Genomic DNA, 115343 nt, shown 5'->3' with positions numbered 1-115343 from the left:
TCAACAATGGAAGCGGACTGTTCTTCCGTACGGGAGGAGAGATCCAGGTTTCCTCCGGCGATCTGCCGCGAAGCGGAAGAAATTGCCGAGGAGCTGTGCCCAACCTGCTGCATCAAATCCTGAAGGAACGCGATGAATTTATTAAAGTTATTGATGATGGCATTAAATTCCGGGCTTTTACTTTCCACAAGCCGTTGCGTGAGATCGGCGCCGCCGCCGGATAGCGCCTCTATGTTCCTGTTCAGCAGCGTCACATTCCTGAAAATGTTGCGCACAATCAGCATCAGGACAAGGACAATGATAAGGCCGATCACCGTCTGCACGAGCGTGAGTGTTGTCAGTATCGCATTAGACTGGCGCACCAGGTTGCTGCTGGGCGTATCAATCACCAGATACCACGGGCTGCCTTCTATCGACAAAACAAACAGCGAATGGGCGCCGTCTTCGCCGTCATAGCCGCCCTCATATTCCGCTTTTTGCCCCTGGCTCAGCAGATTGAGCAGCGGTAAAGCTGACGGAATATTCAAATCGCGCACATTCATCAATGCGGTATTGCCTTGAGTCGGCGCGCCGTTCCCAACAATTTTGCCATCAGACTCAACAATTAATACGGTTCCCTCGACCGCCTTCCCCATCTCTTTTGCCAGTTGGTTAAAAAAGCCCAACGTCACATCGATAGTGGCGACACCCCAGGCCTTTCCCTCTTTCCAGATTGTCATCGCGCAGTTGGTTCTCGGCTGCGGGCTGGCTGAATCCTGGTAGGCTTTGGCCCATGCACACTCACCTTTTGGCGCAGCCATACCGTCTTTATACCACGGCTGTTCCCAGTATTTTTCTGACTCCGGCTGGTTCCAGACCGTATTAAGCTGGAGCACGCCACCGGCATCGCGCGCATAAAAAGTGCTGAATTTGTCGCGGCCAGGCTCGCGCAGCCCGGGTAATGGCCAGATGCCGCCGCCAAAAACGTTCAGATCGCCATACTGGTTCACAAACAGCGGCAAGAGCGCGTCAATTTGATCGCTCTGAAGCCCGGAAACCAGTTCGGTGATCGTGCGCTGCTGCGCTTTAACGCGGTTCATTTGCTCTTTTATCGCGTCACTTTGCAGCTCGACCGTGGCTCTTATATTTCTGGTTTCCGTTGCAATAATCTGCGGAGAGACGAATTGTTTGATAACAACAAACGTAACCAACAGTAATATAACAAAAAAACTTATAAGCAGGAGTGTCACTCGGGCTTGAGTTGTTTTCCACATCATGGGGTAGGGTCTCGATCGGTTTGGATAAGTGTTATAACGACATTTATCCGCAATTCTTTACTTATTTCGATCGCTCCGAATAAGGTTTTCCTCACATAAAATAAAAACAGCATTTTAATTAACCGTCGTCCATCTGACCTTGTATAAGGCCGCACATCCGCTTTCAAAAATAATTAAATACATATCATGAAGTTGCACAATCCGCGCAATGCATCGCAGGCTAATGAAGTTTTATTTTTCAACTTATGATGTCAGTTTTATTCCTTACCTTTATTTTTTATCGTCTTGTATTTTTTATTAATACGCCCGTCCCCGCTCCGGCGCGACTGCCGAAGCGGGGCATTCATAGCCAAAAACTAGATAGCACGGCGTTTATAAGGACGATAGTGCGGTAGCCAAAAATGCGCCGTAATGCGCTGTGTTAGCACTGCATCATCCAGCGCATCCGCTACGCCGGACAGCTGCGCCGCCTTCCCCACTTCAAAGGCAATACGGCGGGTTACATCGCATATCATGTTGATTTCCGGCAGCAGTCCTCCGCCATGATGACTCGCCAAAGGCGAGGCGTCGGCAAGCGCGCGGCTCGCCGCCATCAGCATCGTTTCCGTGATCCTCCTGGCGCCGCTGGCAATCGCGCCAAGACCAATGGCAGGAAAGATATACACGTTATTACACTGCGATACCGGTATCGTACGTCCGGCAAAATCTACCGGCTCACAAGGGCTTCCCGTTGCGATAATCGCCTGTCCATCAGTCCAGCGGACAAGGTCCTGCGGCCGGGCCTCCATTCTGGAGGTCGGGTTAGACAACGGCATAATAATCGGGCGTTCGCAGTGGCGATACATCGTACGCACCACCTCTTCAGTGAACAGCCCCGCCTGCCCTGAAACGCCCAACATCACGCCAGGTTTCGCGTTATGAATGACCTCCAGCAAGGACGGCGTCGCGCCAGCGTATGCCCATCCAGATAGCATTTCAGGAGGCTGCGCCAGCGGAACCTGAAAATCAGCCAGCGACGAGGCGGTGGTCATCACCAGGCCGTCGCGATCCACCATGAAAATCGTTTTGCTGGCCTCTGCGGCGTCCATACCTTCGGCCACCCGGCAGGCGATGATATGGCGGGCAATGCCGCAACCCGCCGCCCCTGCGCCAACGATGACCATCGTCTGCTGATTAAAATCACGCTGGCTGGCGCGGCAGGCCGCTAAAATTGTCGCCAGCGCGACCGACGCCGTTCCCTGAATATCATCATTAAAACAGCACAGCTCATCACGATAACGATGCAGCAAAGGAACCGCAGTATGCTGGGCAAAGTCCTCAAATTGCAGCAATACATCCGGCCAGCGACGTTTCACCGCAGCGATGAACATACCGATAAACGCAAAGTAGTCTTCACCGGTGATGCGCGGATGCCGCCAGCCCATATAGCGGGGATCGTCTAATAATCGCGGATTGTTTGTCCCGACATCCAGCATAACGGGCAACGTATGCGCCGGATTTACCCCGCCGCAAACGGTATACAGCGACAGTTTGCCAATCGGTATCCCCATTCCCCCAACGCCCTGATCGCCCAGTCCCAGAATGCGTTCCCCGTCCGTCACCACAATCACTTTGATATCGTGTCTCGGGATATCATGCAGAATATCGTCAATTCGTTCGCGATCGGGCCACGAAATAAAGACCCCTCTGGCGCGACGATAAATCCCGGAAAACTTTTCACAGGCCGCGCCAACAACCGGGGTATAAACAATCGGCAGCATTTCCGGGAGATGTTTTTTCAGCAGGTAATAAAATAGCGTCTCATTCGTATCCTGGATATTACGCAAATAAATATGCCGCGCGTTATCAGACTCCGCCTCCAGATATTGTTGGTAAGCGCGTTCCGCTTGCTCATCAATATTTTCGATAGCGCAGGGCAGCAATCCATTAAGATTAAAATCATTCCGCTCTTGCTGAGTAAAACTGCTCCCCTTATTCAATAACGGCGATTCCAGTAACAGTTTCCCCGTAAACGGGACGTATAAAACATCGTGTGTCACGTTGCTGTCCATGAGTTAAATCCGGTAATAAGAAAGCGTTAAATCAGCACATAGTTGGCAATCAACATCGCGGCAATCCCCGCCAGCGCCGGGAGCAGCGTTCTTCTGACGATCATAAACGGTGAGCATTCGCCCGCTTTGCTCACGGCGATAATGATGCCTGCAACCGGAGAAATAGAGCGCCCCATTCCCGCCATCAGTTGCATAGGCAGAATCATATTGACCGCGCTTTCACCAAACTTCGCCGCGATAGAGGGCGCCAGCCCGGAAAAGGAGAAGAATGCCGCCACGCCAGAACCGGTTAATACCGCAGTAACGCCTACCAGCGCCGTCATCACCAGCGTCATACTGGTAAAGCCCAGACCAGCGCTTTGTACAGACTGAAGGAGATAGTCCACTGCGCCGATTTTCTGTAGCCCCTGGGCATAGATATCCGCACAGACCAGTAAAGAAACGATACTGGTAAACATGCTTCCCATTCCTTTGAAAAATACCTGCAACCCTTTGCAACAGGCGCGGAAATCACGCGTGGTGAACAGCTCGAAGAAAAAAGCGACCACCGCCCCGAGGATCATCGCCGTCACAACGTCAATTTTGATGGATGCGATCGCCAGCGGGCTGAAAACCAGAACCAGAATGACGGGCAATACGGGCAGCAGCGCATAAATGGCGGGCACTTTGCGTCCTTCCTCTTCCGCTTCGGCAACCTCTTCCGTCCCCGGAACAAACCCATCTTTTTTATCGAAATATTTGGCGGTAAAGAAAATCACCACCGCGACGGCCAGCATAACCACAACCGCCACCGGCATTTGATAGTGCGCAAAGTAAATCGCGCTTTCCATTCCGGCATGTTTGGCCGCAAGATTCGCCGTTCCAACCGCCGGGCCAAGATCCATAAACGCGCACAGGCCGATCATCGCGGCAGCGGACGCTTTACTGACGCCCAGCCGCACCAGAACGGGAAAGAACGTCACCAGTAATAACATCGCCAGCCCGGCTGCGCTGGAGATCGCCACATGCAGAAGCTGCGCGCAAATGTAGCCCAGCGCAAGAATAAGATAAGGCGCTTTAATGACCTGCAAGGGACGAATACACATATTCACCATCGCATTCGAAGCTTTGATGTGATCCATATAACTGGCGAATCCCCCCGCAGCCATAATAATTAAGCCGATACCCGCGATTTGCGTGGTCAAAGACTCTTTTGCAAAACTGAAGATATCCAGCCAGGTTGACCCGGTAGATTTTGCTTTACCATAAAGAATACTATTCTCTGGGTAAAACAGAACGGTAACTGTTAATAACGCCAGCCCCGCGAATAATAACACAGTTTGCGGCTGGTAATTTTTCACAATTAACCACGCGGCAATTACTGTTATCACTATTGCTATAATAAATGCAGTCATAACAACAATCCCTATACCATACAAATCAGAGATGTCAGCCTTATGCAAGCAGCGTTTTCACCAACAGCTAAAAACCTGCTCATACATATTGCCATGAGAATATGTCCGTCAGTTCACGGTATTAAATAATTGTACTGTCGATTTAATCGTAATAAACCACCGTGCTATAAAATATGGGAAAGGGCTTTTCCCATATTTTTTTGTGAGTAAGATCGCATCTTATCTACATGGGGCGCGATCCCGCAGAAAATAAGATGTTTTACTAAATTGCCAGCCACGGAATGATTGACGGCAGAGGTATCTTTTCATATAACAATCTCAATATAAAACGTCACCGGGTACTACACATGTACAGAAAAAACACATTAAGTCTGGATGAGTATAATTCACTCACCCAAAATATTGGTGACCTGACCGAGTCTGAATGTCGGCTTAATGACTATATTAATAAACACTTCAGCGAATTACCTTATCATGGGATTGTCGATCTTTCCCAGAATGCCGCCGTGAGCAAAGCAACCATCGGGCGCTTTCTGAATAAAGTCGGTTTTACCGGCTATGCGGCTTTCAGAAGAGCGCTGGATACCACGCTGTCAAAAAACAAAATCGCCGCGCCTTTTGAGAAAAACAGTCGCCAGCGGCCTAAAAACACCACCAAAACAGAACAGATTGTTGATACCTTTAATAATAAAGTCACTTCATTATTTAATGGTTTTAAACAGACCATCAGCATCGATAGCCTGAATAAATTCATCGAACTGGTACTCAACAGCCAGCGCCATATTTATGTGGTCGGCCCTTCCTCCTCCCATGCGATGGCGCTGCATTTTTGTACGTTGTTAAAGTACTTTCGCAGCAACATCACTCTTCTGCCTACCGACATCAGCGAGTTGCCCAAGTGCCTGATAAACATCGAACCAGATGATGTTCTGATCGTATTCTCCTACTATCGCTTTAACCGGGTCGCACTCAATATCGCGAAATGGTTCAGAAAGAAAAATTCGACCGTCGTGCTGATCACCAATTCTGATGCCAATCCTTACGGTAAATTCTGCGATCTTCAGTTTGTACTGCCAAGCGACGTGGAGTCCATTTTTCAAAGCCGAATTCTCGGTTTCTTTTTTATCGAACTGATTCTGCATCTGGCTTATGAGAAGAGTGACAATGAAGGCAACTTTGCCCAACTGGAAGAGTTGTTTCTCTTCTTTGAGACATTTTCCGCTTCTTCACATAATACCTGACCAGCAGAGTCGGGAGGGACGCTCCCGACATAAAGCGCTACGCAATATCGATGACTTTCATTTCATCAAACCGCGCGAGGGTCTCGGCAATCAGCGCATCGTTGCAACCAATATAAGACAACGGCTCGCAGGCATCGGCAATTTCTTCTGCGGATAACGACGCCCGAATTTCCGGGCTGGCGTGGACAATGTCGATAAGACTTTGCTCACCATTAGCCTGACTGAGCAGCGCTTTAACTAAATTATAAGCGGGTTCTCGCCCTATTTTGTTCGCCAGACTCATCGTAATCGATTCCGACATAATGAAAGATTTCGAGCAGTCAAAATTAGCGCGCATTCTGTCTTCATTCACAATAAGGTGGGAAAGCAGCTTTTTGGCCCGGCTAAGACTGACCGATAAGGCGTTCGACGCCTCGGGTAGAATCGTCCAGTTCAATACTCTCATCGACGCCGCGCGCACATCCTGCTGATCCAACATCGCAGGCGCGCCGGAGGCGTACATCCAGCCCATCCTCGCCAGCGTCTGAATCATATTGCTGGCGCGCGGATTAGCCTTGTGCGGCATGGTGCTGGAGCCTCCGCCGCCCTCGCCTTCAAGCACTTCCGCGATGGGGGTGCGTCCCAGAGTTTCCACGTCATTCGCCAGGCGGCAGAGCGTACCGTGAATCAGCGCAAAGCATTGAACCACTTCAACAATTGCATCCTGGCTGGCATTGTTTATACCACAGGGGACGTTTAGCCCCAGCGCCCGCATCAACCGCTCACGCGTCGCCATTCCCTGAGAGCCGACGGAGGCAAGATTCCCCACCGCGCCGCCAAACAGACCCGTAATCGCCCGGGGATAGAGCTGTTGCAGCCGGTTCAGATGCCGATTCACCTCCGCCAGATAGCCGGAGACATGCAGCCCCCAGGTCGTGGCGGAGGCATCAACCGAATTGGTGCGCGCAACCATAACGGTGCGGGCATGCTTTAAGGCCATGCCCTTCATCTCTTCCCCTACCTCAATCAGTTGCTGATATACCCGTTGCAGCGTCTGCTGTAATCGCATCGCCACGCCGGAGTCCAGCAGATCCTGGGTGGTGCATCCCCAGTGGAGATAGCGGCTAACCAACGGAGAGCCAGCAGCCGAAATCTGGTCGATCAAGGGCTTAATCGCCATGCCCACCGTTTGCGTTCCCTGGGCTAAGGCAGGCCAGTTTATCTCGATGTTCTGACATGCCTGCTCGATTTCAATCGCCGCCTGTTCAGGAATAATGCCCAGCTCGCTTTGCACGCGCGCTACCGTTGCTTCAAACGTCAACCAGCAGCGAAGCAGATTGTCGTCAGACCAGATTTCCCGCATCCGACTCTCGGTAAAGAGCGATGAATAGAGGTCAGAATCAAATACTGTTGTTTGCTTACCGTACATACTGCGACTCTCCGGCAATATAAAGCATCTTAATATAAAAGGTCGTGAATGAATCTTGCGGGATCGGCCAACTGATTAACAGGGGAAAATAAAATTCCCATTCATAAAATACGTCATGAGAATTTTGCTTTCCCTTTTTAACACCCGAAAAACACAAAAATGAGATAGCTATCACAATGAGTTGCTTTGTTAGTGCAACGCGTATTTCGCTTTGCTTTAACTTTTCGCAAATAATCACCATTAAATTTAGCAACACGATAAAACAGGACATCGTTATGCGCTAAAAATCACATTTTGTAATGAGAAAAAATAATTCCCATATCATGATTTTCCTTTTTTCCAGAACAATCCCCCCTGCGATAAACCGCTCACTCGAACAGACAAATAAGCTAACTATTGTTTTCTGGGGATGCTATGAAAATAAAAATTATTTCACTCATTCTACTGACGGGGATGACAACCTCCTCATATGCGATGAGTATCTATAATAAAGATGGAAATACGCTGGATATTTATGGCCGTGTAGAAGGTAAAATTGCCAGCGGAGAAAACTCTTATGCCGGAAGCGAAACGCGAACGAATCTGGGTGGCCGTCTGGGGATTTACCTCACCCGGGATTTGGATTTTATCCCCGAGACAAAGATCGTAGGCCGTCTGGAATGGCAGGTGCGAACCGAAAAAAACGACAGCAATACCGGGGATAGCGATTTAAAAGCGCGCTACTCCTATATTGGTTTGTCCAATAAAACCTGGGGCGAACTGATTGTCGGCAGGACCAAAAACCCGTTGTATCAGGTCATGAAAATGACTGATAAATATAAAAACTTTACGCCGAATATTTACAGCTACGGCATCACCACCATTGATGACTCCTACCAGTTCAACCGCCAGGACGGCACCGTACAATGGAATGCTAAATTTGCAGGCAATGAGATACAGCTGGCGTGGGTCGCGGGCAATGGCAGCAGTAATGAAGCCCTGGATTATGGCGCAATGGCCAGTTACAGAAACACGCTCAGACTGGGGGATTTCAGACTCACACCGGCGATTGCCGCCAGCCGTTATAAACGCCAGGATGGCGTAAAAACCACTGATGGCCGGAATCAAAACGACCAGATCATGGCAGGCTTGCAGCTCAGCTATAAGAACGTTGAAGCCGCCGTCACCGCATTACGCACATCCATTGCGCGCGATAATAAAAGCGACAATGACTTTAAAGGCATGGATTCATTACTGTCCTGGAAATACGGTAAATTTAAATTCCTTACCGGTTACAGTTTCCTGGATGAGAAAGATAAATCCGTCTATGAAAAAGAGGACTGGCGTGTCGAAACACAAATAACATTAGCCGATGATACCTGGTTATCATTTACTTACGATAAAGCCTTCGCCAATAAAAACCAAAAAGTCAATGATGACGCGCTCATCGTTGGACTCCGCTATGACTTCTGACAGGTGATTTATGAAAAGAATAATGCAGTTATCCCTTGCATCAACTTTTTTATTTGGCAGTTTATGTGTGCATGCTGATGCGCTATTAGCGCCCTCACCCTATGCAAAAATAGAGGGGGATAATAAAATTGTCGCGCTGTATGGCAACTCTTTCACGTTCTATAACAACAATATTAATACCCGGTTGCGGGATCTGACGCGCTCTTTACTGCCGAACCACGCGAAAGGGTATAAATATCGGGGGATCACCATCTCAAGCGGTCATTTAGGCTGGCAAATTCATAATCTCGCCTATCAGAATACATTGCAAAAATGGGACGTTGTCATCTTGCAAGGCAACTCCACGGAGACGATCTCACAGAAAGAGAGCACCCGGCAGAATTTCATCGAATCCGCGACAAAAATGGCGGATATGGCGCATCAGGCAGGTTCAAAAGTCGTGTACTTCATGACCTGGGCAAAGCGGGATCAACCAGAGGATATACAGAAACTTGCTGACGCCTATGTTTCCATTGCGCAGAAAACTGGCGGCTATGTCGCGCCGGTCGGTCTGGCTTTTGAAAAAGCGCGTAAAGCACACCCGGAAATTAATCTTTATTACCACGATGGCGTACACCCTTCCATTGCAGGAACCTATTTAGCCGCCTGTGTGTTCTTTGCCACGCTGTATAACCAGTCGCCAGTGGGCGGAGCGCTGCCCGTAGACACAGATATGACCCCAGCCACCGCAAAAGCATTGCAGCAGATTGCGTGGGAAACCGTCAGCGAGTTTCAGAAATCATCATAGCCGGTTGCCCGATGGCGCAAGCTTATCGGGCCTACAATCTCACCACGCCGTAATACCGTAGGCCGGATAAGGCGAAGCCGCCATCCGGCATTACCCGCACCACACCGTAGTACCGTAGGCCGGATAAGGCAAAGCCGCCATCCGGTATTACCCACACCACGCCGTAATACCGTAGGCCGGATAAGGCAAAGCCGCCATCCGGCATTACCCGCACCACACCGTAATACCGTAGGCCGGATAAGGCGAAGCCGCCATCCGGCATTACTACCGGGCATCCCTGCCCGTTTTTAACTCAGAAGTCGTAATTAACAGACAGCTTCAGGGTACGCGGTTCGCCACGGAACACATACACGCCATCGTAGTCGGATACGCCAGACCAGTATTGCTCGTTGGTGACGTTATCCACCCCTAAACGCCATACCATCTCATTCTGCTCCTGGTTTACGCGCATCCGGTAACGAACGCCGAGGTTAAGCGTGGTGTAACTGTCCAGCTTCTTCTCATTGGCGGCGCCGTCATACTGCGAGCCGGTGTGATTCAGTCGCGCGGTAGCGGTCAGCCCATCAACCTGCCGGATATCATATTCAGCACCGAGAACGGCGGTGAAACGTGGAGTACCGGAAGCATCATTCCCCTGATTGACGCCATCCTGCGTTTTGGTCAGTTTCGGCTGTAACCAGGTCGCACTGCTGTTCAGACGCAGACCGTAAACCGGCTCACCAAACAGGTTAACTTCCACACCCCGGTTACGCTGCTCGCCATCGGTCGAATATTCCTGCGTCGTCTCGTTCTTAATCACGGACGGTTTCTTAATCTCAAACAGCGCCAGGCTACCGCCGACGGTGCCGAAATCAATTTTCACGCCCACTTCATTTTGCTTAGAGTGCAGAATACCGATGCTTTTACCGTAATCCGGCGACTCCTGATCGGTAATGTTTTCACCCGGCTGTAATGCCTCGGTGTGGTTAGCATACAGTGACACCGTGTCCCACGGCTTATATACGATACCGTAGGTCGGCATCCATCGACTTTCCGTATAGCGAGAGTCAGTGTCTTCTTCACCGGTCGCATTGCTGTAGTTACGCACCACCACTTTCTGATTACGCGCGGCGACGGTCAGCAGCACCTGATCATCAAAGAATCCCAGCGTATCGCTGAGGAGATAACCCTGAGTACGGTTTCGGGAGGTTGTCAGCGGATCGTGATAGTTGCCGCCGGCGAGATCCCACTGCGGCATCGGCACGTCATGGTTGTCATAGATATTGGTCATGGAGCCAGGGTTGGCCCAGTTCATACGCCATGCCGTTTTATCGCGTTTGATCACCGCCGAATAGCCCAGGTTCACCTTATGGCTGACCGACCAGGTATCAAATTCGCCGCGAATACCCGCCATACTGCTGAACGCGTCAATAATACGGTTGGTATACAGCACATCGACGACAGCATCACCCGATCTGTTCAGTAATTTTGGCGCGGTATAAATCCCGGTTTCATGCGCATGTTGCGCCCCGGCGCCGCCGTAGACCGTCCAGTTATTCAGGATGTCGTATTCAGCGCGCGCCATACCGAACTGGTTAGTGATATCACTGTAGCCCCACTTCTGGCTGTAGTTATCCGTGTTGTTCGGTACATCCGGCACGAAATCGACGCCGCTTAAGTTAATCCCCATCGTCCCGCCGTGGAACGTCTTCTTCTGGGCGGCGACATCCAGCGAGGAGCGCAGTTTATCGCCGCGATAATCCAGCCCGAGGGCGGCCAGCGTCGTGCGTTTTTTCTCGTTATCAACGGCGGTTTCGCCTTCACGATGCAGAATGTTTACTCGCGCGCCAAACTGATTGTTGTCGCCAAAACGACGACCGGCATCCAGCGTGGTACCTACCTGAGTTGAAGAGGTGTAATCCACTCCCAGGCGCGTCAGCGGCAGGTCATCAGCATGTTTCGGCTCCATGTTGACCATACCGCCCACCCCGGAACTTGCCGCGCCGTTCACAAAAGAGCTGGCGCCTTTAAACACTTCCACGCGCTCAAACAGCGAAGCATCCACGACCTGACGCGGCAGCACGCCAGCCAGACCGCCCCAGGTCACGTCATCCCCCGCCAGCTCAAAGCCGCGAATACGATAGTTTTCTGAGAAGTTCCCGTATCCCTGTACGGGCTGTACTGCGGCGTCGTTTTTCAGCACCTCGCCGATGGTCTTCGCCTGCTGGTCTTCCACCAGTTTTGAGGTGTAACCGATAACATTAAACGGCACATCCATCGCTTTTTGTTCGCCCAGAACCCCCAGTCGTCCTCCGTGGGCAACCTGCCCCTCCAGGAACGCGGGCACCTGCGCGTCGCCACCGGCTTTAAAACCACTGTTTGCGGATTTGGCCTCAACGACCATCGTATCTTCTTTCCCGGTAGTGTCTTCTGCTGCGTAAACACCGTGAGCGGCGGCACCAATCGCGAATGCCAGCAAGGATTTTTGCAGAGAATAATTATTTTTTGCGCTGCTTTTCATCATTAATCTCATGAATACAAGGACACGAAAAAACCCGTTTAAAATGGGGTTTTATTGAATGAAACCCGAACAAAAATGCTCGTTTTATGTATGGGAAGGGTTTTCCATATATATGTTCTGTGTCCATCCTTGATACGAAGAATAATCACCGAAACCCGCACAGCCAACATGATAATGAGAGTAAAACTCATTATCAATGTTATTTAGATTTTTCATTGTGTGAACAACGGTTACGGGATTTATGGCATTGACACGATTAGCTGTAACGTTACACTAAACCGTTGTAGTTTATACTCTGCTATCCAGATGGCGATACTGAATGAGCCGCCATTCACCGATTGCTGCAAAGGAGATGTATGGCAAACATTCGAGATGTCGCAAAGCATGCGGGCGTTTCCGTCAGCACGGTGTCCAATGTGCTTAACGGCCGCGCCGATCAAATGCGCCCGGAAACGCTGGCGCGCATTCAGCAAAGCATGCAAACGCTCAACTATTTCCCCAACCGGGTCGCCCAGCAACTCAAAACGGGGCAGGCAAAAATGATCGGTTTACTGGTGCCATCCATCGTGAACCCCAGCTTTGCGGCACTGGCGCGTGAAGTGGATCTGGCCGCCAAAAAACACCTCTACCGCGTGCTGATCGGCAACACCTATCGCCAAATCGAAGAAGAAGAAGCGTTTCTGGAAGATATGTTTGCTCATGGCGTTCGCGGGATTATTGTGGCCGCCTGTGATATCGAAAAGCCGCATTTCGCCCGCGCGGCGGCGCAGGGCATGATAATGGTGAACTACGATGGCCGTATGCCCGCAAGCGTTGACTCTGGCGGTTTCGCGCTGGACAGCGTGTCGATGGATAACGTTGAGGCGGGCCGAATGGCGGCAGAGCATCTTATCGCGCGCGGGTGTCGCCGCCTCGCGTTTGCGACCGTCGCAGGGATGACCCCCAGCCGCGCGCATAAAATAGAAGGCTTTCTCAGCGCGGTACGCCAGCACGACATGTATCGTGAAGGGATGATCATCGAAGGAAAAGCGATGGCCGCCTACGGAGATACCGAAATGACCGAACTGGGCCGTTCTCTGGCGCAAACCCTCTGCCAGCAATCCCTTCGTCCTGACGGCATCGTCGCCATTAACGATGCGCTTGGCATTGGTTTGATGAGTGGTTTGCACGAAGCCCGTATCCGCGTGCCGGAAGAGATCTCTCTCGTCGGTATCGACAATATTTCACTCTCTGGCCTGGTTTACCCCGGCCTGACCTCTATTATGCCGCCGCTCACGGAGATGGCGGACGTGATGGTTGAGCGCCTGATCGCCCGAATAGAGACTCCGGCAATCCCTCCCGACGAGTTTTTGTTTCCCCCTTCTCTGGTATGCCGACAATCGGTGCGGGAAGCGGAAAATATACGATGAGAATAACGCGAGAAGAACGTCGCGTTTTTCTCGTCTTCTCAGAGTAATGTCGGGCCGACGGTGAGGAGAATATTGGCAAAACGGCGGGTTTCGCCTGACGCAATCACCAGCAGCGTATCCGATGATTTCGCCAGCGCGTAAAACGCATTTCGCTCAACATGAGCAAGTTCCGTCATTTCTGAAAGCAGACCACGGTATTCACGCTCAATCGTGTTATCAAATTCAGCCGGGCTCGTCATTAACGTCGCTTTCTCTACGTTAATATAGCCAAGAATTTTCTCCAGAATCATCACGCTGCCAATTAAGCCGGGAGAAAAGTTAAGCCAGATAATACGTGCCTGCGGTGACGAGTTGGTCAGGAAAGAGTAATTCGCATCCGCGATCAGAATATTGGCTTTATGACCGCACTGCGCCAATGCCTGTAATAAATCAGGATGAATAATATCTGACTTTATCATAAAGAGTCCCTTTTAAATCAGGCGGGTTTTACAACCCGCCCGCTTTTACGCCCGATAAATACCGCCATTAATATCAATCGTCGCGCCGGAGACGAAACCATCATATTCAGAGGCGAGGAAACAGATTACCCGGGCGACATCTTCAGGCGTACCGGCGCGCCCCAAAGGAATAGCCTGAATCGTCTGGTCGGCAGACGCCTGCGTCGTATGCTGATTATGAAAACGGGTGCCCAGAATCAATCCTGGGGCCACGGCGTTCACCCGAATGCCAGATTCGCCCAGTTCGGCGGCAAGTGAGCGCGTCCAGGTCAAGACGGCGCCTTTCGTGGTGGAATAAACCAGAGAGCCCGCATGGCCGCCGGAACGACCGGCTAATGACGCCAGATTCACAATGCTCGCCCCATCTGGCGAGGCTTTCAGCCAGGGTAACGCCTGCTGGGTGACATTGAGCATCGTGGTCATATTCACGTCAATAACGGTACGCCAGAACTGTGGTTCGATCTCGCCGAGCCATTTTCGGGCGATAATTCCACCGACGTTATTCACCAGAATATCAATGCCGCCAAGAAACGCCGCGCCCTGCGCAACGCACCGCGCGGCATCTTCCTCATTCGTTAAATCAGCATAACCGCAAGCCGCCCGGCTTCCTTTTTGCTCCGCAATGGCCATTAATTCTCGTGGGCCTTCTTCGCCGCTGAAATAATGAATATAGATATCACATCCGGCCTCAATTAATTTTCTGGCCGTTTCTTTACCAATACCCTGTTCCGCACCGGTAATAAAAACTTTTTTACCCACTAATGATCCCATTTCATACTCCACTTATTCAGATTTAAACATCGCCAGGCGATAACCTGTCGCGTTACTGCTATTTTCAGCGCGCGGACATCCCCGCCACTGAGCGTGGCGAATATCCGTAATGAATAATCAGTAGCCTGCCAGTCCAGGCAACCAGGTGGTTAATGGCGGCGCCATCGCCACAATGATGATGCCGACGAAAACAACCGCCAGATATTTCGCCATTGGCCGAATAACATGTTTCATCTCCACACCGCAGATGGCGCAGGTGGTATACAGCCCTAATCCAATCGGCGGTGAAAATAAGCCAAAGCCCATCGCCAGAATCATGACAATACCGAAATGCAGCGGGTTAAACCCAAGCTGAATGGCGATTGGCACCAGGATAGGGGCGAAAATGATCAACGCTGGCGCACCTTCCAGAACCGCGCCAAAGATAATCAGAATCACAATGGTCAACAGCAGGAACAGCCAGGCGCCCTGCTCCATCCCAATCCCCACCAGCAGTTCAGCAATTTGCTGCGGAATCATCTGTATCGTCAGCGCATAAGAAAGGCTGGTCGCGCAGGCGACGATGAACAGCAGTACGCCGGACATAGCCGCGATATCAATAAACATTTTTACCGTCGCTTTCAGCGTCAGCTCGCGAAACGCCAGGCGACCGACAACGATGGCGTAAATCACCGCAAAGGCGGAGATTTCTGTCGAGGTGGCAATCCCCATCATCACCCCACGGCCAATCATAAAGATCATGACCAGCCCCACGGCGGCGCCAAGGTAGAGCTGCGCACGCGGGCGTAAAACCGGGTAAGCCTCGCTGACGTTAATTTTTCCGCCGAAACGATTGGCCGCGATCATCAGCAGTACCAGCAGGCAGACGGCGGGAACCAGGCCGGCGATAAACAGCGCGCCGATGGAGATATTCGCCACAAACCCCATGACGATCAGGTTTACGCACGGAGGAATGGTCTCCGCCATCACCGCCGATGCGGCGAACACCCCTGCGGCCTCTTCGCTGTCCTGCTTAGCGCGACGCACCGCAGGCATCAAGACACCGCCCACTGCGGCGACATCCGCCAGTTTGGAACCGGAAATCCCAGAGAAGAAGGCCATCGACAGCACGGTCGTCATGTTTAACCCGCCGCGAAAGCGCCCCATCCCGCGCACAATCAGCTCAACCAGACGCGTTGACATCCCGTTGATTTCCATTGCCGCCCCGGCAAGTAAAAAGAACGGAATCGCCAGCAGAACAAAGTGATCCACCCCGGCGGCAACCTGCTGAGAGAAAAAGACAAACGGTAACGATGGATCGCAAATAAAGAACACCATTGCGGACATGCCCAGCGTAAACGCGATAGGCACACCGGCCAGGATACCCAGCGCAAAACAGATCAGCATCAGCCCCGCCGCCGCGCTGGCCGGATCGGCCATCAGCGAGAGTTTCAGATACCCCAGCGCCGCCAGCACCAGGATTCCGCCGCCGCTGAGCAGAACAACCCGCGCGCGTTCATGCAGCGCATGTTCCAGCGCGGCCACCATCATCACCACGGAACCGATCAACACCGGGATAACGTAAATCGTCTGCGGCAGGCCGGTCTCGGTCGTTTGTACCCGCGCGGCCTGCACCAGGTCATAGCTGGAAATTACCAGCCCCACCGACACCAGAAACAGCACCCAACGACTGGCGTGGATAACATAAGGGCGCACCTGCTCGGGCAAAAAACGCAGGAACAGATCGACGCCAATATGCCCGCCTCTGCCTGTGGACGTGGCCACGCCAAAAAAGACGAGGGCAATCATCAGCGCACGCGCCACCTCTTCCGCCCAGTGAATCGGTGAATGCAATGCGTAGCGCCAGATAACGGATGCGAATACCACCAGTACGTTGATAAACAGCACCAGTGCCCCGGCCCAGGATGTTAAGGTCGTTAAGCCTCTGCTCAGTCGGCCTAACAGCATCAGCAAAGCATTTTCATCCTTTGCTTTCATAGAGATATCTGCCATGTTGGACTCCTTTCATGGGCTTACCGGGTGATACCGCCGACCCACCCCAAAACCGGCTGAATCGGCGGCTCACGTATTACGACTTATCGCCTGGCGCCGCGGCGGTAATCTCATCAACAATCGGTTTCATATCAGGATATTGATCGAGGAATGCCTTCCAGACCGGCTGCACCTGCTGCGCAAAGTACGCGCGATCGGTCTCGCGGAATGTCACCCCTTTGGCTTCCAGGTTTTTAATCGCTTCCTGCTCTTTCTGGCTTGCCTGCTGGCGCTCGTACTCTGTGGCTTCCTGCGCCGCCGCAAGGACGTCGGCCCGCAGCGCTTCTGGAATTTGCTCGAAGCTCTTCTTATTCATGGCGATCATCAGCGGGTTAAAGCTATGGCGGGTCAGGGTGCCATTCTTGATAATTTCATAATATTTGCTGGAGTAGATGGTCGGCGCATCATGTTCAACGCCATCGATAACGCCCATTTGCAGACTGGAATAGACCTCGCCGCCCGGCATCGGAATCGCCACCGCGCCCATATGATTCAGCGTGGCGATAAAGTTAGGCACTGGCAGGACGCGGATTTTCAGATTCTTTAAATCTTCAGGTTTTTCAATGGCCTTTTTGGTATACACATTACGCGCGCCTAAGTTATAGCCATAACCCAGCACCATAACGTTGGCTTTATTCAGCATTAACGCAGAAAGCTGCTCGCCCGCTTTTCCGTCCAGCGTTTTGCCAACCTGGTCGTAATCTTTAAACAGATACCCCAGATCCAGAACGCCGATTTCAGGCACCAGCGTGGCCCAAATCGAGGTGCCGGAGATCATCATATTGATTGCGCCAATGCGTACCTGCTGCGTGGCATCGGCCTCTTTTCCTAACATCCCGTTGGCGAAATAGTTGAGCTTAATTTGCCCTTTCAATTTTTCGTTTTTGTTCAGGTTCTCCTGAAAACGGGTAAACCAGATATAGTGCGCGGAGGAATCATCCCCGGGCAAAGAGGAGTAAACGCGAAAATTAAGCGCTGCCTGAGCAAAAGAAGTCACCACACTGCCCGCTATCAGCGCGGTACTTAAGCAAGCTAAAGCTAAAAAACGTCTGGTCGAACGAAGCTGTTTTATTTCCATCATGATTGTCCTTCCACATACCATTAGGGTAGCGATAACGCCGTCTGGCACCGCTAAATCGCCAGGAGAGTAAATGAGAAAAACTGCTGTATGTTTCTTCTGTAACGTTTTAGTGTAACGTTACAGAAACTATCCGCCTCCCTGTACAAAAGCAAGTCGCTTCCTTTCATCAGTGGGAGTGATATGTGAATTTTGTGGCGGACATCGCTAATTCGCGCAGGTGCGTTACATCGTTAAAACGACATCATTGCTGTTTAGTCACTGTTTAGCGCAGAAGGAAGCGACGGGAGAGAAAAAAGAGGAAAAGGGTTGGTGAATGGGGGGCGTCAGTCAACGCAGGAGTGCCGTCGTTATCTGGCGGCACTCCTTTACGCTTTACCGTTCAGAGATATAGCGGGCGACCGTCGCTTTCGCGCCGTTTTCCAGCAGCGACAGGTAAGCCTGCGTTACCTGCGCCACAAACAGCGGCTCATGCGGTAATTCGTTCCCGAAAATGGCCTCCACGCCCAGCAGCGCTTTTACCCGCGCCTCGCCTTCCGCGCTCTGCATCACCGCATTCTGCAAGACCGGCAACAGCGGATCGCTGACGTCAATACGGTTTCCCTGTTCATCCACCCCGCCGACGTAACGCATCCAGCCCGCAACGCCCAGCGCCAGCAGATCGAAACGATGGTGGTGAACCAGGTGCCAGCGAACGGAATCCAGCATGCGCTGCGGCAGTTTCTGGCTGCCGTCCATCGCAATCTGCCAGGTACGGTGACGCAGTCCCGTGTTGCTGTAGCGCACAATCAGCATATCGGCATAGCGGGTGAGATCCACCCCCGTCACGTTCAGCGTCGGCGCCTGCTCTTCCAGCATCAGCGCCCTCGCGGCGTGTCGGAAGTGCTCATCTTCCATACACTCATTAATGTGCTGATAGCCGGAAAGATAACCCAGATAAGCGAGGAAAGAGTGGCTGCCATTAAGCATACGCAGCTTCATCTCTTCAAACGGCAGCACGTCAGCCACCAGTTCGGCTCCGGCCTTTTCCCATTCCGGGCGGCCTGCGACAAAGTTATCCTCGATAACCCACTGGCGGAATGGCTCGCAGGCCACGCCTGCCGGGTCGCGCACGCCGGTAAGCTGTTCAATCTTATCCAGCGTTTCCGCCGTCATCGCCGGGACGATACGATCCACCATCGTGGAGGGGAACGTCACGTTCTGCGCAATCCAGGCAGCCAGCCCGGCATCAACGGCTTGCGCATAGGCGCATATTACGTTGCGCATGACATGACCGTTTTCCGGCATATTGTCGCAGGACATCACGGTAAACGCCGGGAGACCCGCCGCTCTGCGGCGCGCCAGCGCGGCGACAATAACGCCCGGCGCTGATTTTGGCTGCTGAGGGTTTTGCAGATCGGCAACGATAGCCGGGTGATCGAGCATCAACTGGCCGGTAGCCGGAGAGTGGCAGTAGCCTTTTTCCGTGATCGTCAACGATACAATGGCAATCTGCGGCTCGCACATGGCAGCCAGCGCCGTTTCCAGGCCATCCACCTGCGCATGCAGCGCGTTCTTCACTACGCCAACCACGCGGGCGGTCCAGGCATCGGCCGACATTTCCGCCACCGTATAGAGGCGATCCTGATTTTTCAGATCGGCGATCTGCTGCTCGCCGCCAATCAGGTTAACTTCGGTGTAGCCCCAGTCGCTGCCGTGTTCCGCAGCCAGAATATCCGCATAAACGGCCTGATGCGCACGATGAAACGCACCAAATCCCAGGTGAACAATTCGCGGAACCAGCGCGTTGCGATCCCAGTTCGGAACGGTGGCTTTCGCGTGTAATAGCTTATTTTGCATCTTTCTACTCACTGTATAAAAAGAGGGATTGGCGGCAGCAGGCCTATTGCGCCCTTGCTGCCGCCAGGCTGTATCAGCTCAGTATGGAGGTGGGTTCAGCGGGCTTTACCCGTTCAGGCGCGCTTTGACACCAGAGCGAGTCATAGCTGTAGCCCGTCAGGTCTTCCACAATATGGCGGGCTTCCGGCGTCACATCCTGTTTAAGACCGTCCGCTTTGAGGCGTTCAATTTCGTCCACGAAAATTTTGTGCGTGCGCTTATTCAGATGGAAGGTCAGCGCTTGCCACAGTGCAATGATCAGAAGCCCGGCCGTACCAACGAACAGCAGCATGGCAATGGTCGTGATCGCTTCCTGCGGCTGCGTCTGGCTGCCTTTCACGAAGCCGCCGCTTTGCAGAAGCAGGCCCACGGCAAAGGTCGCAATAGCTACCGTTGTCTTACGGGAGAACGTCATGACGGCGGCAAACAGCCCTTCACGGCGCTGACGGGTGATCATTTCGTCAATGTCCGGGATGAACGGGAACACGTTCCACGGCGTGAACTCCAGAATGCAGCGCCCGACCTGGTAAACCCCGGCGAGAATCACCAGCAATACGATTTTGTTGTCGGTCGGGAACTGGTAAACCAGGAAGAACCCGCCCAGGCACAGCATCATCAGGCTGTAGGAGAAGACATAGAGGCGAGAAGGGCCATATTTAATAATCGCCACGCCCGCCGCCAGCGTGACCGGCAAGCCGACGATACTCATCGACAGCAATGTTCCCGCCAGCGAGGATGAAACATTCAGGCAGTAGACGCAGAAAAAGACGAATACGGTGTTGTAGACATCCTTGGCGGTAAAGGAGAAGAGATAGATCGCCAGATGTTTACGAAACGCGCGCACTTTTAACGTTGAGGCATACTCTTTGAACAGGTTGCCAAACGCCGCCAGTTTTTCGCCAGCGGTCATCGGCTGACGCTCTTTTTCCATTTCCGCCAGCATTTCCGGCGTCAGTTCACGTTCCCAGGTCACTTTCCAGGAGATAAACACACAGACCGTAAACAGCACGGCAAATACAACGCCGTTGATCAGATACGCATCCGCGTTGTTTTCACCCAGCCAGCCGATCAGCAGGCCCGGAATAAAGGTGGCAAGGAACGTCCCGGATGCCGACAGGAACATGCGGCACGTTGACAGTTTGGTACGGTCATTGAAGTCTTTGGTCATCTCAGACGGCAGCGTTTCCCACGGGATCAGTACCATAGCGGCGATAATCTCAAAGGCCAGGTACACAGCGAGATAGAACCAGAAGTTCATGCCGTTCATCCATAACAGGATGTAAACCAGCATGAGTGGCGCGCCAATGAGCAGGAAGAAACGGCGGCGGCCAAATTTCTTGCCCAAATAATGCTTATAGAAATGGTCCGTGAAGCTGCCCATAAACAGGCTCACGATCGCATCGACAATACGCGCGATCGCCACAATAGATGCCGCTTCAATCGGCGACAGACCAACAAAGGTGGTATAGAAGAAAAGCAGCCAGGCACCGATAACGGTAAATGCGCCGCCCCCCATGATATCCGTCAGGCCGTAGCCGATACTGACGGGAATGGTGACTTTTCTGTTCTTACGGGTCATCGTTTATTCCTGCATCAGTCTTATCGAAAACGGAAATAGCGGCGGGCGTTATCCACGCAGATGCCACGAATCATGTTATTGAGGATCGCATCGTCCTCCGGCACTTCCCCTCTTTCGACCCACCCGCCAATCAAATCACAGAGGATTCGGCGGAAATAATCGTGTCGGGTATAGGAGACAAAGCTACGGGAATCCGTCAGCATACCAATAAAGTTAGAGAGTAATCCCTGATCGGCAAGCGTATTGAGCTGATTCACCATGCCGCGTCGCGTATCGTTAAACCACCAGCCGGAGCCAAATTGCAGCGGGGATTTCACGCCATCTTCACCGCTCTGGAAATTAGCGATGGTGGAGGCAACCACATCGTTATAGCTGGCGTTGAGGTTATAGAGGATCGTTTTCGGCAGACCGTTGTTTTCCGCCATTGCGTTCAGCAGACCATTCAGGCTTTCCGCAAGGTGCGTCTGATCGCCAATGGAATCAAAGCCACAGTTAATGCCGATTTTTTCGAACATTGGCGTGTTATTGTTGCGAATCGCGCCAAAGTGAATCTGCATTGCCCAGTCGCGCTGTTTGTACATTTTGGCTAAGGCGACAAAAATAAGGCTATCCCAGGCCTGAAGTTCATCTTCACTCAGCGCATCACCTGCCAGTCGGCGCTGGAACAGCGCGGCCTGGCCGGCAGCATCAAGCGGGCGAAAACGAACGGCCAGCGGCCCATGATCCGACACCCGGCAACCCGTGCTGTGGAAAAAATCGACGCGCGCTTCAAGCGCCGCGAGAAACTCATTCAGAGTGGTAATGGTTTTTCCGGTTTTCTGCGACAGGCGAGACACAAACGTCAGGAAGCGATCGGGATGCGTTTCAAACAGTTCATCGGGACGGAAGGTCGGCAGCACGAGCGTTGAAAAATCACGCTTTTCCGCCAGTCGCTGATGATATTCCAGATCGTCAAGCGGCCCATCGGTTGTGCAAAGCGCTTCAACATTTGAACGGGTAATTAACGCCTGCGGTAAAAAATCATCGCGACGTAATTGTTCATTACACTGCGCCATAATCGTGCGCCAGTTCTTACTGTTTAGCGTTTCCTCAATCGCGAAATAATATTTCAGTTCAAGATGAGTCCAGTGATACAGCGGATTACCAAAACTGGCCTCAACGGTTTGCGCCCACGCTTCAAATTTTTCCTCTGAAGAGGCATCGCCGGTAATTTTCCGCTCGGGTATGCCATTGGCGCGCATCGCCCGCCATTTATAATGGTCCCCTTCCAGCCAAAGCTGGGTAATATCGGCAAAAGGTTTGTTTTCCCAAATCGCTTTCGCTTCAAGATGGCAGTGATAGTCAATAATAGGTAACGTCTTAGCCAGCTCAGAATACAACCGCTGACCCGGTTCGTTATTTATCATAAAACTTTGATTTATCATGGACATAATTACTCCGCACAAGGGGATGGCTTTTGCTAAAACGTCCCCAGGTTGAGGCTAAAATCGGTGTATGACAGGTACTTAATAGCCCCGACATTACCCCTCCCGCCCATTTAAAGTCTACTACCATACAAGTGTAATTAAGAAATTTGTGACTTAAATCATGTTATGCAACTTTCAATAAAAAAATCACTTTCAGTCGTAATGGCGTGTATTAATCCCTGTGCTATAGCGGTTATTTTCACGATAAACGACAAATAAGAACAAACTGATCATTATATTTTACAAAATTAAAACACTTACCGGAAATAAGCTTTCCAGTAAAAGCTTCCCCTTAACGGAAATGTATATTCCTGGCGGCATTTAATCTTTTTTCTACGGTAAGGTTGATCAAATTGTCATTACTGAATATGCTAGTCAATACTAGTATGGTATGAAGTCAAATATACGAAATACGCAATAAGATAAGAAAGGCGGACAAAGAATGCAGATGACAATGCGCTGGTTTGGGCCACAGGAAGACAAAATCCCGTTGGAATACATTCGCCAGGTGCCGGGTGTAGAAGGCGTCGTCGGGGCGCTCTATGATGTCGCCCCTGGAGAAGTGTGGCCGGTTGAAAAAATTAAGGCGCTGGTTGAGCAGGCGCACGCTGCGGGCCTGAAGATGGAAGTCATCGAAAGCGTCAATATCCACGATGACATCAAAATCGGCACCCCGGAACGCGATCGCTATATTGAGAATTACAAGCAGACGATCCGCAACCTGGCGGGCTTTGGCATAAAGGTCATCTGTTATAACTTCATGCCGGTCTTCGACTGGATGAAAACGGACATGAACTACGTCCTGCCGGACGGTTCTCTGACGATGGCCTTTGAAAAACATGGCATTGATAAGACGCTGGAAGAGGTCGTAAAAGAGGTTCTGGATAACTCCAACGGTTTCGCATTACCGGGATGGGAACCTGAGCGCCTGGCTAAAGTGCAGGAATTATTCGCGCGCTACAGTGGGGTGGATGACGACAAGCTGCGGGAAAACCTGTTTTATTTCCTCCGGGAGATTATTCCCGTGTGCGAAGAAGTGGGCGTGAAAATGGCCATTCACCCGGACGATCCGCCGTATTCTATTTTCGGCCTTCCGCGCGTGGTCAAAAACCACACCGACCTGGCGATGATTTGCGATGCCGTTGACTCTCCGGCGAATGGCATCACCCTCTGTACCGGTTCGATCGCGGAAGATCCAGAAAATAACGTCTATGAAATCCTGGCTGAATTCACGCGTCGCAAGCGCCTCCATTTTGCGCACGTACGCAACATTAAGCTGATCAAAGATAAAGACTTCTACGAGTCGGCTCACCCTTCGCAGTACGGTTCGCTGGACATGTACCGCGTAATGCAGGCGCTCCACGATAACGGCTTTGATGGCTACATCCGCCCGGATCACGGTCGCTTTATCTGGGGAGAAACGGGACGCCCAGGCTATGGTCTATACGACCGCGCGCTCGGCGTCACTTACCTGTCAGGTCTCTGGGAAGCGCTGGAGAAAAAATAAAGTCCGTTGTGAATCACGATGTAACGAGATAAAAAACCCGCCATTTTGCGGGTTTTTACTTGCCGTACCCCTCAATATCACCGCTTTTCTCACCAAAGTTGATCCAGACGCTATTTTACGAAAAAACGCTTGATGCAAAAATTGATCTTGATGATAATCATTCTTGTTATCATGTTTATTATCATTTTCATAACGGATGCGCCCGCTATGCATAACACTATGGCTGCAATAATAAAAAACAACGCTCCGCTTTCTCCTTCAGGCACCAAACGCCAGATAGACAGCAAAGTATTGCTCGGCGAAGAAGGCTGGGTACTGATTGAGCATAAGGGTGAACATTATCTGCTCCGCCAGACGCAATCCGGGAAACTGATCCTGACTAAATAAATAACCAATTTCGCCAGCCACCCAGGTCTCCCCCCAGGCAGCCAGCACTTTTCAATTTCCTTATGGAGAGTTGTTATGTTACGCCTGCAATCTGCCTCTTTGCGCCCATCTCTGCTGGCGCTGGCAATCGTTAGCACCCTGCCAGGAGCGGCTTACGCGACCACAGACGATATCACCGTCACTGCGACCGGTAATGCGCGCAGCACCTTTGAAGCCCCCATGATGGTGAGCGTTATCGATACGTCCGATCCCGAAAACCAGACCGCCAGCTCGGCAGCCGATCTGCTGCGTCCTGTTCCAGGGATCACCCTGAGCGGAAGCGGGCGAACCAACGGCCAGGATATCAGTATGCGTGGCTATGACCGTCGCGGCGTACTGATTCTGGTGGACGGCGTTCGTCAGGGAACCGATACCGGGCACCTCAACAGCACCTTCCTCGATCCGGCGTTGATCAAACGTATTGAGATCGTTCGCGGCCCTTCCGCACTGCTGTACGGCAGCGGCGCGCTGGGCGGCGTGATCTCTTATGAAACCGCCGATGCGAAAGATCTGCTTCAGGAAGGCCAGAACAGCGGTTTCCGCGTCTTTGGCACTGGCGGCACCGGCGATCACAGTCTGGGAATGGGCGCCAGCGCCTTTGGCCGAACCGATAACCTTGATGGACTGGTGGCGTGGTCCAGCCGCGATCGTGGCGACCTGCGCCAGGGCGACGGCTCCACGGCGCCAAATGATGAATCGATCAATAACATGCTGGCAAAAGGCACCTGGTATATTAACGATGCGCAGGCGCTGAGTGGGTCATTACGTTACTACAACAACGACGCGCAAGAGCCGAAGAACCCGCAAACGATTGATGCCTCCACCAGCAACCCCCTTGTGGATCGCTCGACCATCCAGCGCGACATGCAGCTCTCTTACAGGATCGCGCCGCAGGGCAACGACTGGCTGAATGCCGATGCCAAAGTGTACTGGTCTGAAGCGCGCATCAACGCCCAGAACGTCGATAACACGGGCGAATTTCGCAAACAAACCACCAAAGGCGGAAAAGTTGAAAACCGCACGCGTCTCTTCAGCGACGCTTTCGCCTCTCACCTGCTGACGTATGGCGGAGAGTATTACCGTCAGGAGCAAAAACCCGGCGGCGTGACAACCGGCTTCCCGGAAGCAAAAATCGACTTCAGCTCCGGCTGGTTGCAGGATGAAATCACCCTTCGCGACCTGCCCGTCACCCTGCTGGGCGGCACGCGTTACGACAACTACCGCGGCAGCAGCGACGGCTATGACGATGTTGATGCCGATAAATGGTCATCCCGCGCCGGGTTAACCGTCAGCCCGACAGACTGGCTGATGCTGTTTGGCTCTTACGCCCAGGCATTCCGCGCGCCGACAATGGGTGAAATGTATAACGACGCAAAACACTTCTCCATTGGCAGCTTCTACACTAACTATTGGGTGCCAAACCCTAACTTGCGCCCGGAAACCAACGAAACGCAGGAGTACGGTTTTGGTCTGCGTTTCGACAATCTGATGCTGTCCAACGATGCGCTGGAGTTCAAAGCCAGCTACTTTGATACCAAAGCAAAAGATTACATCTCCACGACCGTCGATTTCGCCGCCGCGACCACCATGTCTTACAACGTCCCGAACGCCAAAATCTGGGGCTGGGATGTGATGACGAAATATACCGCTGATCTGTTCAGCCTCGACGTGGCCTACAACCGCACCCGTGGGAAAGACAAGGATACCGGAGAGTATATCTCCAGCATTAACCCGGATACCGTCACCAGCAAGCTGAATATTCCCGTCGCGCAGAGCGGCTTCTCCGTTGGCTGGGTAGGAACGTTTGCCGATCGCTCAACGCATATCAGCAGCGAATACAGCAAACAGCCGGGTTATGCCGTCAACGACTTTTACGTTAGCTACCAGGGACAGCAGGCGCTGAAAGGCATGACCACCACGCTGGTGTTGGGTAACGCCTTCGATAAAGAGTACTGGTCGCCGCAGGGCATCCCGCAGGACGGGCGCAACGGCAAGATTTTCGTGAGCTATCAATGGTAATCACCCGCCCCGGTTCGCCGGGGCAAACACTGGAAGGAAGAGACAATGAACCACTACACACGCTGGCTTGAGCTAAAAGAACAACATCCTGGTAAGTACGCGCGTGACATCGCTGGTTTACTGGGGATCAGCGAGGCGGAGCTGACGTTTGCCCGCGTCGGTCATGACGCATGGCGGCTGCGCGGCGACACGCGTGAAATTTTCGCGGCGCTGGAATCCGTTGGCGAAACAAAATGCATCTGCCGCAACGAGTACGCGGTACACGAGCAGGTCGGTGCATTCACCAATCAACACCTGAGCGGTCACGCCGGGCTGGTGCTGAACCCACGCGCGCTCGATCTGCGCTTATTTTTAAATCAATGGGCCAGCGTGTTCCACATTAAGGAAGCGACCGCCCGCGGCGAGCGCCAGAGCATTCAGTTCTTTGATCATCAGGGCGATGCGCTCCTGAAGGTGTATGCCACGGACAACACCGACACCGCCGCCTGGAACGAGCTTCTGCAACATTTTATCGTGACCGAGAATGCGCCGCTGGCGCTGAAAGCGGCTGAAACCCCTGTTAACGAAACGGCTGCCGATGCCGTGACCGTCGACAGAGAGTGGCGCGCGATGACCGACGTTCACCAGTTCTTCACGCTGCTCAAGCGCCACAACCTGACCCGCCAGCAGGCTTTTGAACGGGTCGCTGACGATCTGGCCTGCAAGGTGCCGAACAGCGCGCTGGCGCAGCTCCTCGATGCCGCCCTTAAAGACGGCAATGAAATCATGGTGTTCGTCGGCAACAGAGGTTGCGTGCAAATTTTCACCGGCGTGGTCGAAAAAGTCGTGCCGATGAAAGGCTGGCTGAATATTTTCAACCCGACGTTTACGCTGCACCTGCTGGAAGAGACGATTGCCGAGACCTGGATAACCCGCAAACCTACCGCAGACGGCCACGTCACCAGCCTGGAACTCTTTGCGCATGACGGCACGCAAATCGCTCAGCTTTACGGTCAGCGTACGGAAGGCGAACCAGAACAGACACAGTGGCGCAAACAGATTGAGGCGCTGATGCCAAAAGGACTGGCGGCATGAAAAAACTGCTTGCCCTGATTGCCGCCCTGCCGCTGACGGTTCTTGCCGCGAAACAGGATAAGATCGTCGCGCTCGGCGGAGATGTCACCGAGATCGTGTACGCGCTCGGCGCACAGTCTTCGCTGGTCGCCCGCGACAGCACCAGCCAGTGGCCGCCGGAGGCCACTGCCCTACCGGATGTGGGGTATCTGCGCCAGCTAAATGCCGAAGGTATCCTCGCCACGCGTCCCGATCTTGTGCTGGCAAGCAGCCAGGCTCAGCCCTCGCTGGTACTCAAACAGGTCGAGCAAAGTCATGTTCGGGTCATTACCGTACCGAGCCGCAACGACCTGCGCGTCATCGACGAGAAAGTGCAGGTCATCGCCAACGCCACCGACCGGGTGGCTGAAGGCGAGGCGCTGCGCCAGACGCTGAATAAAGAGATTTCCGCGCTGCCGACCACGCCGCTCAATAAGCGGGTGCTGTTTATTCTTAACCACGGCGGAATGAGCGCGATGGCCGCCGGACAGCAAACGGGAGCGGATGCCGCCATTCGCGCGGCAGGGCTACAAAATGCGATGCAGGGCATCTCCCGCTATCAGCCGCTCTCACAGGAAGGCGTGATCGCCAGCCAGCCCGATCTGGTGGTGATTCCCCAGGAGGGATTAACGGCGATGGGCGGCGAAGAGAATCTCTGGAAGTTACCGGGACTGGCGCAGACCCCTGCCGGGCGCAATAAGCAGGTGTTCGCGGTCGATGATATGGCGCTGCTCGGTTTTAGCGTGCGTACGCCTCAGGCGATTCAGCAGCTACGCGCGAAAGCGGAGTCATTGCCCTGATGCCACGGCGGATCACGCTTTCTCTGTATACACTGGCGCTGATGCTGGCAGTGGTGACGGTAGTGGCAAGCGGTTTTGGCGCATTACGCCTGCCGCTCAGCCTGCTCTGGCATGACGGCGACGACGCGTTACGCCAGATCTGGTTCAACATTCGTCTGCCCCGGGTTCTGCTCGCGCTGGTAATTGGCGGCTCGCTGGCGCTGGCCGGGTGCGTGATGCAGGGGCTCTTTCGCAACCCCCTCGCCGATCCGGGACTGCTCGGCATCAGCAGCGGCGCGGCGTTAGCCGTTGCGCTGTGGGTCGTCCTTCCGCTCACGCTGCCTCCCCTTATTATGCTGTATGCGCCGATGCTGGCGGCATTCATTGGCGCGCTCATCGCAACGGTCGTTATTTTCCTGCTCAGCCGACAGCGGGACAGTTCGCTCTCCCGGCTGCTGCTGGTCGGCATCGCCATTAATGCGCTATGTGGCGCGGCGGTGGGCGTGTTGTCGTGGATCAGCAATGACACCCAGCTACGCCAGCTCTCGCTATGGGGAATGGGCAGCCTTGGCCAGGCGCAGTGGTCAACGCTGCTGGCGGTCGCCTCTTTGATGATCCCAACGGTATTTCTCATCTGGCGTCTTGCTGGCGCGCTTAACCTGCTGCAACTGGGAGAGGAAGAGGCGCATTACCTGGGCGTCGATGTCCGGGTTGTTCAGCGAATCCTGCTGATCTGTAGCGCGTTGCTGGTGGCGGCGGCTGTCGCCGTCAGCGGCGTGATCGGTTTTATCGGTCTGGTCGTGCCGCATCTGATACGGATGTGGTTAGGGGCGGACCATCGTGCGGTAATCCCCGGCTCCGTGCTGGCGGGCGCCTTTCTGCTGCTGATTGCCGATACCATCGCCCGAACGCTGGTTGCCCCGGCTGAAATGCCCGTCGGGCTGCTGACCAGTATTCTGGGCGCGCCGTGGTTCCTGTGGCTTATTTTCCGCCGGGGAGGTCAGTATGGCTGAACGTTTTCTCGCTGACAGCGTCAGCTACGCCGCTGCGGGCAGAACAATTATTCGCGATATATCGCTCTCCCTGACCCAGGGAGAACTGCTGGCATTAATTGGCCCCAACGGTGCCGGGAAATCGACGCTGTTAAGGCTGCTCACCGGTTATCTCACTCCGGCAGACGGACGTTGCCTGCTGGCTGGCAAACCGCTTGAGCAATGGCCTGCGCAGACGCTGTCCCGCTACCGCGCGGTCATGCTTCAGCAAACGCGAATGGGGTTTGACTGGCCCGTTGAGGCCGTAATCGGCATGGGGCGAATGCCCTGGACACAGCAGCCCGAAGCGGCGGTGATCCATCAGGTGATGCAGCTTACGGAATGTTTGCCGCTGGCGGGAAGACGCTACGCTTCCTTGTCCGGCGGCGAACAGCAGCGCGTACAGCTGGCGCGCGCGCTGGCGCAGCTATGGTGCGACGGCTCCCCACGCGGCTGGCTTTTTCTTGATGAGCCCACCTCCGCGCTGGATCTGTTCCATCAGCAGCATTTACTGCGGTTGCTGAAAACGCTGACCCGTAAGGGCCATCTGCATGTTTGCATCGTGCTGCACGATCTCAACCTGGCGGCCCTGTGGGCGGATCGAATCGTGTTGCTGCATGGCGGCAACATCGTTGCCGAAGGCGCACCCGCCGAGGTTCTGCAAGCCGATACGCTAACCCGCTGGTACGGCGCGGAAGTCCACATCGGAACACACCCGACAAGCGGCGGGCCGCAGATCTTCCTCGCGCCTTAACCGGGAAATGCCGGATAACGGCTTCGCCTTATCCGGCTGACAATTCTGCGGAGAATCGCTTTCCTCAGGCTATACTTTCCGCAAAACTCATTACCAGGCGGAATCATGATCGCACCAAAACAGCTTCCCTCTCTGCGTTTACCGCTGGCAGGACTCCTGATGTTGACGCTGCTGTGGGCAGGTTTCACCGTGCACAGCCATTGGGAAGCGTTTATCCAGTGGTGTCTCGCCGCCCAGATCACCCTGCACCGCTATCTGGTCATGTATTTGCTGCAACTCAATAACCACCAGTACACCGGCGGGCTATGGCTGCTGACCGGCGCGTTCTTCTATGGCGTACTGCATGCGATTGGGCCGGGGCATGGGAAATTTATCGTCACCACCTGGCTGAGCACGACGAAAGAGAGCCTGCTTGCCGCGCGGGTCGTGCCCTTTATTGGCAGCCTGATGCAGGGCGTCAGCGCCATACTGTTCGTGTTTATTCTGGCGGTCGGCTTCAACCTGGCCGCCGGCGATCTCAGCACCAGCCGCTGGTACGTCGAGAAAATCAGCGCCGTCCTGATTGGCGCGTTCGGGCTATTTATCATCTACCAGGCGTTAAAAACCCTGCGTCCAAAGCCCATTTTCTCGCGTTTCTCCCAGCCGCACAGCCACGACAAACACTGTGGCTGCGGGCATCACGGCGTGGGCGCAGAACTCACCGACGGCAACTGGAAAACACGCCTCGGCGTGATTCTGGCGACAGGCGCCCGCCCCTGTAGCGGGGCAATCATGATTTTACTGTTCTCCAACGCGCTCGGTATTGTCAGTTGGGGGATTGCCGCCGTCATGACCATGTCCTTCGGCACGGCGCTGTCGATTATGGGGCTGTCGCTGGCGGTACGTTACGCACGCAACCAGACCCAGGCGCTGTTTGCCGGGAACCATGCCCCCTTGCGCTGGCTGGGGCCGGTTATCCGCATCATCGGCGGGCTGGCGCTGGTACTGTTTGCCCTCATTCTGTTTCTGACGGTGATCCCCATCAGTGCGAACGGTGATTATATTGCGGCGGGGTGTTAACCTGTTTACCGGGCGATAGCGTGCTTATGTCCCTGTCTTTCCCTACCTCCTTTGAATTACCCGTCCCATCAGGGATAATACCCACACAATGTGTAATCTCAGGATCGCGATGAAACATTCTCTGCAACGCCGCGCTGGACGAAAACGCCAGATGAAACTCGGCACGACCGTGATATTGATGGTCAGCGCCGTGTTGTTCTCCGTGCTGCTCGTCGTCCATCTGATTTATTTCTCACAGATCAGCCACATGACGCGCGACGCGCTGGCAGACAAAGCGCTGGCGGTCGCCCGTACGCTGGCGGACTCCCCGGAAATTCGCCAGCGTATGAAGCAAAAGCCGACAGAGAGCGGCATTCAGGCGATCGCCGAGGCGGTTCGCAAACGCAACGATATGTTATTTATCGTGATTACCGATATGAAGAGCATTCGCTATTCGCACCCGGAAGCGCAGCGAATCGGCCAGCCGTTTAAAGGCGACGACATCCTGCTGGCGCTACAGGGGCATGAAAACGTCGCCATCAATCGCGGTTTTCTTGCTAAAGCGCTGCGGGTTTTCACGCCCATTTATGACGACAATCATCAGCAGATCGGCGTCGTGGCGATTGGCCTTGAACTCAGCAGAGTAACGGAGCAGATCAACAACAGCCGCTGGAGCATCATCTGGTCGATTCTGTTCGGCGCGTTGGTGGGGCTGCTGGGCACTTACGTGCTGGTGAAGGTGCTCAAACGCATCCTGTTCGGCCTGGAGCCGTATGAAATTTCCACGCTGTTTGAGCAGCGCCAGGCGATGCTGCAATCCATCAAAGAGGGGGTGGTCGCCGTTGACGACGGCGGCGAGGTGACGTTAATCAACCAGGCGGCGCAGGAACTTCTCGATTACCGCAAATCGCAGGATGACGCGCACTTATCCTCGCTTAGCCACGCCTGGTCGCAGGTAGTGAATCTGAACGACGTGCTCCGCGACGGTACGCCGCGCCGGGATGAAGAGATTACCGTTAAAGATCGTCTGCTGCTTATCAACACCGTTCCGGTGCGCAGCAATGGAAAAATCATCGGCGCGATCTCCACATTCAGGGACAAAACAGAAGTCCGCCAGCTCATGCAGCGTCTGGACGGAATGGTCAACTACGCGGATGCACTCCGTGAACGATCCCACGAATTTATGAACAAATTACATGTCATTCTGGGATTATTGCATCTGAAGAGTTATAAGCAGCTTGAAGATTATATTATTAAGACGGCTAATAACTATCAGGAAGAGATCGGCTCACTGTTGGGGAAAATAAAGTCGCCCGTTATCGCAGGCTTTTTGCTCAGTAAGATTAATCGCACCTCCGATTTAGGGCACAGCCTGGTGATTAGCAATGAAAGTCGATTACCGGACAGCCGTAATGAAGATCAAATCACCGTATTGATTACCATTCTGGGCAATTTAATTGAAAACGCGCTGGAGGCGCTAGGTCAACAACCCGGCGGTGAAATCAGCGTATCCTTGCATTATCGGCATGGCTGGCTGCATTGTGAAGTCAACGATGACGGGCCGGGAATTGACCCCGAACGCATAGAGCAAATTTTTGACAAGGGCGTCTCGTCAAAAGGAACGGAGCGTGGCGTCGGTCTGGCGATAGTAAAACAGCAAGTTGAGAGTATCGGCGGCAATATTACCGTCGAATCGGAACCCGGGATCTTCACACAATTTTTTGTTCAAATACCCTGGGACGGGGAGAGGACCAGCATATGATCAATGTTTTAATTGTCGATGACGATGCGATGGTAGCAGAGTTAAACCGCCGCTATGTTGCGCAGATCGCTGGCTTTCACTGCTGCGGCACCGCGTCTACGCTGGAGAAAGCAAAAGCGTTTATCTTCGACGGCGAAAACCATATTGATCTGATTTTACTGGATATTTACATGCAGAAGGAGAACGGGCTGGACCTGCTGCCCGTCCTGCACAGCGCCGGATGCAAATGTGACGTCATCGTTATCTCCTCCGCCGCCGACGCCACCACCATCAAAGATTCGCTCCATTACGGCGTGGTCGATTATTTGATCAAACCGTTTCAGGCTTCCCGCTTTGAAGAGGCGCTGACCGGCTGGCTGCAAAAGAAAACGGCGATGGAGAAGCACCAGTATTATGAACAATCAGAGCTGGATCGGCTGATTCACGGCAGTGCATCCAATGAGCCGGATACCCGACGCCTGCCTAAAGGGCTGACGCCGCAAACGCTGCGCACCCTGTGTCAGTGGATCGATGCGCACCAGGACCAGGAATTTTCAACTGACGAGCTGGCGAATGAGGTCAATATTTCCCGCGTTTCCTGCCGTAAATATCTTATCTGGCTGGTCAATTGCCATATTCTGTTTACCAGCATCCATTATGGCGTGACCGGCAGACCGGTTTACCGTTATCGTATTCAGGCCGAACATTATTCTTTACTTAAGCAATATTGCCAGTAGAAAAGAAGCCGCTTCGCATTATGCGTTATATAAAGGTAACAATTATTACAATAATGAAAAATAACAAAGGCACAAGTTACACCCTCAAAAATAGAGAATTTGTGCCAGATCAAATATGAACACAAATATGTTTTAATTCATCAGCTTATTATTCAGAAGCGTCACATTGTTTTTAATTTCAAAAACGGTAACAAAAGTTAATTAAGTATTATGTGACTCGTAGAGTGTGTATTTTTAACTATAAAGGAGTAGTCTGGGATTCACCGGACACATAAAAAAAATTAAAATAACGCTATTTTTGTGAGCAGACGATATGTTCCTGAAATTCAGTGACATAGAATACAAAACACACAACCTGCCCTGCTCTTCTTTGTCAACCAGCCCATCGCCAGGGAGCTTCGTTCTCTGAATACGCCATAAACAGAAGCCAAGAATGACTCATGATTTACTGAAAAATTCTTATTTCATGTTTAGAGATTAATCATCAATACAGACAAAGCGAATATTCGTCAGGCTCTGAGGACAATTCACAAAAAACAGAACATGACTGTGATCTATTTATCAAAAATTAAACAGGTTTATCGCGAGGGTAGATAAATGTTATTTAGTATACAACTTATCATAATATTAGTGTGTTTGTTTTATGGCGCCAGAAAAGGCGGTATCGCGCTGGGTTTATTAGGCGGTATCGGTCTGGTCATTCTGGTCTTTGTTTTCCACCTCCAGCCGGGTAAACCGCCCGTCGACGTGATGCTGGTGATCATCGCCGTGGTCGCCGCCTCCGCCACGCTACAGGCCTCCGGTGGCCTGGATGTGATGTTGCAGATTGCCGAGAAGCTGCTGCGTCGCAACCCCAAATACGTCTCCATCGTCGCCCCGTTTGTAACCTGCACGCTGACCATCCTGTGCGGTACGGGCCATGTGGTGTACACCATTCTGCCCATCATCTACGACGTTGCGATTAAGAACAATATTCGCCCGGAACGTCCTATGGCAGCCAGTTCTATCGGCGCGCAGATGGGGATCATCGCCAGCCCGGTTTCTGTGGCGGTCGTTTCGCTGGTCGCGATGCTGGGTAACTTCACCTTTAACGGTAAGCATCTGGAATTCCTTGACCTGCTCTCCATCACCATTCCATCGACCCTGCTGGGTATCCTGGCTATCGGTATTTTCAGTTGGTTCCGTGGTAAAGATCTGGATAAAGACGAAGAGTTCCAGAAGTTCATCTCCGTCCCGGAAAACTACCACTACGTGTATGGCGACACCGCCACGCTGCTGGATAAAAAACTGCCGAAAAGCAACTGGCTGGCCATGTGGATCTTCCTGTCGGCCATCGCCGTTGTCGCTCTGTTAGGCGCTTTCTCTGAACTGCGTCCGGTCTTCGGCGGCAAACCGCTGTCGATGGTGCTGGTCATTCAGATGTTCATGCTGCTGACCGGCGCGCTGATTATTATCCTGACAAAAACCAATCCTGCTTCTATCTCAAAAAATGAAGTCTTCCGTTCAGGTATGATCGCGATTGTGGCGGTGTACGGTATTGCCTGGATGGCGGAAACCATGTTCGGCGCGCACATGACTGAAATCGAAAGCGTGCTGGGCGAAATGGTGAAAGAGTATCCGTGGGCCTATGCGATTGTTCTGCTGTTGGTCTCCAAGTTTGTAAACTCCCAGGCGGCGGCGCTGGCGGCGATCGTTCCGTTAGCACTGGCTATCGGCGTAGACCCGGCTTACATCGTGGCGTCAGCACCAGCGTGCTATGGCTACTACATTCTGCCGACCTACCCGAGCGATCTGGCCGCGATTCAGTTCGACCGTTCCGGCACCACCCACATTGGTCGCTTCGTCATTAACCACAGCTTTATTCTGCCCGGTTTGATTGGCGTAAGCGTCTCCTGTGTATTTGGCTGGATCTTCGCCGCCATGTACGGGTTCCTGTAACAGCACCTTGCGTGCCGCCCGTTATCGCGCGGCACGCCATCTATACAATTCAAATAATTCAGGATAATTAAAAAGGCTGGAAGCATATGTCGAATAAAGAATTTATATATCAGGCGCCTTTCCCGATGGGGGAAGACAAAACGGAGTATTATCTCCTGACCTCCGATCACGTTAGCGTTGGCGAATTTGAAGGAGAGTCGATACTGAAGGTTGAGCCACAGGCCCTGACGCTCCTGGCCCAGCAAGCCTTCCACGATGCCTCCTTTATGCTCCGCCCGGAGCACCAGCAACAAGTCGCCTCCATTCTCCATGACCCCGAAGCCAGCGAAAACGATAAGTACGTCGCGCTGCAATTTTTACGCAACTCCGAAATTGCCGCTAAAGGCGTTCTGCCGACCTGCCAGGATACCGGCACGGCGATTATCGTCGGTAAAAAGGGCCAGCGCGTCTGGACGGGCGGCGGCGATGAAGCCGCGCTCTCCAAAGGCGTGTTCAACACCTATATCGAAGACAACCTGCGCTATTCGCAAAACGCCGCGCTGGATATGTACAAAGAGGTCAACACCGGCACCAACCTGCCCGCGCAAATCGACCTCTACACGGTTGATGGCGACGAATACAAGTTCCTCTGCGTGGCAAAAGGCGGCGGCTCGGCGAACAAAACCTATCTGTATCAGGAAACCAAAGCGCTGCTGACGCCCGGCAAGCTGAAAAACTTCCTCGTTGAGAAAATGCGTACCCTGGGCACCGCAGCCTGCCCGCCATACCACATCGCGTTTGTGATTGGCGGGACATCGGCGGAAAGCACGCTGAAAACCGTGAAGCTGGCCAGTGCGCATTATTACGACGGTCTGCCGACTGAAGGTAACGAACACGGCCAGGCCTTCCGCGATATTCAACTGGAACAGGAACTGCTGGAAGAGGCGCAGAAGCTCGGCCTTGGCGCACAGTTTGGCGGTAAATACTTCGCGCACGATATCCGGGTAATCCGCCTGCCGCGTCACGGCGCGTCCTGCCCGGTCGGCATGGGCGTCTCCTGCTCGGCTGACCGCAACATCAAAGCCAAAATCAACCGTGAAGGGATCTGGATCGAAAAACTGGAGCACAATCCCGCGCAGTACATCCCGGAATCCCTGCGTCAGGCCGGTGAAGGCGAAGTGGTGAAAGTTGACCTCAACCGGCCGATGAAAGAGATCCTCGCCCAGCTTTCACAGTACCCGGTATCAACCCGCCTGTCGCTGAGCGGCACCATCATCGTCGGTCGCGATATCGCCCATGCGAAGCTGAAAGAGCGCATCGAATCCGGCGAAGGTCTGCCGCAGTACATTAAAGATCACCCCATCTACTACGCAGGCCCGGCGAAAACGCCAGCAGGCTACCCGTCCGGCTCTCTGGGGCCAACCACCGCAGGACGCATGGACTCCTACGTTGACCTGCTGCAATCTCACGGCGGCAGCATGATCATGCTGGCGAAAGGCAACCGTAGCCAGCAGGTCACCGACGCCTGCCACAAATACGGCGGCTTCTATCTGGGCAGCATTGGCGGCCCGGCTGCGGTGCTGGCGCAGCAGAGTATCAAGCATCTGGAGTGCGTGGAGTACCCGGAACTGGGTATGGAAGCGATCTGGAAAATCGAAGTGGAAGACTTCCCGGCGTTTATCCTGGTGGATGACAAAGGCAACGATTTCTTCCAGCAGATTGTCAGCAAACAGTGCGCGAACTGCGCGAAATAACCTGCCCGGCCCGGTTATCTCATCGGGCCGTTTTTCCCTTTATTTACAGCATGGCGGATACGCCGTTTACCCCCTGATGGCGCTACGTTTATCAGTCCTGTGGCGACGATCGCAGGTCGCCCCACAACCTTAAAAAATTAAGGTTGGCTTAATGTTGCTTTGCGAGGATCGGCGCACTTAGTTGATGGACATACCATAATGCTGAAGCGCGTTTTAAAAAGACCGATCCTCGGACACATTACCTGGCTGTTACTCCTTTCATTCTACATCGCCGTCTGTCTGAACATCGCTTTCTACAAGCAGGTGATGCAAGCCCTGCCGCTGGATTCAATGCACAACGTGCTGGTGTTTTTATCCATGCCGCTTGTCGCGTTTAGCGTCATCAATATCGTACTGACGCTGGCGTCGTTCCTGTGGCTTAACCGCCCGCTGGCCTGCCTCTTTATTCTGACGGGCGCCGCTGCGCAATACTTCATCATGACCTACGGCATCGTCATGGACCGCTCCATGATCGCCAACATGATGGATACCACACCGGCAGAAACGTTCGCGCTGCTCACGCCACAAATGGCGCTTACGCTGGGATTAAGCGGCCTTCTGGCGGCGGTAATCGCCTGTAGCATCAAAATCAAACCGACCTCTCTGACATTACGCAGCGGCGCGTATCGCGCCCTCAACGTGCTGGCTTCGCTTCTGCTGATCGTGCTGGTCGCCGCCTGCTTCTACAAAGATTACGCCTCGCTTTTTCGCAATAACAAAGAGCTGATCAAGTCTCTCAGCCCGTCGAACAGCCTGGTCGCCAGTTGGTCGTGGTATTCACATGAGCAACTCGCCAACCTGCCTTTGGTACGCATTGGCGAAGATGCGCATCGCAATCCCGCGATGCTGAAAGAAAAACGGCATAATCTGACCATCCTGATCGTCGGCGAAACCTCGCGTGGGGATAACTTCTCGCTGTCTGGCTATTCACGGCAAACCAACCCGCGTCTGGCGCAGGATAATGTGGTCTACTTCCCGCACACTACCTCCTGCGGCACCGCAACGGCGATCTCGGTTCCCTGTATGTTTTCCGGTATGCCGCGTAAACACTACAACGAAGGGCTGGCGCACCATCAGGAAGGGTTGCTGGACATCATTCAGCGAGCTGGAGTTAGCGTGCTGTGGAACGATAACGACGGCGGCTGTAAAGGCGCCTGCGATCGCGTGCCGCATCAGGATATGACCGCGCTGAAATTGCCGGGTCAGTGCATTAACGGCGAATGTTACGACGAAGTGCTCTTTCACGGGCTGGAGGAATACATCGATAAACTCCAGGGCGACGGCGTCATTGTGCTGCACACCATCGGCAGCCACGGCCCGACCTATTATCACCGTTATCCGCCGCAGTTTGCGCAATTTACCCCGACCTGCGACACCAATGAAATTCAGACCTGTTCGCAGCAACAGTTAGTGAATACTTACGATAATACCGTACTGTACGTGGACTATATTGTTGATAAGGCAATCAATATATTAAAAGCGCATCAGGATAAATTCACCACCAGCCTGGTCTATCTTTCCGACCACGGTGAATCTTTAGGAGAAAATGGCGTCTATTTGCATGGGCTGCCATACGCCATTGCGCCGGATGCGCAAAAGCATATCCCGATGCTCCTCTGGCTCTCGGAGGATTATCAGAAACGTTACCGGACAGACCTGACATGTTTGCAAAAGCGGGCAGCCCAGGAGGATTTCTCGCAGGACAACCTTTTCTCAACCATGCTCGGATTAACGGGCGTACAGACCAGGAACTACCAGGCCGCAGACGATATTCTGCAACCTTGCAGGAGGCTAACTGAATGAAAATTCTGATTGTTGAAGACGATACGCTGTTATTACAGGGACTGATACTTGCTGCACAAACGGAGGGTTACGCCTGCGACGGCGTTTCTACCGCCCGGGCGGCGGAACACTGTCTGGAAACAGGGCATTACAGCCTGGTCGTGCTGGATCTTGGGTTGCCTGATGAGGACGGTCTGCATTTTCTGACGCGAATAAGACAGAAAAAATACACCCTTCCGGTATTGATCCTCACCGCCCGCGACACGCTCAACGACCGCATCACCGGGCTGGATGTCGGGGCGGATGATTATCTGGTGAAGCCGTTTGCGCTGGAGGAGTTACATGCGCGTATTCGCGCGCTGCTGCGTCGTCATCACAATCAGGGTGAAAGCGAATTGACCGTCGGCAATCTGATGCTGAATCTGGGGCGTCGTCAGGTGTGGCTGGCCGGGCAAGAGCTTATCTTAACGCCCAAAGAGTATGCGCTGCTGTCGCGGCTGATGCTCAAAGCAGGCAGCCCGGTACACCGTGAAATCTTGTATAACGACATCTATAACTGGGACAACGAACCGTCAACCAATACCCTGGAAGTGCATATTCACAACCTGCGCGACAAAGTGGGGAAATCACGTATCCGCACGGTGCGCGGGTTTGGTTATATGCTGGTTGCCGTTGAGGAAAACTAAGTGAACCTTACGCGTTTTCTGCACAGACCGATGACCCTTCGTCAGCGTCTGATGCTGACCATTGGCTCTATCCTGCTGGTGCTGCAACTGATCAGCACCTTCTGGCTATGGCACGAGAGCACCGAGCAGATTGAGCTTTTCGAGCAGGCGCTGCTGGAGGACAGGAATAACGATCGGCACATCAGGCATGAGGTTCGCGAAGCGGTCGCCAGCCTGATCGTTCCCGCCGTGTTTATGGTCAGCCTGACGCTGCTGATCTGCTATCAGGCCGTCCGGCGCATCACCCGCCCGCTTGCCGACCTGCAAAAAGAGCTGGAAGCCCGCACGGCCGATAACCTGACGCCTATCGACATTCACAGCTCGACGATTGAAATTGAAGCCGTCGTCTCGGCGCTTAACCAACTGGTCACTCGCCTGACGACGACGCTGGAGAATGAACGCCTGTTCACCGCCGACGTCGCCCACGAGCTACGCACGCCGCTGGCGGGCGTGCGTCTGCATCTGGAACTGCTGGCGAAAGCGCACAACGTTAACGTCACGCCGTTGATTGCGCGTCTTGATCAAATGATGGACAGCGTTTCGCAGCTGCTGCAATTAGCACGCGTGGGGCAGTCGTTCTCATCCGGTAATTACCAGTCGGTAAAGCTGCTGGATGACGTGATCCTGCCCTCTTACGATGAACTGAACACCATGCTGGAAACACGCCAGCAGACGCTGCAACTGCCGGAAAGCACAGCAGACGCCACCGTGCGCGGCGATGCCACGCTACTGCGTATGCTGTTGCGTAATCTTGTGGAAAATGCGCACCGCTACAGTCCGAAAGGGTCAACCATCACCATTATCCTCAATAATGCGGAAAGCGACGCGATGATGGCCGTCGAAGACGAAGGGCCGGGAATTGATGAAAGTAAATGCGGGGAGTTAAGTGAAGCGTTTGTCCGCATGGACAGCCGCTATGGCGGTATCGGGCTGGGATTGAGCATCGTCTCCCGCATCACGCAGCTGCACCACGGGCAATTCTTTTTGCAAAACCGTGTGGGAACGACGGGAACCCGCGCGTGGGTGCTGTTGAAAAGAGATCAGTAAGTCGTAACCCAGACATACAGGAAACTGCTGACAATCAGCATACTGAACAGGGTTGTCAGACTTTCATACATTCGCGTTTTCATCACACTCTCCTCCGATGGTCTGGAGGAGAGTATGCCTGACGAAGATTAAGCGAACATTAAGATTTGTCGACCTGATAAACGCAGTCTGTAGGCCTGATAAGCGTAGCGCCATCAGGCAAAGGTGTTGCGCAGTCTGTAGGCCTGATAAGCGCAGCGCCATCAGGCGGTGCGCTAAAGCTTACTCGTCAATACGCGGATGCTGCTGCACTAACCGCGAACGTTTAGCCTGCAACTCCTCAATCTCCTGATCGATATCTTCGATTTTCTGCTCGATATTATCGTAGTGCTCGCCAAGGATTTCTTTCGCTTCCTGGATATCCGAGGCCGCTGGCGTCGCCCCTTTCAGCGGACGGTTGGCGGTCTCTTTCATGGTAATACCGGTAATAAAACCGACGACCGCAATCGCCATCAGGTAATAGGCTGGCATCATCAGGTTCTGCGAGCTTTCCACCAGCCAGGCGGCCAGGGTCGGCGTCAGACCTGCAATCAGCACCGAGATATTAAACGCCGCCGCCAGCGCGCTGTAACGGATGTGCGTCGGGAACATCGCTGGCAGAGAAGAAGCCATCACCCCGGTAAAGCAGTTCAGGATCACCGCCAGCATCAGCAGACCGGCAAAAATCAGGCCGATAATATTACTGTTGATCAGAATAAAGGCCGGAATAGCCAGCGCAAACAGCGCGATACTGCCCATAATCACAAACGGACGGCGACCGAAACGGTCACTGAGCAGCCCCATCACCGGCTGCACAAACAGCATCCCGATCATGATGGCGATAATAATCAGCACGCCGTGGTCTTCCGAGTAGTGCAGGTTATGCGACAGGTAGCTCGGCATATAGGTGAGCAGCATGTAGTAGGTCACGTTGGTGGCAATCACCAGGCCGATACACGCCAGCAGGCTGCGCCAGTGTTTGGTTGCAATCTCTTTAAAGGAGACTTTTGGCCCTTCCTGCAAACCTTCGCGATCGCCCTGCTCCAGCTTATCCACATGCTGCTGGAAGGCCGGGGTCTCTTCCAGCGCATGACGCAGATAAAGACCAATGATCCCTAGCGGCAGTGCGATGAAGAACGGAATACGCCAGCCCCAGTCGAGGAAGTTCTCCTCGCCGACAACGGTGGAGATCAGCACCACCACGCCCGCGCCCAGCACGAAGCCCGCAATGGAGCCGAAGTCCAGCCAGCTTCCCATAAAGCCGCGTTTACGGTCCGGCGAGTATTCGGCGACAAAGATCGACGCGCCGGTATATTCGCCGCCGACCGAGAAGCCCTGCGCCATCTTACACAGCAGCAACAGTATCGGCGCCCAGATGCCGATAGAGGCATAAGAGGGAATCAACCCGATACAGAACGTACTGATCGACATAATCACAATCGTGATGGCAAGAATCTTCTGGCGACCATATTTATCGCCGAGCATACCGAAGAATAAGCCGCCAAGCGGTCGAATCAGGAAGGGAACGGAGAAGGTGGCAAGTGCGGCAATCATCTGCACGCTGGGGTCAGCCCCCGGGAAAAACACTTTACCTAACGCGTAGGCGACAAACCCATAAACACCAAAATCAAACCACTCCATCGCATTACCCAGCGAGGCTGCGGTAATCGCTTTACGCAGTTTACCATCATCAATAATGGTCACATCGCGAAGCGTAATCGGTTTTACTTTTTTCCTTTTCAGCATAGCTGTCCTCGTAGACTAAGCCCTGTCTCGCTACATACTGCATTCATTGGCGCACAAAGCGCTAACGTCACCGTCGAGCGTTGGAATCGTGCGGGCACAATTCCTCGTAGAACAAGCGTAGCAGGTTTACTTACACTGACTGGTCAAGGTCTGTACAACCGAACCTGTTGACGCCTGATTGGGCGGTTAATGACCTCTTTACCCTACCAGTGTTTAAATTTGTGATCAACTTCACACATATATTGCCGTTTCGTCAGCGAGCGTAAATAAGGGCATTTTTATCTGTATTTTTACATTGTCAGCAAAGCGCATTATTGACAATAAATGAGAGGCGATTTCGTTATTCTTTTCGAAATATCACGTCCGTCACTATTATGCTGCTAGCAAAAAATCCGCCATAACTCTTCACAAACAATTTACAGCATTTTTAATAATCATCGCGTTCCCTGGCCTTTACGCAAAATATGTGATGAAGATAACTAAAACAGTGTTTTATTTTGATTGAATCAATATTCCACTGAATGCAAGATAACACCCGACGCAACATCCCTGAGGATTGTGACAAACAGACGTATGCCACATTCGATTATGTATCACGCAGGGAGAAAGAGGGTTTCCCGCCGTTCTCTTTGTGAAATAACAAATTGAAATTAAATAATATTTATCGACTTGTCCGTTAGTTCCGCGCGACAAGATGTGAGGACTTTTATGAAAATTAAAGCCACGATTGAACGCATCCCTGGCGGGATGATGTTGATCCCTCTGCTGCTCGGCGCAATTTTAAATACCCTGGCCCCGGATACCGGCGCCTATTTTGGTTCATTTACAAAAGGCATGATCAGCGGCACCGTGCCGATTCTGGCCGTCTGGTTCTTCTGTATTGGCGCCTCGATTGATTTGCGCGCTACCGGGACGGTATTACGTAAATCGGGTACGCTGGTTATTACTAAAATAGCCGTGGCGTGGGTGGTCGCGATGATTACCGCCTCGTTTATCCCGGATACCGGTATTCAAACCGGTTTCTTCGCCGGTTTGTCCGTACTGGCGATCGTCTCCGCAATGGACATGACCAACGGCGGCCTGTACGCCAGCCTGATGAACCAGTACGGCACCAAAGAAGAGTCCGGCGCGTTCGTCCTGATGTCTCTGGAATCTGGCCCGCTGATGACGATGGTGATTCTGGGTTCCGCAGGCCTCGCCTCCTTCGAACCGCATCACTTTGTCGGCGCCGTGCTGCCGTTCCTGATTGGCTTCACATTAGGTAACCTGGACCACGACCTGCGCGCGTTCTTCAGCAAAGCTACGCCGGTGCTGATCCCGTTCTTCGGCTTTGCGCTGGGTAACACCATTAACCTGAGCGTGATTGTCGATACCGGCCTGCTGGGTATCCTGCTGGGTGTCGCGGTTATCATTATTACCGGTATCCCGTTGATTATCGCAGACCGCGTCATTGGCGGCGGTAACGGCACTGCGGGCGTCGCGGCCTCCTCTGCGGCAGGCGCTGCGGTAGCGAACCCGGTGATCATCGCGCAGATTAACCCGGCGTTTGAACCCGTCGCCGCGTCCGCCACGGCGCTGGTTGCCGCCAGCGTGATTGTGACGGCGATTCTGGTTCCGATTATCACCGCCCTGTATGCAAAACGTTTCGGCAACGTCCCGGCGCCGGGCAACGCGGAGGCAAACCCAACGGAATCCCTCCATCACTAAACGTCATACGTCCCCTCTCAGCCCACGAGAGGGGACGGCGCAAAAATCTCCTCAATCATCGCATCCACCAGGCGCTGTGCCGAACACAGCCTTGGCATCCCCAACGCCACCGTCTGCCAGCGCTGGGTCACTGACCAGCACACCGGATGTTTATCGGGATCGCACCAGTCGCCAATCCAGCTCAACATGTCATTGTGCTCCCCCGCGCCGGCCACGGCGGGCGAATGAAGCCACTGATGGTAATAATGACGCGTGGTGGGCGCGGCGTGAATACTGTGCGCCAGATAATCGGTAGCCATCGCGCGCAAATTATCTTTCAGCATCGCGACCACTTCCATATTGCCCAACCGACAGGCATCGCCAAACGGCCCCCAGCGCAGCTCCTCCAGCGCGACAAAACAGCGCCCCGGCAATGACCAGCCGTCATAGGCTCCGGCGCGCCAGCGGGTAAAAATCTGCTCGCTGTGTTCGCCCGCCTGCACCGTCAATCCACGCCGGGTCAGCGCCTTCTCTTTATGTTCGCTGCGCCGGGCAAACCCGTCGCTCAGCGCCGCTAACTGCTGCGTGATGCCAGGAATAGCTTGCCCTCTGGGGCTTTCCGTCTGTTGCAGAAGGGTCAATTGCCGGGAAATGCGCGTCAGCGCCAGATGGCCGGGATCGAGCATCCCCGCCAGTTTTTCCACCAGCTTAAGACGCATCATCAGATGCTCATTGAATACGCCCGCCATGACCCAGGCGCGAAGCTGCGTCTGGCTCAGAATTTCTTGCGTCAGGCGTTCGCGAAAACGCTGCTGCTGTTGCAGGTTGCCGCCAGGTCGCTTCGGCTCTTCTCCCTGAACCAGATCGACCATAAACTTCGGGTGAATGCATTCCAGCATCCGTCCCGGGCCTTCCAGTAACACGTTCGTCATGAGTGCTCGGCTGCAAAAAGGGTCTGGATATCATCACGTAACAGGCGGGAATCTTCATGAATCCACCGGGTGGCGGAGATACTGTGCTGTAACTGTTGGCTCAGTCTGTTCACAACCGATTCATGTTGCTGGCGCGTCACCAGACTCTCGCGCAAGCTCTCCTGCAATCCCGACAGACACAACGAAAAATCGGCAAAAAAGGTCGCCATACCTGCCGTAACAGAAACATCGACCTGGGCATCTAAAGCTTTATGAATTTGTTGGAAGAAATGGCTGACATGCTGGATCAGAGTGTTATGCAATGCCGTTATATCAATGACATAGCGTGTCCTGGCTTCCACATAATCATTCCATCCCCAGTTCGGTTGATTCAGCCAGCGCGCAAAGGTGTCGCGCACGCCGCCCGCGCGAGGCGAGGCGCCTTCCGGCGGGTTCTCCTGAGCGACCGCCTCGCTAAACAACGGTTGAGTATTGAAGTTAAACATACTGGCATGAAACGTCGGGAAGCTGATTCGCGCCCGGAACCCCGCCTGGCTCAGATCGTCTTTTACCCGCGCCTCAATTGGCCGCATCGCGTCATTTAACACCCGGCTTAGCGTCGATTCGAGCTGTTCGAAGCGCAGCGCCAGATCGCGGCTAATATTCTCCTGCGCCGCCAGTAATACCGCTTCGCATGACGCACGCATTTTGCTTAAAACAACCTGCGCCTGCCTTTCGTTATGCAGCACCAGCGTTTCGCCCTCGACCACCGCCTCCTGCTCAGGGGAAAGGGGATCGCGCGGCAGCCACGCCACTACGCTCTCTTCGCGAAAAAGCGGCGCGATGCGGTGCAAAATATCGGCCTGCTGCTGGCTCAGGAACGTGTTTGCCGCCTCCATCATCCGTTCAACTTCATGGCCGACCTCATCGCTCACGCGATCCTGGCTCACCTGAAGCTGTCGCATATCTTCTTCGACGCGGGAAATATTGACCTGCAACGCGTCATGCGCCACCGTCAGCCCGTGATAGCGAAAATCCAGATATTCACGCGCGCGCTGTGCGTAATTCAATAATTTATGCGACGCCGACCGGAGCGCATACAGTGAGGCGTTGGCGTAAGCGGCGTGAATCAGTCGCTGTACGGGCTGTTCAAATAGCGAATCTTCCCACAGCAGATCGGCGGCATGACGAATATGTTCGATATCATCAAGATCGGCGCTCCGCCAGCGCCTGCCGAGCGCGGCCTCGGCAAAATCCTGCACCCAGCGCTGCTCCTGATGATCCGGCAGCCGCCCGTGCACCCGCAGTTCGTGACGCGCGCGGTTCGCCAGATATCCCCACATGGAAGATACTGGAAAAATTTGCCCGGGCGTAATGCTGCCATTCATCAGCGTGCCGGAAATCAGCGCGCGAACCTGTTCTTCATCGTCGCTGTTGCGGTCTTTCTGATCGAACTTATTCACCAGTGCGTACAGCGGCACGGATTTCCCCACCGCCGCAATGGCCTGGCGCACCTCTTCATCCGAAATGGATTTCAGTTGGGTGTAATCCATCACCGCCAGTACGGCAGAAGCGCGCGCCAGCTGTTCATTAAGCATCTTTTGCAGGTGCGGTTGCCCGGCTTCATTAGGGCCGGGCGTATCCAGTAGCGTCAGTTGCCCCGGATAGTTCTCCAGCCCCGCCAGATGCACAAACTCCACCTCAATCACCGGAATATGTTCAATCGCGGCATACGCCGCAAAAGGAAAATCGACCCCCAGCGCTTTTGACAAGCGCACCAGATCGTTCAGGCTTTTCAGACAGTGGAAGATGGGCTGCGCGCCCAGGTAATGACGCTCAAAAGCCACGCCCTTTTCAATTCGCTGGAGCAGCGCATTCATGTCTTTATCGATTTCCAGCACCTGGGTCAGATGCTGGCGATCGCACGCCTGCATACGCTGTTGCAGCGTTTGCATGAGCGTATCAATCGGCGCGACGTGAGAAAAATGCAGCACCGGCTCTTTCTGCCCTGGCGTATGGCGAATCAGCGTCGGTAACGCCGTCATCGGCCGATTACGGTTGGGCAGGACTTCGGTTCCGACAATGGCGTTAATTGTCGTCGACTTCCCAGCCTTCATCGTCCCGACAATCGCCAGCACCATCTCCAGGCGCGTTATTTTACGTAGCTCATTATTGAGCGTGCCGTGCTGAGCCTCCACGTCACGCCCGCTAACATGCTGAGGCCGGGTATTTTCATTCCCTTCCCCATCTTCCTGAGCGACGCCATCCAGCGAAGCCACAGGCAGTTGTTGCAATAACCGGAGATGTTCCAGAGAAAGCAGCAACAATCTTTCCGCTTCCTGGCTTAATTCATATATTGTCTGTGTGTACATGGAAAATCTTTCCTTAACGCAAACTTTATTACTTTTATTTAGCCGGATGATTTTATTTGTTTGCTTTTCGGCTTTTATAATTACGTGTGGAAATAATTTTATTAAAATAACTTATTGTTAATATTAGAGATATTTTTATCAACCACACCTGTCTCTCTTACTGTGTAAAAGTAAGAGGGATAAAGATTTATAAAGCGTCTGGTCGTTCCTCTCACCTTATCTTAAATAGTAAAACGTAGCAATTTCCCTTAAAAAAATAGTCATGACATTTTTCTTACCCTGGCGGCAACCTTCAGCCACAGGTTGTCGTATCCTTAAATTGTGAGTAGTCCCGACAACGTTAAGGATTTTGTGTATAATTGCGGCCTTTTTCGGCAATCTGCCATTTTTTGGGCGCTTTTGCCCCTGCTGACTTTTTTGAGGAAATCGACATGTCATTACCCCATTGCCCACAATGCAACTCCGAATATACCTACGAAGATAACGGCATGTTCATCTGCCCGGAATGCGCCCATGAATGGAACGACGCAGAACCGGCGCAGGACAGCGACGAGCTGATCGTAAAAGATGCCAACGGCAACCTGCTGGCAGACGGCGACAGCGTGACCGTTGTTAAAGATCTGAAAGTAAAAGGCAGTTCTTCCATGCTGAAAATTGGCACCAAAGTGAAGAACATCCGTCTGGTTGAAGGCGACCACAACATTGATTGCAAGATCGATGGCTTTGGCCCGATGAAGCTGAAATCTGAGTTCGTGAAAAAGAACTGATTTTTCCAGGCCCGGTAAGGCGTTTACGCCGCCATCCGGCATTTATTGCCCGGTGGCGCTTCGCTTACCGGGCCTACGATAACTACACTTAACTGGCTTCTCTTACCTGAGGTCACGATTATGCCGTTAAGTCCCTACATCTCTTTTGCCGGTCACTGTGCCGACGCTATCGCGTACTACCACAAAACATTAGGCGCGGAACTCCTCTATAAAATCACCTTTGGTGAAATGCCCCCGCCAGAGCAGGGCAGCGAAGACGGTTGCCCGTCAGGCATGCAATTCCCTGATACCTCCATCGCCCACGCCAACGTGCGCATTGCAGGCAGCGATATCATGATGAGCGACGCCGTCGCGTCGGGTAACGCGAGTTACTCCGGCTTTACGCTGGTGCTCGACACGCAGGATGTCGCCGAAGGGAAACGCTGGTTTGATAACCTGGCCGCACAGGGACAAATCGAAATGGACTGGCAGGAAACCTTCTGGGCGCACGGTTTCGGGAAAGTGACCGATCAATATGGCGTACCGTGGATGATCAATGTGGTAAAACAGCCGCAGCCGACAGAGTAAACCGACGGGAGGCGCGCCCTCCCGTGCTGTCATCGAAGCCCCTTCAATTCTTCATCGTCAAGTAACCATCCCTTAACTAAAACGTCACATTAATCCGCCACGATGGGGCCACTTTTTTAGGGAGGCCGCATCATGCAAACGGTTATTCGCGTCGAGAAACTCTCCAAAACGTTCAATCAGCATCAGGCGCTTCATGCGGTTGATCTGAACATCTCTTCCGGTGAGATGGTGGCTCTGCTTGGGCCTTCCGGTTCCGGCAAATCCACCCTTTTACGTCACTTAAGCGGTTTGATTACCGGCGATAAAGCGCCGGGCTGCCATGTCGAGCTGCTGGGCCGCACGGTACAGCGTGAGGGCAAACTGGCGCGGGACATCCGCAAAAGCCGCGCTCACACCGGCTACATCTTCCAGCAGTTCAACCTCGTGAACCGTCTGACCGTACTGGAGAACGTGCTGATTGGCGCGCTCGGCAGCACGCCGTTCTGGCGTACCTGTTTTAGCTGGTTCACCCAGGCGCAGAAGCAGCGCGCGTTACAGGCGCTGACCCGCGTCGGGATGGCGCACTTCGCGCATCAGCGCGTATCGACGCTTTCCGGCGGACAGCAGCAGCGCGTCGCTATCGCCAGGGCATTGATGCAGCAGGCGAAAGTGATCCTCGCCGATGAGCCGATCGCCTCGCTGGACCCGGAGTCGGCGCGCATTGTGATGGACACCCTGCGCGACATTAACCAGACCGACGGCATCACCGTGGTCGTCACGCTGCATCAGGTGGATTACGCCCTGCGCTACTGCGAACGCATTGTGGCGCTGCGTCAGGGGCATGTGTTCTATGACGGCAGCAGCCAGCACTTTGATAACGATCGTTTTGACCATCTCTACCGCAGCATGAACCGCGTCGAACAGAACGCGCAGGCTGCTTAACATCCCCACAATGAGGAATGGAAATGAGCTACAAAGCCGTTGCCGCGCTGGCGTTCACCAGCATGTTCAGCATCAGCACCTTGTTAAGCCCGGCACATGCGGAAGAACAGGAAAAAGCACTGAACTTTGGCATTATTTCGACCGAATCACAGCAAAACCTGAAGCCGCAGTGGGACCCGTTCCTGAAGGACATGGAAAAGAAACTGGGCGTCAAAGTGAACGCCTTCTTCGCGCCTGACTATGCGGGCATCATTCAGGGAATGCGCTTCAACAAAGTGGATATCGCCTGGTACGGCAACCTCTCGGCGATGGAAGCCGTGGATCGCGCTAACGGTCAGGTATTTGCCCAGACCGTCGCCGCAGATGGATCGCCGGGCTACTGGAGCGTGCTGATCGTCAACAAAGACAGCCCGATCAATAACCTGGACGATCTGATCGCCAAACGTAAAGATCTCACCTTCGGCAATGGCGATCCGAACTCCACCTCTGGCTTCCTCGTCCCCGGTTATTACGTCTTCGCCAAAAACGGCATCTCCGCCAGCGACTTCAAACGCACCGTTAACGCCAGCCACGAAACCAACGCGCTGGCCGTCGCCAACAAGCAGGTGGATGTCGCAACCAATAACACCGAAAACCTCGACAAACTGAAAACCTCCGCGCCGGACAAGCTGAAAGCACTGAAGGTTGTCTGGAAGTCGCCGCTGATCCCGGGCGATCCGATCGTCTGGCGTAAAAATCTCTCCGAAACCACCAAGGACAAGGTGTACGACTTCTTTATGAATTACGGCAAAACAGCGGAAGAGAAAACCGTGCTGGAACGCCTGGGCTGGGCGCCATTCCGCCCCTCCAGCGACCTGCAACTGGTGCCGATTCGCCAGCTGGCGCTGTTTAAAGAGATGCAGGGTGTGAAGGACAACAAGGGGCTGAACGAGAGCGAAAAAACCAGCAAAACCTCCGCGATTAAAGCGCAGCTGGACGATCTCGACCGCCTGACCGCCGCGCTGGGCGCGATGACCAGCGTCACCAAAGCGGTGCAGTAAACCTGATACCCGGTGGCGCTTCGCTTACCGGGCCTACGATGTTCTGTAGGCCAGATAAGGCGCAAGCGCTGCCATCCGGCAATAAACGACGCACGGAGCTAAACATGCAAAGCATCACCGTCGCCCCGCCAAAGCGTAGCTGGTTCTCGCTCCTGAGCTGGGCCATCCTTCTCGCCGTCCTGGTCGTTTCGTGGAAGGGCGCCGAAATGGCCCCACTCACGCTAATTCAGGATTCCGGCAACATGGCGACCTTCGCCGCCGACTTCTTCCCGCCGGACTTCAGCCAGTGGCAGCACTATCTGGGCGAAATGGCCGTCACCCTGCAAATCGCCGTCTGGGGCACTGCGCTGGCGGTCATTCTGTCGATTCCCTGTGGCCTGATGTGCGCCGATAACCTCGTGCCGTGGTGGATTTACCAGCCGATGCGTCGCCTGATGGACGCCTGCCGCGCGATTAACGAAATGGTTTTCGCCATGCTGTTCGTGGTCGCCGTTGGTCTCGGGCCGTTTGCCGGGGTCATGGCGCTGTTTATCCACACCACTGGCGTGCTCTCCAAGCTGCTTTCCGAAGCGGTGGAAGCCATTGAACCCGGCCCGGTTGAAGGCATTCGCGCCACCGGCGCCAACAAAATTGAAGAGATCCTCTACGGCGTGCTGCCGCAGGTTATGCCGCTGCTCATCTCCTACTCGCTGTACCGTTTTGAGTCCAACGTCCGCTCCGCCACGGTGGTCGGCATGGTGGGCGCAGGCGGCATCGGCGTCACGCTGTGGGAAGCGATTCGCGGCTTTCAGTTCCCGCAGACCTGCGCCCTGATGGTGTTAATCATCATTACCGTCAGCCTGCTGGATTTCCTCTCCCAGCGTTTGCGTAAGCACTTTATCTGATTAGCGAGGCATTGATGGCTATGCACTTGTCTACACATCCGACCAGTTACCCAACGCGCTATCAGGAGATTGCCGCGAGACTTGAGCAGGAGCTTCGCCAGCATTACCGCTGCGGCGATTACCTTCCGGCGGAACATCAGCTTGCCGCCCGCTATGAGGTGAACCGCCACACGCTGCGCCGCGCCATCGACCAGCTCGTGGAGCGCGGTTGGGTGCAGCGTCGCCAGGGCGTCGGCGTGCTGGTGCTGATGCGCCCGTTCGATTACCCGCTCAATGCCCAGGCGCGCTTTAGCCAGAATCTGCTGGAACAAGGCAGTCATCCCACCAGCGAAAAACTGCTGGCGGTGCTGCGCCCGGCATCCAGCCACATCGCCGATGCGCTGAGCGTCAAAGAGGGTGATAACGTCATCCACCTGCGCACCCTGCGCCGGGTAAATGGCATCGCCCTGTGCCTGATCGACCATTACTTTTCCGACCTCGCCCTCTGGCCGCTGTTGCAGGGCTTTAACCACGGTTCGCTGCATGACTACCTGCGCGAGCAGTGCGGTCTGGCGCTACAGCGCACCCAGACGCGCATCAGCGCCCGCCGTGCGCAGGCCAAAGAGAGCAAGGTGCTGGAAATTCCCAACATGGCGCCGCTGCTGTGCGTGCGCACGCTGAACCACCGTGACGGCGAAGAAAACGCGACGGAGTATTCCGTCAGCCTGACCCGCGCCGACATGATCGAATTCACTATGGAGCACTGACGGAATGCACTTCGATACCGCCACTCGCCAGCGCTGGATGCGCGCGCTGGCTTACAGCAACGCCGACGCGCTTAACGTGAAAATGCAGGCGCTGAAACTCACGCCGGAATATGAACTGATTCGCGCCCCGGAAACCGGGCTGATGCAGATTCAGGCCCGCATGGGCGGCACCGGCAACCGCTTTTTCGCCGGAGATACCACGCTGACCCGTGCGGTGGTGCGTCTTAAGAGCGGCACGCTGGGCTACAGCTACCTGCTGGGGCGCAACAAACACCACGCCGAGCAGTGCGCCGTCATCGACGCGCTGTTGCAGGAGCACACTCACTTCCAGACCTTAATGGAAACCTTAATTGCCCCGCTGGAGGCGGAACGCGACGCACACATTACCGCTCGCCGCGCCGAAGTAAACGCCAGCCGGGTCGACTTCTTTACGCTGGTACGCGGAGATAACGCATGACCCTACAAACCGCCTTTACCCTGCCCGTTCAGGACGCGCAACAGAGTTTTCGTCGCCTGCTGAAGGCGATGAGCGAGCCGGGGGTGATTGTCGCCCTGCATCAACTGAAGCACGGCTGGCAGCCGCTGAATCTGGCCACCACCAGCGTATTGCTCACTCTGGTCGACGGCGACACCCCGGTATGGCTCGCGCCGTCCATCAACAACGACATTGCCAGTCAGAACCTGCGCTTTCACACCAGCGCGCCGCTGGTTGAACAGCCGCAGCAGGCCGCCTTTGCCGTCGCCGATGAACGCATCAGCAGCGAGCAGCTAAACGCCCTTTCCGCCGGAAGCGCCGTCGCGCCGGAAACCAGCGCCACCCTGATCGTCCAGGTCGCCAGCCTGAGCGGTGGACGTATGCTGCGCCTGACCGGGGCGGGTATCGCCGAAGAACGCATGATTGCCCCGCAACTGCCGGAGTGCCTCATCCATGAACTGACTGAGCGCCCGCACCCGTTCCCGCTGGGGGTCGATCTCATCCTCACCTGCGGCGAGCGACTGCTGGCGATTCCGCGAACCACCCATGTGGAGGTGTGCTGATGTACGTAGCCGTCAAAGGGGGCGAAAAGGCGATAGCCAACGCCCACGCGTTGCAGGAAAACCGACGCCGGGGCGACGACACCCTCGCCGAGCTGAGCGTGGCGCAAATCGAGCAACAGTTGAACCTGGCCGTGGATCGCGTGATGACCGAAGGAGGCATCGCCGACCGCGAACTGGCCGCGCTCGCCTTAAAACAGGCCAGCGGCGATAACATCGAAGCCATCTTCCTGCTGCGCGCGTACCGCACCACGCTGGCAAAGCTGGCGGTCAGTGAGCCGCTGAACACCGCAGAGATGCGTTTAGAGCGCCGTATTTCCGCCGTCTACAAGGATATTCCCGGCGGGCAGCTGCTGGGGCCGACCTACGATTACACCCATCGCCTGCTCGATTTTACCCTGCTGGCAAACGGCGAAACGCCGCCGCTGCGTACCTCTGACGCCATGCAGGACGCCGCGCCGCACGTTTTTTCTCTGCTGGCGAACCAGGGGATGGCGAAGCGTGAAGAAGACAGCGGCGCTGTACCGGATGACATCACCCGCACGCCGCCGGTTTACCCTTGTTCGCGCTCCTCACGCCTGCAACAGCTGATGCGCGGCGACGAAGGGTATCTGCTGGCGCTGGCGTATTCCACGCAACGCGGCTACGGACGCAACCACCCGTTTGCCGGTGAGATCCGCAGCGGCTACGTCGGGCTGGAAACGGTGCCGGAAGAGCTGGGATTTGCCGTGAACGTCGGCGAACTGCTGATGACGGAATGCGAAATGGTCAACGGTTTTGTCGCACCGGAAAACGACGCGCCGCACTTTACTCGCGGCTACGGACTGGTGTTCGGCATGAGCGAACGTAAAGCAATGGCAATGGCGCTGGTGGAAAGAGCCCTACAGGCACCCGAATACGATGAAACGGTCACGGGCCCGGCGCAGGACGAAGAGTTCGTGCTGGCGCATGCGGATAACGTCGAGGCGGCGGGTTTTGTTTCGCACCTCAAACTCCCCCACTACGTCGATTTCCAGGCTGAACTGGAACTGCTCAAACGCCTGCAACAGGAGGCCGCCCGTGACGACTAACCTCTCCGGCTACAACTTTGCTTATCTCGACGAGCAAACCAAACGCATGATCCGCCGCGCTATTTTAAAAGCGGTGGCGATCCCCGGTTATCAGGTGCCGTTCGGCGGGCGTGAAATGCCGATGCCCTATGGCTGGGGAACGGGCGGCATTCAGCTTACCGCCAGCGTGATTGGCGAGCCGGACATTCTGAAAGTGATCGACCAGGGGGCGGATGACACCACCAACGCCGTGTCGATCCGCAACTTCTTTAAGCGCGTAACCGGCGTGAACACCACCGAACGCACGGAAGACGCGACGCTGATCCAGACCCGTCACCGGATCCCGGAAACGCCGCTGACCGAAGATCAGATCATTATCTTCCAGGTGCCGATCCCTGAACCGCTGCGTTTTATCGAACCGCGCGAAACCGAAACCCGCACCATGCACGCGCTGGAAGAGTACGGCGTCATGCAGGTGAAGCTGTACGAAGATATCGCCCGCTTCGGCCATATCGCCACCACCTACGCCTACCCGGTGAAGGTCAATGACCGCTACGTCATGGACCCGTCGCCGATCCCGAAATTCGACAACCCGAAGATGAATATGATGCCCGCGCTGCAACTGTTCGGCGCGGGGCGCGAAAAACGCATCTATGCCGTGCCGCCCTGGACCCGCGTGGAAAGCCTCGATTTCGACGATCACCCGTTCACCGTACAAACCTGGGATGAGCCCTGCGCCATCTGCGGTTCAACGCACAGCTATCTCGACGAAGTGGTGCTGGATGACACCGGCAAACGGATGTTTGTCTGCTCCGACACCGATTATTGCCGCCAACAGAGCGAGGCACTCAGCAAATGACGCAACCGCTGCTTTCAGTCAATAACCTGACCCATCTCTACGCGCCGGGCAAAGGCTTCAGCGATGTTTCTTTTGACCTGTGGCCTGGTGAAGTGCTGGGCATTGTCGGGGAGTCCGGTTCCGGCAAAACCACCCTGCTGAAATCCATCTCCTCGCGCCTGACGCCGCAGTCCGGCGACATTTTGTACCAGAACCGTTCACTGTACGGCATGAGCGAAGCCGACCGCCGCCGCCTGCTGCGCACGGAATGGGGTGTGGTGCATCAGCATCCGATGGACGGACTGCGCCGCCAGGTCTCGGCGGGCGGCAATATCGGCGAACGCCTGATGGCCACCGGCGCGCGTCACTATGGTGAAATCCGCGCCACGGCGAAGCGCTGGCTGGAGGAGGTGGAAATTCCGGCCTCGCGCATCGACGACCTGCCGACCACCTTTTCCGGCGGGATGCAGCAGCGTTTGCAGATCGCCCGCAACCTGGTCACTCACCCGAAGCTGGTGTTTATGGACGAACCCACCGGCGGGCTGGACGTTTCCGTACAGGCAAAGCTGCTGGACCTGCTGCGCGGCCTGGTGGTGGAACTGGATCTGGCAGTGGTGATTGTCACCCACGATTTGGGCGTGGCGCGCCTGTTAGCAGACCGTCTGCTGGTGATGAAGCAGGGTCAGGTGGTGGAAAGTGGATTAACCGACCGCGTGCTCGACGATCCACACCACCCTTATACCCAGTTGCTGGTGTCGTCGGTATTGCAGAACTGATTTTTTGTTTTGCCGGGTGGCACTTCGCTTACCCGTCCTACAAAAAGCGCACCTGTAGGCCGGATAAGGCGAAGCCGCCATCCGGCAATCAGAATTAAGAGGCCAAAATGATTCGCGTAGAAAACGTCAGTAAAACCTTTGTGCTGCACCAGCAAAATGGCGTGCGCCTGCCGGTGCTGCAAAACGCCTCTCTGGAGGTACAAAACGGTGAATGCGTGGTGCTGCACGGCCACTCCGGGAGCGGTAAATCGACGCTGTTGCGCTCGCTATATGCCAACTATCTGCCAGACGAAGGGCACATCCACATTCGTCATAGCGATGAGTGGATCGATCTGGTGCAGGCCCCGGCGCGCAAGGTGCTGGAAGTGCGTCGCTCGACGATCGGCTGGGTGAGCCAGTTTCTGCGCGTGATCCCCCGGATCTCCGCGCTGGATGTGGTGATGCAGCCGCTGCTGGATCTGGGCGTCGCCCGCGAAACGTGCGCCGCGAAAGCCGCGAACCTGCTGACGCGCCTGAACGTCCCGGAACGGCTATGGCATCTCGCTCCCTCCACCTTTTCCGGCGGCGAGCAGCAGCGCGTGAATATCGCGCGCGGGTTTATCGTCGATTACCCGATCCTGCTGCTTGATGAACCCACCGCCTCACTGGACGCCAAAAACAGCGCCGCCGTGGTCGCGCTGATTGAAGAAGCCAAAGCGCGCGGCGCGGCGATTGTCGGCATTTTTCACGATCAAACCGTACGCGATCGCGTAGCGGATCGTTTGCATCTGATGGGAACCACATCATGATTATCAACAACGTAAAGCTGGTGCTGGAAGACGAAGTGGTGCAGGGATCGCTGGAAATGCAGGATGGGATTATCCGCGCCTTTGCGGAAAGTCAGAGCCGTCACCCCGAGGCGCTGGATGGCGAAGGCGGCTGGCTGCTGCCGGGTTTAATTGAGCTGCATACCGATAATCTCGACAAATTCTTCACCCCACGCCCGAAGGTGGACTGGCCCGCCCATTCAGCTATGAGCAGCCACGACGCGCTGATGGTCGCCAGCGGTATCACCACCGTGCTGGATGCCGTTGCGATTGGCGATGTCCGCGACGGCGGCGATCGCCTGGAAAATCTGGAAAAGATGATCAATGCCGTCGAAGAGACGCAGAAACGCGGCGTTAACCGCGCCGAACACCGTCTGCATCTGCGCTGTGAATTGCCCCATCACACCACCCTGCCGCTGTTCGAAAAGCTGGTGGATCGCGAGCCGGTAACACTGGTCTCGCTGATGGATCACTCGCCGGGTCAGCGCCAGTTCGCTAACCGCGAGAAGTACCGTGAATACTATCAGGGCAAATATTCACTCAATGATGAGCAGATGGCCCACTACGAAGAGGAACAGCTTCAGCTTGCGGCGCGCTGGTCGCAGCCGAACCGCGCCGCCATCGCGCAGATGTGCCGCGAACGTCATCTCGCGCTGGCGAGCCACGATGACGCAACGCCCGATCATGTGCTGGAATCGCATCAGCTTGGCAGCGTGATCGCCGAATTTCCCACCACGTTCGAGGCGGCAGAGGCGTCACGCAAGCATGGGATGAACGTACTGATGGGCGCGCCCAACATCGTGCGCGGCGGTTCGCACTCCGGCAACGTGGCGGCGCATAAGCTGGCAGAACTGGGGTTGCTGGATATCCTCTCCTCCGACTATTACCCCGCCAGCCTGCTCGACGCGGCATTCCGCGTGGCGGACGACGAGGCCAACACATTTACGCTGCCGCAGGCAATACACCTGGTGACACGCAACCCGGCGCGCGCGCTGAATCTCGACGATCGCGGCATCATCGCCGAAGGCAGGCGCGCCGACCTGGTGCTAGCGCACCGTAAAGGCGATCACATTCATATCGACCATGTCTGGCGTCAGGGTAAAAGGGTGTTCTGACTATGGGAAAACTGATCTGGCTGATGGGGCCGTCCGGCTCCGGTAAGGACAGTTTGCTGGCGGCGCTCCGCCAGCGGGAACATACGCAGTTGCTGGTTGCGCACCGCTATATCACGCGTGCGGCTAACGCGGGCAACGAGAACCATATTGCGCTGAGCGAGCAGGAGTTTTTCACTCGGGCAGGGCAAAATTTACTGGCGCTGAGCTGGCACGCTAATGGCCTGTACTATGGCGTTGGCGTGGAGATCGATCTGTGGCTGCACGCCGGTTTTGACGTGGTGGTTAACGGCTCACGCGCCCATCTGCCGCAGGCGCAGGCCCGCTACGGCAAAGCGCTGCTGCCCATCTGCTTACAGGTCTCTCCCGATATTTTGCGCCAGCGTCTACAGGCGCGCGGGCGTGAAAGCGAAACCGAGATTGCCGCTCGCCTGGCGCGCGCGGCCCGTTACGCCCCTTTTAACTGTCATATCCTCAATAATGACGGAAGTTTGCTACAGTCAGTCGATACCTTATTAACGTTAATGGGCCGCCAGGAGAAAAGCCATGCCTGTCTGTGAACTACGCCGGGCCACGCCGGACGATACCGACGCGGTGTATCAACTGATCTGCGAACTGAAACAAGCGGAGTTCGATCGCCAGGCCTTTCGCGCCGGGTTTGCCTCAAATTTGCAGGATCGCACGATACGCTACCAGCTGGCGCTGCGCGACGGGCAGGTTGTCGGGATGATCGGCCTGCATATGCAGTACCACCTGCATCACGCTAACTGGATCGGGGAGATCCAGGAACTGGTGGTGATGCCACAGGCGCGAGGTCTGAAAGTCGGCAGCCGGTTGCTGGCATGGGCGGAAGAAGAAGCCCGCCAGGCCGGCGCGGAGATGACGGAGCTGTCCACCAGCGTGAAACGCCATGATGCGCACCGGTTTTATCTGCGTGAAGGGTATGCGCAAAGCCATTTTCGTTTTACCAAAGCGCTTTGAGGTGACTAATGAGCCTGACGATTACGCTAACAGGAACCGGCGGCGCACAGGGCGTGCCAGCATACGGCTGCGATTGTCTCGCCTGCCGTCGGGCACGCTTACAGGAGCAGTATCGCCGCCGCCCCTGTAGCGGCGTCGTCAAATTCAATGACGCGGTAACGCTGCTTGATGCGGGCCTGCACGATCTTACCGATCGCTGGCCCGCCGGATCTTTTCAGCAGTTTCTGCTCACGCATTATCATATGGATCATGTTCAGGGGCTGTTCCCCCTGCGCTGGGGCGTGGGCGCCGCGATTCCGGTTTATGGCCCGCCGGATGAACAGGGCTGCGACGATCTGTTTAAACATCCCGGCATCCTTGATTTCAGCCACACCGTCGAACCGTTTGTGGTCTTCGATCTCCAGGGATTACAGGTAACGCCGCTGCCGCTTAACCATTCAAAACTGACGTTTGGCTATCTGCTGGAATCTGCACACAGCCGCGTCGCGTGGCTGTCGGACACCGCAACGCTGCCGGACAAGACAGTAAAATTTCTGCTGAATAACCAGCCGCAAACGATCGTCATCGACTGTAGTCACGCGCCACGCGCGGAAGCACCGCGTAATCACTGCGATGTAAACACGGTTATCGCGCTCAATGAGGTGATTCACTGCCCACGGGTCATTCTCACCCACATCAGCCACTCGTTCGACGTATGGCTGATGGATAACTCCCTGCCGGGCGGTATTGAAGCCGGATATGACGGGATGGAGATTGTACTGGAGTAGCCTTACGCCGGATGGCGGCGCATTGCGCCTTATCCGGCCTACGATTGTCGCGCGGTTAACGATCGTACTCGTCTTCCATTCTGCGCTCTTCATCTTCCAGTTGACGACGTTCTTGATCGAGCTGGCGTTGGCGATCGTCCAACTGGCGACGCCGATCTTCAAACTGACGGCGTCTGTCGTCATATTGTCTGCGGCGATCGTCGCTCATCTGGCGCTGCCACTCTTCATCACGGCGGTCATCCTCATAATCCCGCCCGTTGTCAGATTTATACGCGTCATTGATCGCCTGCTGAATATTACCGATGGTGTCATCAACAATATCGGCATGCGCAGGAAGCGTCGTCAGCGACAACAGGCCCAGAGCAATGAGCGTAGAATAGCGTTTCATAAAACCAGCCTCGCAGAGATCTTCCCCTCACGGTAGCGAATGGCCTGTTCGACGTGTAGCGGAGGAATCTCATTTGCCCTGCTGTTCTATCGCCATAATCGCCTCCACGCGCTTTTGATGGCGCCCCCCTTCAAACCCCGCATCCAGCCAGGCATCCACGATCATTTTTGCCAGCTCCAGCCCAACAACCCGCGAGCCAAAAGCCAGCACGTTGGTATCATTATGCTGGCGCGAAAGCTGTGCCGAATAGGGTTCGCTGCAAACGACGGCGCGGACTCCGGCAAACTTGTTTGCCGTTATCGAAATCCCCACACCAGTGCCACACACCAGAATACCGCCATCAACCTCGCCAGAGACAACGGCTTGTGCCACCTCGCTGGCATAATGCGGGTAATCCGTGCGCTCCGGCGACCAGGTTCCCTTATCAATCACCGTAATACCGCGCTGGGTTAAGTGCGTCAAAATATCCTGTTTCAGGATAAAACCAACGTGATCACAGCCAAATGCTATCTTTTTCATACTCATTCTCGCCCCGACCAAACTTTACGAATAAAAAATATTTGTGATTTAAATGAATTTAAAAGAACAATAAATCGACAGAAAGACGCTGTATGGGCCTGTTCTACACACCTCCGTTCGGCAAAGCAAGAGCGACAAATACCCGACCTTGATGCTTACACAGGCTGCGCCTGAACAAGAAAAAACTATAATTCATTGTTTTATATTGACTTATTTTCATTCCGTATTTTTATCAACGTTATTAAATTCACGAAATAATAAACTTTATAAATTTAACCATTTTGTGAAGTGGTCAGCATCTTTTCTGTTCCTGCTGTGGTGATATAGTGGCGTCTTCATTTCAAGGACAAGAGAACGTAATGAGTCAGTCAGAATTTGATTCAGGGCTTCCAAACGGCATCGGGCTTGCGCCTTACCTGCGCATGAAGCAGGAAGGCATGACAGAGAACGAGAGCCGTATCGTCGAGTGGTTACTCAAGCCGGGTAATCTCAGTAGCGCGCCAGCCATTAAAGATGTCGCAGAGGCGCTGGCGGTATCTGAAGCCATGATTGTTAAGGTATCGAAACTGCTGGGATTCAGCGGGTTTCGCAACTTACGCAGCGCGCTGGAAGACTATTTTTCTCAGTCTGAGCAGGTATTGCCTGCCGAACTGGCCTTTGATGAAGCGCCGCAGGATGTGGTGAATAAGGTATTCAACATTACCTTACGCACCATTATGGAAGGTCAGTCAATCGTCAACGTGGATGAGATTCATCGCGCCGCACGCTTCTTTTATCAGGCGAAGCAGCGTGATTTGTATGGCGCTGGCGGGTCGAATGCCATCTGCGCGGACGTACAGCATAAGTTCTTACGCATCGGCGTGCGCTGCCAGACTTACCCGGACGCGCACATTATGATGATGTCCGCATCGCTATTAAAAGAAGGCGATGTCGTGTTGGTGGTGACCCATTCCGGGCGCACCAGTGATGTAAAAGCCGCGGTTGAACTGGCGAAAAAGAATGGTGCCAAAATTATCTGTATCACCCACAGCTACCATTCACCTATCGCCAAATTGGCTGACTATATTATTTGTTCGCCAGCACCAGAAACACCGTTATTAGGGCGTAATGCTTCCGCACGCATATTACAACTCACTCTACTGGATGCATTTTTTGTTTCCGTCGCCCAACTGAATATCGAACAGGCAACCATTAATATGCAAAAAACTGGCGCAATTGTTGATTTCTTTTCACCAGGCGCGCTGAAATAAAATGCTCGTTGCTCTCATTTTCGGGAGCAACACCCTACACTGAGAATACTGCTATGAATAAATATCTGAAATATTTCAGCGGTGCGGCTATGGGCTTAATGTTGTCCACCAGCGCATTTGCCGCCGCCGAATATGCCGTAGTATTAAAAACATTATCCAATCCATTCTGGGTGGATATGAAAAAAGGTATTGAAGATGAAGCAAAAACGCTGGGTGTCAGCGTCGATATTTTTGCCTCGCCTTCGGAAGGCGACTTTCAGTCTCAGTTGCAGCTATTCGAAGATCTCAGCAATAAAAATTACAAAGGTATCGCCTTTGCGCCATTATCCTCAGTAAACCTGGTGATGCCCGTCGCCCGCGCGTGGAAGAAAGGGATTTATCTGGTCAATCTCGATGAAAAAATCGATATGGATAACCTGAAAAAAGCGGGCGGTAACGTCGAAGGGTTTGTCACCACCGATAACGTCGCCGTGGGTGCCAAAGGCGCGGAGTTCATTATTGAGAAACTGGGCGCCGAGGGCGGTGAAGTCGCCATTATTGAAGGTAAAGCCGGTAACGCCTCCGGCGAGGCGCGCCGCAATGGCGCAACCGAGGCTTTCAAAAAGGCAAGCCAAATCAAGCTGGTCGCCAGCCAACCCGCAGACTGGGACCGAATCAAAGCGTTAGACGTTGCCACCAACGTGCTGCAACGCAACCCGAATATCAAAGCGATTTATTGCGCTAACGACACCATGGCGATGGGCGTCGCCCAGGCCGTGGCTAACGCCGGGAAAAGCGGAAAAGTGCTGGTAGTGGGTACAGACGGTATCCCGGAAGCCCGCAAAATGGTGGAAGCCGGACAGATGACGGCGACCATCGCTCAGAACCCTGCGGATATCGGCGCGACAGGGCTCAGGCTGATGGTGGATGCCGCGAAATCAGGCAACGTGATCCCGCTGGATAAAGCGCCGGAATTTAAGCTGGTCGATTCCATTCTGGTCGCAAAGTAAGTCCGTAAATAGGCCGGATGGCGACGCGAACGTAGGCCTGATAAGCGTAGCGCCATCAGGCAATGGCACTGATTTAGTCAATATTTTTCTTACACAAAATCATTCGAGATGCATCGAGGCGGCAACTGAGTAAATCCCCAGTAGCTTACATAAGTAAGTAACTGGGGTGAGCGAAGGCAGCCAACAAAGAGGCAGCTTGAAGGATGAAGTGTAAAAGAGGTTAATTATGGTCACGCCATATATCTCGATGGCGGGGATCGGCAAATCCTTTGGTCCGGTTCACGCATTAAAATCGGTTGATTTAACGGTTTATCCTTATGAAATACACGCATTATTAGGAGAAAATGGCGCCGGTAAATCAACGTTGATGAAGGTTCTGTCGGGAATACATGAACCGACCAAAGGCACCATTACGATTAATAACGTTAATTACGACAAGCTGGATCATAAATTAGCGGCACAACTCGGTATCGGCATTATTTATCAGGAACTCAGCGTGATTGATGAATTAACCGTGCTGGAGAATTTATATATTGGTCGTCATCTGACGAAAAAAGTCTGTGGCGTCAATATTATTGACTGGAAAGAGATGCGCGTACGGGCCGCCATGATGTTGCTGCGCGTCGGTTTAAAAGTCGATTTAGACGAAAAGGTGGCGAATTTATCCATCAGCCATAAGCAAATGCTGGAAATCGCCAAGACGCTGATGCTCAACGCCAAAGTGATCATCATGGACGAACCCACCTCCTCGCTCACCAATAAAGAGGTGGACTACCTGTTTCTGATCATGAACCAGCTACGCAAAGAGGGCACCGCCATCGTCTACATCTCGCATAAGCTGGCGGAAATTCGCCGCATCTGCGACCGCTATACGGTGATGAAAGACGGCAGCAGCGTTTGCAGCGGGATGGTGAGCGACGTCAGCAACGACGATATCGTCCGCCTGATGGTTGGCCGCGAACTGCAAAACCGCTTTAACGCCATGAAAGAGAGCACCGGCAACATCGAGCGCGATACGGTATTCGAGGTGAAAAACGTCACCAGCCGCGACAAGAAAAAGGTTCGCGATATCTCCTTTAGCGTCAGCCGGGGCGAAATTTTAGGCTTCGCCGGACTGGTCGGCTCCGGGCGCACCGAGCTGATGGATTGCCTGTTCGGCGTCGATAAACGCGCAAGCGGCGAGATCCGTCTGAACGGGAAAACCATCTCCCCGCGCTCACCCCTGGATGCGGTGAAAAAAGGGATGGCTTACATCACCGAAAGCCGCCGGGATAACGGCTTCTTCCCCAATTTCTCTATCGCCCAGAACATGGCGATCGGCCGCAGCCTGAAAAGCGGCGGCTTTAAGGGGGCGATGGGCCTGTTTCACGAAGGCGACGAGCAGCGTACCGCCGAAGCGCAGCGCGAACTGCTGGCGCTGAAGTGTCATTCCGTTAACCAGAACATCACCGAACTCTCCGGCGGAAACCAGCAGAAAGTGCTGATTTCCAAATGGTTGTGCTGTAGCCCGGAGGTGATCATTTTCGACGAGCCGACCCGTGGTATCGACGTCGGAGCGAAAGCCGAAATTTATAAAGTGATGCGCCAGCTGGCGGACGACGGAAAAGTCATCCTGATGGTGTCATCTGAACTTCCTGAAATTATCGCCGTCTGCGACCGCATCGCCGTGTTCTGCGAAGGACGACTGACGCAAATCCTGACCAATCGCGATGACATGAGCGAAGAGGAGATTATGGCATGGGCATTACCACAAGAGTAAAAGGTGACGTGAACGGGAAGAAACCGTTCAACTTTGCGCTGTTCTGGGATAAATACGGCACCTTCTTCATCCTGGCGATTATCGTCGCCATCTTCGGTTCGCTGTCGTCAGAATATTTTCTGACCACCAACAACATCACCCAGATTTTTGTCCAGAGTTCGGTAACGGTGCTGATCGGCATGGGTGAATTTTTTGCCATCCTGGTCGCCGGTATCGACCTCTCCGTCGGGGCGATTCTGGCGCTGTCCGGGATGGTGACGGCCAAACTGATGCTGGCAGGCGTCGATCCGTTCTTTGCGGCGCTGATTGGCGGCGTGCTGGTCGGCGGTGCGCTGGGGGCGATTAACGGCTGCCTGGTGAACTGGACCGGCCTGCATCCGTTCATTATCACCCTTGGCACTAACGCGATTTTCCGTGGTATCACGCTGGTGATTTCCGACGCCAACTCGGTATACGGCTTCTCATTCGACTTCGTGAACTTCTTCGCCGCCAGCGTGTTAGGTGTTCCCGTGCCAGTCATCTTCTCGCTGATTGTCGCGGTGATCCTCTGGTTCCTCACCACCCGCATGCGGCTTGGGCGCAACATCTACGCGCTCGGCGGCAACAAAAACTCGGCGTTCTATTCCGGGATTGACGTGAAGTTTCACATCCTGGTGGTGTTTATCATCTCCGGCATTTGCGCGGGACTGGCGGGCGTGGTTTCTACTGCGCGACTCGGCGCCGCAGAACCCTTAGCCGGAATGGGGTTTGAAACCTACGCCATCGCCAGCGCCATCATTGGCGGCACCAGCTTCTTCGGCGGCAAGGGGCGCATCTTCTCGGTGGTAATTGGCGGCTTAATCATCGGCACCATCAACAACGGTCTGAATATTTTGCAGGTACAAACCTATTACCAACTGGTGGTGATGGGCGGATTAATTATCGCGGCTGTCGCCCTTGACCGTCTTATCAGTAAGTAAGGAATGGATCATGAAAATCTCTCCCTCTTTAATGTGTATGGATCTGCTGAAGTTTAAAGAACAGATCGAATTTATCGACAGCCATGCAGACTATTTTCATATTGATATTATGGATGGCCACTTTGTGCCGAATCTGACGCTGTCCCCCTTCTTCGTCAGCCAGGTCAAGAAACTGGCGAGCAAACCTCTTGATTGTCATCTGATGGTGACGCGTCCGCAGGATTATATTGGCCAACTGGCGCGCGCCGGTGCGGATTTCATCACGCTGCACCCGGAAACCATCAACGGTCAGGCATTCCGTCTGATTGACGAAATCCGCCGCCACGGTATGAAAGTGGGCCTGATTCTCAACCCGGAAACACCGGTTGAGGCGATGAAATACTATATCCATAAGGCTGATAAAGTGACGGTGATGACCGTCGATCCCGGCTTTGCCGGGCAGCCGTTCATCCCGGAAATGCTGGATAAAATCGCCGAGCTGAAAGCCTGGCGCGAGCGTGAAGGGCTGCATTACGAAATTGAAGTGGATGGCTCCTGCAATCAGGCCACCTACGAAAAATTAATGGCGGCAGGCGCGGATGTCTTTATCGTCGGCACCTCCGGGCTGTTTAACCACGCGGAGAATATCGACGACGCATGGCAAGTGATGACGGCGCAGATCCTGACGGCGAAAAACGAGGTACTGCCTCATGCAAAAACAGCATAGCGTTGTGGCGGGTGTGGATATGGGGGCAACCCATATCCGTTTTTGCCTGCAAACGGCAAGCGGTGAGACTCTGCACTGTGAGAAACAGCGTACGGCGGAGGTGATCGCGCCCGGCGTGGTGGCCGGTATTGCGCAGATGATTAGCGAACAGATCGCACGCTACGGGGCGCGCTGCCGTGGTCTGGTGATGGGATTTCCGGCGCTGGTCGGCAAAGACAACCGCACCATCATTTCGACACCCAATTTGCCGTTGCAACCTGAAGAAGTGCATGACCTCGCGGGAAAACTGGAGGATGCGCTGGGCTGCCCGGTCGCGTTTTCCCGCGACGTGAACTTACAGCTGTCGTATGACGTCGTGGAAAACCATCTCACACAGCAGCAGGTGCTGGCCGCCTACCTCGGCACGGGAATGGGCTTTGCAGTGTGGATGAATGGCGCGCCCTGGACCGGAGCGCATGGCGTGGCGGGCGAACTGGGGCACATTCCCCAGGGCGACATGACGCAAACCTGTGCCTGCGGCAATCCAGGTTGCCTCGAAACGGTCTGTTCCGGGCTGGCGCTGAAACGCTGGTACGAACAACAGCCACGGGATTTCGCGCTGGACGCACTGTTTGTCCACGCCGGAGAAGCGCCATTCGTCCAGGCGCTGCTGGAAAGCGCCGCCCGCGCGATTGCCACCAGCATAAATCTGTTCGATCCCGATGCGGTGATTTTGGGCGGCGGCGTGATGGATATGCAGGCTTTCCCGCGCGAACAATTAATTACCCTGATCCAAAAATACCTGCGCCGACCGTTGCCGTATCAGGCCGTACGTTTTATTGCCGCCTCGTCTTCTGCGTTTAACGGCGCGCAGGGCGCGGCAACGCTGGCGCGCTGCCGTTTTCTGTCGTCGCGGTGATATCGCGACGCTTATCAGGTCTGCACATGCGCCGCCCGCAGCGCCTGCGCGAGCTGCGCCCGGGTAAACGGTTTACGCAGCAGCGCCACATCCGGCAGCGCGGGGTTATGCGCCGGGCGTAAATCCTGCCCGCTGATAAGCAGCAGCGTCAGGCGGGGATAATGCTTGCGGGCATGGTTGATCACCTCCACGCCGCTCAGGCTGCCTGGCAGCATTAAGTCGCTGATAAGCACATCAATCTCGCCGGATGACGCCAGCATCTGCATCGCCTGCTCGCCGTTGGCGGCCTCCAGCGTCAGATACCCCAGCAGATGAAGTTGCTCGCACAACGTCTGACGAACATCCGCCTCATCTTCCAGTACCAGCACCAGTTTCTCGTCGCTGGCGGTACTTTGCACCGCAACCGGCTCCAGGTTTGCCACCGCAGGCGCGATGGCGCGGGGAAGCTGCAATCTGACCGTCGTCCCCTGCCCCGGCGCGCTCTCAATTTCGACACGGCCGCCTGACTGGCGCACAAAGCCGTAAACCATCGATAACCCAAGCCCGCTGCCGCTGCCAGTCTGTTTGGTGGTGAAGAACGGCTCGAACACCTGCGCCTTCACCTCCTGCGACATACCGCAGCCGTGATCGATCACCTCCAGCGCCACCATATCCTGACGACGTCCGTCACTGCGCGTAACCCGCTGGTTCCAGGTGCGGATTTTGATCGTCCCTGTCTGCCCTTCCATCGCATCGCGGGCGTTCATCACCAGGTTGATGATCGCGTTCTCCAGTTGACTGACGTCTATCCATGCGGCCCAGGCGGGCGACTGGGCTTCTATCTCCAGCGTCAGCGTGGCCGGTAGCGAGTGACGCATCAGTTCACTCAGGTTTTCCAGCAGCGTTTTCAGTTCCACCGAGTGCGGGTGCAGCGACTGTTTACGGGAGAACGCCAGCAGGCGTTGCGTCAGCAGCGCCCCGCGCTCGGCGGCCTTCAGCGCGCGGGTAATGCGCGGCGCATCCGGCGAGTCGGGGCTGACCAGTTCCAGGCTGCCGATAATCACCGCCAGCAGATTGTTAAAATCATGCGCCAGCCCGCCCGTCAGTTGCCCTACCGCTTTCAGTTTCTGGCTGTGCAGCAGCGCCTCTTCCAGCCCCTGACGCTCCGTTCGGTCGATCTCCATCTGGGAGGTCTTTTCTTTCAGCAGGCGGGAGGTGCGCTCCAGCGACGCCGTATTGCGGGCAAAAACGTTAAACGCGCGCGCCAGTTCCCCCAGCTCGTCCCGCCGCTGCAAGGCGGGGACGCTGACATCCGATTCGCCGTGCGCCAGCCGGGTCATGGCGCGCGAAATCGCCGTCAGGTTAGAACCGAGGTTGCGGTAGATATACCACCCGGCAAAACCGGTAATCACCACCGCCAGCAGGGCGAAGGTCATGATAAACAACGCGCCGGAGCGCAATTCCTGATGGCTTTGCGCCACCCGCTGTTCTGAGATGATCGCCACCTGCGCCGCATACTGATTGATGTCGCTGTTCAAAATCGCCACCAACGCTTTGATGTGGAACATGTACCAGCTGATGGCCAGGTCGCTTTGCTCCAGCGCCGCCGAGAGCGGTTCAAGTTTGCGTAACTCCTGGTTAAAGTCAGACAGAATCACGTTCACCAGCGGATCGGCATGTTGCTCAGGCAGGGCGCGCATCACGCCATCCAGCTGTTTAATGACGGCGCGCGGCGTCGGCGTTTCGATGGCGGCGCGAATCAGGCGATCCATTTGACTGAACAACGCCGCATCCTGCGCCGCATCAAGCTGTTGCAGATGCCGCAGGTAACTCTGATTCTGATACAGCGAACTCAGCAGCGTATTACGTTCCAGATGCCGTCGCTGCCCGCGCTGCAACATACCCGCCACGCTGGTCTGCAACTCGTTGCTGCGTTGAATAATGCGGGCCACCAGCCCCGGTTCCTGCTGCGCCAGCGGGGCGGTCGCCAGCTGTTCGAGTGAATGCCTGAGCGCCCGCTGAGTCTCCTGCAACCGCTCCGCTTCACCCTTGTACTCCAGCGCGCCGACCACCTGCGACAGCCGCACCGCCGCCGTCGCCACGTTCGCCGTATCGCGCGCCAGGTTCATACTGCCGGTCATGTCATCGACGGTTTGCTGCTGCACCTGCTCCTGTATTTGACTCGCATGCTGAAAACCCAGCACCGCCACGCCGCTCACCATCAGCGTCACCGCCACTACCAGCAGATTAAAAAACAGCAGTCGCCCGCGCGCACTGGCGAAAAAGTGACGTCTGTGCTGCGGCATATCACGCTCCATGAAGAAAAATCGCAATATGACAAATATGAACGGCTTCTGACATTTTGCATTTACTTTCCTGTGATGGAGTGCTGATATCGCTAACCCCGCAGGAGATCCGCCATGAGCAGGACACCGGTTCTGGAGATGCGCAATATTGCCAAAGCGTTTGGCAAATTTTACGCGCTGAAAGGGGTCGATCTGACGGTATACCCCGGTGAAATCCACGCGCTGATGGGCGAAAACGGCGCCGGTAAAAGCACCCTGATGAAGATTCTCGCCGGTGCGTATACCGCCACCAGCGGCGAGATTCTGATCGACGGTCAGCCCTTTCATATTCGTGGGCCGAAAGATGCCCTGAGCGCAGGCATCACTCTGATTTATCAGGAGATGCAGCTTGCGCCTAACCTTACCGTCGCCGAAAATATTTTCCTCGGCAGCGAACTGTCGCGCGGCGGCATCGTGCAGCGTAAAGAGATGGTGTTGCAGGCGCAAAAGGTCATCGACCGGCTCGGCGCGCAGTTTAAAGCCAGCGATCGGGTAATGCGGCTGACCATCGCCGAACAGCAGCAGGTGGAGATCGCCCGCGCCCTGCATCGCAACAGCCGTATCCTGGTGATGGATGAACCTACCGCCGCCCTCTCATCTCGTGAAACCCACCGTCTGTTTGAGCTGATCATGCGCCTTCGCGATGAAGGGATGGCGGTTATCTATATCAGCCACCGCATGGCGGAGGTGTATGAGCTGTCCGATCGCGTCAGCGTCCTGCGCGACGGACAGTACGTGGGCAGCCTCACCCGCGACAAACTCAACGCGTCCGAACTGGTGCGCATGATGGTGGGGCGTCCGTTAAGCGACCTGTTCAACAAAGAACGCGACATCCCGCTCGGTAAACCGCGCCTGAACGTTCATCACCTTACCGACGGCGGTAAAGTGCAGCCGTGCAGCCTGCTGGTACGTTCCGGCGAAATCGTCGGCCTGGCCGGGCTGGTCGGCGCCGGGCGTTCCGAACTGGCGCACCTGATTTTCGGCGTGCGTAAAGCCACCGGCGGGATGATCGAGGTGGATGGCGAGCCGGTGGTGATCCACTCCCCGCGTGAAGCCATTGAGCACGGTATTGGCTACCTCACCGAAAACCGCAAAGAACAGGGGTTGTTTTTAGAACTGGCGGCGGCGGAGAACATTACGATGGCGACGCTGGAGCGCGACGCCAACTGGGGGATGCTGAACCGTAAAAAAGCCCAAAGTATCTCCGATGACGCCATTCAGTTGCTCAACATTCGCGTGCCGCATGCCCAGGTTCGCGCCGGAGGTTTGTCCGGCGGCAACCAGCAAAAGCTCCTGATCTCACGCTGGGTCGCCATCGGCCCGCGCATTCTGATTCTGGACGAACCGACGCGCGGCGTGGATGTCGGCGCGAAAAGCGAGATCTATCGCATCATGAACGAAATGGCGCGTAAGGGCGTGGCGATCCTGATGATCTCCAGTGAATTGCCGGAAATCGTCGGCATGAGCGATCGCGTCTACGTCATGCATGAAGGCAGCATTGCCGGGGAATTGCACAGCCAGGACATCACACAGGAAAACATCATGCGGCTGGCGACCGGCGTAAACGACTCCCACCTTGAGGCGGTGAAATCATGAATAACCCAACCACTCCCCAGCAGGTGGCGAAGTCCGCCTCCGCAAAAAAGATGTTGATGAGCGATCTGATGCAAACGGTCGGTATTTTACCGATTTTAGTGCTGATCGTGGCGGTATTTGGCTTTATCGCACCTAACTTTTTCACTGAAAGCAACCTGCTGAATATCACCCGCCAGGCGTCGATCAACATCGTGCTGGCGGCGGGGATGACGTTCATCATTCTGACCGGCGGCATCGACCTCTCCGTGGGGTCGATTCTCGGCACCACCGCCGTGGCGGCGATGGTGGTCTCTCTGATACCCGAGTTCGCCATGCTGTCGATTCCGGCGGCGCTGATGCTCGGCCTGGGGCTGGGGCTGATTAACGGCGCGCTGGTGGCCTTCGCCGGGCTGCCGCCCTTTATTGTCACGCTCGGCACCTATACGGCGCTGCGCGGCGCGGCCTACCTGCTGGCGGACGGCACCACGGTGATCAACTCCAATATCAGCTTCGAGTGGATCGGCAATAACTATCTTGGCCCGATTCCGTGGCTGGTGGTTATCGCCCTCGCGGTGATCGTGCTGTGCTGGTTCATTCTGCGCCGCACCACGCTGGGCGTACATATTTATGCCGTGGGCGGCAACATGCAGGCGGCGCGTTTAACCGGCATCAAAGTGTGGCTGGTGCTGCTGTTTGTGTACGGCATGAGCGGCCTGCTCTCCGGGCTGGGCGGAGTAATGAGCGCCTCGCGTCTCTACAGCGCCAACGGCAACTTAGGCATGGGGTATGAGCTGGACGCCATCGCGGCGGTGATCCTCGGCGGCACCAGTTTTGTCGGCGGGATCGGCACGATCACCGGCACGCTGGTGGGCGCGCTGATCATCGCCACCCTGAATAACGGCATGACGCTGATGGGCGTCTCTTACTTCTGGCAACTGGTGATCAAAGGGGCGGTGATCATCATAGCGGTGCTGATCGACAAATACCGTACCCGACACCATCAAAGTGCCTAGACAAGCTTGCCGGATGGCGGCGCAGGCCTGCCCGTTCGCAGGCCAGATAAGCGCAGCGCCATCAGGCTTATAACAACAATACCCTACGTGAGGAAAAGAGTATGCGTTTGAAACCATTAGTGACCGCGCTCTGTGCTGGCGCGTTACTGGCCGCATCGCCGTTTGTACAGGCCAAAGAACTGAAATCCATCGGCGTGACGGTGGGCGATCTTGCCAACCCGTTCTTCGTGCAGATAACAAAAGGGGCGGAGCTGGAAGCACGCAAACTGGCCGGTGATGGCGTAAAAGTGACGCTGGTCTCCAGCGGCTACGATCTGGGTCAGCAGGTTTCGCAGATCGACAACTTTATTGCCGCGAAGGTGGATATGATCATCCTTAACGCCGCAGATTCGAAAGGGATCGGCCCGGCGGTGAAACGGGCGAAAGACGCCGGGATCGTGGTGGTCGCGGTTGACGTGGCTGCCGAAGGCGCAGACGCCACCATCACCTCTGATAACACCCAGGCGGGCGAAATGGCCTGTAAATACATTACCGATCGTCTGAAAGGCAAAGGCAATGTGGTGATCATCAACGGGCCGCCGGTTTCCGCCGTGCAGAACCGTGTCGAGGGCTGCCAGACCGAGTTCAAACGCCACCCGGATATCAAGGTGCTCTCCTGGAACCAGAACGCCAAAGGCAGTCGCGAAGGCGGGCTGGAAGTGATGACCGCCCTGCTGGCTGCGAATCCGAAGATCGACGGCGTATTTGCGATCAACGATCCGACGGCGATCGGCGCCGATCTGGCGGCAAAACAGGCACAGCGCAATGAGTTCTTTATCGTCGGTGTGGATGGTTCGCCCGATGGCGAAGAGGCGCTGAAGCGTGAAAATTCCCTGTTTGTGGCGACCCCCGCACAAGATCCGCAGGTGATGGCGGCAAAAGCGGTGGAGATCGGCTATGACATTCTACAGGGCAAACCGGCGCCAGGTGAACCTGTGCTGATTCCGGTGACGATGATCGATAAAAACAACATCGGCAGCTACAAGGGCTGGACGGTGAAATAACGGAAAGCGGCCTCTGCGTAGGCCCGATAAGCGCAGCGCCATCAGGCAGTAAACCCATGCCGGATGGCGGCAAAAATGCCTTATCCGGCCTACAAGGCTACATCACAATAAGGAGAATTCTTTCAATGAAACGCTCCGAAATAAACGAGATTCTCGGCCACACGCGGCAATTCTTTTCCATGCATGACGTCCACCTGCCGCCTTTCGCCAGCTTTGCCCCATCGCAATGGCGTCAGCTTGATGCCGCCTGGAGCGAAGTATTCGATCTCAGGCTCGGCTGGGATGTTACCGCGTTCGGCGGGACAGATTTTGCCGCTCAGGGACTGACGCTGTTTACCCTGCGCAACGGCTCGCCCAAAGGCATGCCTTATGAGAAATGCTATGCGGAAAAAATCATGCATGTGCGCGACGCGCAGGTTACGCCGATGCATTTCCACTGGCGCAAACGTGAAGACATTATCAATCGCGGCGGCGGTAATTTAATCGTTGAGCTGTGGAACGCCGACTCCCGGGACCAGACCGACAATACCGACGTCACCATTGTGATAGACGGCTGTCGACAGACCCATGCGGCAGGCAGCCAGCTGCGCCTTTCGCCAGGAGAAAGCATTTGCCTGACGCCGGGCCTGTATCACAGCTTCTGGGCGGAAAAAGGGTTTGGCGACGTGCTGGTCGGCGAAGTTTCTTCCGTCAATGACGATGACCATGACAACCATTTTCTCCAGCCGATCGCCCGCTATAACGACATTGAAGAAGATGAACCGGCGCAACTGGTGTTGTGTAACGAGTACCGCCTGTTCTGCTGAACAAGGAGCACATTATGCCGTTGATTTCTCTTGCCGATGGACTCGACCATGCCCGCAAGCATCGCTATGCGCTGGGGGCGTTTAACGTTCTGGATTCCCACTTTTTACGCGCGCTGTTCGCCGCCGCCAGGCAGGAACGCTCGCCGTTTATCATTAATATTGCCGAAGTCCATTTTAAGTATGTTTCGCTGGACTCACTGGTCGAAGCGGTAAAATTCGAAGCCGCCCGACACGATATTCCGGTGGTGCTTAACCTCGACCACGGGCTGCATTTTGAATCCGTGGTGCGGGCGTTACGTCTGGGCTTCAGCTCGGTAATGTTTGATGGTTCCACGCTGGAGTATGAGGAAAACATCCGCCAGACCCGGGAAGTGGTGAAGATGTGCCACGCCGTTGGCGTGTCGGTAGAGGCGGAACTTGGCGCGGTTGGCGGCGATGAGGGCGGCGCGCTGTATGGTCATGCCGACGAATCGCTGTTTACCGATCCGCAACTGGCGCGCGATTTTGTTGACCGCACCGGTATTGATGCCCTGGCCGTCGCCATCGGCAACGCTCACGGCAAATATAAAGGCGAGCCCAAACTCGATTTCCCGCGTCTGGACGCCATTCGCCAACAAACGGCGCTGCCGCTGGTGCTGCACGGCGGTTCCGGCATCAGCAATGAGGATTTTCGTCGCGCCATTACGCTGGGCATTCACAAAATCAATTTCTACACCGGCATGTCGCAGGCCGCGCTGGCGGCGGTGGAATCACGGATGGCTAACCGCCAGCCGCTGTACGATGAGTTCGCCGAACTGCTGCTGGGCATTGAAGAGGCGATCACCGATACGGTATCGGAACAGATGCGCATTTTTGGCAGCGCGGGGCAGATCTGATGGAACGCAAAGGCATTATCGCGGCGGGCAATATGCTGGTCGACCATGTGCACCAAATCGTACAGTGGCCGGAGCGCGGCTGGCTGGCGGAGATCACCCATAGCGAACGTTCGACGGGCGGCGCGCCGCTTAATGTCCTGCTGACGCTGGCAAAGATGCACACCGGACTGCCGTTGCAGGCTGTGGGATTAATCGGCCAGGACGCCGACGGAGACTACATTATGGCGATGCTGGAGCAGTATCACGTCAATCGCCAGCATGTCCAGCGCACCACGTTTGCCCCCACGTCGATGTCGCAGGTGATGACCGATCCCAGCGGGCAGCGCACCTTTTTCCACTCCCCCGGCGCTAACCGTCTGTTGGATCTGCCTGCGTTCGATGAGCTTGATGCCTCGATGAAGATTTTCCACCTGGGCTATCTGCTGCTGCTCGACAGTCTGGATATGCCGGATGATGACTACGGCACCCGCAGCGCACGGCTGATGGCGCAGATGCATGAGGAGGGCTTTGAGACTTCGCTGGATCTGGTGTCCCGCAAAGGCGATCCGCGCTATCAGCCGCTGGTTTTGCCCGCGCTACGCCATCTGGATTATCTGGTGATCAACGAGCTGGAGGCCGGGGAGTTCAGCGGCCTGGAGATCCGCCAGCCCAACGGCGAAGCGCATATTCCGCACATCGCCGCAGCCGCCCGCGAATTGCTGGATGCAGGCGTCCGCCAGCGGGTGGTGATTCACTGCCCGGAAGGCGCCTGGGGCGAAACGCCGGATCAGCCTGGCGTCTGGATACCATCGCAAAAGCTGGAGCAGAGGGAGATTGTCGGTAGCGTTGGCGCGGGAGATGCGTTCTGCGCCGGTTTTTTGTATGGCTGCCACGAAGCATGGCCGCTGGCCGAGAGCATTAAGCTGGCGCACGCCTGCGCGCGGGTCAGCCTGCTGTGCGCCAATGCGATTGATGGCGCGAAAACGCTTGAGGAGTTGCGAACGCTTTTGTAGCCAGTTCGCCTGATGGCGCTGCGCTTATCAGGCCTACAAATACGCCGCCATCCGGCAACTGCGCCTGATTACGCGGCTTTATCGTGGTGCTGCACATCGGCGGCAAAAACATACCCGAGGCCGCGCAGGGTTTTGATCAACGTCGGCTGATGCGGATTGATTTCAATTTTGCGGCGCAGACGCATAATCAACACATCAATGGTGCGATCAAACACCTCAACGCTGTCGCTGTGCGTTAATTCCAGCAACTGCTCACGGCTGAGCACCCGACGGGCGTTTTGCGCCAGCGCCAGCAGCAAACTGTATTCCCCCTGGGTGAGATCCACCACCTGCTGCTGCGGATTGTGCAACTGACAGCGCGCGGTATCCAGATGCCAGCCATTGAAAGAGAGGCCGGACGTCTGCACGCTTCCGCCTTCGGCGATCAGCACGCCAACCCGACGGAGTACGGCTTTCATCCGCGCCACCACCACGCGCGGGTTAAACGGTTTGCTGATGTAATCATCAGCGCCCATCTCCAGCCCGACCACCACATCCGACTCGCTCCCCAGCCCCGTGAGCATCACCACCGGCAGCGTAGGCCTGATCTTCTGTACCTGCTGCAACACCATCAAACCGTTCGTGTCGGGCAGCATCATATCCAGCAACACCAGCGCAATCTCCGGCTGGGTTTCGACGCACGCCAGCGCAGCCTGCCCGGTATGGCAGACCGTCACCGCAAAAACGTGCTCGTTCAGGACATCCTGCAACAATGCGCAGACCGCCGCGTCATCATCCACGACCAGTATGGCTGGTTTCATCACCCTTCCCCATTTCACATCCCCTACAGATGAGTGTGATTGATTCTGCCCGGAGTGACAGATATTGCGCAGCAGGAGATGCAGGAAACATAACCCTGGTCACACTGCCGGGCCGTCACTGCTTTTCCTGTTCGTCACGTCAAAACTGACGACAGCCTGTTTTTCGTCAGGGTTTTGACCAAATTTTACCCGTAATATCAGGGAAAGACCCCAATAAAAACATGGCATAAAAGATGCATAATGAGGCCGACAGCGCGTATGCGCGATTTGATTAACTGGAGCGAGACCGATGAAAAAAGTCGTCACGGTTTGCCCGTATTGCGCATCAGGTTGCAAAATCAACCTGGTGGTCGATAACGGCAAAATCGTCCGGGCAGAGGCGGCGCAGGGGAAAACCAATCAGGGTACTCTGTGTCTGAAGGGCTACTATGGCTGGGATTTTATTAACGATACCCAGATCCTGACCCCGCGCCTGAAAACCCCTATGATTCGTCGCCAGCGTGGCGGCAAACTGGAATCCGTTTCCTGGGATGAAGCGCTGAACTACGTCGCCGATCGCCTGAGCGCCATCAAAGCGAAGTATGGCCCGGACGCCATCCAGACGACCGGTTCGTCTCGCGGCACAGGTAACGAAACCAACTATGTAATGCAAAAATTCGCGCGCGCCGTTATTGGTACCAATAACGTTGACTGCTGCGCTCGCGTCTGACACGGCCCATCGGTTGCAGGTCTGCACCAGTCGGTCGGTAACGGCGCAATGAGTAATGCGATTAACGAAATTGATAACACCGATTTAGTGTTCATCTTCGGGTATAACCCGGCGGATTCCCACCCTATCGTGGCGAATCATGTGATTAACGCTAAACGCAACGGCGCGAAAATTATCGTCTGCGATCCGCGCAAAATTGAAACCGCGCGCATTGCCGACATCCACATCGCGTTGAGAAACGGCTCGAATATCGCGCTGCTCAACGCTATGGGTCATGTCATTATTGAAGAAAATCTGTACGACCAGGCGTTCGTCGCCTCCCGTACTGAAGGCTTTGAAGAGTACCGTAAGATTGTCGAAGGCTACACGCCGGAATCCGTTGAGGATATCACCGGCGTGAGCGCGCACGATATTCGCAAGGCGGCGCGTATGTACGCCGAAGCGAAAAGCGCCGCAATCCTGTGGGGCATGGGCGTGACCCAGTTCTATCAGGGCGTGGAAACCGTGCGTTCGCTGACCAGTCTCGCCATGCTGACCGGCAACCTCGGTAAGCCAAGCGTGGGCGTAAACCCGGTTCGCGGCCAGAACAACGTTCAGGGCGCATGTGACATGGGCGCGCTGCCGGATACCTATCCGGGCTATCAGTACGTGAAAGACCCGGCTAACCGCGAAAAATTCGCCAAAGCCTGGGGCGTGGAAAGCCTGCCAGCGCATACCGGCTATCGCATCAGCGAACTGCCACACCGTGCTGCGCATGGCGAAGTTCGCGCGGCGTACATTATGGGTGAAGATCCGCTGCAAACCGATGCGGAACTCTCTGCGGTGCGCAAAGGGTTTGAAGACCTGGAACTGGTCATCGTGCAGGACATCTTTATGACCAAAACCGCGTCGGCGGCGGATGTTATTTTACCGTCTACGTCGTGGGGCGAGCATGAAGGGGTGTTTACCGCTGCTGACCGTGGTTTCCAGCGCTTCTTTAAAGCCGTTGAACCGAAGTGGGATCTGAAAACGGACTGGCAAATCATCAGTGAAATCGCCACTCGTATGGGCTACCCGATGCACTACAACAACACCCAGGAGATCTGGGATGAGTTGCGTCATCTGTGCCCGGATTTTTACGGGGCGACTTACGAGAAGATGGGCGAACTGGGCTTCATTCAGTGGCCTTGCCGCGACACGTCGGATGCCGATCAGGGGACGTCTTATCTCTTCAAAGAGAAATTCGACACCCCGAACGGCCTGGCGCAGTTCTTCACCTGCGACTGGGTCGCGCCGATCGACAAACTCACCGAAGAGTACCCGATGGTGCTGTCTACGGTGCGTGAAGTCGGCCACTATTCATGTCGCTCGATGACCGGGAACTGTGCCGCGCTGGCGGCGCTGGCGGATGAGCCTGGCTATGCGCAAATCAACACGGACGACGCCGCGCGTCTGGGCATTGAAGATGAAGCGCTGGTCTGGGTTCATTCACGTAAAGGCAAAATTATCACCCGTGCGCAGGTCAGCGATCGTCCGAACAAAGGGGCGATTTACATGACCTACCAGTGGTGGATTGGCGCCTGTAACGAGCTGGTGACGGAGAACTTAAGCCCGATTACCAAAACGCCGGAGTACAAGTACTGCGCCGTGCGCGTCGAGCCGATCGCCGATCAGCGCGCCGCCGAGCAGTATGTGATTGATGAGTACAGCAAGCTGAAAACCCGTCTGCGCGAAAGCGCAATGGGGTAATCTGCCGAATGGCGGCATGAGAATGCCTTATCCGGCCTACGACCTGTTTCCCCTGTCGGCCTGACAAGATGCGTGAGCATCGCCATCAGACATTTTCCTTGCAACAGCCTCCGCCGGAGGCTGTTTTTTTATCCATACGATCTCTTTATACTGTCTACTCCGTACCCTAAATAAAACTCAAAATGAAACCACTTCTTGCATTGATGTTCTTAATGACATTCTTTGCCCATGCCACCGATACTGAGCCTGGCAGCCAGTATCTGAAGGCGGCGGAGGGCGGAGACCGACGCGCACAGTATTTTCTTGCCGATACCTGGTTCAGTTCCGGCGATCTCAGCAAGGCCGAATACTGGGCGCAAAAAGCCGCAGACAACGGTGATGCGGATGCCTGCGCATTGCTGGCGCAAATCAAAATCACCAACCCCGTCAGTCTGGATTATCCGCAGGCTAAAACGCTGGCCGAAAAAGCGGCACAAGCGGGCAGCAAAGCCGGAGAAATCACTCTGGCGCGCATTCTGGTCAACACCCAGGCGGGGACGCCTGACTATCCAAAAGCTATTTCACTGTTGCAAAACGCCTCAGAAAACCTGGAGAGCGATTCTGCCGCCGATGCGCAGATGCTGCTCGGGCTGATTTATGCCAACGGCGTGGGCATTCCTGCCGATGACGATAAGGCGACCTGGTATTTCAAACGCAGTTCCGCCATTTCCCGTACCGGCTACTCCGAATACTGGGCCGGAATGTTGTTCTTAAACGGCGAACAGGGCTTTATTGAGAAGAATAAACAGAAGGCGCTGCACTGGTTGAATCTGAGCTGTACGGAAGGGTTTGATACCGGCTGCGAAGAGTTTGATAAGTTAACCAACGGGTGAATGTAATATTGCCGGATGGCGGCGCAAGCGCCTTATCCGGCCTACAGACCACAGCTTCCCGTAGGCCGGATAAGCGTAGCGCCATCCGGCAATCTGTCATGAATTACTGATTCGCGGTCTTATCAAATTTGCCCAATACCTCGCGCTCATACGCCAGCGCTTTCTTACGGTCAAACTTGTGTTCCCACTTGGCGATAACCAGCACCGCCAGCGCATTACCCACCACGTTCAGCGCGGTACGCGCCATATCGAGGATACGGTCAACACCGGCGATAAACGCCAGCCCTTCCAGCGGAATGCCCACGCTACCCAGCGTCGCCAGTAGCACCACGAAGGAAACGCCCGGCACGCCCGCAATCCCTTTCGAGGTGACCATCAGCGTCAGCACCAGTATGATTTCCTGCCACAGCGACAGGTCGATACCGTACAGCTGCGCGATAAAGATCGCCGCAATACTCTGGTACAGCGTTGAGCCATCAAGGTTGAAGGAGTACCCGGTCGGCACCACAAAGCTGGTGATCGACGCCGGAGCGCCATAGGCCTCCATCTTCTCGATAATGCGCGGCAGCACGCTCTCAGAGCTGGCCGTGGAGTAAGCCAGAATCAGTTCATCTTTCAGGATACGAATCAGAATCCAGACGCTCAGACCGCACAGACGCGCCACGATGCCCAACACCACCAGCGCGAAGAACAGAATCGCGAAGTGTACCAGCAGCACCAGTTTCGCCAGCGGCCACAGCGACGCAAAACCAAAGTTCGCCACGGTCACGGCGATCAGCGCAAACACCCCGACCGGCGCGTAACGCATCACCATGTGGGTCACTTTAAACATGGTTTCTGAGATGGAGCGGAACACGGTGACCAGCGGTTCACGGTGAGTCGCAGGCAGGGAAGACAGACCCAGGCCAAACAGCACCGAGAAGAAGATAATCGGCAGCATGTCGCCCTTCGCCATCGACGCGACAATATTGGTCGGAACCAGTGACAAAATCGTGCCCATCAAACCGTGCGCATGGCTTTGTACTTCCGCCGTCGTGCTTTGGTATTTCGAAATATCCACGGTCGCCAGTTGCGACATATCAATCCCGGAACCGGGTTGAAACACGTTCGCCAGTGTAATACCGAGGATAATGGCGACGGTCGTGATCACTTCGAAATAGATAATGGTTTTGGCACCGATACGCCCTAACTGTTTCGCATCGCCGACACCGGCAATACCGACAATCAGGGTGGAGATAACAATCGGAACGACGATCATTTTGATCAGATGGATAAAGATATCACCCGCCGGTGACAGCAGGTTGGCAACCAGCCATTCGCGGCTGTCGCTGTGATAATGCAGATAACTGCCCAGAAGAATACCCAGCACCATGGCCAGCAAAATCTGCCAGGCCAGGCTGATTTTCAAGTTTTTCATAACAACAGACTTCCTCAATGAAGCGCCGTTCTGCATTCAAAAAAGGATGAGAACAGTACATACTGAAAGGGTATGAATTGTGTTGCGTTCGTTTGTGGAGTTTTTTAACGCGCATAATCAGTACCATTTGCATGGCATACTGCGCAACCCTTTCAGAACAGGGCATCTAACTGATTTTATGCATAATAACGCGAGTTTATCGCGATCATCATGAATAACTATTTGTTATGGAAAGATTTTTATTTCCTCAAAAACGAATAATACCTTTCTGGAATTATTTTAACGCCACCGTTCATTCGCTTACTTTTTAAACAGCAAAAACGACACAAATCACAAAAAAACAAAATTATTTCTGACGATTCTGCAACAACTTCGCCATATTAATAGCGTCAATGAGTTGCACGCGATTAACCCTTGGCGAGTTCAAATCCAGTAATTTTTGCCAGAATGCGATGGCCTGCACATAATCAGCCTGCATAAACGCATCAGCGGCCAGCAGCATTAACGCGGTGACTTCCGAAGCATCAAGCGCCAGCGCTTTATCGATCATTTCACGCGTTTCCGGCGTCATATGCTGCCCGGACTGGTAATAGCGCACCGTCGCCAGCGCCGAATAGATCTCCGCGTTTTCTCCCCGCAGGCGCAGCGCCTGCTGATACGCCAGCAGAGCATTGTCATAGGCATTACGCCAGAGGTAGTACTCGCCCAGCGTCGCCCACTGCGCGCTGTCCTGTGGGTTTGCGCGAATCGCCGCCTGCAACGTCAGCAACTGCTTTTCCGCCGTCGGTTCATCGGTAAACGCCCGCAGCGGATCGGCCAGACGCTGCTGCTCCTGGTGAACGGCCTGCCATTTTGACGACGCCAGATAGCCGCCGACGCAAGCCATCACCATGACGATCGCAACGGCCAGCAGCGCTTTCACCGGCAGCGGGCGCGACGGCGCGTCCGAAGCCACAGGCTCCGCCAAATCATGATGCAATTCCTGTTGTAGCTGCGCCGCGTCCTGACCCGCCAGCGCCTGCTGCGCCTGGCGCTGGCTGTGACGCAGCAGCAGTACGCTCACCTGATGCAGACTCATTCACGCCCCTCCTCTTTACGCTGACGCGCTATCACTCGCCACAGCGCTACGCCCACCAGCAGCAACAGCAGGAAAGGCAGCGCCCACAGCAGCAACGTTTGCCCGGTTAGCGCCGGGTTGTAGAGGACAAACTCACCGTAGCGTTCGGTTATCCAGGCGGTGATTTCCTCTTCGCTTTTACCTTCCGCCACCATGGTATAGACCTGATGGCGCATACTGACCGCTACCGGCGCGTTGGATTCCAGCAAGTTTTGATTCTGGCACTGCGGGCAGCGCAGCTGGCTGGCAATAAATAGTGATTTTTCCTGCTGTTGCGCGTTTTCAAAGCGCCAGGTGTCCACAACCTGGGCATGCGTTGCGAAGGTGATGAAAAACAAGATGATAGCCAAGAGTAAACCTATTCTGCCGGATGGCGCTGCGCTTATCTGGCCTACAATGTGTTGCGCACCCCGTACGCCGCCATCCGGCAACACGTTGATTAATTTACTCATCACGCTTCCTCCCACGCCAGCCGCTGAGCGCCGCGCCTGCAATCATCAACAGCCCTCCGCCCCAGATCCAGCGCACGCCGGTCTGGACATACAGGCGCATGGCATAGCGATCCTGCCCGGTTTTTTCGCCCATTACCGCATACCAGTCATGCAGCAGATTCCAGCGAATCCCCGGCTCCATCATCTGCTGACGGCGCGCCGCGTAAAAACGCCGCTCTGGCGTGACGCGCCCGATGTGCCGTTTATCCTGCTCAATGGCGATCTGCGCTTTCTCGGTGGTGTAATTGCCTTTCGCCTCCAGATCGAGACGTTCAAAACGAAACGTGTAGCCTGCCAGTTCCACCTGCTCTCCGGGGCGCAGATTAAGGCTGATTTCGTGCCGACTGCCGCTGGAGAAAATAATCCCGGCGGCGATAATCAGTACGCCGATGTGCGCCAGCAGCGCCGGAAGCTGACAACGCACAGACACTTTCCGGCTTCTGATTGTCGCCAGTACGATAACTAACAGCATCAGTAGCCCAAACGGCAGCGTGGCGCGATTAAAATAGGGCGCGCCGACGGAGAGGCGCCCCCAGCCGAACAGGCCGTAAATCATCGGATAGAGCGTCCCGATAAGCACAATCAGCAGCACGGCGCTAAAAAGCAGCAACGCGGCCAGAATCATCATCTCCCGCGACCAACTGCCAAAACGCGCATTCTGGCGGACTTGCTGGCCTCGCCACGCGTACAACCCGAGCGACGCCAGGCTCAACACGGTAAACAGCGCGAACAGCGGCACCGCACGCACGTTATCCAGCGCAAAGGCATGGACAGAAACCAGAATGCCGGAGCGCACAATCAGCGTGCCCAGCAGGGATAAAATCAGCGTCAGAATCGCCAGCAGCAAAGACCAGTGGCGAAAGATGCCGCGCCGGCGGGAAACGAACAGGCTGTGCAGTAGCGCGCTGGCGGAAAGCCAGGGTAATAAAGAGGCGTTTTCCACCGGGTCCCAGAACCACCAGCCGCCCCAGCCCAGTTCGCAGTACGCCCACCACGACCCGAGAATGATGCCCAGCGTCAGCGCGCACCAGCCGGGGAGCGCCCAGCGCCAGCAGACCCAGGCGGTGGCCGCGCTAAAGCCGCCGCGCAGCAATGACGCCAGCGCAACGCCTGCTGCGACCATCAGGCCGCCATAGCCCAGATAAAGCAGCGGTGGATGGAGAATCAGCCCCAGGTGTTGCAGCATCGGATTGAGATCGCGCCCCTCAATCGCGGGCGGAAAGATACGCACGAACGGGTCCGACCAGACCACGACAAACAGCAGCAGCAGGGCGGTCATCATCGACAGAATACAGAGCGTTAGCGGAAAGAGCGCATCGCGCTCGCCTTTGCACCGCCAGGCGAACAGCGCGCTCCAGCCGGAAAGGAACAGCACCCACAGCAGCAGCGATCCTTCATGACCGCCCCACACCGCCGCCAGTTTTAATCCCCACGGCAGCAGGCTGTAGCTATGCTGTGCAACGTAGACAACCGAAAAATCGCTGGTAAGAAAACAGAAAACCAGAATAGCGAACGCCAGTAATAACAGCGCGAATTGCGCCAGGACGCCGATTATCGCCAGACGTCTGATGCCCTGCCAGCGCTGGCGCAACCCCACCAGCGTGGCAAGTGGGGTCAACACGTTGACCCCAAGACTCAGTAATAATGCCAGAAAACCGGCTTCAGGAAGGAATACGTCCAGAGATCACCCTGCCTAAGCTCACGCGACCGTTAGCTGTCCCGCATAAAGAATGAAAAAGCGCAGCAGCAGGACACCGGTCAGGCTGGCGCCGCATACCGCCAGCACGCCGTGAAACGTCGAACCGCGATTCGCCCAGGGCTTCAGCAGCATTGGCACAATCAGCCCCAGCCCCGCGACGCCAAGCCAGAACCACCATGTCCAGAATCCGCCGCCCAGCGCCGCAGTCAGCGCGCGCATTTTACCGTCATCGCCCAACGCCAGCCCAACGAAGAACGCCGCCAGCAGGAAGATTTCCAGCCAGACGACCGGCGTTTCCATGCGATGCACAAAATGCGCTTCAGTGCTGTGCGGATTGCTGCGATGACGCAAGGCCATCGCAATCAGCGCCACCGCCGCCCCGGAAGAGACCCCCGAGAACAGGAACAGCACCGGCAGGATCGGGTTATTAAGGAACGGATAGGACTTCAGCGCCGACAGCAGGAAGCCGGTATACGCCCCCAGCAGTACCGCCAGCACCAGCATTACCGTCTCAAGCAGGCGATGGAACGGCGTCAGCAGCGTCAACGCTTTCTGCACCATCCCCAGACGCGGCAACCAGCGCTGTTGCAGGGCAAGCACTTCTTTTTCAAAGATTTTCGCCAGCCACAGAACCAGCACCACCATATAGAGCTGGAACAGCATGACGCCCATCGACATCACCGACGTGAAGCTGTAGTGGAACATCAGTTTCCAGAAGGTCCACGGGCGCGTCAGGTGAAAGATCAGGATCAGCAGGCCAAGAATAATTGCCCCCGGCCCCACCACCAGCGTCGTACGCAGCAGCGTGCTGTCCGCCCCGCCCGCTTCCGGGTGAATGCGGCGCAGCAAAATAGCCAGCGTCACTAACCCGGCAGAAATACCAATCAGAAACAGATAGATGGCGATGGGCCAGTCCCACACCAGCGATTCAAAATGGAAAGCAGAAGCGTGCGTCATTGGCTCACCTCCCCAAATTTAAAGGGAACGCGGTAGACTTTCGGTTTCGTACCCAGCGCCAGCTTGTAGCGGTAGGTGGTTTTCTGCCGCAGCAGACGAGAGATGTCGCTGTTGGGATCGTCCAGGTTGCCAAACGTCAGCGCCTTTGTCGGGCAGGACTCGACGCAGGCGGGCAACTTACCCGCTTTCAGGTTGGTTTTCCGGCAGAAATCGCACTTATCCGCCGTCTTGCTGACCGGATGGATAAAGCGTACGCGATAAGGACACGCCGCAATGCAATACTGGCAGCCGACGCACAGATCCGGGTTCACATCGACGATACCGCTGGCGGCATCGCGGAATGAGGCCCCGGTCGGGCAAACATCGACGCAGGGCGCATGATCGCAGTGCTGGCACGAATGACGGAAGAATTGATACTTCACGTCAGGAAACGTCCCCTGCGGCTCGCTGCGGATAATCGTCAGACGCGACACGCCCTCCGGCACCTGGTTCACTTCCCGACAGGCATCCATGCAGGCGGTACAGCCGATGCATAATGACTCATCATGCACCATGCCGTAACGCACGCCGTTGATATTCAACGTTTTCGCCACCACGCGTCCTGCTGTTCCGCTGACCGCCACCAGCGCGCCGACGCGGGTGATAAACTGGCGACGAGAGCAACTCATGGATGCTCCTTAAGCAAGGGAACGGACGCCGGGTTAAAGTGCGGATTAGTGCGCTGATCGCTGTGGCAATCGACGCAAATCTTAATCCGTCCTTTCTCATTGAGCGTCTGCATCGTGTCTTGCTGTGGATGCAGCGAGTGACAGCTGGCGCACGCCACTTTAGTCACATGGACATCATGCGGCCAGAACGCTTTTTGCAGCTGCTCAGGCAGGTGGCAGGACATACAGACGCTGTTCTGCTGCTCTACCGTATACATCGGGTCGTTAAAGCGCATCACATCTTTCACCCCTTCGCGGTGTTTAGGCGATGGCTGACCGTGACAGTTGGTGCACGTAACCGGCAGCTTGTTGTTCGGGTTAACGACAGAAGCGTGCTTACCGTGCATACCCTCGGTATCCGGCTTGTGGCAATCCAGACAAGCAGCATCTGGATTACGCTGCTGGGTGACCGTCCAGCGTTGCTCTGAGTCCTGCGGCGTTGGGGTAGCGGTTATCCCACACAGGCTCCAGAACAGACCTGACGCCAGCACCCCAGCAGTTAATAACGAACGTAATACGCTCATATTCACTCCGTTGCATAATGCCTGATGGCGCTACGCTTATCAGGCCTACAAGACTTCCGTAGGCCGGATAAAGCGCTTGCGCTGCCATCCGGCAAATTTGTCACATGTGAGGTTATTGGCTTAACAGACCGTTTTTACGCGCCTGATCTTCCCATTGCGGAATCACCGTCTTGATGAAGTCCTGCTTCTCGGCGTTGATTTGCTGCATGTTCAAACCAATCGCTTTCTGGGCTTTCTCTTTGGTGGAGATATCCGGCAGCGGGATTTCATGAGTGATGCCTTTACTGCCCAGCAGACGCACCAGTTTGGTACGGGCATCCGCCGCTTTATCCATCGCACCGCCCAGCATACGCAGACCTTCATCCGGGGCATGCATATGGATGCCGTGCGAGGCAATCGCCAGATCCCAGCGCCACTGCGCATGACGGATATCGTCCAGAATCGGTTTCATTTCCGCTTCTGTCGCGCCCGCATCCCACGCCGCTTTCGCTTCGAAATGCGCGTGTACTAACTGATCTTCAACCTTGATTTTCAGGTCATGAATCGCCTGTTTACGCTCAGCAACCACTTTTTGCAGGGAGGCTTTATCCTGGGTGTGGCAGTTGGCGCAGGTCTGGGCGAAGTTATCAAACGGATTGCCAATCTTATGGTCGGTGTAGAGTTTGCCTTCGGCGTTCTGCACTTTCGGCATGTGACAATCAATACAGGTCACGTTGTTCTTGCCGTGAATGCCCACGCTCCAGGTTTCATATTCCGGGTGCTGCGCTTTCAGCATTGGCGTTTTCGACAGCGGGTTTGTCCAGTCAGAGAAGGCGATGGCGTCATAATATTTCTCCATATCCTCGACTTTTGTCCCCTCATCCCACGGGAATTTGACGGCTTTGTTTTTACCGTCAAAGTAGTACTCCACATGGCACTGCCCGCACACCATAGATTGCTGGTCAAAACGGCTGGCTTTATCAAACGGTTTGCCGATGGTTTCCATCGCGCGCTCGGCATAAGGACGGGAGAGCGTTAACGCCGGTTTGCCTTTGGCGAAATCGTCTGAGGCGGTGTTATGGCAGTCGGCGCAACCCAGGGCATTGACGATTTCCGGGCCGCCGCGCGCCCATTTACCGTGGAAGTAGCCATCTTCGCCATCTTTCTGGATCAGACGCGCCACATCCGGGCTTTTACAGCTCCAGCAGGCCATCGGCAATGGGCCATCTTCGGCATTTTTCGGTGCGCCGGTACGCAGGGTTTCACGCACATCGGTAACCGCATAAGCGTGCCCGCGCGGCTTATTGTAGTCACGCGAGAAGGGGTATCCCGCCCACAGGATCACCAGACGCGGGTCTTCTGCCAGCGCATCTTCACGCGTTGACTGTTCTGACGTCGCTTTCCATGAGAGATATTGATCGGGATGCTGAGGGGCGAAGGTTTCATTCTTCGCTTCAACGGTGACGGTCTTTGCGGGAACGGACGTTTGTTCAGCGTATACAGAGGAAATGAAAAAAAACGGTAATATCAGGCTGAAGAAACGGCGTGCGCGTAATATTGTCCTTGCCATAGAGGTCTCATCCAGATTGCGCCATTGCCTTCAATGGCGGTTCTTTATTTTGTTTTTCCACAACAGCAACCGCACGAATACTGTCATGACATTGCTCCCCTCTATGTGTAACAAAAAACCCCATTAAAAATGTTGTCTTTAATCAATTGTAAGTGCATGTAAAATACCACTTTAGAGTTATACACCCCTCCTTAAACCTACTCCTTTCGTTAGCATTCGACGCGGATCACTTTTTCAACAACTCGCCTGTAACTGCATGTTATCGCGGGTATTAATCCATTTTTGCGAGATTCCTTCAAAAATCACTTTGCCGTTTATTTGCACAGTTCCGTTATTGCGTGATCTGCCGCGCAAATACTAAACAAAACTGCCAAAGCCCCTACATTTAACTTTTGTGAGACATATTATTAACATCTTACAAGGAGAACAAAAGCCATGAGCCAAATACATAAACACGCTATTCCCGCAAACATTGCGGATCGTTGCCTGATAAACCCGGAGCAGTATGAGGCGAAATATCAACAATCTATTAACGAGCCAGATACCTTTTGGGGTGAACAGGGAAAGATTCTCGACTGGATTACACCGTATAAAAAAGTGAAGAACACCTCCTTTGCGCCCGGCAACGTGTCGATTAAATGGTATGAAGATGGCACGCTGAACCTGGCGGCAAACTGCCTTGACCGCCATCTGCAAGAAAACGGCGACCGTACCGCCATCATCTGGGAGGGCGATGACGCCACCCAGAGCAAACACATTTCATATCGCGAATTGCATCGCGATGTTTGTCGTTTCGCCAATACGCTGCTGGAGCTGGGCATTAAGAAAGGCGACGTCGTGGCTATTTATATGCCGATGGTGCCGGAAGCGGCGGTGGCGATGCTGGCCTGCGCGCGCATTGGCGCGGTGCATTCGGTGATCTTCGGCGGCTTCTCGCCGGAAGCGGTTGCCGGGCGAATCATCGACTCCAGCTCACGTCTGGTGATCACCGCCGATGAAGGCGTGCGTGCCGGACGCGGCATCCCGCTGAAAAAGAACGTCGATGATGCGCTGAAAAACCCGAATGTGAACAGCGTTGAACATGTGGTGGTTTTAAAACGTACTGGCGGGAAAGTCGACTGGCATGAAGGCCGCGATCTGTGGTGGAGCGACGTGATTGAGAAATCCAGCGCTGACCATCAGCCGGAAGAGATGAATGCGGAAGACCCACTGTTTATCCTCTACACCTCCGGTTCAACCGGCAAGCCAAAAGGCGTGCTGCATACCACCGGCGGCTATCTGGTCTATGCCGCCACCACCTTTAAGTATGTCTTTGACTATCACCCGGACGATATCTACTGGTGCACCGCAGACGTAGGCTGGGTGACCGGGCACAGCTACCTGCTGTATGGGCCGCTGGCCTGCGGCGCAACCACCCTGATGTTTGAAGGCGTGCCAAACTGGCCGACGCCCGCGCGGATGGCGCAGGTGGTGGATAAGCACCAGGTTACTATTCTCTACACCGCCCCAACCGCTATTCGCGCTCTGATGGCGGAAGGCGATAAGGCGATTGAAGGCACCGATCGCTCTTCGCTGCGCATCCTCGGTTCCGTCGGCGAACCGATCAACCCGGAAGCGTGGGAATGGTACTGGAAGAAGATCGGTAACGAAAAATGCCCGGTAGTGGACACCTGGTGGCAGACCGAAACCGGTGGATTCATGATCACGCCGCTGCCCGGCGCGACTGAACTGAAAGCCGGTTCCGCCACGCGTCCGTTCTTTGGCGTGCAGCCCGCGCTGGTGGATAACGAAGGCCACCCGCAGGAAGGGGCGACCGAAGGCAATCTGGTGATTACCGACTCCTGGCCGGGTCAGGCGCGTACCCTGTTTGGCGATCACGAGCGTTTTGAGCAGACCTACTTCTCTACCTTCAAAAACATGTATTTCAGCGGCGACGGCGCGCGTCGTGATGAAGATGGTTACTATTGGATCACCGGGCGCGTCGATGACGTACTGAACGTTTCCGGCCATCGTCTGGGCACGGCGGAGATTGAATCCGCGCTGGTGTCGCATCCGAAGATTGCTGAAGCCGCGGTGGTCGGTATTCCGCACAACATCAAAGGCCAGGCCATCTACGCCTATGTCACGCTGAATCACGGCGAAGATCCGTCGCCGGAGCTGTATACCGAAGTACGCAACTGGGTACGTAAAGAAATTGGCCCGCTGGCAACACCGGACGTGCTGCACTGGACAGACTCACTGCCGAAAACGCGTTCCGGCAAAATCATGCGCCGTATTTTGCGCAAAATCGCAGCGGGCGATACCAGCAATCTGGGCGATACCTCAACCCTCGCCGATCCTGGCGTGGTCGAGAAACTGCTCGAAGAGAAGCAGGCCATCGCAATGCCTTCATAACCCTAACCGTGAAATGCCCGATGGCGCGCTGCTTATCGGGCCTACAGGTTCAACATCGCTTGTAGGCCGGATAAGGCTTCAGCCGCCATCCGGCAAAATCAAAAAATCCCCCTACCTTATCTCTGGAGACTCTGTGATGAATGACAATATTTATCAACGGATAGAAGACAGTGCGCGTTTCAGGGAGTTAGTCGAAAAACGGCAACGGTTTGCCACCATCCTGTCGGTCATCATGCTGGCGGTTTATATCAGCTTTATTCTACTGATTGCCTTCGCGCCGGGCTGGCTGGGCACTCCGCTACACGCCGGCACCAATGTCACCCGGGGTATTCCAATTGGGGTGGGCGTCATTCTGATCTCCTTCATCCTGACCGGTATTTACATCTGGCGGGCGAATGGTGAATTCGACCGTCTTAACAACGCCGTACTGCACGAGGTTAAAGCATCATGAAGAGAGTCCTGACGGCGCTTGCCGCCACACTACCCTTCGCTGCAAACGCAGCGGATGCCATTAGCGGTGCAGTAGAACGCCAGCCAACCAACTGGCAGGCAATCGTTATGTTCCTGATTTTCGTGGTGTTTACGCTCGGCATCACCTACTGGGCCTCTAAACGCGTCCGTTCACGCAGCGACTATTACACGGCAGGCGGGAATATTACCGGCTTCCAGAATGGGCTGGCGATCGCCGGCGACTATATGTCCGCCGCGTCGTTCCTCGGGATTTCCGCTCTGGTGTTCACCTCCGGCTACGACGGGCTGATCTACTCCCTTGGCTTCCTGGTGGGCTGGCCTATCATTCTGTTCCTGATCGCTGAGCGCTTGCGTAACCTGGGTCGCTATACCTTTGCCGACGTCGCCTCTTACCGACTGAAACAGGGGCCGATCCGCATTCTGTCTGCCTGTGGTTCGCTGGTGGTGGTGGCGCTTTACCTCATCGCCCAGATGGTGGGGGCAGGTAAACTGATCGAGCTGTTGTTCGGTCTGAACTACCACATCGCGGTCGTGCTGGTAGGCGTTCTGATGATGATGTACGTCCTGTTCGGCGGCATGCTGGCAACGACATGGGTACAGATTATCAAAGCCGTACTGCTGCTGTTCGGCGCCAGCTTTATGGCCTTTATGGTCATGAAGCACGTCGGCTTCAGCTTCAACAACCTGTTCACCGAAGCGATGGCGGTACACCCGAAAGGTTCAGCCATTATGAGCCCTGGCGGTCTGGTCAACGACCCGATCTCCGCGCTGTCATTAGGCCTGGGTCTGATGTTCGGTACGGCAGGCTTACCGCACATTCTGATGCGTTTCTTTACCGTCAGCGATGCCCGCGAAGCGCGTAAGAGCGTGTTTTACGCCACTGGCTTTATGGGCTATTTCTACATCCTGACCTTTATTATCGGCTTTGGCGCAATCATGCTGGTCGGCGCTAACCCGGAGTATAAAGATGCCGCAGGCGCGTTAATCGGCGGCAACAACATGGCGGCGGTTCATCTGGCGAACGCGGTAGGCGGCAACCTGTTCCTCGGCTTTATCTCTGCGGTGGCCTTCGCAACGATCCTGGCGGTCGTGGCCGGTCTGACGCTGGCAGGCGCATCGGCGGTATCTCACGACCTGTACGCGAACGTGTTTCGTAAAGGCGCGACCGAACGCGAAGAATTGCGGGTATCGAAAATTACCGTACTGGTGCTGGGCGTAATTGCCATCATTCTGGGCGTGCTGTTTGAAAACCAGAATATCGCCTTCATGGTCGGCCTGGCGTTTGCCATCGCGGCGAGCTGCAACTTCCCAATCATCCTGCTCTCCATGTACTGGTCGAAGCTGACCACGCGCGGCGCGATGATGGGCGGCTGGTTAGGCCTGGTGACGGCTGTCGTGCTGATGGTTCTCGGCCCAACGATTTGGGTGCAAATCCTCGGCCACGAAAAAGCCATCTTCCCGTATGAGTATCCGGCGCTGTTCTCCATCAGCGTTGCCTTTATTGGGATCTGGTTCTTCTCCGCTACCGATAATTCTGCGGAAGGTAATCGCGAGCGTGAGCAGTTCCGCGCCCAGTTCATCCGTTCCCAGACCGGGTACGGCGTTGAGCAAGGCCGCGCGCATTAATTCAGCGCACTCCTCCGGCCCTCGGGTCGGAGGACAACATCAGAACATCACTTTTGCGACCAGCGGCGCCGCCAGCACCATCATCACACCGGACAGCATCATCACCAGACTGGCGACGACGCCCTCCTGCTGACCCAGTTCATACGAACGCGCCGTACCGGCCCCATGTGATGCCGCGCCAAACCCGGCCCCTTTCGCCATTCCTTCACGAATAGACAGGCGCAAAAACAGCGCATCGCCAACCGCCATCCCGAACACGCCGGTCACCACCACAAAGAGCGCCACTAAATCCGGCTGACCGCCCAGCGGCTCTGCCGCCGCCAGCGCAAATGGCGTGGTGACGGAACGCACGGCCAGGCTGCGCTGAATCTCATCCGGCAGCGTAAACAAGCGCGCCAGCCAGACGGAACTGGTGACCGCCACCACGGTTGCCGTTACCACGCCCGCCGTCAGCGACATCCAGTGGCGTTTAATGATGGCGAGATTATCGTAAACCGGAACGGCAAACGCGATGGTCGCCGGGCCTAACAACCACAGCAGCCAGTGCGATTCGCCAATGTAGTTCTGCCAGGAGATATGGCCAAACACCAGTATCAATACCAACAGCGCGGGCGTGAGCACCAGCGGCATCAACGGCAGCTTACGAAAGCGACGGTACAGCCGCTTATTGACGAAATAGATCCCCAGCGTGATGACCAGGCACAGTACGCTTAGCTGAAAATTACTCACGGTTTACCCTGCTCATCTCATAGCGGTATACGTTATCCACCACCCATGCGGTTGCGCCAAGCACCATCAGCGTGCTGATCGCAATCACGGCGAAGATGCGCCAGCCGTCCATCAACAGCAGTTGCGCATAGTTAACGACCGCCACCACGGCGGGGACAAAGAACAGCAGCATTTCCGCCAGCAGCCAGCGTGCGCCCGCGCGAACCCAGTTAAGCGGGATCACCCGACAGACAATCAGCGCCAGCATCAGCGCCATCCCAACCAGATTGGCGGGAAGCGGCAGATGCAGCCATGAAACAAGATATTGAGCAAAAACAAATAAACCTGCATACAGCAGTACCTGAACCGGTATCTGGAGTCGTTGCATAACAGCAGGCGTAACGCGGCTTATCGCCACAGCCATGAGGGAATGTCCTGAAAAATAAAACGGAACGCCAGTATAGAGAGCGCCCGTCCGCTACTGAAATGAATTAAACTCATTGCAGGCATAGTCTTAAGGAATAATCATGGATATCAGAACGCTGCGTTATTTTGTCGAGGTGGTGCGCCAGCAGAGTTTCACCCGCGCAGCGGAGAAGTTATTTGTCACTCAGCCCACCATCAGCAAGATGCTGAAGAATCTGGAAGATGAGCTTAATTGCACGCTGCTGATCCGCGATGGGCGACGTCTGCTGCTGACGGATACCGGGCGCGTGGTGTTCGAGCGCGGCCTGGCGATCCTTGCTGAATTTCGCCAGCTGGAAGCGGAGCTGGGCGATATTAACCATCTCAATAAAGGGCTGCTGCGGCTTGGCATCCCGCCGATGGTCGGCATGCTGATGGCCGGGCCGATTAGCCTGTTTCGCCAGCGTTATCCGGGTGTGGAACTGAAGATTGCAGAATTTGGCGGTTTGACGGTACAGCAGGCGGTAATGAACGGCGAGCTGGATGTGGCGATGACCGCGCTGCCAGTGGAGGAAGAGAGCGGGCTGACGACCTTGCCGCTGTTCAGCCACCCGCTATGCGTGCTGGTGCCGCGTTCCGGTAAGTGGATGGCGTGCGAGTCGATTTCCCCCGAAGCGCTGGCGGAGCATCCCCTGCTTATCTACAACGAAGATTTTGCGTTGAATCGCCAGTTGATGCGGCTTTTTAAGCAGCATGATGTGAAGCCGCGTATTGCGGTACGCAGCGGTCAGTGGGATTTCCTGGCCGCTATGGTACAGGCTGGCGTCGGAATTGCGATTTTGCCGGAACCGATTTGCCAACGGCTGGATAAACAAACCCTGCGTTGGCTCCCGCTGGAGAGTGATTTACGCTGGCAGTTGGGCATGATCTGGCGCGAAGGCGTTTATTTGTCCCACAGCGCCAGAGCGTGGTTGACGTGTTGCGAAGGGTTCTGGTTAACGCAGGAATAACGCCTCGCTCGCCGGATGGCGGCGCAAGCGCCTTATCCGGCCTACGGGAGTACATTTTTGTAGGCCCGGTAAGCAAAGCGCCACCGGGCAATTTAATCACCGCGTTCACCAACATTAAGCCCGGTAATCTCTCCCGCCCAATCCGCAGGGTATATCCCGTGGCGAACATCGCGATGAAATGTTGAAAAGGGCCAATCCTTTACCTGTTTAACCCAGGCATGTTTAACCGGATTGATATAACTATAATCAACATGCTGGCGATAATCGTATTCATCCCGAATCGTGTGTTCCCAGAATCGAGGTTGCCAGACCTGACGCAAACCCAGCGATTTAGAGAAATGTTTTTTAATTTCGCGCCAGCGAGAGGAGAAATCGTGCTCGTTTTCAGGAAGGGTCCATACACAATGCATATGTTCGGGTAATACAACCCAGGCGTTGATATGAAAAGGTTTACGCTGTTTAACGCTGGCGATGGCATGACGAAGCGCATGGATATGGGACGTAAGAAGACCGCTTTTACGATCCTGAAGATTAACGGTGAAAAACCACGTTCCACCATTAATGTAATAACGACGATAGTTGGACATGTTGGCTCCTTTTCTCCGAGCGTAGAGGGAAAAGGAGAAAGCCAGCAATGAGCAGAGGTAAATTCAGGAAAACGGCTCGCAAAATTGTTGCGCCGCCAGGCAATATCGCCCCCTGTAGGCCCGGTAAGCGAAGCGCCACCGGGCGATACGGGTGCTTACTGATTCTCGATCAACAATGCTTCCAGCAAATCCAGGTCATGCAGCAGTTTTTGCAGGGTTTCGTTACTGATCTCACGCGTCGCGCGCAGGTGGTACAATTCTGCACGTTCCGAGCGTAGCGCCGCCAGGCGGAAGCGCCGTTCGAGGTTCTCTTCCTGCATTGAGCTTTCCACATCGTTACGCCCATCGGCGCGGCGACGCAAATTACCAATCACACGGGAGCTGACCTCGGTGAGCAACTGGTTATCGATGTTCTCTTCGGTATCCGCCGCCAGACGTTCTTCCATCTTCTGAATCGCGACAATCGCCACTTCCGCCGTGGCGGCGCGGGCGATTCGCTCCTCTTTCTGCTGCTGTGAGTGATCGCCCACTTCCAGATGTTGCAGCAGAATCGGCAGCATCACGACCCCCACAAACAGCGAGAACAAAATCACGCCCGCCGCAAGGAATACCAGCTCATAGCGCGCCGGGAAGCCGTTACCATCCGGCAACAATAGCGGGATAGAGAGCACACCGGCCAGCGTAATCGCCCCGCGTACCCCCGCAAAGGAGGCGATGAGGACTTCACGCATCGTCCAGGCGCCAAACTCCATCGGCTTTTTCTTCAGGAAGCGATTACTGAAGTTCTTCATCGTCCACAGCCAGCCAAAGCGCACCAGCATCAGCGCGGCATAAATCAGCACGATATCGGTGAACAGCATCCAGGTTTCAACGTTGGGATCGGCTTCCGCCGCCACCAGCGACGACTCCAGAATCCCTGGCAGTTGCAGACCCAACAGCAGAAAGACCATGCCGTTAAAGACAAACTCCAACATCGCCCAGGTGCTGTTGGCGCGCAGACGCATCGCCAGCGGCGCGCGGCGCATAACGCCGGAACGGGTGATGGTCATCCCGGCCGCCACAGCGGCAAGAATGCCGGATACGCCGATATGTTCCGCAATCAGGTAGGAGGCGAACGGCAGCAGGAACAGCAAGACGATTTGCGTCGCTGGCTCATCCCCGCCCCAACGGCTCAGGAAACGCAGGGAGCGACCGTATAACCAACTGACGACAAAGCCCGCCAGAATACCGCCCACTGCGACTTTAAAGAACTCCACCGTCGCCCCGCCGACGGTAAACACCATCGTCCCCATCGCCACAGCGACGGCAAATTTCAACGACACCAGGCCGGACGCGTCGTTCATCAACGCCTCGCCTTGCAGGATGCCCATAATTTTCTTCGGAATGCGCCCCTCGCCGACAATGCCGGAAAGCGCAACCGCATCGGTCGGCGACAGTACGGCAGCCAGCGCGAAGGCCGGTATCAGCGGAATACCCGGCACCAGCCAGTAAATCATAAAGCCAATTCCGACCACCGTGACCAGCACCAGCGCCAGCGCCAGGCCGAAAATCTCTCGCCCATGTTCGAGAAACTCCCGGGTCGGCGTTTTCCAGCCGTCTGCGAACAACAGCGGCGGAATAAACAGCACCAGGAACAGTTCAGGGTCAAATTCCACATGTAAACCAAACGTCGGCCATGCCAGCAGCGCGCCAATGGCGATTTGCATGAGGGGTAAAGGAAGCTGGAAGGGCAATACACGAGTAAATACCCCCGACAGCGAGACCACAAGGGTCATGATGAGTATTGTGAAGAAGATTTCCATGCGTTCCCTGTTTGCGATATTTCTTATGTTTTAAAACGTGAGGCGTCGTGCCTCAATTCTATCTTCCTCAGAGTAACGCAAAAGACAACGGGATGTGTCCTGAAAATAAAAACGGGCGGCAAAAGCCACCCGTTTTTAGAGGACGCCAGGAATCAGATAGCCCAGCCGCCCGCATAGAAGGCGACCAGCGCTACGGCAATTACCACGGTGCCGACGTTCAGCTTACGCCATTCGCCCGACACAATGCGGCCGATCACCAGCGTAGCAAAACCAATCATAATGCCGGTTACGATGTTGCAGGTCAGGACGATAAACACCGCCGTGATCAGACCCGCCATCGCATCCACAAAGTCAGCGAAGTCGATTTTCGCCACGTTGCTCAGCATTAGCAGGCCGACGTACATCAGCGCGGGCGCGGTCGCGTAGACCGGAACCAGATAAGAGAGCGGAGAGAGGAACAGGATCAGCAGGAACAGGACGCCGACGGTGATCGCCGTCAGACCCGTTTTACCGCCTGCCGCCGTACCCGCCGCCGATTCAATGTATACCGCCGCAGGCGCTGCGCCAACCAGACCAGAGAACACGCTGCTCAGGGAGTCGGTGGTCAGCGCTTTGCCGCCATCGATAATCTGCCCGTCTTTATCCAGCAGGTTCGCCTGGCCAGCGACCGCGCGAATCGTGCCGGTGGCGTCGAAAACAGCGGTCATCACCAGCGCCAGCACGCTCGGCAGGACGATCGGGTTCAGCGCGCCCATAATATCCAGGCTGCCAATCAGCGAGTTGCCGTGTTCATCACTTAAAGACGGCATAGCAAAAAAGCCGGAGAAATGGACGGATGGATCGAAGATCAAACCCACAACCGAAATACCAATAATGGTCAGCAGAATGCCGCCCGGCACCTTCAGTTTTTCCAGGCCGATAATGACCGCCAGACCAATCAGCGACATGATAACCGGGAAAGAATCAAAGTTACCCAGCGCGACCGGCAGACCGTCCAGCGGGTTCTTAATCACCAGACCCACGCCATTCGCGGCGATCAGCAACAGGAACAGGCCGATACCGATGCCGGTGCCGTGCGCCACGCCATGCGGCAGGTTGCGCAGGATCCAGCTACGGATACCGGTCGCCGAGATGATGGTAAACAGCACGCCCATCAGGAATACCGCACCCAGCGCAACCGGAACGCTAATGTGCTGACCCAGCACCAGGCTAAACGCGGTGAAGGCGGTCAGCGAGATGGCGCAACCGATAGCCAACGGCAGGTTCGCCCACAGACCCATAACAATAGAACCGACGCCAGCCACCAGGCAGGTCGCCACAAATACGGCGGCAGGCGGGAATCCGGCTTTACCCAGCATCCCCGGAACCACGATAACGGAGTAGACCATCGCCAGGAAAGTCGTTAATCCGGCAACCACTTCCTGACGGACGGTGCTTCCACGGTGTGAAATTTTAAACCAGGCGTCGAGTGAACCGCCGGTACGCGCTGAAGGCGTAGACATAGAAAACATCCCCTGAGAGTTTATTTTTCGTCGAGTATGCGTGGTGGACAATCCACTGCCAGCGAAACGTCATCTCCTTGTGCTACGTTTGCAACAATAAGGGGTGTCGCAAAAAAGCAAACGTTTAACTCCGCGCATACAAAACGGGTAGTAAAAAAAAGCAAACGATTATCCAGCGATAATACGGGGCTTTTCAACTAAACTTTGCGGCTTTTTGCTTATTTCTTTTCATCACGCTCAATAAATCGCCAGTCGATGCGCAAACGTTATCGTCAATGCGCAATCTGATAACATTTTTTCTCGGGCGGACGACTGACACATCCGTCTATCCGCCAGGGATCTCAAAAGGACCGCCTTGCTGGATAGCCCTTTGCCACGCCGGGCGCATCTCTACGCGCTTCTTCCAGGCACTAATGTGCGTCAGGTCGTTAATTCCGCCTCGGCTCAGTAACGCAAACAGAGGAAAACTCATCTGGATATCCGCCATGCTGATATGTTCCCCGGCAAACCAGGGCTGCGCGGCAAGATGCGCATCAATGTAGCGCGCATGCGTCTCCAGTTGCGGGTTGAGATACGCTTTTTGCACGCCCTGCCCCAGAATGCCGCCCAGCGTGCGTAACCCAAATGGCACCGGCGGTTTACCCAGGCTGACAAACACCAGTTTCATTAACAGCATTGGCATTAACGAGCCTTCCGCATAATGCAGCCAGAACCGATACTGCCGTTTTTGCCGGGCATCGGCAGGTTTAAACTGCCCTGCGTGGTCATAGGTTTCCTGCAAATACTCCAGGATGGCGCCGGATTCGGCGAGGATCTCACCGTTATCTTCAATAACGGGCGATTTTCCAAGCGGGTGGATTTTTTTCAGCGCCGGTGGCGCAAGCATGGTTTTTTCACGCTGGTAGCGAACAATCTGGTAGGGCAGCGATAGCTCCTCCAGCGCCCAGAGCACGCGCTGGGAACGAGATTGATTCAAATGATGCACCGTCAGCATGGCTGTCTCCTGTTTTTCATTCAAATTAACTATAGAAAAGAGCGAGAGATGGCGTAAAAATTTCGGCTAAAAAACAGACAATACACTGGCAAACGGGCGGGCATGGCATACAATTACAGTATCAACACAAACCGGAACCTCCACCACGTGCTCGACTGAGGGGTGTTGATGTCGGGGGAAACCCTCCCGTGAACCAACGGGATAGAGCGAAAGACAAAGACCGGAAACAAACTAAAGCGCCCTTGCGGCGCTTTAGTTTTATGCGCGGCAATATGGCGCTCGATTATCCGGCCTACGCGCGTCCCGGCGAAACGACATTTAATCATCTTCCAGCAATCGCGCCCCTGTTCCCTGCGTGCCGAGCTGATCGCCGGGGTTGCGCAGCGGGCAATCGCTACGCGACAAACAGCCGCAGCCGATGCAGCCGTCCAGCTCATCACGCAACGCCACCAGAGTATGAATACGTCTGTCCAGCTCCTCGCGCCATTGCGAAGAAAGCTGCTTCCACTCCTTTGCGCTCAGCGTATGCCCCTCAGGCAATACGCCAAACGCTTCGCCAATGGTCGCCAGCGGAATGCCAATACGTTGAGCAATCTTGATGATCGCCACATAGCGCAGCACATCGCGCTTATATCGCCGCTGATTGCCGCCGTTACGGACACTGCTGATAAGCCCTTTGCTCTCATAAAAGTGCAGCGCCGATACCGCCACACCGCTACGTTTCGCCACCTCACCCGGCGTAAGCAGGGACTTTATACGCGGTAATTTCTTTTCCATAAATCGCTTTACCTCAAGTTAACTTGAGGAATTATACTCGCCCGCAGACAAAACGACGAATCGAACACTGAGAAAGAGGCAGCAATATGTCCCATCAGCAGATAATTCAGACCCTTATTGAATGGATTGATGAACATATCGACCAACCGCTGAACATTGATGTGGTCGCAAAAAAATCAGGTTACTCGAAGTGGTATTTACAGCGGATGTTCCGCACGGTGATGCATCAGACGCTGGGCGACTATATTCGTCAGCGCCGACTCCTGCTGGCCGCCGTAGAGCTACGAACGACCGAGCGCCCCATTTTTGATATCGCGATGGATCTGGGATATGTGTCGCAACAGACATTTTCGCGCGTCTTCCGCCGCGAGTTTGACCGCACGCCCAGCGACTACCGTCATCGCCTGTAACTTTACTGCCCGCGCTGCATCAGGAGTGCGGGCGACTGTTGCAACCACTGAATAAACGCCTGCGGCGGCATCGCCTTCGCAAAATACCATCCCTGACAATACTGAACGCCGCGCTTGAACAGCCAGTTCACCTGATCTGCCGTTTCCACGCCTTCGGCAATGGCCTTCAGGTGTAAGCTTTGCGCCATTTCGATGATATGTTCCGCGATCAGATGGCTGGTGCTATTGGTGGTCAGCGTGTCGATAAAGGATTTATCAATCTTCAGAATATCGACATTCAATGAATACAGGTTGTGCAGGTTTGAATACCCTGTTCCAAAATCATCAATCGCCACTTCAAAACCCGCCTGACGAAATGCCTGAATAACCGGCGTGGTTTTCGGCACGTCAATAAAGCCGCGCTCCGTCACTTCCACCTTAATTTGTTGCGCAAGAACGGAATGCTGGCGGGCTTTCTCCGCAATTAACGCGATAAGCCGGGAGGAGTGGAAATCAGAAGCGGAGAGATTAATAGAGATATAAAGATGAGGTTGCGAGGCGAGAAAATGTCCCAGATCGTTGAATACTTCTTCCACCACGTAATCGGTAATCTGCGCAATCATCCCCTCTTTTTCAGCCAGCGGGATAAACTCTGCCGGGCTCATCACCTGCCCTTCAAAACCAGGCCAGCGCAATAGCGCCTCCGCCCCCACGCATTTTTCATTTTGAATATCAATAATGGGCTGATAATAAAGACGCAGTTGACGTTTATCGATCGCTCGCTGCAACAAACGGCGCGGTGAATGATATTCCTCGCGCGTACGCGACCACATCAATAACACAATGATGCTACAGATAATGCCTAACGGCAGCGTTAACGTCGCCTGATGGTACAGGTTCTGATAGAAACGCGCGTTATCAGTGGAAACAATTATCGCGATCGGACGTTTTTCTGAATGGGCAATAGTATAGAAGCGATTATTTTGCTGAAAGGTAGATTCATCACGGTGCAGCAACGGTAATAATTGTTCGACGTTTGCCTGCTCGCTCACGGAGAAAAAGGAGTTCGTCACCGTGTCATATACGCCCCAGGCCAGAGTCGGATCGTCTGACATCACCTCGCTGTAAGACAACGGATTTATTACCGCGACATAGTGTCCTCTTTGCATATACGTCATTTTGTAGCCAGCAAAGAACGGCGTATCACGATAGTAATAAATAGAAACGTCTGGTTCTCGTTTATAATCTGCGGCAGGGATAATATAAGGACTGGCGGGCGCCATTACCGTAGAGCATAAAAAATGATCGTCTTGCGCATAAATTAACTCGCTGATATACAAACGACCACGAATAATATCCTGCATTCGTTTTTGATGCGCAGGAGTACAGGCTTTTCCCTGATACTGCTGTATCGCGTCGCGGGCCAGCTCCACCTGCTGGACAACCAGTTCCGTTTTTTCTAATGCCAGCTCGGCAAAAGAGTGCAGTTGATTACGGGTTTCAGACACCGCCCGCATGTGGGCAAACCATAGCGCCAGCATCACGGGGAGTAATACCACCATGATTGTTCCAAGGAATCTCAGCAACTTTCGTTGCGCGCTATGATTCATTTCGGCCCTGTATCCCTGAATTGTCTGTGCCTGTCATCATCAAGGCGGATGCTATAACAAACAGGTGATTACGTTGCATGAATTAAGCGACATTAGCAACAGACTTTTCCTGGTAAAAGTCTGATATTGACGGATGACGATAATATTTTCCCGTAAGGCAAACTTAAAGTTATGCTTATTTTTATTAGGGAATATTCTAATCCAAAAGGAGTAAGAATTTTCCAGGGTTTTTTCCGATTAATGCAGAAAAATTAAGTTAAATTTCCAGGCTGGTTAATTTTCCGGCGCTAATAAAATGGTAATAAAAATACATCTTCAATAACCAGCCCCATAATCTTCCGGTATAGCCCCCTTCAGATACCCATATTTAATTTGTGGTTATAAAGCACACAAAAAAGGGTGCCCTGCACTGGCTAACAAACAATTTATTGTGATATAGTTCACAAAAATGATGAAACAGAAACGTTGTTTCATTCAGTGTCGATGTCATGCCCGTCGATAGCCAGAGTGTACCACGCCTTCCGTGAGCAACGCCGCGCTGTCCAGGGCACCTGCTATTCTCAGAGGAAATGTTTCATGGCTACCATAACCACTGGCGTGGTTCTTCTCCGCTGGCAACTGCTGAGCGCTGTGCTCATGTTTTTAGCCAGCACGCTCAATATTCGCTTTCGTAAATCCGACTATATCGGACTCGCGGTGATCAGTAGCGGCCTTGGCGTCGTGTCGGCCTGCTGGTTTGCAACCGGGTTACTCGGCATCACTCTGATGGATGTCTCCGCAATCTGGAACAATATCGAAGCCGTGATGGTGGAAGCCATGAGCCATACCCCGCCAGAGTGGCCGATGGTGTTGACCTGATGCTGATATAAGCCTCCGCCTGGAGGCTTTTTTATTCTCTCAAAAACAGCCAGTTAACCTTTCTCCCGCTAAAATCGCCGTATCATTTATTGTAATGAGAACTATTCTCATATTAACATCCCCGCCGTGATGATTAACTTTTGATACTTTTCCGCTATGCCGACTCCAGTTCAGTGCGCTCCTTTAACGTTTGAATCGCTGTATCGCGCGCATCACGGCTGGCTGACGCACTGGCTGGCGCGAAAGTTACAGTCGGCGTTCGACGCCGACGACGTCGCCCAGGACACCTTCCTGCGTATTATTAACGGTGAATCTCTGACGGCGATTCGCGACCCAAAGTCGTTTCTCTGCACCGTCGCCAAACGGGTGATGATCGACCTTTTCCGCCGCAATGCGCTGGAAAAAGCGTATCTGGAGATGCTTGCGCAGTTACCCGAAACGCTGGCGCCTTCCGCTGAAGAAAAGCAGTCGCATCTCGAAACGCTGCAACTTGTCGACAGGATGCTGGATGGGTTGAGCGCCAAAGCGAGAACGGCCTTCCTGCTTTCTCAGCTTGACGGGCTGACCTACAGCGCCATCGCGCAACGTCTGAATGTTTCCGTCAGTTCGGTGAAAAAGTACGTCGCGAAAGCCACGGAACACTGCCTGCTGTTCCGCCTGGAGCATGGCCTGTGAAAACCTCCCTCACCGATGCCCGCCGCCAGGCGCTACGTTCAGCCTCACACTGGTATGCCGTTTTAAGCGGGGAGCGCGTGAGCCCCCAGCAGGAAGCGCGCTGGCAGCAGTGGTATGAACAAGATCAGGATAATCAATGGGCCTGGCAGCAGGTCGAAAACCTGCGCTGCCAGATGAGCAGCGTCCCCGGCAAACTCGCCAGCCACACGCTGAAAGACAGCCGCCTGACGCGCCGCCACGTACTGAAAGGGTTGCTGTTGCTGGTCTGCGCGGGCGGCAGCTGGCAGCTCTGGCGATCGGAGTTGGGCGAAGGCCTGCGTGCTGATTATCGTACCGCCCGGGGGCAGACTCGCCAGCAGACGCTGGAGGATGGCACGTTGCTTTCGCTGAATACCGACAGCGCGGTTAACGTGCGATTTGACGGTAGCCAGCGCCAGATCCAGCTCTGGTACGGCGAGATCGCCATTACCACCGGTAAAGACGCGCTGCAACGCCCGTTTCGTGTACAGACGCGCCAGGGCCAGCTCACCGCATTGGGTACGGAATTTACCGTGCGCCAGGACGGCGATGAAACCGTCCTTAGCGTCCGCCAACATGCAGTCGAAGCGATTCTCGCCGGAGATCCGCAACAAAAACGGGTTATTCAGCAAGGTGAAACGGTGCGCTTCAGCGCCTCGCAGTTTGGCGACGTCGCATCATTGAATGACGAGTCTGCAAGCTGGACGCAAGGCGTGTTAAGTTTCAGCGACAAACCTCTGGGCGACGTCATCGCCACGCTCTCGCGCTACCGGCACGGCATACTGCGTTGCGACCCGGCCGTTGCCGGATTACGCCTGACAGGGACGTTCCCGCTCGGCAACACCGATGCCGTACTGAATGCGATCGTGAAAACACTTCCTGTGAAAATTCAGTTTGTTACGCGCTACTGGGTCACGCTGTCTTCCGCCGTTTAAACGATAACGAAAAAAATTATCATTTTTATTGTCCCTTTTGCCCCGCTCGTTCGACTTCATAACTGAATACAAATAAAGAAATGATGATGGAGACGTGATGGCCTTTCATAACACAGCACCTCTGGTGATGGCGATTCGTTTAAGCCTGCTTCCGCTTGCCGGACTGGCTTCACTGCCTGCATTTGCCACGCAGTTCGATATTGCCGCCGGAGACTTAGACAAAGCACTTAATCAATACGCTGCCCGCAGCGGCATTATTATGTCAGTGGATGCTTCGCTCACGCGGGGCAAACACAGCGACGGACTGCACGGCGACTACGCGCTTGAAGATGGCCTGCGCACGCTGCTAAAGGGGAGCGGCCTACAGGAAAAATCGTTAGGCGATAACACCTGGACGCTGGAAGCCGCCCCGGTTGCCAGCGAGGACTCGTTGACCGTAGTCGGCGACTGGCTGGGTGAAGCCCGGGAAAACGACGTGTTCGAACATGCCGGCGCGCGTGACGTTATCCGTCGGGATGATTTCACCAAAACCGGCGCGACGACCATGCGCGAAGCGCTGAACCGTATCCCCGGCGTCAACGCCCCGGAAAACAACGGCACCGGCAGCCATGACCTGGCAATGAACTTCGGTATTCGCGGTCTTAATCCACGCCTGGCCAGCCGCTCGACGGTATTGATGGACGGCATCCCCGTACCTTTTGCGCCATACGGTCAGCCGCAGCTGTCGCTCGCGCCGGTCTCTCTGGGCAATATGGATGCCGTTGACGTGGTGCGCGGCGGCGGCGCGGTGCGCTATGGGCCGCAAAGCGTGGGCGGCGTGGTGAACTTCGTGACCCGCGCGATTCCGCAGGATTTCGGTATTGAAGCCGGCGTTGAAGGGCAACTCAGCCCCACCTCGTCGCAAAACAATCCAAAAGAGACGCACAACCTGATGGTAGGCGGAACGGCGGATAACGGTTTCGGCACGGCCCTGCTCTACTCCGGCACGCGCGGCAGCGACTGGCGCGAACACAGCAACACCCGTATCGACGACGTGATGCTGAAAAGCAAATATGCGCCTGACGAGGTACACACCTTCAATAGCCTGCTGCAATACTATGACGGTCACGCCGATATGCCCGGCGGCCTGTCCCGCGCCGACTACGACGCCGATCGCTGGCAGTCCACGCGCCCGTATGACAGCTTCTGGGGCCGCCGCCAGCTTGCCAGTCTGGGATATCAATACCAACCCGACAGCCAGCACAAATTCAATGTTCAGGGTTTCTACACCCGCACCCTGCGCAGCGGTTATTTAGAGCAAGGAAAACGCATTACGCTATCACCGCGCTACTACTGGGTTCGCGGCATTGAACCGCGCTACAGCCAGAGCTTTATGATTGGCCCGTCTGCGCATGAAGTCGGCGTAGGCTATCGCTATGTCAATGAATCCACGCATGAAATGCGTTACTACACCGCAACCACCAGCGGTCAGTTGCCGTCAACATCCAGCCCTTATGACCGTGATACGCGTTCAGGGACCGAAGCTCACGCCTGGTATCTCGATGACAAAATTGATATCGGCAACTGGACCATTACGCCAGGTATGCGTTTTGAGCACATTGAATCCTACCAGGACAACAACGTTAAAGGTACGCACGAAGAGGTGAGCTACAACGCCCCGCTTCCGGCGCTTAACGTCCTCTACCACCTCACTGACAGCTGGAATCTTTATGCCAACACTGAAGGCTCGTTCGGCACCGTACAGTACAGTCAAATTGGCAAGGCTGTGCAAAGCGGCAATGTGGAACCGGAAAAAGCGCGAACCTGGGAAGTCGGAACCCGATTCGACAACGGCGCGCTGACGGCGGAAATGGGGCTGTTCCTGATTAACTTTAATAATCAGTACGACTCCAACCAGACTAACGATACGGTTACCGCCCGTGGCAAAACCCGTCATACCGGGATGGAAACGCAGGTACGTTACGATCTCGGCGATATGACGCCCACGCTGGAAAATGTCGCCGTTTACGCTAACTACGCGTACGTTAACGCCGAAATTCGCGAAAAAGGCGACACTTACGGCAATCAGGTGCCGTTCTCACCGAAGCATAAAGGAACGCTGGGCGTGGATTACAAACCCGGCAACTGGACGTTCAACCTGAACAGCGATTTCCAGTCCAGCCAATTTGCCGACAACGCCAATACTGTGAAAGAGAGCGCGGACGGCAGCACCGGGCGTATTCCGGGTTACATGTTGTGGGGCGCGCGCGTGGCGTATGACTTCGGCCCCGAGATGGCCAACCTGAACCTCGCGTTTGGCGTGAAGAATATCTTCGACCATGAGTATTACACCCGCTCGTATGATGACAACAACAAAGGCATCTATGCCGGACAGCCGCGAACGCTGTACCTGCAAGGGTCACTGAAGTTCTGATTGTTCATTTGTTGCCGGGTGGCAGCGTAAATGCCTTACCTGGCCTACAGAGTGACGTGGGCCAGGTAAGCGCAGCGCCATCCGGTAACCGGAGTTGACTATGTTTGCTTTTATTCGCGTTTATTTTTTCAGCCTGATCGTCCTGGCAGCGCCGGTTTTTGCCGTGACGGTGCAGGATGAACACGGCGCCTTTACCCTGAATAAAACGCCGCAACGGATTGTCGTACTGGAACTGTCGTTTGCCGATGCGCTGGCGGCGGTGAACGTCAGTCCGGTGGGGATCGCCGATGACAACGATCCCACGCGTCTGCTGCCGGAAGTGCGTCAGATTATCGGGCAATGGCAGTCCGTCGGCACCCGCGCTCAGCCGAGCCTTGAGGCGATCGGCGCGCTAAAACCTGACCTGATTATCGCTGACAGCAGCCGCCACGCAGGGATTTACGCCGCGCTGCAAGAGATCGCCCCCGTGTTGTTGCTCAAATCCCGTAATGAAACGTACGCTGAAAATCTGCAATCCGCCGCGATCATCGGGAAAGTATCAGGTAAACATGCTGAAATGCAAAAACGGCTGACGTTGCATCGGGAACGTATGCGCGCGTTTGCCGCCCACTTGCCGAAAGGGGCCAGCGTGGTATTCGGCACCTCACGCGAACAGCAGTTTAATCTGCACAGCCGCGAATCGTATACGGGCGGCGTGCTCGCTGCGCTGGGTCTGCGCGTGCCGGAGGCAATCAACTCTGCGCCAATGACCACGATTAATCTGGAGCGGCTACTGGCGCTCGATCCGCAGTGGCTGATTGTCGCGCACTACCGCCAGGAGAGCATCGTTAAACGCTGGCAGCAGGATACGTTATGGTCCATGCTCCAGGCGTCGCAACACCACCAGGTTGCCGCTGTCGATAGCAATAGCTGGGCGCGGATGCGCGGGATTTTCGCTGCGGAACGCATTGCCGGCGATACGGTGAAAATCTTTCATCACCAGACGCCTGATACCACGCAATGAGGACATTGATCATTTGGGGAGCGCCCGTACTGGCGCTCCTGGCAGCGTTCTGGCTGAGCCTGTTCTGCTACTCGGCGATCCCGATTTCACCCGTCAGTGCTCTGCATGCCCTGTTTCCTTCTTCAACGCCTCCGCTTTCGGAGGCGTTGGTGCGTAATTTACGTCTGCCGCGCAGCCTGGTGGCATTGCTGATTGGCGCCAGCCTTGCCCTAGCGGGAACATTGCTGCAAACCCTGACCCATAACCCGCTAGCCTCCCCTTCTCTGACCGGCATTAACAGCGGTGCGGCACTGGCGATAGCGTTAACCAGCGCATTCAGCCCCATGTTGCTCAGCGGGTATTCCATCGCGTTTATCGCCGCCGCAGGCGGAGGCCTCGCCTGGCTTCTGGTGATGCTGGCTGGCGGCGGCTGGCGACAGGAGCCCGACCGCAACAAACTGATTCTCGCCGGAATCGCGCTCTCCGCGCTGTGTATGGCGCTGACCCGCATCACGCTGTTATTGGCGGAAGACCACGCTTACGGCATTTTTTCATGGCTGGCGGGCGGTATTGCCCATGTGCGCTGGGCCGAGTTCTGGCAGCTCTTTCCTTTTGTTCTGGTGATTATTCCCGTCATGCTGCTGCTGGCGAACGCCCTTAATCTGCTCAACGTCAGCGATGTCGCCGCACACACACTCGGCGTAAACCTGTTTCGGCTGCGGCTTACCGTCAATATCGGCGTGCTGGTGCTGGTCGGCGCCTGCGTCAGCGTGGCGGGGCCGGTGGCGTTTATCGGCCTGTTAATGCCGCATCTGGCCAGGGCGTGGTCAGGTCACGACCAGCGTAAGTTGCTGCCGATGAGCCTGCTGATGGGCGCAACGTTTATGCTGCTGGCGGATATTCTGGCGCGAGCACTGGCCTGGCCGGGCGAGCTTCCGGCAGGCGCAGTGCTGGCGCTGATTGGCGCGCCGTGTTTTGTCTGGCTGGCAAGGAGGCGTGGATGAAAGCCTTTATTCTGCTCATCACGTTGCTCCTGCTGAGTATCACCGCGCTGCTGTCATTGCGTCTGGGCGTGGTTCCCCTGCCCTGGTCCGCGCTGATCGATGGCTGGCATACCGGTCACGAGCACCACTATGTTCTGACCCAGTATCGTCTGCCGAGACTGCTGCTGGCGATATTCGTCGGCGCCGCCCTGGCGATTTCCGGCGTACTGGTGCAAGGCATCGTGCGTAATCCGCTGGCCTCGCCGGATATTTTAGGGGTGAACCATGCCGCCAGTCTGGCAACAGTAAGCGCACTCATGCTGCTGCCATCGCTGTCGGTCGTCTGGCTGCCGCTGCTGGCATTTGTGGGCGGGCTTTGTGCGCTGATCTTACTGCGTGCGATTGCGGGTCGCTCCTCCCCCCTGCGCCTGGCGTTAATCGGCGTGGCGTTGTCGGCAACCTGGGCCAGCCTGACGGATTACCTGATGCTCTCCCGCCCGCAGGACGTTAACAACGCGCTGCTGTGGCTGACCGGCAGTTTATGGGGACGCGGCTGGTCGTTTGTGTATGTGGCGCTGCCGATAATGCTGGCGCTTATTCCACTCAGCGCCTGGTTTTGCCGCGATCTGGATCTGCTGGCGCTGGGCGATGATCGCGCCAGCACGCTCGGCGTCCCGGTCAGGCGGGCACAGCGCCTGGGATTGCTCCTCGCCGTCGCGCTGGCAGCCACCAGCGTGGCAGTTTGCGGGCCGATAGCTTTCGTCAGCCTGGTCGTGCCCCACCTGACCCGACGCCTGCTGGGAGGGCGCCATCACTGGCTACTGCCCGGCGCTGCGCTAATCGGCGCATTTGTCTTAACGCTGGCCGATTTGCTGGCAAGGATCATTAACCCTCCCACGGAGCTTCCGGCAGGCATGCTCACCGCCATTATCGGCGCGCCGTGGTTTATCTGGTTGCTTGTGAGGATGCGCTAAATGGATATCAGATGTGAAAACCTGACTGCCGGATACGGTGATAAACGCATTCTTGACGGCCTGTCGGTTACGCTACCCGCCGGGCAGATCACCGCATTACTGGGGCCTAATGGCTGCGGCAAATCGACGCTGCTGAAATGCCTTGCCCGCCTGCTCATACCGCAATCCGGCACCTTGCACATTGCGGGTAAGCCGCTGTCGGCATTCTCACCCCGCGCGCTTTCGCGTCACCTGGCGCTACTGCCGCAACAGCACATGACGCCGGAAGGGATCACCGTGCGGGAACTGGTCAGCTATGGCCGCAGCCCGTGGCTGCCGCTGTGGGGGCGGCTTTCTCGCGACGACCATCAGCATGTCAACCGGGCAATGGCGCAGACGCACACTGATGCGCTGGCAGAAAGGCGGCTGACGGAGCTGTCCGGCGGTCAGAGGCAGCGCGTGTTTCTGGCGATGGTGTTAGCGCAGGATACGCCCATTGTATTACTGGATGAACCCACCACCTGGCTCGACATTAATCATCAGGTGGAGTTGATGGCGCTCATGCAGATGCTAAAACAGGCGGGAAAAACGGTCGTGACGGTACTGCACGATCTGAATCAGGCAAGTCGCTATTGCGATCATCTTGTCGTGCTGGCGCAGGGGAATGTGATTGCGCAAGGGCAACCTGTTGATGTGATGCAACCAGAATTATTACGCAAGGTATTTCAGGTTGATGCAGAAATTCACCCTGAACCGCTGACAGGAAAACCAATGTGTATTATTCGTTAGTCTGCTAGCCATATTTTACCTGTCCAGAGCAGTCTGTTCATCCTGTCAGACTGCTCATCAAAAATATATTCTTATGCCCTTTATTTTTATTCTCTGTCATTAACTTTAAATATTTAAAAGTTATGTAAGGAACACTATATTTAGTGTTTTTCAACCCAGATATTTAACGAAGGCGTAGGTTGAGATCCCGCTAATTACAGCGATGATGATTGCAAAAATAACCAGCAACATCAATCGCCTACCGCTATATATTCCTAACATAATTACCTCCTTTACTAAATTTACACTTCCATCAAAACACTGAAAATATACGCTACAAGCGTTATCTAACCATAAAGATAAAATAATCTTTAACGAAACGTCATTGATTAATGTCAATAATTCAGACTCTTTATTTTAATAGTATAAGCGCGATTCAAAACATTATGCATTTTATACTTCGAGGAATTTTAAATTGACCAGAATGCCGAATAAAAATCGTCTCCATTCTGCGCCATGCGTTGAAAAAAAACCGTACCAGCAATCTGTTAACGAGGTACTTGAAAAAAAGCAGAGTCAGCCTTCCGGGCTGACGCAAAATGAAGCCAGCGCGCGCCTCGCGCAGCATGGGCCTAACGCGCTGCCAGAAAAAGCAGGCAAACCTGCATGGTTACGCTTCCTGGCGCATTTCCACGATGTTCTGATTTATGTCCTGATCGCTGCGGCGGTGCTGACTGCGGTCATGGGTCATTGGGTGGATACGGCCGTCATTTTGGGTGTTGCCGTTATCAACGCGCTGATTGGCCACATTCAGGAAAATAACGCGGAAAAGTCGCTGAAAAGCATCCGCAATATGCTGTCGAATTCAGCGGTCGCTATCCGCAACGGTCAACATGAAACCGTCCCCACAACCGAACTGGTGGTGGGCGATATCGTCGTGCTGCGCGCAGGCGATCGCATCCCGGCAGATCTTCGCGTTATGGAAGCCCATAATCTGCGGGTTGAAGAGGCCATCCTGACGGGTGAGTCCACCGTTGTCGATAAAACAGCCGACACCCTTACCGGCGAACTGCCGTTAGGCGATCGTAAAAATCTGCTGTTCTCCGGCACCACCATCAGCGCAGGCGCCGGGCTGGGCGTGGTTATCGCCACCGGTGAAGAAACTGAACTCGGCCACATCAACCAGATGATGACGGGCATTGAGAAGCACCGTACCCCGCTGCTGGTTCAGATGGATAAACTCGGCAAAGCCATTTTCGCCATTATCGTCGCCATGATGGCAGGACTATTTGTGTTCAGCCTGCTGCTGCGCGATATGCCGATGGGCGAACTGCTGCTTTCTCTGATTAGCCTTGCCGTCGCGGCCGTGCCGGAAGGGCTGCCCGCGATCATCTCGATTATTCTGTCGCTCGGCGTACAGACGATGGCCCGCAAACGCGCCATTATCCGCAAGCTGCCGACGGTCGAGACGCTGGGTGCGATGTCCGTGATCTGTTCCGATAAAACGGGCACCCTGACCATGAATGAGATGACGGTAAAAGCCATTATTACGGCGGACAAAAATTACCGCGTTCAGGGCAACAGCTATGAGCCAATGGGCGAGATCCATACTGAGGAGAGCGACGCTGCGGTAGAGATCCTGCCCGGCAGCCTGCTGGAGAACTACCTTCGCACTATCGACCTGTGTAATGACAGCCAATTGATTCAGGACGAAAACGGTCACTGGGGCATCACCGGAGGGCCAACGGAAGGAGCCTTAAAAGTGCTGGCGGCAAAAGCACGCCTTCCCGCCATTGAAACTGAACTGCGCAGCAAAATCCCGTTCGATTCGCAGTACAAATACATGGCGACGCACCATCGCATTAGAAATGAAGAGCGCGTACTGGTGACCGGTGCGCCAGATGTGTTGTTTAAACTGTGCCAGCTACAGCAGACCGCTACCGGTACTGAAGCCTTTACGCAAAATCACTGGGAAGCGGAGATCGCGCGCTATGCGAAAGAAGGTCTGCGCATGGTTGCGGCAGCCTGGAAGCCAGGGCGTGCAGAAGCCGCCTCTCTCACCCATGAGTGCCTGAATGACGGCCTGATCTTCCTGGGCATCGCAGGCATGATGGACCCGCCGCGTCCAGAAGCCATTGACGCAATCCAGGCCTGCCAGCAGGCGGGGATTCGCGTGAAGATGATCACCGGCGATCACCCGCAAACGGCCATGAGTATCGGCGGCATGCTGGGGATTCATAACAGCACCCACGCGGTAACGGGCTACGAACTGGAGCAGATGGACGATGCGGCATTAGCCGAAGCTGCTGTCACCTACGACATCTTTGCCCGCACCAGCCCTGAACATAAACTGCGTCTGGTGAAGGCGCTGCAAAACAAAGGCGAGATTGTCGGTATGACCGGCGACGGAGTCAACGACGCCCCCGCGTTGAAGCAGGCGGACGTCGGCATCGCGATGGGCATCAAAGGCACGGAAGTGACAAAAGAAGCCGCTGACATGGTACTGACGGACGATAACTTCGCCACCATCGCCAGCGCTGTGCAGGAGGGGCGTCGCGTTTACGACAACCTGAAGAAAACGATTCTGTTCATCATGCCCACCAACCTGGCGCAGGGTCTGCTGATCATCATTGCCCTGTTGGCTGGGAACCTGATCCCGCTCACGCCGGTACTGATTCTGTGGATGAATATGGCGACCTCCGCCACGCTGTCGTTCGGGCTGGCATTTGAAGCCGGTGAGCGCAACATCATGCGACGCCCGCCACGCCAGAGTAATGAGAACGTCATGGATGCCTTTGCTATCTGGCGCGTCGGTTTTGTCGGAACGTTAATTGCAGCCTGCGCCTTTGCGCTGGAAGCCTGGTTGCAGCCTCGCGGCCACAGCCCGGAGTTTATCCGTACCGTGCTGTTGCAGACGCTGGTCACCGCACAGTGGGTATATATGCTCAACTGTCGGGTTTCGGATGGTTTCTCGCTGGGACGCGGGCTGCTGATGAATAAAGGCATCTGGATGGTCAGCGGCATTCTGTTGCTGTTACAAATGGCGATTATCTATATGCCTTTCATGCAGATGCTGTTTGGCACAGAAGCGCTGCCGCTGCGTTACTGGGGCATAACCTTCGCTATCGGCGCAGTGCTGTTCTGCATTGTGGAGATAGAGAAACCGCTCACCCGTAAATTCCGCCGGAAATAGCCAGCGGTTCACCGCGAAGCAAAAAGCCTCCCGTAGCGGAGGCTTTTTGCCGATGGGGGAAGGGTTTTGTAGGCCCGGTAAGCGAAGCGCCACCGGGCATGGCGACGGATGGCGGCACAAGCGCCTTACCCGGCCTACGGGAGAGGGATTTTGTAGGCCCGGTAAGCGAAGCGCCACCGGGCATAACGCCGGATGGCGGCGCAAGCGCCTTATCCGGCCTACGGGAGAGAGGTTTTGTCGGCCCGGTAAGCAAAGCGCCACCGGGCATGACGCCGGATGGCGGCACAAACGCCTTATCCGGCCTACGGGAGAGGGATTTTGTAGGCCCGGTAAGCAAAGCGCCACCGGGCATGGCGACGGATGGCGGCACAAGCGCCTTACCCGGCCTACGGGAGAGGGATTTTGTAGGCCCGGTA

The 115343-nt window shown here is 55.1% G+C and carries 100 protein-coding genes and 1 pseudogene (1 of these 101 running past the window's edge); 64 read left to right on the top strand and 37 right to left on the bottom strand.

Annotated elements, in window-relative coordinates; translation table 11 throughout:
- The 3 genes from OGX75_RS18890 to dcuC all read right to left on the bottom strand — a co-directional run.
- On the bottom strand, positions 1 to 1256 hold the 5' portion of the coding sequence (locus OGX75_RS18890) for a methyl-accepting chemotaxis protein (RefSeq protein ID WP_080750339.1). The gene continues 643 nt to the left of window position 1, outside the view; only the first 1256 of its 1899 coding nucleotides appear in the window; the start codon lies at positions 1254 to 1256; its stop codon lies beyond the left edge, outside the window.
- Positions 1257 to 1612: 356 nt separating this feature from the next.
- Positions 1613 to 3307 (bottom strand): NAD-dependent malic enzyme, encoded by a 1695-nt coding sequence (locus OGX75_RS18885; protein WP_112001331.1) that lies wholly within the window; start codon positions 3305 to 3307, stop codon positions 1613 to 1615.
- 26 nt (positions 3308 to 3333) lie between these two features.
- Positions 3334 to 4701: a C4-dicarboxylate transporter DcuC gene (gene dcuC, locus OGX75_RS18880; RefSeq protein ID WP_047459531.1), complete on the bottom strand. Its 1368-nt coding sequence runs from the start codon at positions 4699 to 4701 to the stop codon at positions 3334 to 3336.
- A 347-nt stretch (positions 4702 to 5048) separates the two neighbouring features.
- Here dcuC and OGX75_RS18875 point away from each other — a divergent pair, with 347 nt between their 5' ends.
- A complete protein-coding gene (locus tag OGX75_RS18875; RefSeq protein ID WP_199971729.1) occupies positions 5049 to 5942 on the top strand; it encodes a MurR/RpiR family transcriptional regulator in 894 nt (297 codons plus the stop codon).
- Positions 5943 to 5979: 37 nt separating this feature from the next.
- Here OGX75_RS18875 and OGX75_RS18870 read toward each other — a convergent pair whose 3' ends face one another.
- Positions 5980 to 7350 (bottom strand): class-II fumarase/aspartase family protein, encoded by a 1371-nt coding sequence (locus OGX75_RS18870; protein ID WP_012134493.1) that lies wholly within the window; start codon positions 7348 to 7350, stop codon positions 5980 to 5982.
- 414 nt (positions 7351 to 7764) lie between these two features.
- Here OGX75_RS18870 and OGX75_RS18865 point away from each other — a divergent pair, with 414 nt between their 5' ends.
- Together OGX75_RS18865 and OGX75_RS18860 are read left to right on the top strand one after the other, a co-directional pair.
- The gene (locus OGX75_RS18865; RefSeq protein WP_199971727.1) at positions 7765 to 8802 is read left to right on the top strand and encodes a porin; all 1038 of its coding nucleotides are present in this window, start codon (positions 7765 to 7767) and stop codon (positions 8800 to 8802) included.
- Between the two features lie 10 nt (positions 8803 to 8812).
- Positions 8813 to 9589: an SGNH/GDSL hydrolase family protein gene (locus tag OGX75_RS18860; protein ID WP_012134496.1), complete on the top strand. Its 777-nt coding sequence runs from the start codon at positions 8813 to 8815 to the stop codon at positions 9587 to 9589.
- Between the two features lie 31 nt (positions 9590 to 9620).
- Here the strand turns inward: OGX75_RS18860 and OGX75_RS18855 are convergent, their stop codons facing one another.
- Together OGX75_RS18855 and OGX75_RS18850 are read right to left on the bottom strand one after the other, a co-directional pair.
- Positions 9621 to 9851, bottom strand: a complete 231-nt coding sequence (locus OGX75_RS18855; RefSeq protein WP_286451471.1) for a hypothetical protein — start codon at positions 9849 to 9851, stop codon at positions 9621 to 9623.
- 30 nt (positions 9852 to 9881) lie between these two features.
- Complete coding sequence (locus OGX75_RS18850) at positions 9882 to 12089, bottom strand: TonB-dependent receptor (RefSeq protein WP_286451470.1); 2208 nt, start codon at positions 12087 to 12089, stop codon at positions 9882 to 9884.
- A 341-nt stretch (positions 12090 to 12430) separates the two neighbouring features.
- Between OGX75_RS18850 and OGX75_RS18845 the strand changes: the two genes are divergently transcribed.
- Complete coding sequence (locus OGX75_RS18845) at positions 12431 to 13498, top strand: LacI family DNA-binding transcriptional regulator (protein WP_340157725.1); 1068 nt, start codon at positions 12431 to 12433, stop codon at positions 13496 to 13498.
- Between the two features lie 38 nt (positions 13499 to 13536).
- Here the strand turns inward: OGX75_RS18845 and OGX75_RS18840 are convergent, their stop codons facing one another.
- The 7 genes from OGX75_RS18840 to uxaC all read right to left on the bottom strand — a co-directional run bounded on the left by OGX75_RS18840 (position 13537) and on the right by uxaC (position 22762).
- Complete coding sequence (locus OGX75_RS18840) at positions 13537 to 13956, bottom strand: RbsD/FucU family protein (protein WP_012134501.1); 420 nt, start codon at positions 13954 to 13956, stop codon at positions 13537 to 13539.
- Between the two features lie 45 nt (positions 13957 to 14001).
- Complete coding sequence (locus OGX75_RS18835; protein WP_049011919.1) at positions 14002 to 14766, bottom strand: SDR family NAD(P)-dependent oxidoreductase; 765 nt, start codon at positions 14764 to 14766, stop codon at positions 14002 to 14004.
- 117 nt (positions 14767 to 14883) lie between these two features.
- The gene (locus tag OGX75_RS18830) at positions 14884 to 16758 is read right to left on the bottom strand and encodes a TRAP transporter large permease (RefSeq protein ID WP_012134503.1); all 1875 of its coding nucleotides are present in this window, start codon (positions 16756 to 16758) and stop codon (positions 14884 to 14886) included.
- Between the two features lie 76 nt (positions 16759 to 16834).
- Positions 16835 to 17878: a TRAP transporter substrate-binding protein gene (locus OGX75_RS18825; RefSeq protein ID WP_012134504.1), complete on the bottom strand. Its 1044-nt coding sequence runs from the start codon at positions 17876 to 17878 to the stop codon at positions 16835 to 16837.
- A 372-nt stretch (positions 17879 to 18250) separates the two neighbouring features.
- Positions 18251 to 19714, bottom strand: coding sequence for a mannitol dehydrogenase family protein (locus OGX75_RS18820; protein ID WP_286451469.1), 1464 nt, complete (start codon positions 19712 to 19714; stop codon positions 18251 to 18253).
- A 73-nt stretch (positions 19715 to 19787) separates the two neighbouring features.
- Positions 19788 to 21332 (bottom strand): MFS transporter, encoded by a 1545-nt coding sequence (locus OGX75_RS18815; RefSeq protein ID WP_047459551.1) that lies wholly within the window; start codon positions 21330 to 21332, stop codon positions 19788 to 19790.
- A 20-nt stretch (positions 21333 to 21352) separates the two neighbouring features.
- Entirely contained in the window at positions 21353 to 22762 is a 1410-nt protein-coding gene (uxaC, locus tag OGX75_RS18810) for a glucuronate isomerase (protein ID WP_286451468.1), read from the bottom strand.
- 478 nt (positions 22763 to 23240) lie between these two features.
- On the opposite strand from uxaC, the gene uxuA reads away from it, so the two are divergent.
- The 15 genes from uxuA (at position 23241) to pmrB (ending at position 41186) form a co-directional block, all read left to right on the top strand.
- Positions 23241 to 24305, top strand: coding sequence for a mannonate dehydratase (gene uxuA / locus OGX75_RS18805; RefSeq protein WP_134769862.1), 1065 nt, complete (start codon positions 23241 to 23243; stop codon positions 24303 to 24305).
- A gap of 150 nt (positions 24306 to 24455) precedes the next feature.
- Positions 24456 to 24692, top strand: coding sequence for a hemin uptake protein HemP (gene hemP / locus OGX75_RS18800; protein ID WP_077956852.1), 237 nt, complete (start codon positions 24456 to 24458; stop codon positions 24690 to 24692).
- A gap of 75 nt (positions 24693 to 24767) precedes the next feature.
- Positions 24768 to 26750: a TonB-dependent hemoglobin/transferrin/lactoferrin family receptor gene (locus OGX75_RS18795; protein ID WP_012134511.1), complete on the top strand. Its 1983-nt coding sequence runs from the start codon at positions 24768 to 24770 to the stop codon at positions 26748 to 26750.
- 45 nt (positions 26751 to 26795) lie between these two features.
- The gene (gene chuS, locus OGX75_RS18790) at positions 26796 to 27824 is read left to right on the top strand and encodes a hematinate-forming heme oxygenase ChuS (protein ID WP_115626255.1); all 1029 of its coding nucleotides are present in this window, start codon (positions 26796 to 26798) and stop codon (positions 27822 to 27824) included.
- Complete coding sequence (locus OGX75_RS18785) at positions 27821 to 28642, top strand: heme/hemin ABC transporter substrate-binding protein (protein ID WP_153258699.1); 822 nt, start codon at positions 27821 to 27823, stop codon at positions 28640 to 28642. Before chuS ends, OGX75_RS18785 begins: the two co-directional genes overlap by 4 nt.
- A complete protein-coding gene (locus OGX75_RS18780; protein WP_047459566.1) occupies positions 28642 to 29634 on the top strand; it encodes a FecCD family ABC transporter permease in 993 nt (330 codons plus the stop codon). Before OGX75_RS18785 ends, OGX75_RS18780 begins: the two co-directional genes overlap by 1 nt.
- On the top strand, positions 29627 to 30406 hold the full coding sequence (locus tag OGX75_RS18775) for a heme ABC transporter ATP-binding protein (RefSeq protein ID WP_110494782.1): 780 nt from the start codon (positions 29627 to 29629) through the stop codon (positions 30404 to 30406). Before OGX75_RS18780 ends, OGX75_RS18775 begins: the two co-directional genes overlap by 8 nt.
- A gap of 105 nt (positions 30407 to 30511) precedes the next feature.
- On the top strand, positions 30512 to 31465 hold the full coding sequence (locus OGX75_RS18770) for a nickel/cobalt transporter (protein WP_199976373.1): 954 nt from the start codon (positions 30512 to 30514) through the stop codon (positions 31463 to 31465).
- A gap of 109 nt (positions 31466 to 31574) precedes the next feature.
- Positions 31575 to 33206 (top strand): sensor histidine kinase, encoded by a 1632-nt coding sequence (locus OGX75_RS18765; protein WP_024130815.1) that lies wholly within the window; start codon positions 31575 to 31577, stop codon positions 33204 to 33206.
- A complete protein-coding gene (dcuR, locus tag OGX75_RS18760) occupies positions 33203 to 33922 on the top strand; it encodes a two-component system response regulator DcuR (RefSeq protein WP_012134518.1) in 720 nt (239 codons plus the stop codon). The genes OGX75_RS18765 and dcuR overlap by 4 nt, the downstream gene beginning before the upstream one ends.
- Before the next feature lie 597 nt (positions 33923 to 34519).
- Positions 34520 to 35860, top strand: coding sequence for an anaerobic C4-dicarboxylate transporter DcuB (gene dcuB, locus OGX75_RS18755; RefSeq protein WP_012134520.1), 1341 nt, complete (start codon positions 34520 to 34522; stop codon positions 35858 to 35860).
- An 86-nt stretch (positions 35861 to 35946) separates the two neighbouring features.
- Positions 35947 to 37593 carry a class I fumarate hydratase FumA gene (gene fumA / locus OGX75_RS18750; protein WP_012134521.1) on the top strand — a complete coding sequence of 549 codons (1647 nt, stop codon included), beginning with the start codon at positions 35947 to 35949 and terminating at the stop codon, positions 37591 to 37593.
- A 198-nt stretch (positions 37594 to 37791) separates the two neighbouring features.
- On the top strand, positions 37792 to 39435 hold the full coding sequence (eptA, locus tag OGX75_RS18745) for a phosphoethanolamine transferase EptA (protein WP_286451467.1): 1644 nt from the start codon (positions 37792 to 37794) through the stop codon (positions 39433 to 39435).
- Positions 39432 to 40100 carry a two-component system response regulator PmrA gene (gene pmrA / locus OGX75_RS18740; protein WP_012134524.1) on the top strand — a complete coding sequence of 223 codons (669 nt, stop codon included), beginning with the start codon at positions 39432 to 39434 and terminating at the stop codon, positions 40098 to 40100. The genes eptA and pmrA overlap by 4 nt, the downstream gene beginning before the upstream one ends.
- A complete protein-coding gene (gene pmrB / locus OGX75_RS18735) occupies positions 40101 to 41186 on the top strand; it encodes a two-component system sensor histidine kinase PmrB (protein ID WP_024130816.1) in 1086 nt (361 codons plus the stop codon).
- Here pmrB and pmrR read toward each other — a convergent pair.
- Together pmrR and proP are read right to left on the bottom strand one after the other, a co-directional pair.
- A complete protein-coding gene (pmrR, locus tag OGX75_RS18730) occupies positions 41180 to 41269 on the bottom strand; it encodes an LpxT activity modulator PmrR (RefSeq protein ID WP_052194426.1) in 90 nt (29 codons plus the stop codon). The genes pmrB and pmrR overlap by 7 nt on opposite strands.
- 178 nt (positions 41270 to 41447) lie before the next feature.
- The gene (gene proP / locus OGX75_RS18725) at positions 41448 to 42950 is read right to left on the bottom strand and encodes a glycine betaine/L-proline transporter ProP (protein WP_047459579.1); all 1503 of its coding nucleotides are present in this window, start codon (positions 42948 to 42950) and stop codon (positions 41448 to 41450) included.
- A gap of 708 nt (positions 42951 to 43658) precedes the next feature.
- Here proP and kdgT point away from each other — a divergent pair.
- On the top strand, positions 43659 to 44657 hold the full coding sequence (gene kdgT, locus OGX75_RS18720) for a 2-keto-3-deoxygluconate transporter (protein ID WP_286451466.1): 999 nt from the start codon (positions 43659 to 43661) through the stop codon (positions 44655 to 44657).
- A gap of 17 nt (positions 44658 to 44674) precedes the next feature.
- On the opposite strand, the gene OGX75_RS18715 is transcribed toward kdgT, so the two are convergent.
- Entirely contained in the window at positions 44675 to 45568 is an 894-nt protein-coding gene (locus OGX75_RS18715) for a diguanylate cyclase regulator RdcB family protein (RefSeq protein WP_012134530.1), read from the bottom strand.
- Positions 45565 to 47919: a clamp-binding protein CrfC gene (gene crfC / locus OGX75_RS18710; protein ID WP_199971723.1), complete on the bottom strand. Its 2355-nt coding sequence runs from the start codon at positions 47917 to 47919 to the stop codon at positions 45565 to 45567. The genes OGX75_RS18715 and crfC overlap by 4 nt, the downstream gene beginning before the upstream one ends.
- 431 nt (positions 47920 to 48350) lie before the next feature.
- Here crfC and OGX75_RS18705 point away from each other — a divergent pair, with 431 nt between their 5' ends.
- The 16 genes from OGX75_RS18705 (at position 48351) to phnP (ending at position 60208) form a co-directional block, all read left to right on the top strand.
- Complete coding sequence (locus tag OGX75_RS18705; RefSeq protein ID WP_003031835.1) at positions 48351 to 48686, top strand: zinc ribbon domain-containing protein YjdM; 336 nt, start codon at positions 48351 to 48353, stop codon at positions 48684 to 48686.
- Between the two features lie 120 nt (positions 48687 to 48806).
- Positions 48807 to 49253, top strand: a complete 447-nt coding sequence (yjdN, locus tag OGX75_RS18700; RefSeq protein WP_047459584.1) for a VOC family metalloprotein YjdN — start codon at positions 48807 to 48809, stop codon at positions 49251 to 49253.
- 132 nt (positions 49254 to 49385) lie between these two features.
- Positions 49386 to 50174, top strand: a complete 789-nt coding sequence (phnC, locus tag OGX75_RS18695; RefSeq protein ID WP_012134537.1) for a phosphonate ABC transporter ATP-binding protein — start codon at positions 49386 to 49388, stop codon at positions 50172 to 50174.
- 23 nt (positions 50175 to 50197) lie between these two features.
- Complete coding sequence (phnD, locus tag OGX75_RS18690) at positions 50198 to 51214, top strand: phosphonate ABC transporter substrate-binding protein (protein WP_024130817.1); 1017 nt, start codon at positions 50198 to 50200, stop codon at positions 51212 to 51214.
- 104 nt (positions 51215 to 51318) lie between these two features.
- Complete coding sequence (gene phnE, locus OGX75_RS18685; protein ID WP_012134539.1) at positions 51319 to 52098, top strand: phosphonate ABC transporter, permease protein PhnE; 780 nt, start codon at positions 51319 to 51321, stop codon at positions 52096 to 52098.
- Between the two features lie 20 nt (positions 52099 to 52118).
- Positions 52119 to 52844 carry a phosphonate metabolism transcriptional regulator PhnF gene (gene phnF, locus OGX75_RS18680; protein WP_024130818.1) on the top strand — a complete coding sequence of 242 codons (726 nt, stop codon included), beginning with the start codon at positions 52119 to 52121 and terminating at the stop codon, positions 52842 to 52844.
- Between the two features lie 4 nt (positions 52845 to 52848).
- Positions 52849 to 53301 carry a phosphonate C-P lyase system protein PhnG gene (phnG, locus tag OGX75_RS18675; RefSeq protein ID WP_012134541.1) on the top strand — a complete coding sequence of 151 codons (453 nt, stop codon included), beginning with the start codon at positions 52849 to 52851 and terminating at the stop codon, positions 53299 to 53301.
- Positions 53298 to 53882 (top strand): phosphonate C-P lyase system protein PhnH, encoded by a 585-nt coding sequence (gene phnH / locus OGX75_RS18670; RefSeq protein ID WP_012134542.1) that lies wholly within the window; start codon positions 53298 to 53300, stop codon positions 53880 to 53882. Before phnG ends, phnH begins: the two co-directional genes overlap by 4 nt.
- Positions 53882 to 54949 (top strand): carbon-phosphorus lyase complex subunit, encoded by a 1068-nt coding sequence (locus tag OGX75_RS18665; protein WP_049008727.1) that lies wholly within the window; start codon positions 53882 to 53884, stop codon positions 54947 to 54949. The genes phnH and OGX75_RS18665 overlap by 1 nt, the downstream gene beginning before the upstream one ends.
- Before the next feature lie 46 nt (positions 54950 to 54995).
- The gene (phnJ, locus tag OGX75_RS18660) at positions 54996 to 55787 is read left to right on the top strand and encodes an alpha-D-ribose 1-methylphosphonate 5-phosphate C-P-lyase PhnJ (protein WP_174234025.1); all 792 of its coding nucleotides are present in this window, start codon (positions 54996 to 54998) and stop codon (positions 55785 to 55787) included.
- Positions 55784 to 56542 (top strand): phosphonate C-P lyase system protein PhnK, encoded by a 759-nt coding sequence (gene phnK, locus OGX75_RS18655; protein WP_047459591.1) that lies wholly within the window; start codon positions 55784 to 55786, stop codon positions 56540 to 56542. Before phnJ ends, phnK begins: the two co-directional genes overlap by 4 nt.
- A 107-nt stretch (positions 56543 to 56649) precedes the next feature.
- Positions 56650 to 57330 carry a phosphonate C-P lyase system protein PhnL gene (phnL, locus tag OGX75_RS18650; RefSeq protein WP_047459594.1) on the top strand — a complete coding sequence of 227 codons (681 nt, stop codon included), beginning with the start codon at positions 56650 to 56652 and terminating at the stop codon, positions 57328 to 57330.
- Positions 57327 to 58463, top strand: coding sequence for an alpha-D-ribose 1-methylphosphonate 5-triphosphate diphosphatase (gene phnM / locus OGX75_RS18645; protein WP_114848690.1), 1137 nt, complete (start codon positions 57327 to 57329; stop codon positions 58461 to 58463). The genes phnL and phnM overlap by 4 nt, the downstream gene beginning before the upstream one ends.
- Before the next feature lie 2 nt (positions 58464 to 58465).
- Complete coding sequence (phnN, locus tag OGX75_RS18640; RefSeq protein WP_012134548.1) at positions 58466 to 59020, top strand: ribose 1,5-bisphosphokinase; 555 nt, start codon at positions 58466 to 58468, stop codon at positions 59018 to 59020.
- On the top strand, positions 59007 to 59441 hold the full coding sequence (phnO, locus tag OGX75_RS18635) for an aminoalkylphosphonate N-acetyltransferase (protein ID WP_012134549.1): 435 nt from the start codon (positions 59007 to 59009) through the stop codon (positions 59439 to 59441). The genes phnN and phnO overlap by 14 nt, the downstream gene beginning before the upstream one ends.
- Before the next feature lie 8 nt (positions 59442 to 59449).
- Positions 59450 to 60208, top strand: coding sequence for a phosphonate metabolism protein PhnP (gene phnP, locus OGX75_RS18630; RefSeq protein WP_153258029.1), 759 nt, complete (start codon positions 59450 to 59452; stop codon positions 60206 to 60208).
- Between the two features lie 55 nt (positions 60209 to 60263).
- Here phnP and yjdP read toward each other — a convergent pair whose 3' ends face one another.
- Both yjdP and rpiB read right to left on the bottom strand, forming a co-directional pair.
- The gene (gene yjdP / locus OGX75_RS18625) at positions 60264 to 60596 is read right to left on the bottom strand and encodes a DDRRRQL repeat protein YjdP (protein WP_012134552.1); all 333 of its coding nucleotides are present in this window, start codon (positions 60594 to 60596) and stop codon (positions 60264 to 60266) included.
- 69 nt (positions 60597 to 60665) lie between these two features.
- Positions 60666 to 61115, bottom strand: a complete 450-nt coding sequence (gene rpiB, locus OGX75_RS18620; RefSeq protein WP_024130821.1) for a bifunctional allose-6-phosphate isomerase/ribose-5-phosphate isomerase RpiB — start codon at positions 61113 to 61115, stop codon at positions 60666 to 60668.
- Positions 61116 to 61474: 359 nt separating this feature from the next.
- Here rpiB and OGX75_RS18615 point away from each other — a divergent pair, with 359 nt between their 5' ends.
- The 6 genes from OGX75_RS18615 (at position 61475) to alsK (ending at position 67676) form a co-directional block, all read left to right on the top strand.
- Positions 61475 to 62365, top strand: a complete 891-nt coding sequence (locus OGX75_RS18615; protein WP_012134556.1) for a MurR/RpiR family transcriptional regulator — start codon at positions 61475 to 61477, stop codon at positions 62363 to 62365.
- Positions 62366 to 62418: 53 nt separating this feature from the next.
- The gene (alsB, locus tag OGX75_RS18610; RefSeq protein WP_012134557.1) at positions 62419 to 63354 is read left to right on the top strand and encodes a D-allose transporter substrate-binding protein; all 936 of its coding nucleotides are present in this window, start codon (positions 62419 to 62421) and stop codon (positions 63352 to 63354) included.
- Between the two features lie 226 nt (positions 63355 to 63580).
- Entirely contained in the window at positions 63581 to 65113 is a 1533-nt protein-coding gene (gene alsA, locus OGX75_RS18605; RefSeq protein ID WP_112001345.1) for a D-allose ABC transporter ATP-binding protein AlsA, read from the top strand.
- A complete protein-coding gene (alsC, locus tag OGX75_RS18600) occupies positions 65092 to 66072 on the top strand; it encodes a D-allose ABC transporter permease (protein ID WP_012134559.1) in 981 nt (326 codons plus the stop codon). The genes alsA and alsC overlap by 22 nt, the downstream gene beginning before the upstream one ends.
- A gap of 10 nt (positions 66073 to 66082) precedes the next feature.
- Complete coding sequence (alsE, locus tag OGX75_RS18595) at positions 66083 to 66778, top strand: D-allulose-6-phosphate 3-epimerase (RefSeq protein WP_047459608.1); 696 nt, start codon at positions 66083 to 66085, stop codon at positions 66776 to 66778.
- Positions 66762 to 67676 (top strand): allose kinase, encoded by a 915-nt coding sequence (gene alsK / locus OGX75_RS18590; RefSeq protein ID WP_047459611.1) that lies wholly within the window; start codon positions 66762 to 66764, stop codon positions 67674 to 67676. The genes alsE and alsK overlap by 17 nt, the downstream gene beginning before the upstream one ends.
- Positions 67677 to 67690: 14 nt before the next feature.
- Here alsK and OGX75_RS18585 read toward each other — a convergent pair whose 3' ends face one another.
- Positions 67691 to 69961: a hybrid sensor histidine kinase/response regulator gene (locus OGX75_RS18585; protein ID WP_286451465.1), complete on the bottom strand. Its 2271-nt coding sequence runs from the start codon at positions 69959 to 69961 to the stop codon at positions 67691 to 67693.
- Positions 69962 to 70075: 114 nt separating this feature from the next.
- Here OGX75_RS18585 and OGX75_RS18580 point away from each other — a divergent pair, with 114 nt between their 5' ends.
- The 6 genes from OGX75_RS18580 to OGX75_RS18555 all read left to right on the top strand — a co-directional run bounded on the left by OGX75_RS18580 (position 70076) and on the right by OGX75_RS18555 (position 76304).
- Complete coding sequence (locus tag OGX75_RS18580; RefSeq protein WP_012134564.1) at positions 70076 to 71596, top strand: sugar ABC transporter ATP-binding protein; 1521 nt, start codon at positions 70076 to 70078, stop codon at positions 71594 to 71596.
- Positions 71593 to 72588, top strand: a complete 996-nt coding sequence (locus tag OGX75_RS18575; protein WP_047459617.1) for an ABC transporter permease subunit — start codon at positions 71593 to 71595, stop codon at positions 72586 to 72588. The genes OGX75_RS18580 and OGX75_RS18575 overlap by 4 nt, the downstream gene beginning before the upstream one ends.
- Positions 72589 to 72689: 101 nt before the next feature.
- Positions 72690 to 73631 carry an ABC transporter substrate-binding protein gene (locus OGX75_RS18570; protein WP_012134567.1) on the top strand — a complete coding sequence of 314 codons (942 nt, stop codon included), beginning with the start codon at positions 72690 to 72692 and terminating at the stop codon, positions 73629 to 73631.
- Positions 73632 to 73756: 125 nt separating this feature from the next.
- Complete coding sequence (locus tag OGX75_RS18565) at positions 73757 to 74437, top strand: D-lyxose/D-mannose isomerase (protein ID WP_024130824.1); 681 nt, start codon at positions 73757 to 73759, stop codon at positions 74435 to 74437.
- 14 nt (positions 74438 to 74451) lie between these two features.
- Positions 74452 to 75312, top strand: a complete 861-nt coding sequence (locus OGX75_RS18560; protein WP_115609748.1) for a ketose 1,6-bisphosphate aldolase — start codon at positions 74452 to 74454, stop codon at positions 75310 to 75312.
- On the top strand, positions 75309 to 76304 hold the full coding sequence (locus OGX75_RS18555) for a carbohydrate kinase family protein (RefSeq protein WP_152692423.1): 996 nt from the start codon (positions 75309 to 75311) through the stop codon (positions 76302 to 76304). The genes OGX75_RS18560 and OGX75_RS18555 overlap by 4 nt, the downstream gene beginning before the upstream one ends.
- Before the next feature lie 68 nt (positions 76305 to 76372).
- Here OGX75_RS18555 and OGX75_RS18550 read toward each other — a convergent pair whose 3' ends face one another.
- Positions 76373 to 77104 (bottom strand): response regulator transcription factor, encoded by a 732-nt coding sequence (locus OGX75_RS18550; RefSeq protein ID WP_286451464.1) that lies wholly within the window; start codon positions 77102 to 77104, stop codon positions 76373 to 76375.
- Positions 77105 to 77393: 289 nt separating this feature from the next.
- Here OGX75_RS18550 and fdhF point away from each other — a divergent pair, with 289 nt between their 5' ends.
- Both fdhF and yjcO read left to right on the top strand, forming a co-directional pair.
- Positions 77394 to 79541 (top strand): formate dehydrogenase subunit alpha, encoded by a 2148-nt coding sequence (fdhF, locus tag OGX75_RS18545; protein WP_286451463.1) that lies wholly within the window; start codon positions 77394 to 77396, stop codon positions 79539 to 79541.
- A 182-nt stretch (positions 79542 to 79723) separates the two neighbouring features.
- Complete coding sequence (gene yjcO, locus OGX75_RS18540; RefSeq protein WP_012134575.1) at positions 79724 to 80413, top strand: Sel1 family TPR-like repeat protein YjcO; 690 nt, start codon at positions 79724 to 79726, stop codon at positions 80411 to 80413.
- 103 nt (positions 80414 to 80516) lie between these two features.
- On the opposite strand, the gene gltP is transcribed toward yjcO, so the two are convergent.
- The 7 genes and pseudogenes from gltP to nrfA all read right to left on the bottom strand — a co-directional run bounded on the left by gltP (position 80517) and on the right by nrfA (position 88874).
- Entirely contained in the window at positions 80517 to 81830 is a 1314-nt protein-coding gene (gltP, locus tag OGX75_RS18535) for a glutamate/aspartate:proton symporter GltP (RefSeq protein ID WP_024130825.1), read from the bottom strand.
- A 346-nt stretch (positions 81831 to 82176) separates the two neighbouring features.
- Positions 82177 to 82908 carry a heme lyase NrfEFG subunit NrfG gene (gene nrfG, locus OGX75_RS18530; RefSeq protein WP_502873189.1) on the bottom strand — a complete coding sequence of 244 codons (732 nt, stop codon included), beginning with the start codon at positions 82906 to 82908 and terminating at the stop codon, positions 82177 to 82179.
- Positions 82905 to 85119 (bottom strand): annotated as a pseudogene (nrfF, locus tag OGX75_RS18525) (heme lyase NrfEFG subunit NrfF). Before nrfF ends, nrfG begins: the two are co-directional and overlap by 4 nt.
- Positions 85120 to 85137: 18 nt before the next feature.
- Complete coding sequence (gene nrfD, locus OGX75_RS18520) at positions 85138 to 86094, bottom strand: cytochrome c nitrite reductase subunit NrfD (protein WP_286451462.1); 957 nt, start codon at positions 86092 to 86094, stop codon at positions 85138 to 85140.
- A complete protein-coding gene (gene nrfC / locus OGX75_RS18515) occupies positions 86091 to 86762 on the bottom strand; it encodes a cytochrome c nitrite reductase Fe-S protein (protein WP_012134582.1) in 672 nt (223 codons plus the stop codon). Before nrfC ends, nrfD begins: the two co-directional genes overlap by 4 nt.
- Positions 86759 to 87325: a cytochrome c nitrite reductase pentaheme subunit gene (gene nrfB / locus OGX75_RS18510; RefSeq protein WP_024130827.1), complete on the bottom strand. Its 567-nt coding sequence runs from the start codon at positions 87323 to 87325 to the stop codon at positions 86759 to 86761. The genes nrfC and nrfB overlap by 4 nt, the downstream gene beginning before the upstream one ends.
- Before the next feature lie 112 nt (positions 87326 to 87437).
- Complete coding sequence (gene nrfA / locus OGX75_RS18505; protein WP_012134584.1) at positions 87438 to 88874, bottom strand: ammonia-forming nitrite reductase cytochrome c552 subunit; 1437 nt, start codon at positions 88872 to 88874, stop codon at positions 87438 to 87440.
- A gap of 435 nt (positions 88875 to 89309) precedes the next feature.
- On the opposite strand from nrfA, the gene acs reads away from it, so the two are divergent.
- The 3 genes from acs to actP all read left to right on the top strand — a co-directional run bounded on the left by acs (position 89310) and on the right by actP (position 93365).
- Complete coding sequence (gene acs / locus OGX75_RS18500) at positions 89310 to 91268, top strand: acetate--CoA ligase (RefSeq protein WP_012134587.1); 1959 nt, start codon at positions 89310 to 89312, stop codon at positions 91266 to 91268.
- Positions 91269 to 91404: 136 nt separating this feature from the next.
- Positions 91405 to 91719: a DUF485 domain-containing protein gene (locus OGX75_RS18495; RefSeq protein ID WP_024130828.1), complete on the top strand. Its 315-nt coding sequence runs from the start codon at positions 91405 to 91407 to the stop codon at positions 91717 to 91719.
- Positions 91716 to 93365, top strand: a complete 1650-nt coding sequence (gene actP, locus OGX75_RS18490; protein ID WP_012134589.1) for a cation/acetate symporter ActP — start codon at positions 91716 to 91718, stop codon at positions 93363 to 93365. The genes OGX75_RS18495 and actP overlap by 4 nt, the downstream gene beginning before the upstream one ends.
- Before the next feature lie 39 nt (positions 93366 to 93404).
- Here the strand turns inward: actP and OGX75_RS18485 are convergent, their stop codons facing one another.
- Together OGX75_RS18485 and OGX75_RS18480 are read right to left on the bottom strand one after the other, a co-directional pair.
- Positions 93405 to 94094 carry an LrgB family protein gene (locus tag OGX75_RS18485; protein WP_012134590.1) on the bottom strand — a complete coding sequence of 230 codons (690 nt, stop codon included), beginning with the start codon at positions 94092 to 94094 and terminating at the stop codon, positions 93405 to 93407.
- Positions 94087 to 94497: a CidA/LrgA family protein gene (locus tag OGX75_RS18480; RefSeq protein ID WP_012134591.1), complete on the bottom strand. Its 411-nt coding sequence runs from the start codon at positions 94495 to 94497 to the stop codon at positions 94087 to 94089. The genes OGX75_RS18485 and OGX75_RS18480 overlap by 8 nt, the downstream gene beginning before the upstream one ends.
- A gap of 103 nt (positions 94498 to 94600) precedes the next feature.
- Here OGX75_RS18480 and OGX75_RS18475 point away from each other — a divergent pair, with 103 nt between their 5' ends.
- Positions 94601 to 95488 (top strand): LysR family transcriptional regulator, encoded by an 888-nt coding sequence (locus OGX75_RS18475; protein WP_012134592.1) that lies wholly within the window; start codon positions 94601 to 94603, stop codon positions 95486 to 95488.
- Positions 95489 to 95580: 92 nt separating this feature from the next.
- Here the strand turns inward: OGX75_RS18475 and OGX75_RS18470 are convergent, their stop codons facing one another.
- The 5 genes from OGX75_RS18470 to soxR all read right to left on the bottom strand — a co-directional run bounded on the left by OGX75_RS18470 (position 95581) and on the right by soxR (position 101150).
- Positions 95581 to 96075 carry an REP-associated tyrosine transposase gene (locus OGX75_RS18470; RefSeq protein WP_049011572.1) on the bottom strand — a complete coding sequence of 165 codons (495 nt, stop codon included), beginning with the start codon at positions 96073 to 96075 and terminating at the stop codon, positions 95581 to 95583.
- A 155-nt stretch (positions 96076 to 96230) separates the two neighbouring features.
- Positions 96231 to 97877, bottom strand: coding sequence for a Na+/H+ antiporter (locus OGX75_RS18465; protein ID WP_012134595.1), 1647 nt, complete (start codon positions 97875 to 97877; stop codon positions 96231 to 96233).
- 152 nt (positions 97878 to 98029) lie between these two features.
- On the bottom strand, positions 98030 to 99379 hold the full coding sequence (gene ghxP, locus OGX75_RS18460; RefSeq protein ID WP_024130830.1) for a guanine/hypoxanthine transporter GhxP: 1350 nt from the start codon (positions 99377 to 99379) through the stop codon (positions 98030 to 98032).
- Between the two features lie 325 nt (positions 99380 to 99704).
- Positions 99705 to 100373 carry a glutathione S-transferase family protein gene (locus tag OGX75_RS18455; RefSeq protein ID WP_012134597.1) on the bottom strand — a complete coding sequence of 223 codons (669 nt, stop codon included), beginning with the start codon at positions 100371 to 100373 and terminating at the stop codon, positions 99705 to 99707.
- Positions 100374 to 100691: 318 nt separating this feature from the next.
- Positions 100692 to 101150, bottom strand: a complete 459-nt coding sequence (soxR, locus tag OGX75_RS18450; RefSeq protein WP_049011570.1) for a redox-sensitive transcriptional activator SoxR — start codon at positions 101148 to 101150, stop codon at positions 100692 to 100694.
- 86 nt (positions 101151 to 101236) lie between these two features.
- On the opposite strand from soxR, the gene soxS reads away from it, so the two are divergent.
- The gene (soxS, locus tag OGX75_RS18445) at positions 101237 to 101560 is read left to right on the top strand and encodes a superoxide response transcriptional regulator SoxS (protein ID WP_012134599.1); all 324 of its coding nucleotides are present in this window, start codon (positions 101237 to 101239) and stop codon (positions 101558 to 101560) included.
- Between the two features lie 2 nt (positions 101561 to 101562).
- Here soxS and pdeC read toward each other — a convergent pair whose 3' ends face one another.
- The gene (pdeC, locus tag OGX75_RS18440; RefSeq protein ID WP_012134600.1) at positions 101563 to 103149 is read right to left on the bottom strand and encodes a cyclic di-3',5'-guanosine monophosphate phosphodiesterase PdeC; all 1587 of its coding nucleotides are present in this window, start codon (positions 103147 to 103149) and stop codon (positions 101563 to 101565) included.
- A gap of 576 nt (positions 103150 to 103725) precedes the next feature.
- Here pdeC and OGX75_RS18435 point away from each other — a divergent pair.
- From OGX75_RS18435 to OGX75_RS18395, 9 genes are all read left to right on the top strand, one after another.
- On the top strand, positions 103726 to 104007 hold the full coding sequence (locus tag OGX75_RS18435) for a YjcB family protein (RefSeq protein ID WP_012134601.1): 282 nt from the start codon (positions 103726 to 103728) through the stop codon (positions 104005 to 104007).
- A gap of 156 nt (positions 104008 to 104163) precedes the next feature.
- Positions 104164 to 104682, top strand: a complete 519-nt coding sequence (gene fecI, locus OGX75_RS18430; RefSeq protein WP_114848698.1) for a ferric citrate uptake sigma factor FecI — start codon at positions 104164 to 104166, stop codon at positions 104680 to 104682.
- Complete coding sequence (fecR, locus tag OGX75_RS18425; protein ID WP_286451461.1) at positions 104679 to 105635, top strand: ferric citrate uptake sigma factor regulator FecR; 957 nt, start codon at positions 104679 to 104681, stop codon at positions 105633 to 105635. The genes fecI and fecR overlap by 4 nt, the downstream gene beginning before the upstream one ends.
- 97 nt (positions 105636 to 105732) lie before the next feature.
- A complete protein-coding gene (fecA, locus tag OGX75_RS18420) occupies positions 105733 to 108048 on the top strand; it encodes a TonB-dependent Fe(3+) dicitrate receptor FecA (RefSeq protein ID WP_286451460.1) in 2316 nt (771 codons plus the stop codon).
- A gap of 100 nt (positions 108049 to 108148) precedes the next feature.
- A complete protein-coding gene (locus OGX75_RS18415; protein WP_115615248.1) occupies positions 108149 to 109051 on the top strand; it encodes a Fe(3+) dicitrate ABC transporter substrate-binding protein FecB in 903 nt (300 codons plus the stop codon).
- Positions 109048 to 110034, top strand: a complete 987-nt coding sequence (gene fecC / locus OGX75_RS18410; RefSeq protein ID WP_114848701.1) for an iron-dicitrate ABC transporter permease FecC — start codon at positions 109048 to 109050, stop codon at positions 110032 to 110034. The genes OGX75_RS18415 and fecC overlap by 4 nt, the downstream gene beginning before the upstream one ends.
- Positions 110031 to 110987 (top strand): Fe(3+) dicitrate ABC transporter permease subunit FecD, encoded by a 957-nt coding sequence (gene fecD, locus OGX75_RS18405; RefSeq protein ID WP_049011977.1) that lies wholly within the window; start codon positions 110031 to 110033, stop codon positions 110985 to 110987. The genes fecC and fecD overlap by 4 nt, the downstream gene beginning before the upstream one ends.
- The gene (gene fecE, locus OGX75_RS18400; protein WP_012134609.1) at positions 110988 to 111755 is read left to right on the top strand and encodes a Fe(3+) dicitrate ABC transporter ATP-binding protein FecE; all 768 of its coding nucleotides are present in this window, start codon (positions 110988 to 110990) and stop codon (positions 111753 to 111755) included. It begins immediately after the preceding gene.
- 454 nt (positions 111756 to 112209) lie between these two features.
- Positions 112210 to 114927, top strand: coding sequence for a cation-transporting P-type ATPase (locus tag OGX75_RS18395; protein WP_502873188.1), 2718 nt, complete (start codon positions 112210 to 112212; stop codon positions 114925 to 114927).
- Here OGX75_RS18395 and OGX75_RS18390 read toward each other — a convergent pair.
- Positions 114902 to 115343 (bottom strand): hypothetical protein (locus tag OGX75_RS18390; protein WP_286451716.1); only part of this gene is annotated, 442 nt, incomplete at its 5' end. The two genes, OGX75_RS18395 and OGX75_RS18390, sit on opposite strands and share 26 nt — an antisense overlap.

This window comes from Citrobacter sp. CK199 (assembly GCF_030333285.1).
GTDB lineage: Bacteria > Pseudomonadota > Gammaproteobacteria > Enterobacterales > Enterobacteriaceae > Citrobacter_B > Citrobacter_B koseri.
Note: the sequence above shows the minus strand (reverse complement) of the source record. Positions and strands in the feature narration are given on the sequence as shown.

Excerpts from the sequence above, each read along its gene's own strand:
- OGX75_RS18885 (WP_112001331.1), bottom strand. The coding sequence starts at position 3,307 with ATGGACAGCAACGTGACACACGATGTTTTATACGTCCCGTTTACGGGG.
- dcuC (WP_047459531.1), bottom strand. The coding sequence starts at position 4,701 with ATGACTGCATTTATTATAGCAATAGTGATAACAGTAATTGCCGCGTGG.
- OGX75_RS18875 (WP_199971729.1), top strand. The coding sequence starts at position 5,049 with ATGTACAGAAAAAACACATTAAGTCTGGATGAGTATAATTCACTCACC.
- OGX75_RS18870 (WP_012134493.1), bottom strand. The coding sequence starts at position 7,350 with ATGTACGGTAAGCAAACAACAGTATTTGATTCTGACCTCTATTCATCG.
- OGX75_RS18865 (WP_199971727.1), top strand. The coding sequence starts at position 7,765 with ATGAAAATAAAAATTATTTCACTCATTCTACTGACGGGGATGACAACC.
- OGX75_RS18860 (WP_012134496.1), top strand. The coding sequence starts at position 8,813 with ATGAAAAGAATAATGCAGTTATCCCTTGCATCAACTTTTTTATTTGGC.
- OGX75_RS18855 (WP_286451471.1), bottom strand. The coding sequence starts at position 9,851 with ATGCCGGATGGCGGCTTCGCCTTATCCGGCCTACGGTATTACGGTGTG.
- OGX75_RS18850 (WP_286451470.1), bottom strand. The coding sequence starts at position 12,089 with ATGAAAAGCAGCGCAAAAAATAATTATTCTCTGCAAAAATCCTTGCTG.
- OGX75_RS18840 (WP_012134501.1), bottom strand. The coding sequence starts at position 13,956 with ATGATAAAGTCAGATATTATTCATCCTGATTTATTACAGGCATTGGCG.
- OGX75_RS18835 (WP_049011919.1), bottom strand. The coding sequence starts at position 14,766 with ATGGGATCATTAGTGGGTAAAAAAGTTTTTATTACCGGTGCGGAACAG.
- OGX75_RS18830 (WP_012134503.1), bottom strand. The coding sequence starts at position 16,758 with ATGGCAGATATCTCTATGAAAGCAAAGGATGAAAATGCTTTGCTGATG.
- OGX75_RS18825 (WP_012134504.1), bottom strand. The coding sequence starts at position 17,878 with ATGATGGAAATAAAACAGCTTCGTTCGACCAGACGTTTTTTAGCTTTA.
- OGX75_RS18820 (WP_286451469.1), bottom strand. The coding sequence starts at position 19,714 with ATGCAAAATAAGCTATTACACGCGAAAGCCACCGTTCCGAACTGGGAT.
- OGX75_RS18815 (WP_047459551.1), bottom strand. The coding sequence starts at position 21,332 with ATGACCCGTAAGAACAGAAAAGTCACCATTCCCGTCAGTATCGGCTAC.
- uxaC (WP_286451468.1), bottom strand. The coding sequence starts at position 22,762 with ATGTCCATGATAAATCAAAGTTTTATGATAAATAACGAACCGGGTCAG.
- uxuA (WP_134769862.1), top strand. The coding sequence starts at position 23,241 with ATGCAGATGACAATGCGCTGGTTTGGGCCACAGGAAGACAAAATCCCG.
- hemP (WP_077956852.1), top strand. The coding sequence starts at position 24,456 with ATGATAATCATTCTTGTTATCATGTTTATTATCATTTTCATAACGGAT.
- OGX75_RS18795 (WP_012134511.1), top strand. The coding sequence starts at position 24,768 with ATGTTACGCCTGCAATCTGCCTCTTTGCGCCCATCTCTGCTGGCGCTG.
- chuS (WP_115626255.1), top strand. The coding sequence starts at position 26,796 with ATGAACCACTACACACGCTGGCTTGAGCTAAAAGAACAACATCCTGGT.
- OGX75_RS18785 (WP_153258699.1), top strand. The coding sequence starts at position 27,821 with ATGAAAAAACTGCTTGCCCTGATTGCCGCCCTGCCGCTGACGGTTCTT.
- OGX75_RS18780 (WP_047459566.1), top strand. The coding sequence starts at position 28,642 with ATGCCACGGCGGATCACGCTTTCTCTGTATACACTGGCGCTGATGCTG.
- OGX75_RS18775 (WP_110494782.1), top strand. The coding sequence starts at position 29,627 with ATGGCTGAACGTTTTCTCGCTGACAGCGTCAGCTACGCCGCTGCGGGC.
- OGX75_RS18770 (WP_199976373.1), top strand. The coding sequence starts at position 30,512 with ATGATCGCACCAAAACAGCTTCCCTCTCTGCGTTTACCGCTGGCAGGA.
- OGX75_RS18765 (WP_024130815.1), top strand. The coding sequence starts at position 31,575 with ATGAAACATTCTCTGCAACGCCGCGCTGGACGAAAACGCCAGATGAAA.
- dcuR (WP_012134518.1), top strand. The coding sequence starts at position 33,203 with ATGATCAATGTTTTAATTGTCGATGACGATGCGATGGTAGCAGAGTTA.
- dcuB (WP_012134520.1), top strand. The coding sequence starts at position 34,520 with ATGTTATTTAGTATACAACTTATCATAATATTAGTGTGTTTGTTTTAT.
- fumA (WP_012134521.1), top strand. The coding sequence starts at position 35,947 with ATGTCGAATAAAGAATTTATATATCAGGCGCCTTTCCCGATGGGGGAA.
- eptA (WP_286451467.1), top strand. The coding sequence starts at position 37,792 with ATGCTGAAGCGCGTTTTAAAAAGACCGATCCTCGGACACATTACCTGG.
- pmrA (WP_012134524.1), top strand. The coding sequence starts at position 39,432 with ATGAAAATTCTGATTGTTGAAGACGATACGCTGTTATTACAGGGACTG.
- pmrR (WP_052194426.1), bottom strand. The coding sequence starts at position 41,269 with ATGAAAACGCGAATGTATGAAAGTCTGACAACCCTGTTCAGTATGCTG.
- proP (WP_047459579.1), bottom strand. The coding sequence starts at position 42,950 with ATGCTGAAAAGGAAAAAAGTAAAACCGATTACGCTTCGCGATGTGACC.
- kdgT (WP_286451466.1), top strand. The coding sequence starts at position 43,659 with ATGAAAATTAAAGCCACGATTGAACGCATCCCTGGCGGGATGATGTTG.
- OGX75_RS18715 (WP_012134530.1), bottom strand. The coding sequence starts at position 45,568 with ATGACGAACGTGTTACTGGAAGGCCCGGGACGGATGCTGGAATGCATT.
- crfC (WP_199971723.1), bottom strand. The coding sequence starts at position 47,919 with ATGTACACACAGACAATATATGAATTAAGCCAGGAAGCGGAAAGATTG.
- OGX75_RS18705 (WP_003031835.1), top strand. The coding sequence starts at position 48,351 with ATGTCATTACCCCATTGCCCACAATGCAACTCCGAATATACCTACGAA.
- yjdN (WP_047459584.1), top strand. The coding sequence starts at position 48,807 with ATGCCGTTAAGTCCCTACATCTCTTTTGCCGGTCACTGTGCCGACGCT.
- phnC (WP_012134537.1), top strand. The coding sequence starts at position 49,386 with ATGCAAACGGTTATTCGCGTCGAGAAACTCTCCAAAACGTTCAATCAG.
- phnD (WP_024130817.1), top strand. The coding sequence starts at position 50,198 with ATGAGCTACAAAGCCGTTGCCGCGCTGGCGTTCACCAGCATGTTCAGC.
- phnE (WP_012134539.1), top strand. The coding sequence starts at position 51,319 with ATGCAAAGCATCACCGTCGCCCCGCCAAAGCGTAGCTGGTTCTCGCTC.
- phnF (WP_024130818.1), top strand. The coding sequence starts at position 52,119 with ATGCACTTGTCTACACATCCGACCAGTTACCCAACGCGCTATCAGGAG.
- phnG (WP_012134541.1), top strand. The coding sequence starts at position 52,849 with ATGCACTTCGATACCGCCACTCGCCAGCGCTGGATGCGCGCGCTGGCT.
- phnH (WP_012134542.1), top strand. The coding sequence starts at position 53,298 with ATGACCCTACAAACCGCCTTTACCCTGCCCGTTCAGGACGCGCAACAG.
- OGX75_RS18665 (WP_049008727.1), top strand. The coding sequence starts at position 53,882 with ATGTACGTAGCCGTCAAAGGGGGCGAAAAGGCGATAGCCAACGCCCAC.
- phnJ (WP_174234025.1), top strand. The coding sequence starts at position 54,996 with ATGATCCGCCGCGCTATTTTAAAAGCGGTGGCGATCCCCGGTTATCAG.
- phnK (WP_047459591.1), top strand. The coding sequence starts at position 55,784 with ATGACGCAACCGCTGCTTTCAGTCAATAACCTGACCCATCTCTACGCG.
- phnL (WP_047459594.1), top strand. The coding sequence starts at position 56,650 with ATGATTCGCGTAGAAAACGTCAGTAAAACCTTTGTGCTGCACCAGCAA.
- phnM (WP_114848690.1), top strand. The coding sequence starts at position 57,327 with ATGATTATCAACAACGTAAAGCTGGTGCTGGAAGACGAAGTGGTGCAG.
- phnN (WP_012134548.1), top strand. The coding sequence starts at position 58,466 with ATGGGAAAACTGATCTGGCTGATGGGGCCGTCCGGCTCCGGTAAGGAC.
- phnO (WP_012134549.1), top strand. The coding sequence starts at position 59,007 with ATGCCTGTCTGTGAACTACGCCGGGCCACGCCGGACGATACCGACGCG.
- phnP (WP_153258029.1), top strand. The coding sequence starts at position 59,450 with ATGAGCCTGACGATTACGCTAACAGGAACCGGCGGCGCACAGGGCGTG.
- yjdP (WP_012134552.1), bottom strand. The coding sequence starts at position 60,596 with ATGAAACGCTATTCTACGCTCATTGCTCTGGGCCTGTTGTCGCTGACG.
- rpiB (WP_024130821.1), bottom strand. The coding sequence starts at position 61,115 with ATGAAAAAGATAGCATTTGGCTGTGATCACGTTGGTTTTATCCTGAAA.
- OGX75_RS18615 (WP_012134556.1), top strand. The coding sequence starts at position 61,475 with ATGAGTCAGTCAGAATTTGATTCAGGGCTTCCAAACGGCATCGGGCTT.
- alsB (WP_012134557.1), top strand. The coding sequence starts at position 62,419 with ATGAATAAATATCTGAAATATTTCAGCGGTGCGGCTATGGGCTTAATG.
- alsA (WP_112001345.1), top strand. The coding sequence starts at position 63,581 with ATGGTCACGCCATATATCTCGATGGCGGGGATCGGCAAATCCTTTGGT.
- alsC (WP_012134559.1), top strand. The coding sequence starts at position 65,092 with ATGGGCATTACCACAAGAGTAAAAGGTGACGTGAACGGGAAGAAACCG.
- alsE (WP_047459608.1), top strand. The coding sequence starts at position 66,083 with ATGAAAATCTCTCCCTCTTTAATGTGTATGGATCTGCTGAAGTTTAAA.
- alsK (WP_047459611.1), top strand. The coding sequence starts at position 66,762 with ATGCAAAAACAGCATAGCGTTGTGGCGGGTGTGGATATGGGGGCAACC.
- OGX75_RS18585 (WP_286451465.1), bottom strand. The coding sequence starts at position 69,961 with ATGCCGCAGCACAGACGTCACTTTTTCGCCAGTGCGCGCGGGCGACTG.
- OGX75_RS18580 (WP_012134564.1), top strand. The coding sequence starts at position 70,076 with ATGAGCAGGACACCGGTTCTGGAGATGCGCAATATTGCCAAAGCGTTT.
- OGX75_RS18575 (WP_047459617.1), top strand. The coding sequence starts at position 71,593 with ATGAATAACCCAACCACTCCCCAGCAGGTGGCGAAGTCCGCCTCCGCA.
- OGX75_RS18570 (WP_012134567.1), top strand. The coding sequence starts at position 72,690 with ATGCGTTTGAAACCATTAGTGACCGCGCTCTGTGCTGGCGCGTTACTG.
- OGX75_RS18565 (WP_024130824.1), top strand. The coding sequence starts at position 73,757 with ATGAAACGCTCCGAAATAAACGAGATTCTCGGCCACACGCGGCAATTC.
- OGX75_RS18560 (WP_115609748.1), top strand. The coding sequence starts at position 74,452 with ATGCCGTTGATTTCTCTTGCCGATGGACTCGACCATGCCCGCAAGCAT.
- OGX75_RS18550 (WP_286451464.1), bottom strand. The coding sequence starts at position 77,104 with ATGAAACCAGCCATACTGGTCGTGGATGATGACGCGGCGGTCTGCGCA.
- yjcO (WP_012134575.1), top strand. The coding sequence starts at position 79,724 with ATGAAACCACTTCTTGCATTGATGTTCTTAATGACATTCTTTGCCCAT.
- gltP (WP_024130825.1), bottom strand. The coding sequence starts at position 81,830 with ATGAAAAACTTGAAAATCAGCCTGGCCTGGCAGATTTTGCTGGCCATG.
- nrfG (WP_502873189.1), bottom strand. The coding sequence starts at position 82,908 with ATGAGTCTGCATCAGGTGAGCGTACTGCTGCTGCGTCACAGCCAGCGC.
- nrfD (WP_286451462.1), bottom strand. The coding sequence starts at position 86,094 with ATGACGCACGCTTCTGCTTTCCATTTTGAATCGCTGGTGTGGGACTGG.
- nrfC (WP_012134582.1), bottom strand. The coding sequence starts at position 86,762 with ATGAGTTGCTCTCGTCGCCAGTTTATCACCCGCGTCGGCGCGCTGGTG.
- nrfB (WP_024130827.1), bottom strand. The coding sequence starts at position 87,325 with ATGAGCGTATTACGTTCGTTATTAACTGCTGGGGTGCTGGCGTCAGGT.
- nrfA (WP_012134584.1), bottom strand. The coding sequence starts at position 88,874 with ATGGCAAGGACAATATTACGCGCACGCCGTTTCTTCAGCCTGATATTA.
- acs (WP_012134587.1), top strand. The coding sequence starts at position 89,310 with ATGAGCCAAATACATAAACACGCTATTCCCGCAAACATTGCGGATCGT.
- OGX75_RS18495 (WP_024130828.1), top strand. The coding sequence starts at position 91,405 with ATGAATGACAATATTTATCAACGGATAGAAGACAGTGCGCGTTTCAGG.
- actP (WP_012134589.1), top strand. The coding sequence starts at position 91,716 with ATGAAGAGAGTCCTGACGGCGCTTGCCGCCACACTACCCTTCGCTGCA.
- OGX75_RS18480 (WP_012134591.1), bottom strand. The coding sequence starts at position 94,497 with ATGGCTGTGGCGATAAGCCGCGTTACGCCTGCTGTTATGCAACGACTC.
- OGX75_RS18475 (WP_012134592.1), top strand. The coding sequence starts at position 94,601 with ATGGATATCAGAACGCTGCGTTATTTTGTCGAGGTGGTGCGCCAGCAG.
- OGX75_RS18470 (WP_049011572.1), bottom strand. The coding sequence starts at position 96,075 with ATGTCCAACTATCGTCGTTATTACATTAATGGTGGAACGTGGTTTTTC.
- OGX75_RS18465 (WP_012134595.1), bottom strand. The coding sequence starts at position 97,877 with ATGGAAATCTTCTTCACAATACTCATCATGACCCTTGTGGTCTCGCTG.
- ghxP (WP_024130830.1), bottom strand. The coding sequence starts at position 99,379 with ATGTCTACGCCTTCAGCGCGTACCGGCGGTTCACTCGACGCCTGGTTT.
- OGX75_RS18455 (WP_012134597.1), bottom strand. The coding sequence starts at position 100,373 with ATGCTGACGGTGCATCATTTGAATCAATCTCGTTCCCAGCGCGTGCTC.
- soxR (WP_049011570.1), bottom strand. The coding sequence starts at position 101,150 with ATGGAAAAGAAATTACCGCGTATAAAGTCCCTGCTTACGCCGGGTGAG.
- soxS (WP_012134599.1), top strand. The coding sequence starts at position 101,237 with ATGTCCCATCAGCAGATAATTCAGACCCTTATTGAATGGATTGATGAA.
- pdeC (WP_012134600.1), bottom strand. The coding sequence starts at position 103,149 with ATGAATCATAGCGCGCAACGAAAGTTGCTGAGATTCCTTGGAACAATC.
- OGX75_RS18435 (WP_012134601.1), top strand. The coding sequence starts at position 103,726 with ATGGCTACCATAACCACTGGCGTGGTTCTTCTCCGCTGGCAACTGCTG.
- fecI (WP_114848698.1), top strand. The coding sequence starts at position 104,164 with ATGCCGACTCCAGTTCAGTGCGCTCCTTTAACGTTTGAATCGCTGTAT.
- fecA (WP_286451460.1), top strand. The coding sequence starts at position 105,733 with ATGGCCTTTCATAACACAGCACCTCTGGTGATGGCGATTCGTTTAAGC.
- OGX75_RS18415 (WP_115615248.1), top strand. The coding sequence starts at position 108,149 with ATGTTTGCTTTTATTCGCGTTTATTTTTTCAGCCTGATCGTCCTGGCA.
- fecC (WP_114848701.1), top strand. The coding sequence starts at position 109,048 with ATGAGGACATTGATCATTTGGGGAGCGCCCGTACTGGCGCTCCTGGCA.
- fecD (WP_049011977.1), top strand. The coding sequence starts at position 110,031 with ATGAAAGCCTTTATTCTGCTCATCACGTTGCTCCTGCTGAGTATCACC.
- fecE (WP_012134609.1), top strand. The coding sequence starts at position 110,988 with ATGGATATCAGATGTGAAAACCTGACTGCCGGATACGGTGATAAACGC.